Source organism: Citrobacter sp. C6_1 (assembly GCF_014596835.2).
GTDB classification, from domain to species: Bacteria; Pseudomonadota; Gammaproteobacteria; order Enterobacterales; family Enterobacteriaceae; genus Citrobacter; species Citrobacter pasteurii.
This window is the reverse complement of the sequence record NZ_CP115031.1, coordinates 1839448-1954790: the sequence shown is the minus strand read 5'-3', so window position 1 is coordinate 1954790 and position 115343 is coordinate 1839448. Positions and strand designations below refer to the sequence as shown.

The following is a 115343-nucleotide window of genomic DNA, read 5'->3' as shown; positions in this document are numbered from 1 at the left end:
TCTCTGCTTGTCCAATGACCTGAGGATCGCTCAGAGAGCGATAAATACGGCATCGTTCCCCAATAAAAGTATGGCGCAACGGTGCAGTAATGATCGTCCCCTGAATCGACGTTATCCTGGCGTTACAATCAAAAATATCACTCAGCAAGATTTCCTGCATTATTTTAGCGCCTGGCTAAATTCATCTACACGCTCATAAAACTGGCTCAATACATCCGCCAATAACTCACCTTGTTCAATTACATTTTCACTTAAAAATGCTCTTAAAACAAAACTGCCATCATCTTCAACTAGCTGTAGCTGGCCAGTCATGCTCCAGTCACAAGTTGCAATCAATGATTCGATAAGTTGTGGAGCGGCATTTAACAAGGCATGACTATTATATTTTGCAATAGCACTCCAAAGAACCACAACACCGTTAACAGTACTAAACATAATTGACGGCTCTTCACCAAAACTAAGCTCGATTGTGGAATGATGATCTATATCAGAGATCAACGATGGGTCACATCCCATTATCTCAAGCGCCTGTTTGAGGATATCTACAATTTTTGAAACATCCATTTAATTAATCCACCATTTTGATTACGTTAACTTTAACACTTTCTGATATTTCACCAAACGAAATGACATCCAGATCAGAGAATTGTGACATTATCAAACGTTTAGTATAGCGTCTGATATCAACTGCAGTTAGAAATACAACATCCTTTCGTGAAAGATTCAATAAATGATGCTCAAACCTATCAATAACAAACTCATTATCTACCGGTTCCATATTGATAAATGATCCTGAAGCTGATGTTTTAATTCCTTTGCGAATTTTATTTTCAATCTCAGGTGATAACACCATAACTGACAATACATTTTCAGTCGAAAACTTATCCGAAATATAGCGAGCTAACGCACTGCGCACATGCTCTACCAACTGGATAGTATCTCTCTCTTTCCCACCCCATAGTGCCAACGCTTCCAGCACTGCTTTCATATTTCTTACTGAAATGCGTTCACTTAACAAACGCTGTAAGACTTCAGATACTCGCTGGACAGTACAATGTCTGTAAGTTTCCTTTAATAACTCAGGATACTGGCGTTCAAATTTATCCATAATATTTTTGGTTTCCTGAATGCCAAACAGCTCAGGGATCTGTGCGGTCACCAGCAACTGAAAAGAGAGCATCATTTCATCTTCTGCCGAACGCAACGTAAATCCCAAGGATGAACATAACTCCTGGCTTTGTTCGGCGACCCAGTATTCTTTTTCATTTCCATATTCAGTGGTGATTACATCAATGCCGGGTAAATCAATAATACCGTCAAGATTCAAAAGTTTAAAATACCCAAAGTTTATTGGAAATACACCTGCAGTAACTTCATTAATCAAGACAACAACATGGTTCAACTGCACGTTTGGGCTCATTATTACACTGACTTTCGGGAGTTCAATACCATAGTTAAGGTAAAAATCCTGCGAAAAACGCATGCCAAAATGTTCAAGATCCAGATTGCTAAAATCCTGCTCTGGGAGCATTACCATCAACGGTACAGTTTCAGGTATAATACTTGCTGTGGGTAAAACAGTATATCCTTCACTACCTGAACTCCCCCCGGGACTCGTTTTTATACTCCCCGAAAACGTTGCCTGCTTTTTAGCTTTCATCGTACGGTTAAAATAAACAGCAAGAATAATGCTAGCTATAAGCATAAAAATTATCAATGGAAATCCCGGAAGACAACCAATTAAAATGGCGACAATTGCCGTAACAATCAAAACGAAATCACGCTGAAAAATCTGATCAATGATATTATTACCCAGATTTTTCCCATCCTCACTAACCCTTGTTACCACAAAGCCGGTACCGATAGAAATAAGTAAAGCCGGAATCTGAGCGACCAGGGCATCGCCAATTGTTAAAATCGTATAGACATCGGTAGCCCCACTAAAGGACATGCCATGACGCCCCATGCCAATAGAAACGCCGCCAATGAAATTGACAAAGATAATCACAATGCTGGCAATTGCATCACCCTTGATAAATTTCATTGTACCATCTAATGCACCATACAGTTGGCTCTCCTTTTCCAGCATGGAGCGTCGCCGTTGGGCATCATCAGCATCAATATTTCCCGCTCGCAGATCTGCATCAATACTCATCTGTTTACCGGGCATAGCGTCCAGAGAAAAACGTGCACTAACTTCTGCGACACGCTCTGAACCTTTTGTTATAACAATAAATTGAAAAAGTGTAACAATTGAAAAAATGATAAAACCAACAATAATATCCCCTGCAATAACAAAGTTACCAAATGTTGTAATAATGTGTCCTGCATCAGCCTGCACCAGTATCATACGACTGGTACTGATAGATAACGCAAGACGAAAGAGCGTTGTAATGAGCAAAAGTGAAGGTAATGCAGAAAACTCCAACACTTTCTGTATATAAAATGTGCCAATAAAAATTAAGATAGAAAATGTAATATTAAAAGCTAATAGTACATCGATAAGCCATGTTGGTAATGGTATAATCAACATGGCTAATATTAATATCATCAATACAACCAAAAATAATTCTGGCCTCTGCGCTATTTTTTGCCACATATGTTTCTCAGACTACGCTATAAGTATTAATTACACTCTATATATTTTATAAATTTCTCGTATATAAGTGCTATATCTATTTTTTTCTGCAATACACAATAATAAACTTTATCGTGATGCGATAGAACTTGTTCATTGTGGCTAAGCATTTCACTGTTATTATATAACCATGCAGAAAGGTCGATCACACCTATGGGCATTTCCACCATTACAAAGTACCATACACCATATCGACAACAGCGGAATAAATTTCCCTTGAATGAAACAGAGATTTCTTCTCCGGCCAGCAAATTGCTTACCTCATCTTCCAGTCCGCTATTAACCATATGTCCTTCCGATATGAGTAAAACGAGCAAACCCGTCGATAATCATTGCAAGAGTATTCTCAATACTCATTTTCATTTTTTCAGCATCGGCCAGATCATCTGCAAAGATTGCAAATGGAAGTGGCTTAATAGCAGAATAAATTTGTTGAACAAAGTTGGTTTTATCACTACCTGAATAATATCTCATACAGTTGTTAATCAGTTCAATCGTTAAATTCTTGGTTTCATCAGGTTGCAAAATAATATGAAAGAAGAAATCAAGCAATCTGAAATCTCTTTCATTTGTTGATGGAATATACTCACCTTCATTCATCTTCGACATAAACATCTGATCGGCAGAACGAAGTATATTCATTCTAAAATTTGCTTCAAGTAAAGTGCCAAATTCAAGTAAACTGCATGAAGGGTCATAACTATTAATATCACAATGCAGTGCCTGAGAATAGTAATCCAGTACGGCATAGCGATTTTCAATGCCAAATTTCTCAATCGACATCTGGTATATTTCTAGCGGATCGATGTTCTGCGTAATAAAACCTTCATAAGCTTTACGCAATGACTGTTCGTTTTGCTTTAATTGCAAACTAAATTTTCTAGCTGTATTTGCACTGTTAATACCTGCTTTTATCTTTTTCCTGTCAGGTCCCTTCATCAGATTTTCAAGTGCAGACTCCAGAATATCCGAAGAAACATCAGGCAATTCATCATCATCTTTTTTCTTCTTTTTCATCAAAATAAACGCATGAAGAAGTAAAGCAATTTCTGTCGGATCGGCGAATAACTGATGCAGATAATTTAACAATTGCTTTGCCGTCATTACTCCGCCTTTGGCAAAATCATTGATTTTTACCACACAGTTTGGTGTTTTCTCCTTTATTGAGGCTTCACACTCTTCAGCAATGCTTTCTGGTGATGAAGGTTTTGCTTTCGCCGCACGGTTGTTCTGCAGAAAAGAACTCAATAATGCTGACATATCATCGGCCATAGTCATCGCAACCGAAAAAGAACCTTTCTCCACCTTCACCTCTGCATCATCCTGCATCTTAACAAGGACGTTGCTTAAATCGCCAATCCCTACCGCACTTCGGAAGCGGGCCATTGGCAAAGATTCTAATGCCATATTCTACCCCTGATGAGTTGGTGTTATAAAAGCATCTTGATTAATTTTTTGCGTCTTATTCTGATAATTTTTAATAGCATCCCAGCCATCATTAATGTAACCATCAAGCGCATCCTTGTGGTTAAAATCATCTTCAAGTATCCTGGGCTGAATCAAAAAGAGTCTTACTGCCTTTGAAGAATTGTTTGTCTTTGTTTTAAATAAATTACCGATCCATGGAATATCGCCAAGCAATGGGATTTTAGTAACGCCATCAGACAACTGATCGCGTGTATAACCACCAATTAGAAGATTCTGGCCGGCTGTCACCCGAGCCATGGTGCTGATAGCTGTATTCCCCACAACCGGTAACTGATCTACCGTTGCAGTATCACCTTGATCATCAGCTACAGTATTTCCATCTGTAATGTCAATGTTCATCTCAACGAGTTTATTATCATCTGAAATCATTGGAATAACGTTAATGGAGGTACCATAGGTTACTGTCTGGAGTGAAACTTCTCTTTCCCCCATCAATTTGACATAAAAACTTCGCGAATTGTCAAAAATAGCCGGAATATTATCCTGAGCCAGGATGATGGGGCGTGATACAATATTCGCCTTATTCCTCTGACTTAGCGCATTAACGGTTGCCAAAAATATATCACTCTGCGAGCTTGTTAAGATACTTGTAGCATTAAAAAATGTCTGGATGTTCGAACCGACTTTATATTGCCCTTGCCAATTTACACCTATTTGTTCTAAATCATCCTTATTAATATCAATAATCCAAAGTGAAAACTCGACTTGCTTACGAGGAACATCAAGGCGTGCAATAATATCTTTTATCATGTTAACTTGATCTTGCGTGCCTTTAATAAGCAAACTATTACGACCCGAAAATGGTAACACTTTAATCTCACTACCAGAAAATCTGCCATTATCGTTAAATTCTGCACGCACGCCAAATTCAGATTCTTCGAGAATCCCTGTTTCAGTTGTAGACTCTGGCTTAATTTGCTTTTTCACTGCAACATTACTTTTTCCTTGAATTCCATTATCAGAAAATAAGTTGTTGATTGTGGTGGCAATACCTTGCATCGTTTTCGTTTGCCCGCGATAGCTATAAGTACGATCATCCACGAAAACATGCCGCAGTTTTACTGTATCAATAACTAATTCGCTGTTTGATGATGAATATCCCTCACCCATAAAGCCAGCTATACCAACCACGATTTCAATATATTTTGGTGGCCCTGAGATATAAAGTGTATTGGATGGCATATTCATTTTAAGTGGATATCGAGAATCATACATATCATTGCTGTGCAAGAAATCCTCCAGATCTCTATAGCTTCTGGCTGGAAAATGAATGATTGCAGTTTTAGCTTCTGAGGCTTCATATATATAATAGATTGAACCATCAAAGTACCAAATTAGCCCTAAGTCATGCGTAATGCGTTCAACCATTTCCATTGGTTTGTTAAGATCGAAACGGCCTGTCACCGAATATTTTTTCGCACGTGAACTTACAATAAATGGTTTATTAATTTGTGATGATATCGCTTTAAAAACAAAATCAACACTCTTATTATTGGCAGTAAAACTGTTAATTGGTGCCGTTAAAGCAACATCGTTACTGTGAGTCAATTGGCGAATGCCGTTACTTGTCGAATCATCCTCAACAGCAGAAACCACTCCACTATAGCTTAGTGCACTCAATACAATGAGCGTACTTAAATTTTTTATTACAGCTTCAGCCCTGAAAAACATTGATATATCCATCCATGAAAGACGTGAGAAATTCCATATTCGAGCATTCAAGTGGAAACAAACAAACCCAGCCGTTATTAATACCAATTTTACACGCAAAAAATTGATTCAATTTCATCACTAACATTGAGAGAACTGCATACTTATCAATAAAATATTCGTCGGTTAGCAGGAAAAGCTCATACTGTTCAGAATGACAGATATTATAATTTTTCATTTATCTTCCTCAATGAGGACGGTGTCATACCGAAAGAGGATAAGATAACCTGGTTCAAATGAGACTGTGAGCTAAATCCATTGTTCATTGCTATATGAGTAAGGCTTTCTTTTGTCTCTACAATATCCAACATTGTTTTTGTCAATCGCCATGCCTGCATCCGGGTTTTTACTGTATCACCGAAATATAGTTGTGTTTTTTTTCTGAAATTCGAGTATGACAAACCGTAACGTTCACTCAAGTTAGTAACATTGCCAATATCATTATTGATATAATTTTCTATAAGATAGTTTGCGAGAATATAAGATTCTTGCTGTCGTATAAATTCGCATAATGAAATAAAATCAATATCATCAATTCTTCGAATGTATCTAATAATAAATAATTGTTCCAGTTCTGAATATCTTAAGCATACATTGCCATTATATTTATTTTGAGCATCAGAATTCCTGTACGTATTTACGTCAGAACAAACCTGATACGCAGCATCAAGAAATGCAAGCAGTTCAGAAAAATACCCTATATTTACAGTACCCGTTAAAATCCGTGACTGCTGATGATAATCTCTGATCTGGCGGCCATAGACTAAATACTGTGAAAATCTTCCCTGTTCGCCAATCGTCCAGATATGGTCTTCACACCGCACATTCTTAGGACATTTATTCAATTGATTTTCAGTTCTTAGTGAAACGCATAGCAAAAAATTTTCAGATAACTGTCTGCGACTAATTTCATTTCCTGGATACCATTTAATTCTTTTAGCATTCATGGCCTACATCCGTTTTTATTCAAAACTCTGGTTGGCAGAAATTGTCATACTTCCGCTATCGTTAACATCAGCCATCATTGCCACAGCGTCCGTTACACAGATATTTAAGAAATGTTCCAGATTTTTGTCAGCGCTATTTATCGTTAAGGTTTTTGACTGAAGATTCCATCGAACTTTGGCATCTGGATGTCGGGTCTCGGCAAGATACTGCGTTGCACAGTACACAAGCTGTTGCCTGAATAAACGCGTAGAATGCGTAATATGTCCATCAGACACCAATGCGATGTCTCTTTTTAACGGTTTCTTAACTGTGCAGCCGAACAGTACGGTTGATAAAATCATTACAGCAACAAATGATAAATTCCCGTTATACATAATATTTTTCATATTTAAGTTCCCTTCCTTGTCCTTGGGAGCAAACTCATCTGCCGTTTCGCTACTGAATAATCCTTTTATCACCACGAGTCGGAGCCCTAGCTTTCGTCATAGGCTAATGCCTTTCATAAAAATATTACATAAATTTTTATTTATTTTTTTCATCTTTTTTTATGGAATAAATAAATGTTTATTCTTTTCATTTTCTTTATCCCTTAGACTGCGTTAGTAGCGTAGTAACCTTGTTTTTGTACGGGATTTTTATGGAAGAGAATTCGCAGTGTGCAGGGGATTGCCTGCCCCACTATGTCATGAAGGTGCTTTCTGGCTCGATGTATGGAGTAGACATTCCATTACCTCACTGCGAAAACGTGCATGTCCGCTTCATGTCACAGCAACAGTTATTAACTGCGGAACAAAGTGAACAGCAGTCTATTTTTAGCAGCGTCAACACTATTGTCGTCCCAGCCCCCGCAGAGCAGAGTACCTGCTTTCTGTTGTCGTTCGTAACTTCTGCTGAAACTGATACAGTGGCTGTATATTGCCAGCTACTATCACTCGCCGGAGAAGATCTCCTTTCTTCGGAAAATGACGGAGAGACTTCAGTTCGAGCTTTAAACCTGAACAGCCCAGTTAAGATTGGCCTGATAACTATTGCCTTAAAAATAAAGGATGAATCCTGGAATCAGGACGTTGTAAACTATTCCAGAGAGCCGTTTTCTGCTCTGCATCAGGATGAAAGCATTACCGATCCTTCATTTACTAAAGTATCAACCGATAAATCATATTTTCGTCGCCAACTTTATTGGCTGATTGTTCTCAGCACCGTTATCCTTATTGTAGCCGCCGCTTCTTTCATCGGCTATTGCGCTAAGGTGGATAATAGTGCTTCAGTATTGTCTGTATTATCTCCTGTTGAACCTGATATCGTTAAACTTAACGATGGCAGCATTTATGTCATTGTGAAGAACGATACCGACGTCGGCTGGGGCTGGCAGGAACTCAATAAAAGTAATATTAATACAGAAAAAATTCATATTGTATCTCTTGAATCGGCTCGCCTTGATCTCTCGGCAATGCTCCACGAACTGAAGATCCCATTCCACAAAATTGAACTCGCTGATTCTTCTACTTTAGTAATAAAATTTAGTACAGAACGTTGTACTAATGATACGTGCAATAAGCCATTTAACGCTTTGATTGGTAAAAATTATCCGTGGATAAAAAATACAATCATTGGTTCATTTGCCGATCAAGAAATAATTGCATCAGCTGAACGTAAACTCAATGAATTAGGATTTCAGTTTACAACAGAAATTACACCTTTGAGAGCAAGTTTTATTATTCATGGCGTTATCGAGAGAGAACAGTATTCTGTTATCCAGAATTCGATAGACAGTTTTAGACAAAACTTTGGCGGTGAATATGTTCAGTTTGATTTTGAACTGGACGAACCGGGGTTACGGCCGTTGACCTATCGGAACGGTGATGACAGTTATGCCATCATGTCTGATTACCATTGGCTTTATCCCTATTAAATTAAATGGAATATGAGGCAATTTGAATGGTCACATTTAATAATAAATCACATGATGCAAGTACTGTAACCGACCTGGCGTTTGGTTCGGGATATATTAGCAATATGTCTTTAGGATTTGAGCAAGGTACACAAGACCTTAGACAATCGCTGGATGATGCATTAGCGGTTTTACAAAATGATCCGAGTAACCCCGCTAATCTGGCGGCATACCAATCTGCATTATCTGAGTATACTCTTTACAAAAATGCGCAATCGAACGTTGTTAAATCGTTCCGTGATATTGACCAGGGCATTATTGCTAACTTTAAATAAAATGATGTGCGGCAAGGTAGGTCCGCTGCGTTTGCCGCTATCGATTTATCCTACGGACAGGGAGTACTAACGTGAGTATGTCTATTAATCAGATATCACCGCAGTCATTACAGACACCAACTTTTTCAGAATCACAACCCTCTTTAGTCACGGGTGATTTGGTTGATCTGGATACGCGATTGACTGAAGAAGTCTCCAGACTGGCAGCAGGTACCCAGGTTGAAAAAGACAGAATTACCGCCGCATTGAATAACCCAGCAGTCACTTCCGACCCGGAGCAACTTGCAATATGGCAAAACAAGCTGAGCGCTTATACTATTGACACCAGTTTATATAGCACGCTGGCTCGTAAGGGTGTTTCCGCGATCGAAACATTAATAAAAACATGATGAGATCTTTTAATGTAAAGACTGCGCTGTTGCTACTTATATTTCTACTCTGCGGGTGTAATGAAAAATTAGCTGACCAGTTATCTGAACGGCAAGCTAATGAAATCATTACACTTCTGGAGTCGAATAATATTGATGCGTTTAAAGTTGACAGTGGTAAAGGAAAATATTCCATTCAGGTTTCTTCAGAAAGCCTGGCTTCAGCGACGGTATTACTGACTGCTTATAATCTTCCCTCCGCTGATGATATTGAGATATCTCAACAATTTCCTGCGGATGCAATGGTGTCCACGCCCCTTGGTGAAAAAGCACGACTGATCTCAGCTATTGAACAGAGACTGGGTCAGTCACTGCAAGAACTGGAGCATATTACCAGCGCCAGAGTGCATTTGAGTTATCCAGGTATTAGCCCTGAAAACAATGACTCATCTTCAATGGTGGCATCAGTATTGATAACCTATCAGGGAACGATTGATGAGACAGCATATACAGATAAGATACGCCGTTTTATCAGGAATGGATTGCAGGATATGCACTATGAAAATATATCTGTGGTTATGTTCCGCCAATCCGCCCCACTAAAGTTAGTGAGTATCAAACCTTCACATCCGCTATGGGGATACACCTTTATCATAGTATCTTCAGTTCTACTATTGTTTCTGATTTTGCTTGGTGTGTTCTGGCCTCGTATATCTCAACGTTTTCTTTCTAAGAAAGAGACAGAGTAATCAATCACAATATTATTATAAGCGACGATTTCTTTTCGTCGCTTATCATTGGATAAGCTATGAGTGAGATAATTATGCTTAGCAAAATTGTGCTAATGCCGGCTGACTGGGCGAATACTACCAGATTAGCTAAATTGCGCAATGTGCCACGTACTATTGTAAACAGACTTCTGTTACCACATAACACTATTGATATTGACCTATTGCAACTCTCTGAACAAAATATGTTTTTTATTTCTCGCTGGCAAGAACTCTATAGTGCAGCAATGATGGCCGCATCACGGCAACTGGCTCCTATGTTCGTACGGTTTCCCGCCGCCCTCACGCTTTTAACGGCCAAACAGCGCGCTTTCCTTTATATTCCCTGGTTTTCATCTTTACCCATAAACCAGGAATATCGCCAACCTGATCTCGCTATGCTTGAACAGTATGCATATACATTATTGGTAAAAGCAATGCACAATCGATTCCCCCCTCCTCTTGTCCCTCTACTGGCCTTATTTTTCACTGATGAATGTCAAGAGCCTGATATCAGAGATGACCAAATCTATCCTGAAGAATATCTTCTTTTTTTGCAGGCCTTAGAATATGCTTAGACAAATCTCACTTCCGAAGCAGTATCCTTTGCCTGATACCCCGCTTATCAAAGCGAAATGGCTGAATTCAGCGACCAGTGCATCCAGACTTGAGCTGCTTGCCAGGAAGCATGCTCAGCATATTCTGCGTGATGCAAGAAACGAGGCTGATGAATTGCGTTCACTTGCCTGGATGGAAGGTTATAGCCAGGGAATACAGAAAGCATCACAAACTGTAGTCGATTACGTCAGCAATATTGAATCTGCAACATCACAGTTGTTGCAACATTCGCAACAGCAACTGGAGAAACAGTTACAGCAATTATTTGCCAGTGAGGCCGGTATAGAAAATATACTTGCACTGCTAGCTCATTATCTATCACGTGATGCTATTACAGGCACTAAAGCTATCGTTTCATTCCCTGCTTATGCCATTCGCTCAGCCAAATCCATCAGTGACAATTTTAAGCAGTCCGGAATTGATGTTGAACTTCGAACATGTCAGGCTGAAGAGTTACGGGTAGAATATGGACAGGAAATATGGTGCTGCGATTTTCAGCGCCAACCATCCCAGCTAACTAAATTAGCTATTGCCGCGTCTTTTGCTACGCTGAATATTTCTGAACGCCTTGAAGAATATCGTCAGCAGGCAGTAGAATCTGTTTCGGAATAATCGAGTTAGATCTTTTATTTTTGATTGCGTCTAAAGGCCCGAAACATATCGGGCCTTTTTTATATATTAGTTAGCCATCAGGCTTTCAGATTGCTACTGACTGTAGAAACCAGATCGGCTGACGAGTGTCGTATATCAGCCATCAGAGAAAGAAGGCTACTCATCACTTGCGCCGCTTTTTGTGCCGTTTCTCTACTCATCTCCATGGTTTGATCCATCATTTTGCCACTTGCCTGCAGGGACGTCTGCTCTGCTTCAGAATTTTTTGTCCCCATACCAAACCCGCCCTGCTCTCCTTCAGAAAGAGCTCGACCTATTGTGGTAGCTGCCGATGATTTAGCTGCATATTTTTCAGCGGCGCCCCTGAATTTTGAAGCATCAGCGTCATTCAAGCCTGCCTTGACGTTATTTTTTGCGCTCTTAGCGCCATAACCAATCCCCGCTGCCGCTCCAGCTATCTGAGTCGAACCACTTACGATACCCGATGACAAAGCCAACTCCCCCTGTTCGCGTAATTCATCTGCCGCAGCATTTGAAAAATCCTGGCTAATGACACCGAGTTCGCCGGACATTTTATAACCCGCAATTGAAGATTCATTTTCTGACTCAATCATGGCAACCAGGAGAGTCAGCAGTGCACTGGCTTTTGGCATTGACACGGTTATCACATTACCTGTGCTGGTATCGTTGCTGCCTAAACCACTATGCAACTGGCTAAGAAGTTGCTGAGCCTCTTTGCGCACTGCGGCTTTGTCTTCTTTAGTCTCGTCCACACCTTTGTAGCCATCGCCAACCAATTTCACTAACGTCTGGTAGGCCTGAGTATCTTTAATGTTCCGTCTACTATCCGTCTGGGCAACATCTGCATTCTCACTTGTATTAAGGTATATATTGCCCGTTACCACTGAATTAATCGATCCAACCATGTTATTTATCTCCATTTTTATTACAATTACGCACGGGTATGTGCCAGAATTTGCTTACCCACCTGCATTGACATACCCGATGCTTCTGTTTCATTTTTAATAATCGCGTTCATGGTTTTCATCGTGTTACTGTAGTTTTCCACGATCATATCCATAAATCTCTTTACAAAATCATTATCTTTCATAATTTCGATCAGCTTCGCTGAAATATTAGCACGTTGTTGTTCATAAACACCGCTGGTGATTGAATAAGCGCCATTATTAATTCCGCTGGCAGTTAGCGAAACTCTGAATGTAATTTCAGACCCCATTTTCATAATGCGTCCGGCACCTGATGTTCCATGATTTGAAAGGACTCGCAAGATCGAGTTTGCTATTTTGCTTGCGAATTTATTATTCAAGAATTTTGCGCCCTTCCCCAGCACTACCGTAGCGGCAATTGTTGCTAACAACATTGTTATTGATGCAAGAATAGAGGCAACAAGCTCATCCGCCCCCATAGCTTCAAACATTTTAGCAAGTTCGCTCACAACGGCATTCATCGCTTTCCCCATAAAGGACTCGCCCGTTGCAGCTTTCGTGATTTGATCCGATATCATGAGAGCCGTGCTGGCAACAAACAAAATTGCCATAACGCCACCGGTAAATAGTGCAGAAATGGCACCAGCAATCATCGTCACAGCCATAAGTACTTTGCCGAGAGCGCCAAAAATCTTATGCATCCTTTTTTGTTTTTCCGCGATTTTATCTGATTTTTCAGTTTCCTTTGCCAGTTCAGCCTGTTTGGCTGACTGCTGACTTTTGGCCAGCTCCATATTCGTCTTTAAGGTTTCTTCGTTACATTTACCTAAAATAGTCACTAACTGTGCCATCATAAGGTCGACTCGATTAATGCTACCTGTATTATCGTTATTTACGACCTGGGGGCTAACTGTCGCACTTTCCAATGCGTCCTGCGCTACTTTCAGCATCTGAGTTGCCGTAATCACCGCTTGCTGTTTTTGCTGGGCATTCTTAGTGGCATCGGTTGCTGCCGTTTGCGCCTTGCTTCTGGCATCAATCGCCTGTTGGTATTCATCAGCGGCCACATCCACTGCCTGCTGTGCACTCGTCACCCTATCTGCTGCCGTATTAATCGCTAGCGTTTTTTCTTCATCAGTGCTGTAAATCGCATTCAGCGCATCGTTATATGCTATTTGCGCTGAAGTAAGAGCATCCTGGGCATCGTCCAGCGACAGCTTAGCGTTGTTTAGCGATGTTTCAACCTGTAGTAAATTATCGTTAGCCTCGTTTTCGGCCTTTATGGCCTCGCTATAAGCTGAATTTGCCTGCGTCAACTCCTGCTGTGCATTTTCAACACCTTGCGACTTCTGAATGAGTGCTGCGGATGCGGCGCTTCCCATCAACTGTGTCGCTGTGGCACGAAACATTTGCCCAACCACAGTAGAATCACCCAGTTTAACCGCTAATGTGGCCAGAACCTCTGCCAGAGAATAGGTTGATGATTGCGTGTTACCTCCCGACATCGCACTATTCGTCTCACCTGACTGCGATTCAGCTTGCAGGGATGATCGCAGCGTCACACTTTCAGGGGAACGCAACGTTGGTTTCCATGATTCGCTGGTCATAGCCAATTTCTCTGCGCGCGTAACCAATTTTTCCTGGACTATTTTCTGCGCCGCATTTCCGTCGCTGCTGCTTGTAGAACTAATGTCCTTTTTCTCAGTAGTTGCTCTTTCAACATCACCTTCACTGGTTACCTGCTGGGTAACCAGCGTGACAGGCTTATTTGTTATTCCGTACATGGTTATGATCCTCATCACTGTCGTTAATCTTTGTTAGCGCTTTAAGATACAGTTCGGCACGTTTGACCAGCTCAGGATCCTTTTCGTGAGCCACGACCTCTTCAAATGAGTCGCGTGCTTTCGAATAGTTATGCAAGTGCATATAGCACTGCCCTGCCTCAAAAATGGCGCGCAGATTGTCATCATCAAGCGCATAGGCAATTGCATAGATATCCAGCGCATGCTTGTAGTCCTGCTTTAGTTGATAAACGGCGGCCAGGCCAAATGCGTAATCAGGATTATAGAAGTCATACATCATTAAAAATTTAAAAAAGTGCTCCGCTTTTTCAATTTCTCCTTTTTGGTAATACTCGTATGCACAGGCGTAGAAACCGTTCATCAGGCTATCTGGAATGCCATACAGCTGTTTGCGGGTAGCGCCCGATTCAAATAAATCTTCAATAAACTGTTCGCGATTTTCTTCAGCGATCTTGCTGAGAAGATCCTCCATCAACACATCATTTCCATTTTCCATAATAAATCCAGTTCCATACAAATAATAGATGATTGTAATCTTATAATTATTACCGCATTTATCATTGAAATAAATAAATAAATATTTAGAAGGTATGTTTTCAGATTGCTAAATAAAGAAATCGAAGCATTTTTTGAAAGAAATCCACCAACCGTGATGACATCATACGTGCGATACTTGATGTTTAAAAAACGCACATGGAGACGGATATGTCAAACACAATTAAAGCATTCTCACACAGTGTTAGCCATTATAGGAGTGATTTCCACAGGCAAAGAGAAGTTAAGAACCATAATTTATTTTCCGCATGTTTTTCGGCTATCGCTAATGTCCCTAAAAATATTAGCATTGACAAAACCATTCAAAAAATAACAGCAGATTTGGCGCATGCTCGTGATACCGGATTTTCTATGCCGCTCTGTTTTGAAGATAATAAAGGTATCTGGACTCTAAATGCAGATCGCACAAAATTTTTGGGAGATACAGCTTTAAATATGCGTAACGCTGTAAATACTTTTGAAGATCAATACAAAATTAGTTCCCTTAGCGGAAAAAATTTAAAAGCCTTTACTGATCTGCAAGAAAAAAGGGAAAATTTTAAAGCCAATTTTGGATCTTCGATCCAAACTTTTAAAGCAAGCGCTAACAGGCAAGAGGCCTGTATAAAAATGCTTAATGCTAATACAATAGATCCTATTTTTAATGCAATGCTTGATAAATATACTAAATTGGAGAAATCACCGGTCAGACAGAGTACAACGCTTAGTCTTGATGCTCTCAAGACCTCGTTCGCTGAAATAGTGAATCCCGGATATGGTACACCGGACAATGGGGCAATTAGTAAGAAAGGTGATGCAGCAGCCCAAATTATCAAAGCGTTTCTGTCGTCTCCTCACACAGTGCATATCAGTGACGTTAACATCACTAAGCTTGAGCAGGCTGCTTTTAATGACTATATGAATCAACAACTTCAGGAGTTAGACGAAAATGACCGCGAACTGACATTATCCTTATATCAGGCTTTCGCTACACACCTAGACCCAGACCCAGCCCCAGCCCCAAAAAATGTTAAATCGTTTGATAGTGATGTTTCTTCTACTTTTTTCGGGCAGGCTATAATACTTAAAGATGATTTTTTGAAGTCCTGTAAAACTGAGGGTAATTCAATTTCAGTTCGTGAGGCTACTCATGTTGTATCTGAAAAATTTATTGCATACATTAAGACCACCGTCCCTGAAATTAATCCACCTGCATAGCATTTTCTTCGAAAATAACCATACTGCTCTCCACCAGCGGTAGTTTAGGTCTAACAAATAACAAACGAAGGGCCACGATGTGGCCCTTTTATCAACCCAGGCAACTTACTTCAGATATTCTCCGCTGCGCAGCGCTTCGATACGCTTATCCAGCGGTGGGTGCGTCATAAACAGCTCGCTCAACGACCTGGACTTACCGTTGATGCAGAAGGCCATCATGCTGGTTGCTTCCTGCGGCTCGTAGCTGGTTTTCAGTCGCTGCAATGCGGCAATCATCTTCTCACGGCCAACCAGTTTTGCTGAACCCGCATCCGCATGGAATTCACGATGACGTGAAAACCACATGGTAATAATACTGGCCAGAATACCGAACACCAGCTCCAGCACCGTTGCGACGGCAAAGTAGATTAATGGGTTACCATTGCTACCCTCGCCTTCTTCGCGGTTTCCGCCCATAAAACCGGCGGCGATTTGCGCCAGAATACGCGAGATAAAGATAACAAAGGTGTTCACCACACCCTGAATCAGCGTCATGGTAACCATATCACCATTAGCAATGTGGCTGATTTCATGCGCGATAACGGCTTCCGCTTCATCCGGACTCATATTTTGCAACAAACCGGTGCTGACGGCCACCAGCGACGCATCCCGGCGCGCACCGGTCGCAAATGCGTTAATATCTGGCGCATGGTAAATAGCCACCTGCGGCATAGCGATCCCGGCCTGACGAGCCTGTGTCGCCACAGTATTCATCAGCCAGCGTTCTCTTTCATTACGGGGCTGTTCAATCACTTCTCCGCCAACGGACTTTAACGCCATCCATTTGGACATCAGCAGCGAAATGAAGGAACCACCAAAACCAAACAGCAGTGCCATAATCAACAAGCCTTGAACGCTGCTTGACTGAATCCCTGTCAGGCTCAATACCAGCCCGAAAACGACCATCACAGCCAGGTTCGTCAGCAGGAAGAGCGCGATTCGCATCATAATTTTCTTTTAACCTCAATTTAACAAAACGCACTATGCGATTACCCATATCGTATGGGTCTTACGGCTATTTTCAAGCATGCATAGGTGCTAAGTCACCAGAAAGACACAACTTTACATTTTATCGTATCAGACTGACGTCTTCATGCGTTTGTTAAAAAAACAGGCACAATCTCTTGTGCCTGTTTGACGTTATTGACTGGTCGCGGGCTGTTCCGCTGGCTTTTCTTTTTCAAGATGCGCCAGGTCGAGCGCGATTTTCACCGTTTCATCCAGATACGGATCGGGCTCCTGGTAATCCTTCGGCAGATCGTCCAGTTTCTTCAGCGGCGGTTTACCTTCTCGCTTAAACCGATCGTTGATACGCGCCAGACGCATTGCGTCATCTTCGTTATTCTCTTTCTCACGCTGGGCGTAATTCAAAGAGGCGATGTTGCGCTTATCCTTCATTGCGTTGAAACGCGCAATGTCTTTCATGATGTACTGGAATTCAGGATCGTTGGCGATGCGCGCATTGTGCTCTTTCAGCAATTCCGGCCCAAACGGCGTCAGGTTATCGGACTTGGTGTAGGTTGCCGCATCAATGCTGTCCCACGGCAGCGCGTTATCTTCGAACTTTTCACCGGTTTCGGTTTCTTCATTACCTGTCGGCATGATGATGTCCGGCGTAACGCCCTTACGCTGCGTACTGCCACCGTTTACACGGTAGAATTTCTGGATCGTATACTGCACAGAACCCAGCGCCGGCCATTCCGGACGCAGCATCTGATCGTAAATACGGTTCAGGGAGCGATACTGTTGTACAGTGCCTTTGCCGAAGGTTGGTTCACCAACGATCAGCGCACGACCATAATCCTGCATTGCCGCGGCAAATATCTCTGATGCCGAAGCACTGAAGCGATCGACTAACACTACCAGCGGGCCTTTGTAGTACACAACGCCGTCGGTATCGCTGTCTTCACGCACTTTGCCGTTATTGTCACGAACCTGAACCACCGGGCCGGAAGGAATGAACAGACCGGAAAGCGAGACCGCTTCGGTCAGTGCGCCACCACCGTTGGTACGCAGGTCGATAATCACGCTGCTGACATTCTGTTTTTCCAGTTTCTGCAGCTGTACTTTGACGTCATCCGTCAGGCCAACATAGAAACCAGGAATATCCAGTACGCCGACTTTCTCTTTGCCAACGGTTTTCACGGACATTTTAACAGCGCGGTCTTCGAGACGAATGCGTTCACGCGTTAACGTGACAATGCGCGTCTTGGTGCCCTTACCGGCAGGCAGGATTTCGAGGCGAACTTTGCTGCCTTTTGGTCCTTTGATCAGCGCCACGACGTCATCAAGACGCCAGCCAATCACATCGACCATGCCTTTTCCGCTCTGACCGACGCCAACAATACGATCGCCAACGCTTATCGCTTTGCTTTTAGCTGCCGGGCCGCCCGCCACCATGGAATTAATGACGGTATAGTCATCATCCATTTGCAGAACTGCGCCAATACCTTCCAGAGACAAGCTCATTTCAGTATTAAACTGTTCAGTGTTGCGCGGAGATAGATAGTTAGTATGCGGGTCTATTTCACGAGCAAAAGCCGTCATCGCCAGTGAAAACACATCTTCACTGTTCGTCTGCGCCAGACGGCGAATGGCAAATTTATAGCGACGCGTAAGCGTTTCGCGAATTTCCGCATCGGTTTTACCGGTCAGTTTCAGGCTGAGTTCGTCAAATTTAACTTTGCCGTCCCACAGCGTATTAAGCTCTGCTTCGCTCTGCGGCCACGGAGCTTTACTCCGGTCGAGGTTAAAGTTGTCGTTACCGGTGAAATCCATTGGACGTGCCAGTACGCTTAATGCGTACTGGTAACGTTCAAACCGGCGCTTTTGCGCCAGATTATAGAGATCGTAAAAGACATCGAGCTTGCCCGAACGCAGTTCATCACCGAGGACGGTTTTCTTTTTGGCAAACTGCTCAATATCGCTCGCCAACAGCACGTTATGGCTGTAGTCGAGCAGATTCAGGTAGCGGTCAAAAATTTTCGCCGAAAACGCCTGATCCAGATCGAACTGGCGATAATGTGAACGCGTAAAGCGTGATGTCACACGTTCACTCACCGTCGCATGCTGAGTTTCTTCCTTTAAAACGGGGATTTGATCGGCACGCGTGATGTCTTCCACAGCGAGTGCCTGGCCTGCAAATGCAAGCAGACCAGCTAACGCAGTAAGCCTAAAAAAAGTGTTCATGCCAGGCCTGGCCTCCGTTTCAGAACACCAGGTGTTCTGCGCGTACAATCAAAGACATACCCGAATTCAGCTGTACACGGACGCCATCTTTGGTGATTTCTAATACGGTGGCATCCATCGCATTATTACCTGCTTTCACCTTCAGAGACTGCCCTACCGTCAGCACTGAAATATCAGATACTGGGGTATGCTGTTCTTCACGAGGAGCACGCGGTGCTTTTGCCACTGGTTTTTCAGCGCGAGGTTTACGCTCAGCACCTTCTTTACGACGCGGTGCAGGACGCGGCTTACGCTCGCGACGCGGTGCGTCTTCTTTTTCACCAGCAGCGGCCGCCGCTTCGCGTTTTTTCGCCTGCTGCTCTGCACGTTGCGCCTGAACGCGGGCTTTAGCTTCTTCAAGCTGTTTACGCGCATGTTCAACGTGTTGCTCATCCAGCTCACCACACGGGTTGCCGTCGAGGTCGACACGCGTTGCGCCCAGCTTAACGCCGTACAGATAACGCCAGCTTGAAGTATAGAGACGTAAGGCCGAACGGAGCTGTGTTTTACTGAGGTTCATTTCGCCCTCAACACGCTCTACCAGATCCTGAAAAATGCCAATTTTCAGCGGGCGCGCTTCGCCTTCCGCACTAAAACACTGCGGGAAGCGTTCGGCCAGAAACGCGATGACTTCTTTACTGCTATTCAACTTAGGTTGATTTTCCATGAAATTTCCTGATTACAACGGACGTAGCCAACAAGCGCAGGCATGAACAGGCGTCATTATAATGACGTCATCAGTAATTGCTACGTTATCCGTTGATTATCCTGCGACGGTCGCAAAGAATTTTTTGTAATCCGTCGTTGCAAGCACGGTTTCAAGCTGTGCCACAAGCGTCCGCAGACCCTGTTCATCTTCTTCAGTAAAGCGACCAAACGCCGTGCTATCAATATCCAGCACGCCGATTATCTGATTGTCGACGGTGATTGGCAGGACGATTTCCGCATTGCTGGCGGCATCGCAGGCGATGTGCCCGTCAAAGGCATGTACGTCCTCAATGCGCTGAACCTGGTTCTGCGCCACTGCGGTACCACACACGCCACGCCCTACCGGGATGCGTACGCAGGCGATTTTCCCCTGGAAGGGACCGAGCACCAGCGTAGTGTTCTCAAGCAGGTAAAACCCCGCCCAGTTCACTTCTGCAAGACGTTCGTACAATAACGCGCTGGTATTCGCCAACGTTGCCAGAAAACTGGTTTCACCTGCCATTAATGCCTGAAAATCACGGTTCAGATCCGTGTATAGCTCTATTTTGTTCATTATGTAATCACTTAGTTGTCTTACTTAAATCTGCAGCCTACTAAAATAAACATTAAATGCGTAAATGCTCAAGATCATTCCCATCATGGGTTAAGATAACATTACTTCAACACTTTGATTCGCGATACATGGCCCTTACTCATCCACGCATCACGCCGACTAGAAAAATAGCCATCAGGTCCATTGGTGATGCACTTCCTCGTGCGAATTATCATCGCTGCCCTGAATGTGACCTGATCTTTAGTTTGCCTAAAATGCGTTCGCACCAAAGTGCATTTTGCCCACGCTGTCAGGCAAAAATTCGTGACGGACGCGACTGGTCACTAACGCGGCTGGCGGCAATGGCTTTCACCATGCTGCTGCTGATGCCCTTTGCCTGGGGAGAGCCGCTGCTGCACATCTATTTATTAGGTGTACGCATTGACGCCAATGTGCTGCAGGGCATCTGGCAAATGACCCGACAAGGTGACCCACTCACCGCATCTTTCGTGCTGTTTTGCGTTGCTGGAGCACCGCTAATTCTCGTTACCTCAATCGCGTATCTGTGGTTTGGCAATATTCTCGGGATGAACCTGCGCCCGGTGCTGCTGATGCTGGAAAGGCTCAAAGAGTGGGTGATGCTCGATATCTATCTTGTGGGCATTGGCGTCGCGTCAATCAAAGTTCAGGACTATGCTTTTTTGCAACCAGGTGTGGGGCTGTTTGCTTTTATTGCGCTGGTGATCCTCAGTATTTTGACGCTGTCGCACCTCAACGTAGAGCAGCTTTGGGACCGTTTTTACCCGCAAAGACCGGCCCGTCGCCCTGATGAAAAGCTCCGTGTCTGCCTCGGTTGTCACTTTACAGGTTATCCGGATGCTCGGGGGCGCTGCCCGCGTTGCCATATCCCGTTACGCTGGCGCAGGAATCAAAGTATCCAAAAGTGTTGGGCGGCGCTACTGGCCTCGATTGTCCTGCTTTTGCCTGCTAATCTGCTGCCTATCTCGGTAATTTATGTCAACGGTGGTCGGCAGGAAGACACTATCCTGTCAGGTATAATGTCTTTGGCAAACAGCAACGTCGGCGTGGCGGCGATCGTTTTTATCGCCAGTATTCTGGTGCCATTCACCAAAGTGATTGTGATGTTTACGTTGCTCATCAGCATCCATTTTAACTGCGAGCAAGGATTGCGTACCCGCATAAAACTGCTGCGTATGGTGACCTGGATTGGTCGCTGGTCGATGCTGGATCTCTTTGTTATCGCGTTAACCATGTCGCTGATTAATCGCGATCAGATACTTGCTTTTACTATGGGACCGGCTGCGTTTTATTTCGGTGCAGCGGTAATATTGACTATTCTTGCAGTGGAATGGCTGGACAGCCGCTTACTTTGGGATGCACATGAGTCAGGAAACGCCCGCTTCGCAGACTGAAGCGCAGATTAAAACCAAACGCCGTATCTCTCCGTTCTGGCTGCTGCCGTTCATCGCGCTGATGATTGCAGGATGGCTCATCTGGGGCAGCTATGAAGATCGTGGCAATACCGTGACCATCGACTTTATGTCCGCGGACGGCATTGTCCCTGGCCGGACTCCCGTGCGCTATCAGGGTGTCGAAGTGGGCACGGTGCAGGATATCAGCCTGAGTAAAGATCTGCGCAAAATTGAAGTCCGCGTCAGCATCAAGTCCACCATGAAAGATGCCCTGCGCAAGGACACACAATTCTGGCTGGTCACGCCGAAGGCATCACTGGCGGGCGTTTCTGGCCTCGATGCGCTGGTTGGCGGGAACTATATCGGCATGATGCCGGGCACCGGCGAGCCGGAAGATCATTTCGTCGCCCTCGACACGCAGCCCAAATATCGTCTGGATAATGGCGATTTGATGTTGCATCTGCGGGCGCCTGACCTCGGTTCGCTCAATAGCGGTTCGTTGGTTTATTTCCGTAAGATTCCGGTGGGCCGGGTGTATGATTACACTATCAACCCCAACAATCAGGGCGTAACTATCGACGTGCTGATTGAACGTCGATTTACCAATCTGGTGAAAAAAGGCAGCCGCTTTTGGAACGTGTCCGGTGTGAATGCGGATGTCAGTCTCAGCGGCGCGAAGATCAAGCTAGAGAGTCTGGCCGCGCTGGTCAATGGCGCCATTGCTTTTGATTCGCCTGAAGACTCAAAACCCGCCGCAGCCGACGACACGTTTGGGTTATACCAGGATCTCGCCCACAGCCAACGCGGGGTAATCGTCAAGCTTGACTTACCCAACGGGGACGGGCTCAAAGCTGGCTCAACGTCGCTGATGTATCAAGGACTACAAGTCGGCCAACTCACCAAACTGGATTTAAATCCAGGCGGTAAAGTCACCGGCGAAATGACGGTCGACCCCAGCGTCGTTACGCTGCTGCGCGACAGCACGCGGATTGAATTACACAGTCCTAAATTATCGTTAAACGATGCCAATCTCAGCTCACTGCTGACGGGTAAAACGTTTGAACTGGTCCCCGGCGAAGGCGAGCCGCGTAGCCAGTTTGTTGTTATTCCCGCAGAGAAGTCGTTGTTACACGATCCTGGCGTCATGACATTTACGCTGACCGCACCGGAGAGTTACGGTATTGATGCTGGTCAGCCGCTGATTCTCCACGGCGTTCAGGTCGGTCAGGTGATTGAGCGTACGCTCTCAAGCAAAGGTGTCTCATTCACCGTTGCCATCGAACCGCAGCATCGCTCGCTGGTGCAAGGCGACAGTAAATTCGTGGTCAACAGCCGGGTGGATGTCAAAGTCGGGCTGGATGGCGTGGAATTCCTCGGTGCCAGCGCCAGTGAGTGGCTCAGCGGCGGCATTCGCATTTTGCCCGGTACTAAAGGTGAAATGCAAAAAAGCTATCCGCTGTATGCCAACCTCGAAAAAGCGATTGAAAACAGCCTGAGCGATCTGCCAACCACCACGGTTAGCCTGAGCGCTGAAACGCTGCCGGATGTGCAAGCCGGTTCGGTGGTGCTCTACCGCAAATTCGAGGTCGGTGAAGTGATTAGCGTTCGTCCACGCGCCGATGCGTTTGATATCGATCTGCACATCAAACCGGAATACCGCAATCTGTTAACCAGCAACAGCGTGTTCTGGGCTGAAGGTGGTGCAAAAGTTCAGCTTAACGGCAGCGGTTTAACCGTACAGGCTTCTCCCCTGTCGCGGGCGCTCAAAGGGGCGATTAGCTTCGATAACCTGAGCGGTGCCAGCGCCAGCCAGCGTAAAGGTGACAAGCGTATTTTGTATGCTTCCGAAACCGCCGCGCGTGCGGTGGGGGGTCAGATAACCCTGCACGCGTTCGATGCCGGTAAACTCGCTGCTGGCATGCCGATTCGCTATCTGGGGATCGATATTGGTCAGATCCAGACGCTTGAGCTCATCACCGCTCGTAACGAAGTTCAGGCAAAAGCGGTTCTGTATCCGGAATATGTGCAGACCTTTGCCCGAAGTGGTACGCGCTTCTCCGTGATCACGCCGCAAATTTCGGCGGCGGGCGTGGAGCATCTGGATACCATCCTGCAGCCGTATATCAACGTTGAACCAGGACGCGGCAACCCGCGCCGTGATTTTGAGCTGCAGGAAGCCACTATTACCGACTCTCGTTACCTCGATGGTCTGAGTATTGTGGTGGAAGCGCCGGAAGCCGGTTCGCTAAATATCGGTACGCCGGTACTGTTCAGAGGTATTGAAGTAGGGACCGTCACCGGGCTGACGCTGGGTTCACTGTCCGATCGTGTGATGGTGGCCATGCGCATCAGTCAGCGCTACCAGCACCTGGTGCGCAATAACTCTGTGTTCTGGCTGGCATCTGGCTACAACCTCGATTTCGGCCTCACCGGCGGCGTCGTGAAGACCGGTACCTTCAATCAGTTCATTCGCGGTGGTATCGCGTTTGCCACCCCACCAGGTACGCCACTGGCGCCGAAAGCGCAGGCAGGTAAACATTTCCTGCTGCTCGAAAGCGAACCGAAAGAATGGCGTCAATGGGGAACCGCCCTGCCACGCTAATCTTTCCCCTACTCCGGCGTACTCGCGCCGGAGCGGTTAGCCTCGTCATACTTCAAGTAGGCGCGTAGTTGTCCTGCAACTCGAATTATTTAGGGTATATGCTACACTGCGCACCTGTTTTTTTGCCGGTGGTACCAAGTGGCTTATTTTCCCGACGCCTTTCTGACACAAATGCGTGAAGCAATGCCTTCCACGCTCTCTTTTGAAGATTTTCTCGCTGCCAGCCAGCGCCCGCTGCGCCGCAGCATCCGTGTCAATACGCTGAAAATCTCCGTTGCCGATTTCCTCTCACTGACCGCGCCTTACAACTGGTCGCTTACTCCGGTTCCCTGGTGTGCTGAAGGTTTCTGGATCGAACGCGATGATGAAGAGTCACTGCCGCTTGGCAGCACCGCGGAGCATTTAAGCGGTCTGTTTTATATTCAGGAAGCCAGCTCAATGCTGCCGGTCGCCGCGTTGTTTGCCGAAGGCAATACCCCGCAACGTGTAATGGATGTTGCGGCAGCACCCGGATCTAAAACCACGCAAATTGCCGCCAAAATGAATAATCAGGGTGCAATTCTGGCGAATGAGTTTTCCGCCAGCCGCGTCAAAGTTCTGCATGCCAATATCAGCCGTTGCGGGATTGCGAACGTCGCACTCACCCATTTTGATGGCCGGGTATTCGGCGCAGCATTGCCTGAATCCTTCGATGCCATTTTGCTGGACGCCCCATGTTCCGGCGAAGGCGTGATGCGTAAAGACCCCGACGCGCTAAAAAACTGGTCACCAGAAAGTAATCTGGAAATTGCCGCGACTCAGCGCGAACTGCTCGACAGCGCCTTTCACGCTCTGCGCCCCGGTGGCACGTTGGTTTATTCAACCTGTACGCTTAACCGTGACGAAAATGAAAACGTCATGCAGTGGTTGATTGAGACTTACCCGGATGCCGTCGAATTTTTGCCGCTGGGCGATTTATTCCCCGAGGCCGAACGCGCCCTGACGCCGGAAGGGTTCCTGCATGTGTTCCCGCAAATCTATGATTGCGAAGGTTTCTTCGTTGCACGTTTGCGAAAAACTGCCCCTATCCCTGCACTGCCAACGCCGAAATATAAGGTGGGAAATTTCCCCTTCAGCCCGCTGAAAAGCCGGGAAGCCGCACAAATAACCCAGGCCGCTACCGCCTGTGGATTGCAGTGGCAAGACACTCTGCGCCTTTGGCAGCGTGATAAAGAGATTTGGCTGTTTCCAACAGAAATTGAGCCACTGATCGGTAAAGTCCGCTTTTCCCGACTCGGCGTCAAACTGGCTGAAACGCACAATAAAGGCTACCGCTGGCAACATGAAGCCGTCATCGCGCTCGCCAACCCAAATCACAGCCATGCGTTTGAACTGACCCTTGCCGAAGCTGAGGAGTGGTACCGCGGCCGGGATGTCTACCCACAAACCGCACCGACCACCGACGACGTGCTGGTTACGTTCCAGCACCAGCCGCTTGGCCTGGCAAAACGTATTGGTTCACGATTAAAGAATAGCTATCCACGCGATCTTGTCCGGGATGGCAAACTCTTTACAGGATAACGCACGTTTTTACTGGCGCTTTTGCTAACGTTGACTACGCTGAAAAATGGACGGCCTAACTGGTCGTACCACAACCAGCAAATCAACGGAGAGCACGATGATGAAAACCAGTGTGCGCATTGGCGCTTTTGAAATCGACGACGCCGAGTTACATGGCGAATCGCCAGGAGACCGAACGTTAACCATTCCCTGTAAATCCGATCCGGATTTATGTATGCAACTGGACGCCTGGGATGCCGACACCAGCGTCCCGGCTCTTCTGAACGGAGAACATTCGGTACTATTTCGCGAGCACTACGATCGTAAGTCAGATGCCTGGATCATGCGCCTTGCCTGATTCAAAAAGAACCCGTCGCCAGACGGGTTATTTATTGGCGTTAAAATAATTGAATCTAAGTACGCAGGCGGAGAAGAAAGCGATGGTTCCTCCCGCAGCCAGAACACTATAAGCGAGTTCCCAGCTTTGCGTTGAATCCATCTGTCAGGCTGACGAGTGCTGGCGAGACCTTTTCCCGTGTCGCAACACGGTTACTCGATGAACTTGCGCAGGCAGAAAAAGAGGTCAGCGCTAACACCTTTTCGGGAAGGTTAACCATCCAGTGCCTGCCCACATTCGCCATGCACTGGCTCATGCCAAGACTGGCTGAGCTGAATGAAATCCACCCTGAACTCACCGTCGATGTCACCACCAGCATTGGTCCCGTTAGCTTTGCCTCTCCCTTTGATATCGCGATTCGCCGGGATCCGGCGCATTTTTCCGGGCTTAAACCTGTTCCATTTCTTCGGGAATCAAGCCTGCTGGTTTGTAGCCAGTAGTACCTGCACAGCCGACCTCTCGTCTCGCCAAATCAGCTGGACGATCATATAAAAATTCAAATTCATGCGCGTAACGATCTCTGGAAACGCTGGCATAGCCATTTCCCAAATAATCATCATAAAAATAACCAGATTATCACGCTGGATCATACATTTGCGGCAATACAGGCGGCTGAAGATGGCTTGGGTTTGGTCGTAATGCCCTATTTATTCTGTGAAAAACACCTGAAAACAGGAAGGCTGGTTGCGCCATTTGGCGATTTGACTATCGATACCGGAACCTATTCTCTGCTGTGGAACGACAGGCAAGATGAGGCCGTAAGAAAATTTACCCACTGGTTGCAATCTTTCGAACTGCCCCGTGAAACGTCCCTGCCCTTCACGAGTGAGCACACAGTGACGCGTTAACTTATTTCCCCCCGCCCCATTAACTACACTTTCTTCTACACTATTGATACGGCAATACAATTTGAGGATGGAATGTTCACGCTGATTCTTTTTGTTTGCTACCTGGATGGCGGTTGTGAAGATATCGTGGTTGATGTCTACAATACGGAACAGCAGTGCCTAATTTCGATGGACGATCAGCGCATTCGCAACGGCGGATGCTTGCCGGCAGAAGACTATATCGACAGCTTCTGGCGTCCTGCTCAGGAATATAGCGATTTCTAATTATTGTAACTGTACCAACGTTAGTTCACCGCCAAATACCGCGCCAGTATCAATATAGTGCAGATTATCGCGATCAAGCCGATGACGCAGAGGCGTATGACCAAACCAAAAGTGATCTGCGCCATGAATTCCACTGCCTTTGTTCAGTAATCGCGCACGGTCCCACAACACCCGTTGCAAATCGACCTCTTTTCGCCACAGATAATCATCATCCGGGTAATCGGCATGGGCAATCACGTGTACGCCATTCTGACAATGCAGTTCCAGAATCCACGGTAATTGCTGACAGGCTTCAAGAGCAAATCTTGCCGCGGGTTGTGCTGCCTGGGCAAACCACGAGCCCCCATTCATAAACCACAACTGCAGATCCCCCGTTACCAGCGCATCCAGCGCCATCTGCTCGTGATTCCCCCTGACCGCTATGATCCAGTTTCGGCGAAGCAACTGTAGACAGCGCAGACTATCAGGCCCACGATCGGTAACATCGCCGACGGAAACCAGCAGATCGCGCCACGGATCAAACCGACACTGGCGCAATTTATCCATCAGCATAGAAAAACAGCCGTGAAGATCTCCCACGACCCAGATGTGACGCCAGTTTGTACCTTCTATCCTCTGGTAGACGTTGTCAGGCTGTCCCATATGACCTTCTGCATTCTTGTTTCGCTCACCATTAAGTTTAGCAATAACAGCAATAGGCACTGTACCGTAGGGTTTGCGCAGCAAATGTTCAATTATTCATATGTAGTTGGGCATTCAGCATTTCCCTCTGGAGGTAACAACAACTAGCGGTGTCGGTTTTAGTTCATAGCAGTCCAATATTCGCGAAAGAAGGTCACGCGGTACATTTAAAGAATCCATAGCCTTCATTACAAATGTTTTTCTATTAATAGTACGGAGAAGCAAGCTATCAAAAACAACTTGTTTATATTCATTGAACTCATAATATCGTTTTGCTTTACAAAAAGCTTTAGCCAATGCTTCCCATATCTGTATTTCTTTTTCTGAGTTATGATCTTTCATAAAGCCATCATACCACCTCGAAATATCATTAGGAAATACATCAAAAAAAACAAGCATTAATATCTCAATCCTATTTTTCTGATCAGCGGTTAATGTTGAATTGTAGCTATCTTGCTCAAGAAGGTCTTTAATCGACAGAATAAATCCCGAGCGATGATATTCTTCAATTTCAATAACTGTGTCTTCCTTTTGTTCTAAAATAACTGGATTAGTATAGTTTAACCCCAGATGTTCATTGATTTTATTACATTCGTCCAAAACTACCTTACTGCAAATTTCTATGGGCAGTTCAAAAAATTCCCTTCGGCGATTGACCCGATAAGGTTTAAGACGCGCGTGGACGTTCTTCTCAGCCTCCTGATAGTTACCTACCTGACAGGCCATCACGACATCAAAGGGCAACGGTACGCCTGTCATCCGTTAAATAACTGCTTAGCCCTCTGTTCTGGCATGTTCTTTGTGAAACCTATTTTGAAGAGGCTTTTCTGAAAGGCTTCATTCTTCAGAATGTAGACATAGCCACTTGAATCATTCATACATTCGTTCCATTTAATCTAATTCTATAACTAAAAGTTAAATGTGCACCCGTAAATTCACGCCCTGAGTTCCTCACACTATATTTTCCCAGAATTAATAGAATTATTAATGTGTTAAGATGCTATCTTAACTGATAAAACACGACCAATGTTATATTTTCTCTTTATCCGATAAGTCCGTGTACCGGGACGCGAGTTGTAAGTAAAGGCGCCGATACCCAGAAAAAAGGACCGAAAAGTACTTGGATGTGTGAAAGAAAATGTTTAGATTGTAGTAACAGCTTACGGAAACCGATGAGGATCTTTCGTGTTTTTCGAGGCTATGTCCTATAACTGGCTGGTTTATAAGGGACATAAAAAGAGACCGAATACGATTCCTGTATTCGGTCCAGGGAAATGGCTCTTGGGAGAGAGCCGTGCGCTAAAAGTTGGCATTAATGCAGGCTAAGTTACCCTGCCATTTAAGAATAGATGACAGCGCCAGGTTTTCCAGTCCGCGACTAAAGTGGTCTGAAAAAAAGGGGGATTGTCACTCGCTGCAATGTAAAAACCGCAAGTTCTCCTGTGAGATCCTTGCGGTTTTTTATTGGAAATCAGAGCGCTACATCTGACAATTAACAGAGTTTTTCTGCACGCTCGATAAACGGAGCAAGGCTCATTTTTTCGCCAGGTTTAGCTGGATCGTCAATCTGGATAATATCGATCGGTTTTGCCGTGGTTTTACCGCTCTCAACCTGCTGCCTGGCAACATCATTCAGCGGGTATTGCACCAGCGTGCTGGGGTTGATGACATACAGCGCGTTGCCCGGACGGCAGGTCAGCATCACCTCTTCACGATTAAACGCCCATTTATCTTTGCCAACCTCAAAACGACTGACGGTAATAACCTGCGGCGCAGCCAGTGCCGCTCCCGAACTTGCCAGTAGCAATAAAGAGATAATGATTTTTTTCATACGTTTTGCCAGTCCATCAGAACGGTTCGAGGGTTGCAAACAGGCTGACAATTGCCAGCACAACAGCGCCTATCCCCCATTCCAGCTTCGTCATCCAAATAAAATAGAGGGTCATGCAGCGGTTATCCTGCTGCATACGTGGAACAAGAACATACCGATTCGCCAGCGCAATCGCCACCATTAGCATGACCAGGCCACATTTTAACAGCAGCAGTCTCCCATAAGCCGCATGCCAGGGAACAGAAAAACCGACAATAAACAGCGCATTCATAATGCCGGTAAGCACCACGCCAATCACAAAAAAATGCCCATAGCGGGAGAAGCGCATCATGGTACTGATGGCTTGATCGCGCCAGCGTCCTTGCGCCATTCTCATACAGTAGAGCACCGGCAGCAAGCCGCCAAACCAGGCTGCAGCGCATATCAGATGCAGCGCATGGTTAATCTGATGGAATGTGCCAGTTACGCCATCGTGCAATGTCGCATGCCCAACGCCCGCCAGCAGAATAAACTGCGCAATCGTCAGCATTAGCAGTCGTCGCGGCATACTGCGCGGTACGATAATAGTCACCGCCAGTGTGACCAGCGCAAGGATAATTTGCCACAGCCAGACGCCCCCGAATTGTGTTTGCAGGACAGCTCCCCAAACGGTGATGGAGAGGACATCCTGCCAACCCGCGCCCATTAATCCCCCCTGAACCGCCAGCATCAGCGTCGCGCTGATAAAGCTCCACGCCGCGGCGTGGCGTTGCAGATGCAAGAAACGACGCATCATCAAACGACGGAGCGAAACAGGAGCCAGCCATGCGCCATAGAGCGCACAGCCAAACACCAGCATCAGCGTGGTAAAATGGATAAAACGCAGTGCAACCCAGGTAAACGCCAGCATTGGTTATTTCACACTAAAGCTATATTGTCCTTTCGTCTTGTGGCCATCCACTGACACAACGTGCCAATCGACCGTGTATTTTCCTGTTTCCAGTGACTGAACGAGCGGAATAATCAGTTGCGTTTTATCCTGCTCATTACGCATTGCCTTGCCCGTTTTGATCTGCTCTTTGTTTGGATCTGTCAGCGTTGCACCGCTAAATCCCGGTTCCACACCTTCAGAGAAATTCAGCGTCAACGCCTGAGGAGATGTCGTTACCTCAGCATTAGCCGCCGGATTTTGTTTTGTCAGGTGGGCATGCGCCAGGGCGGCGGGCGTTGCCAGCACGCTGGCGAGTACGATGAGAGCGCTGCGAAGCATAGATGCAGATGAAGCCATATCAACTATTCCTTTTTGTTATGTCTAATCTATAGAGAATAACCTTCTACAATGATCGAGTCGAGAATCATCATTTCAGGCTTGCCATTAATGCGCACTCTTAGTAACTTTTGCGCGCCAATGGAGAGATGAGGAAAAACGTATGAATATTAATCTGGCCAAACTTGAGCAAGCCGAAATGGATAAAGTTAACGTCGATCTGGCTGCAGCAGGCGTCGCATTTAAAGAGCGCTACAACATGCCTGTCGTTGCTGAAGTTGTCGAGCGTGAACAGCCTGCACATTTACGCGACTGGTTCCGTGAACGCCTGATCGCGCACCGTTTAGCTTCCGTTTCCCTGTCACGTTTACCTTACGAGCCTAAAGTTAAATAAACCTTATATTAAGTTACAATTCCTTACATAATGCCTGCTACAGTATAAGTACATTCTTAATCTACTATTTAAGGATGGTTGTAGACACTATGAAAAGGAAATCATTATGTCACACTGGAAAATTGCAGCAGCGCAGTACGAACCACTTCAACGTTCATTAAGCGAACACGTCGCCCATCATTTGCAGTTCATTCAGGCTGCGGCTAAATGCCAATGCGAATTGTTGGTTTTTCCATCATTGTCCCTGTTGGGATGTGTAGACGAAGACGACACTCTCCCAGCCCCGCCCGATGAAGAGTTATTGCAACCTCTCGCCCACGCCGCGGCCACGTATCGTATGACCATCATTGCCGGGTTGTCGGTAGAGCATCGCGATCGCTTTGTGAAGGGAATAGCGCTTTTCTCTCCCTGGATGACCTCGCCGTTAATGTTTCATCAAAGCCATGGCGCCTGTATCGCCAGGCAACAAAATGCCATCAGCGTTGTCGACAGTCAGCCGGAAGGTATTGATATCGACCCGACATTTTCGCTGTTCACAACCTGTCAGTCCGTCAGCGAACCAGAATTGCTCTCTTCCGCTTCGCGCCTGCAAAGTTTTTCACATAAATTCGCCATTGCGGTGCTGATGGCCAATGCACGTGGCAGCAGCGCATTGTGGGATGAACGTGGTCGGTTAATTGTACGCGCCGACAGCGGTTCGTTACTGTTAACCGGACAACGCACGCCACGGGGTTGGCAAGGTGATATCATTCCATTACGCTAGTCGTTTTTGGTCTGGAGCCCGGCATGTTGCGCATAATAGATACAGAAACCTGTGGTCTGCAGGGAGGCATTGTTGAGATTGCGTCTGTCGATGTCGTTGACGGAACGATCGTCAATCCCATGAGCCATCTGGTGCGTCCTGACCGTCCCATCAGTCCACAAGCCATGGCTATCCATCACATCACTGAAGCGATGGTAGCGGATAAACCATGGATTGAAGATGTCATCCCGCACTATTACGGCAGCAAGTGGTACGTGGCGCATAACGCCAGTTTTGATCGGCGTGTGTTACCCGAAATGCCGGGGGAATGGATTTGCACCATGAAGCTTTCCCGCCGCCTGTGGCCGGGGATCAAATACAGCAATATGGCGCTCTATAAATCCCGCAAGCTGAGCGTCCAGACGCCGTCTGGTCTGCACCACCACCGCGCGCTTTATGACTGCTACATCACGGCGGCACTGCTGATCGACATTATGAAGACGTCCGGCTGGACCCCGGAGCAAATGGCCGATGTCACCGGTCGTCCTGCGTTGCTAACCACATTTACCTTCGGAAAATACCGCGGGAAACCGGTATCTGAAGTCGCTGAACGCGATCCGGGCTATCTGCGCTGGCTGTTTAATAACCTTGATAATATGAGCCCGGAATTGCGCCTAACGCTGAAACACTATCTGGATAACGCCTGAGTTGCCGCCTGACCGGGCAGTGTTCCCTGCGCAAGACCAATTAAAAAAGCGAACTCGAGGGCCACACCTTCATAGGATTTATAGCGCCCGGATTTACCGCCGTGCCCGGAGTCCATATCCGTACACAATAGCAGCAGATGATCGTCTGTTTTCATTTCACGCAGTTTCGCCACCCACTTCGCCGGTTCCCAGTATTGCACCTGGGAATCGTGTAACCCTGTGGTAACCAACAGATGCGGATAATCCTGTGCGGTGACGTTATCGTAGGGGCTGTAGCTTTTCATGTAGGTGTAATACTCTTTGTCCTGCGGATTGCCCCACTCTTCAAACTCACCAGTTGTCAGTGGAATTGACTCATCCAGCATGGTGGTCACCACATCGACAAACGGCACCTGGGCAATAACGCCGTGAAAAAGTGTCGGACGTTCGTTGATGGCAACCCCCATCAGCATCCCTCCGGCGCTTCCTCCCATCCCATAACACAATGAAGGTGAGCCGTAACCCAGTTTGAGCAGTGCATCGCAGACGTCGAGATAGTCATTGAAGGTATTTTTCTTGCACAGAAATTTCCCATCTTCATACCATTGCTGCCCCAATTCACCGCCACCGCGCACGTGGGCTATCGCGTACACAAAGCCGCGATCCAATAAGCTTAAGCGGCTGCTGCTGAAATCAGCGTCCATGCTTGCGCCATATGAGCCATAGCCATACACCAATAATGGATTTTTCCCTTTACGGAAATGCTGCTTATGGTAGACCAGCGAGACAGGCACCTCTGTACCATCGCGCGCGGTTATCCACACGTGTTCACTGCGGTAATTTGCGGCGTCAAAGCCGGGGACTGTAGTCTGCTTAAGTACGCGGCGCTCGCCAGTATCCATATCCAGTTCAAACAGCGTGTCCGGCGTAGTCATGGAGGAGTAGCCATAGCGCAGGCGCGATGTCTCCGGTTCAGGATTATAAGCCAGCCAGGTCACGTAGGCGGGATCGTCAAAGGCAATCCCTATTACTTCGCGCGTTTTGCGATTGATCTGCCGCAGGCTGGTTAACCCCTGTTGTCGTTCTTCCACCACCAGCCAGTCGGTGAACAGCGTAAAACTCTCCAGCATGACACTGTCACGCGCTGGGATTAGCGTCTCCCAGGCGTGTTCGTCCCGAACACGGGTACGATATAGACCGAAGTTTTTACCCTGACGGTTTGAACGCAGATAAAACGCGTGTTGATAGTGATCGAGACTGTATTCATGGTCTTTTCGACGCGCCAAAAAGACCAGCGGCTCGGCATCAGCCAGTTCTGCATCAATGAGCAGAACCTCACTGGTGGTTGCACTCGCAATATGAATAACAACATAGTGCTGTGAGGTGGTTTTATGCAGGCTGACATAAAACATATCATCAGCCTCTTCATACACCAGCTCATCATCGGAGGATGGTGAACCGACAGTATGCCGCCAGACCTGATACGGCAGCAATGTGGTTTCATGCTTGCGGACATAATAGAAAGTCTGGGAGTCGTTTGCCCAGACTAATTCCGGCTCGACGTTTTCAAGTACCTCCGGGTACCAGTTACCCGTTTGTAAGTTGCGAAAACGCACGCCATATTGCCGACGAGACAGATAATCCTCTGCCAGCGCCATAATGGTATTATCCGGTGATATTGCCAGACCACCCAATGTATAGAATTCGCTATGGGCTGCACGCTGGTTTCCATCCAGCAAGGTAACCCATTCATCCCATTCTTCACTGAGGGCAGACTGGCGTTGATAAATGGCATATTCACACCCCGGTTCATAGAGATGGCGATAGCGGTACCCATTTTTCACATACGGTGCAGACACATCCTGAGGGGGTATACGGTCGATAATCTCTTTCAGAACACGATCCTGCAAAGCTTGCTGCGAAGCCATCACCTGGCGGCCATATGCATTTTCCTGTTGCAGGTAATTCAGTACTTCTGGCTGCGAGCGGGTGTCATCTCGCAACCAGTAATAATTATCAACGCGGGTGTCGCCATGCTGCGTCATGGCGTGGGGAATACGAGGAGCTTTAGGTAGCATGTCATTGTTCTTTTGCTTAAACATTCTATAAGGGTGGCAAAAGTCAGCAATGATGCAAGCGAAACATGCGTCTTAGCAGTAACTATTTAACCCGGCAGGGCCTGTTTTTGTTCCTTAAGATCCTGTTCAATCCCTTCACGAACATCCTGCGGGATCTTTAACGCATCACCCAATGCATTCAGATAACTGCGCTCCATAAAGTGGTCAATATCAATCGCCGCACAGCTCAGGAAGTAGATTTCCAGTGCTTCTTCTTCATTACGGATCCCCTGAGCCAGACGCTGAGGATCGAGTGGTTGTTCAATCGCACGTTCAATCAGAACACGCCCCTGCTCTTCGACTCCCGCTTCACGAAGTTGGTGTTCAATGGCAGCACGCTCTTTCGCATCGATATGCCCATCGCTTTTCGCCGCAAAGACCAGCGCCAGGATCAGACGCTCAGTTCGCTCATCCAGCGGCGAGCTCTGCGCACCAAATTGTGGTTCGCCCTGATGCGCCGCACGGACCTTATCTTTGTACTTGTTCCATAACACCGTACCGGCAACCGCCCCACCGCCAACCAAAAGCGCGCTGGTGCCGTATTTACTGAGTAATTTTCGTGAGGATTTGTTAGCAACCAGTAATCCTGCCAGACCGCCAAGCGCGCCAGGCACCAGCAGTTTGCTTAGCCCTTGTTCACCGGAAGATGACGCAGATGATGCTTTTTGCCCAAGAAGAGATTGTAGTTGATTCAGCCAGTTAGCCATTTTGCCCCTCAAGTACAGACGAATAATCATCAAAGCGTACCCGAGGGGATGTCAGGAAGTGTTCAGGTCATCAAAAGATGTGCAAATTCAGCTACTGACGCACCTGGTAATCGGCTGTGCCGGCTTTGCAATCAAGCTTTACCTGATAGTGAATGTCGCTGCTTTTGCCGCGCACGGTGAAGGGGACTGTCCACTGCCCGTCTTTACCGACAATATCCTGTGGATTGGCCCATGCTACCGGGTCAAGCTGACCGAGTTTCTTTTGATCGTCGGCCCAGCGCACAATGCGATTCTGCAGGTAATCACGTTTGACGCTAGCCGCAATACCATCAGCGTCCAGACCTTCACAGTTTGGAAACTGAACTGTCTTACTTTCCGTATTCGCCGCAAATACTGATGCGCTGGCAGATAACAACAGCAGGCTCAATAACGCTCTTTTTTTATACATTCTTTTCTCCTTATCTCCCCTTCGACCTTCAGACCGCAGACCTGCGGTGTGAAGGCTGTCAGAGATTGCACAATGATTCAGGGAAAAGCATGGTACAAAATATCAGGAGCGCAAGTCGCTTCAGGCCGCCTGGGTATCATCCTCAGCAGATGTGTCGTTGTCGACTACCTGTGGAGAAGGCAGCTTGCCGTTTTTGAGGATGGCGCTCAGCACCTCTTTTTGCTCAGCCAGCCACAGAGAAAGCGCTTCACGCTGCTCATCTTCCAGCGCTACCGGTGATTGTTCCAGCCATGTGTCGAGCAGGTCGGCTGTATCGAGCATCTTGTCATACGCATCGGCTTCCTTTTTGCTGGTAAACGACATTTTTTCCTCACCTTCCCGAATGACTACGTATTTAACTTCAACCGCCATTTTTGCAGCCTCTTAAATTACCTGTATTTATATACAGCATATTCTTTTTCATCACTGAAATCAACCTGGTAATAAAGACAGACGCAAACGTTTTCGTATATACTGCGCCCAGTTAAAACAGGGGATTAATTTATGACGTTATTAGGCACAGCACTGCGTCCTGCAGCAACGCGTGTGATGTTATTAGGTTCAGGTGAACTGGGTAAAGAAGTGGCGATTGAATGCCAACGCCTGGGTGTGGAAGTCATTGCCGTGGATCGTTACCCCGACGCACCAGCGATGCACGTTGCTCATCGTTCCTACGTCATCAACATGTTGGATGGTGATGCATTACGCCAGGTTGTCGGGCATGAAAAACCGCATTTTATCGTGCCAGAAATTGAAGCCATCGCCACAGATATGCTGGTAAAACTGGAGCAGGAAGGCCTGAACGTAGTGCCTTGCGCCCGCGCGACTCAACTGACCATGAACCGGGAAGGCATCCGTCGCCTCGCCGCCGATGAGTTATCTTTACCGACATCATCTTTCCGCTTCGCCGACAGTGAAATGCGTTTTCGCGAGGCCGTGGACGAAATCGGTTATCCCTGCATCGTAAAACCGGTAATGAGCTCTTCCGGTAAAGGCCAGAGCTTTATCCGCTCCGCCGAACAGCTAACCGAAGCCTGGAACTATGCCCAACAGGGCGGGCGAGCTGGCGCCGGGCGTGTTATCATCGAAGGCGTGGTGAATTTCGATTTTGAAATCACCCTGCTTACCGTCAGCGCTGTTGATGGTGTGCATTTCTGCGCGCCGGTAGGTCATCGCCAGGAAGACGGCGACTATCGCGAATCCTGGCAGCCGCAGCAGATGAGTGAACTGGCTCTGGCGCGCGCGCAGGAGATTGCCCGTAAGGTGGTGCTGGCACTGGGCGGCCACGGGCTGTTTGGGGTCGAACTGTTTGTCTGCGGTGACGAGGTGATTTTCAGCGAAGTATCCCCTCGCCCGCACGACACGGGTATGGTGACGCTGATTTCTCAGGATCTGTCCGAGTTTGCCCTGCACGTGCGTGCATTCCTTGGTCTTCCCGTTGGCGCAATCCGCCAGTATGGGCCGTCAGCGTCAGCGGTGATCCTGCCGCAGCTATGCAGCCAAAACGTTACCTTTGATAATGTGGATGCTGCCGTTGGCGCAGGTTTGCAGATACGTCTGTTTGGTAAACCCGAAATCGACGGTACGCGTCGTTTAGGTGTCGTGCTGGCAACTGCAGAAAGTGTTGAAGAAGCGGTTGATCGCGCGAAAAACGCGGCTTCACAGGTAATCGTGGCAGGTTAAAACCGGCTCCGTAAACCGGATGAGGCAGTATCCTCCCATCCGGCAAAGCCCGATAGTGGCGCTAACGCCTCTTATCGGGCCTTCGGTTTACACGTTGATAGCTTACTGCTTCGCGCCTTCAACCGCTTCGCGAGCCAGTTTGGTGATACGATCGTAATCACCCGCTTCCAGCGCATCCGCCGGAACCAGCCAGGAACCGCCAATGCACAGCACGCTTTTCAGGGCCAGGTAGTCACGGTAGTTCGCCGGAGAGATACCGCCGGTCGGGCAGAAACGAACCTGAGAGAACGGACCCGCGATTGCCTGCAGTGCTTTCGTACCGCCGTTCGCTTCAGCCGGGAAGAATTTGAACTCTTTCAAACCGTAGTCCATACCCAGCATCAGTTCAGAAACGGTGCTGATACCCGGGATCAACGGAATCGTCCCTTCGGTTGCTGCTTTCAACAGCGGCTCGGTCAGACCCGGGCTAATCGCAAACTGAGCACCAGCCGCAGTAACTTCAGCCAGTTGCTGTGGATTCAGCACAGTACCCGCACCAACGATAGCATCCGGTACTTCTTTCGCGATTGCACGAATAGCATCCATCGCACATGCGGTACGTAACGTCACTTCCAGAACGCGCACGCCCCCTGCAACTAACGCTTTTGCCATCGGCACAGCGTGTTCCAGTTTGTTAACCACAATAACCGGTACAACCGGGCCAGTGGTCAGGATTGCTTCTGCACTTGTCTTCCAGTTTTTCATCAGAGTTTTCTCTCGCCTGATTACAAATTAAGTCTTAAAAAGTGATACAGGTTGCGCCCTGCTCCGCACCGGACAGCTTTTCACGCAACGCGCTGAACATTTCACGCCCGGTACCCACGCGCGAAGCGCTAAGGTCAGGAATGTGAGGCTGACGAGAGGCAAGTTCCTCTTCATCAACCAGCAGCGTCAATTCACCTGTCTGTCCATTCACACGAATGATGTCGCCATCGCGCACTTTCGCCAGCAGCCCGCCATCGTAGGCTTCTGGGGTTACATGGATTGCTGAAGGCACTTTACCTGAAGCACCTGAAAGTCGTCCATCGGTAACTAACGAAATTTTGAAACAACGGTCCAATAATACACCAAGTGGCGGCATGAGTTTATGTAATTCTGGCATTCCGTTCGCTTTTGGTCCCTGATGGCGCACAACGACCACACAATCCCGGTCAAGCAGACCCGCATCAAACGCCGGTAACACATCATGTTGACTTTCAAAGACCACTGCAGGTGCTTCAATCACCTGATTTTCAACTGGAACAGCTGAGGTTTTCATTACCGCACGCCCCAGGTTGCCACTCAGTACTTTAGTGCCGCCGTGATGGGAGAATGGCTGGTCAAAGGCGGCAATCACATTGTTGTCCAGCGATTTTTCCGCACCTTCGCGCCAATCCAGTTCGCCATTATTCAGCCACGGCTCCAGGGTGTAACGCGATAAACCGAATCCGGCCACGGTATTCACATCTTCATGTAACAGACCCGCGTTCAGCAGTTCACGCATTAATACAGGCACACCGCCAGCAGCCTGGAAATGGTTAATGTCCGCCGGTCCATTCGGGTACAGACGCGCCATCAGCGGCACGATATCGGACAGATCGGAGAAGTCATCCCAGTTAATCAGAATCCCGGCCGCGCGCGCCATAGCCACCAGATGCATGGTATGGTTGGTTGAGCCCCCGGTCGCCAGCAGCGCGACAATCCCGTTCACCACCACTTTTTCATCGATCATTTTACCGATCGGCATCCATTCATTGCCGTTGCCGGTCAGGCGCGTCACCTGACGGGCTGCGGCTGCGGTCAGCGCTTCACGCAGCGGCGCATCAGGGTGCACAAAAGAGGAGCCTGGCAACTGCATGCCCATGAACTCCACTACCATCTGGTTGGTGTTAGCGGTGCCGTAGAACGTACAAGTACCCGGTGCATGATAAGACGCAGCTTCGGATTCGAGCAGTGCCATACGATCCACTTTGCCTTCGGCATACAGTTGACGAATACGCACTTTCTCTTTGTTCGCCAGACCACTCGCCATCGGGCCTGAAGGGATGAAAATTGAAGGCAGATGACCGAAGGAAAGCGCCGCCATGACCAGGCCCGGGACAATCTTGTCACATACACCGAGGAACAGCGCACCATCGAACATATTGTGTGAGAGCCCCACGGCCGCCGACATCGCAATGACTTCACGACTTAGCAGAGAAAGCTCCATGCCGTCCTGACCCTGAGTCACACCGTCGCACATCGCAGGTACACCACCAGCAACCTGGCCCACCGCATTGGCTTCATGTAGTGCTTTGCGAATGATGGCCGGATAGTGTTCATACGGCTGGTGTGCGGAAAGCATGTCGTTGTAGGAGGTAATGATCGCGATATTGTTACGCAACATACTTTTTAGCGAGGCTTTATCCTCCGGCTGACAGGCGGCAAAACCATGCGCCAGATTACCGCACGCCAGTTGTGAACGATGGACGGTAGTCGTTTTAGCCTGTTCGATTCGAGCGAGGTAGGCGGAACGCGTGTCCCGGGAACGTTCGACGATACGTTGTGTTACGCGTAACAAATTCGGATTCATAGAGGCTCCTAAAATTTATCTGTCAGAGCGGTTGGGTAAACAATGTATTCAGCATCGCTAAATATTGCTGAATCGCTTGTTAGCCGTAGCTCAGGGGCAAAATCGTTTCAGGCAGTGTAATAAAAAAAACCTCGCGGGTGAATCCACGCGAGGTTTAAAAGTGCAAAAATTATTCTACAATCTGTGTTAGATCATGTTACCGGTAAAATAACACCTAATGGCTAGATGATCTTTTACTCGAATTCGTTCCAGGAGCGACCGTCACGGGTGATCATGGCCACCGACGCAACCGGTCCCCAGGTTCCTGCCTGATAAGGCTTCGGCGACTCGTTATCCATCGCCCAGGCTTCAGTAATTGAATCCACCCACTTCCAGGCTTCTTCGACCTCATCGCGACGCACAAACAGAGCCTGAATACCGCGCATGGTTTCCAACAGCAGGCGCTCATAGGCATCGGCCAGGTGCGTTTGGTTGAAGGTTTCTGAGTAGCTCAGATCCAGCTTAGTGATTTGCAGATTATGTTTGTGATCCAGACCCGGCACTTTGTTCAGTACCTGAATATCAACCCCTTCATCAGGCTGCAAACGAATAGTCAACTTGTTCTGCGGCAGATCCTGCCAGGATTCTTTAAACAGATTCAGCTCAGGTGTTTTGAAGTAAACCACCACTTCAGAGCACTTGGTTGGTAAACGTTTACCGGTACGCAGGTAGAACGGTACACCCGTCCAGCGCCAGTTATCGATATCGACGCGGATCGCCACAAACGTTTCCGTATTGCTGCTCTTATTCGCGCCCTCTTCTTCCAGGTAACCCGGTACCTTTTTACCCTGGGCAAAACCAGTGGTGTACTGGCCGCGAACCGTTTTTTCACGCACGTTCGAGCGATCGATGCGACGCAGCGATTTCAGTACCTTTACTTTCTCATCGCGAATGCTGTCGGCGCTCAGATCAGCCGGAGGGGACATTGCGATCATGCATAGGATCTGCAGCAGGTGGTTCTGGATCATATCGCGCATTTGACCGGCCTGGTCAAAATAGCCCCAGCGCCCTTCAATACCCACTTCTTCCGCTACGGTAATTTCTACGTGGTCGATAGTGCGATTATCCCAGTTATTCACAAACAGGGAGTTAGCGAAACGCAGCGCCAGCAGGTTCAGAACCGTCTCTTTACCAAGATAGTGATCGATGCGGTAAACCTGGCATTCTTCGAAATACTCACCCACCTGGTCGTTGATTTCACGGGATGTCGCGAGCGAAGTACCCAGCGGTTTTTCCATCACGACACGCGCAGGCTTCGCGTTAAGTTTTGCTTCACCCAAACCTTTGCAGATCGCGCCAAAGGTGCTTGGCGGCATAGCGAAATAGTTAATCGTGGTACGTGATTTTTGATCCAGCATCTCGCCCAGACGGCGAAATGCGGCGGTGTCATTGACGTCCAGGTTACAAAAATCCAGACGGCCACTGAGGGTTTCCCATAAACTTTCATCAATTTTTTCTTTCATGAACGTTTCGAGCGCTTCGCGTACAACCTTGGTATAGGCAGCTTTGTCCCAATCAGCACGCCCTACCCCAATGATGCGGGTATCCGGGTTAATCTGACCGGCCTTTTCAAGTTGATACAGGGAAGGCAGCAATTTCCGTCGCGCCAGGTCGCCCTTCGCGCCGAAAATGACCAGGTCACATGCCTGGGCTGTTTGCGTTACCGCCATGTCATTCTCCTCAATTGAGTGCCTGGTACTTTTGCCAGACACTGGTTGTAATTTTATTACAGTGCACTGTACTGCTTTTACGTGATTCCGTGAACCGTAAACGCTTATCCAGCCGTGCTGTTACCGAAAACAGCGGTTAAACAAGCGTCAGTTACGCTCAAAATGGATAAAAAAGTCGCTTTGTTTCGTACCCATGAAGAAGTATGAAAACCGGACTTCGATCATGTAATGAAAAAAAACAACAACTATTCTCTCCATTTTGCCCCGTTCCTTCACTCCCAGAGGTAGTATCTACGCACAAAATAATTCGTGTTGCAGGAAAGCGGCAAACGAGTGACAAATTCGTCAGGAACGAATTTTTCCAACCGAAGGATGTCCCTCATTTCATCCCGATGGGCTTACTCAAGTAAGCGATTCAGGTGAATTAACGTAGCCCCCTGCGGCTCGAAGTATGACGTGTATAGCAAAATTATGCCCCGATTTCCCCATATTGCTGAAATCGCTTTTGCCCATGACCCATGAGTCTACCTAAATCATGAATATGCTGGAAAAAATCCAGTTAAAACTGGAACATTTGAGCAAGTCAGAACGTAAGGTTGCTGACGTTATTCTTACCTCACCAGACCAGGCAATCCATTCGAGCATTGCTGCGCTGGCGCTGGAAGCCAATGTCAGCGAACCGACCGTTAACCGTTTCTGCCGCAGCATGGATACACGTGGCTTTCCTGATTTTAAACTGCATCTGGCGCAAAGCCTGGCAAATGGTACCCCTTATGTTAATCGCAATGTGGATGAGGATGACAGCGTTGAATCCTACACGGGGAAAATCTTCGAGTCTGCAATGGCGAGCCTTGACCATGTTCGTCAGTCGCTGGATAACGCAGCGGTAAATCGTGCGGTTGATTTACTCACTCAGGCGAAGAAAATTGCCTTTTTTGGGCTCGGTTCCTCCGCCGCGGTGGCGCATGACGCCATGAATAAATTTTTCCGCTTTAACGTTCCAGTTATCTATTCCGACGACATCGTACTGCAACGCATGAGCTGTATGAATTGTAGTGATGACGATGTCATTGTGCTTATTTCACACACCGGAAGAACCAAAAGTCTGGTTGAGCTGGCACAACTGGCAAGAGAAAACGATGCCATGGTGATTGCCCTGACATCTCCTGGTACTCCGCTGGCACGTGAAGCAACGCTGGCAATTACCCTCGATGTACCGGAAGATACTGACATTTATATGCCCATGGTCTCTCGACTTGCTCAACTTACCGTGATAGATGTGCTGGCTACGGGATTTACTTTGCGCCGTGGGGCAAAATTTAGAGATAACTTGAAGCGTGTCAAGGAAGCGCTCAAGGAATCGCGTTTTGATAAAGAATTACTCATCAAGAGTGATGACCGCTAAAAGCAATAACAATGTTCTACCCTTTTATCATCCGGGTCGTTCATTTTACCGTTTATGTTCGAGAACGGCCGGATCAATGTTCACGCAACACCTAGTTGTTTCAGTCAACGGAGTATTACATGTCCAGAAGGCTTCGCAGAACCAAAATCGTTACCACCTTAGGCCCGGCAACTGACCGCGATAACAACCTTGAGAAAATTATCGCCGCTGGGGCGAACGTTGTACGTATGAACTTTTCGCACGGCTCTCCAGAAGATCACAAAATGCGGGCGGATAAAGTCCGTGAGATTGCCGCCAAGCTGGGACGTCATGTAGCTATTTTGGGTGACCTGCAGGGACCTAAAATCCGCGTATCGACCTTTAAAGAAGGTAAAGTATTTCTCAATGTTGGCGACAAATTCCTGTTAGACGCCAACCTCGGTAAAGGTGAAGGCGACAAAGAAAAAGTCGGCATCGATTACAAAGGCTTGCCTGCTGACGTAGTGCCGGGCGATATCCTGCTGCTGGATGATGGTCGCGTACAGCTCAAAGTGCTGGAAGTTCAGGGTATGAAAGTGTTCACCGAAGTCACTGTCGGTGGCCCGCTCTCCAACAACAAAGGCATCAACAAACTTGGCGGTGGCCTTTCTGCTGAAGCGCTGACGGAAAAAGACAAAGCAGACATCATTACTGCAGCGCAAATCAGCGTTGACTATCTGGCGGTTTCCTTCCCTCGCTGTGGCGAAGATCTGAATTATGCCCGCCGCCTGGCACGCGATGCTGGCTGCGATGCAAAAATTGTTGCCAAGGTAGAGCGTGCTGAAGCTGTCTGCGACCAGAATGCGATGGATGACATCATCCTTGCCTCTGACGTGGTAATGGTCGCGCGTGGTGACCTGGGTGTGGAAATTGGTGACCCGGAGCTGGTTGGTATTCAGAAAGCGTTGATCCGTCGCGCACGTCAGCTGAACCGTGCGGTCATTACCGCAACGCAGATGATGGAGTCAATGATCACTAATCCAATGCCGACGCGTGCGGAAGTCATGGACGTGGCAAACGCCGTGCTGGATGGGACTGATGCCGTCATGCTCTCAGCAGAAACAGCCGCAGGTCAGTACCCGGCGGAAACCGTCGCGGCAATGGCTCGCGTATGTCTGGGCGCGGAGAAAATCCCAAGCATCAACGTTTCTAAACACCGTCTCGACGTACAGTTTGATAATGTCGAAGAAGCTATCGCCATGTCAGCGATGTATGCCGCGAACCATCTGAAAGGCGTTACCGCTATCATCGCCATGACCGAGTCCGGTCGTACTGCGCTGATGACATCACGCATCAGTTCTGGCCTGCCAATTTTCGCGATGTCTCGTCATGAGCGTACGCTGAATCTGACCTCTCTGTATCGTGGCGTTACGCCGGTCCACTTTGACAGCGAAACTGACGGTGTAGTGGCTGCCAGCGAAGCGGTCAATCTGCTGCGCGACAAAGGTTACCTGGTGTCAGGCGATCTGGTGATTGTGACCCAGGGTGATGTCATGAGCACCATCGGTTCCACCAACACCACACGTATTCTGACTGTAGAATAACGACGCTGCTGACTGCCTGATATTACTTGCTTATCAGGCGTGCAGGTCGACTGATACAAAAAAGCCTCTCGTTCGAGAGGCTTTTTCTATTTCTTAGGATAAAGATCTTTGCGTTTATACGGTTCAATTTCGCCGGGTTTGCGGGTCTTTAGCAGTTTCAGAATCCAGGTGTATTGTTCAAGATGCGGGGTGACAAAAATCTCCACTTCTTCATTCATCCGCCTGGCAATTGTATGGTCATCTGCCGTCAGAATGTCATCCATGGGTGGGCGTACCTGAATCATCAGACGATGCGTTTTGCCATCGTACACCGGGAACAGCGGTATTACGCGCGCATGACAAACCTTCATCAGGCGGCCAATCGCCGGTAACGTTGCCTTATAGGTCGCGAAGAAATCGACAAACTCGCTGTGCTCCGGGCCGTGATCCTGATCCGGTAAGTAATATCCCCAGTATCCCTGCCGTACCGACTGAATAAAAGGTTTAATACCGTCGTTACGAGCATGTAAACGACCGCCAAAACGTCGACGTACCGTATTCCAGACATAGTCAAATACCGGATTGCCCTGGTTATGGAACATCGCTGCCATTTTCTGGCCCTGAGAGGCCATCAGCATTGCCGGAATATCAACCCCCCAGCCGTGAGGGACGAGAAAAATCACCTTTTCCTCATTACGTCGCATCTCATCGATAATTTCCAGGCCCTGCCAGTCAACGCGGTGCTGGATTTTCTCCGGGCCACGCATGGCTAATTCTGCCATCATAACCATCGCCTGAGGCGCAGTCGCAAACATCTCATCAACGATGGCCTCACGCTCGGCTTCGCTGCGCTCAGGAAAACAGAGGGATAAATTGATAAGCGCTCTACGACGCGAACTTTTCCCCAGTCGCCCGGCAAGCCGCCCCAGTTTCGCCAGAATGGGATCGCGAAATGACGCAGGCGTTAATGCAATCCCTGCAATCGCTGCCACGCCAAGCCAGGCGCCCCAGTGGCGCGGGTGACGGAATGATTTATGAAACTCAGGGATATACTCAATACTCTTTTTTTTCGTTTCCATGCTCTTCCAGTATCGGGGGCCGCGAAAAAGTAAATCTGTTGATAGTGTAGCGGCGCACCGTGTCCCGTACAAAATAAAAAAAGCCGGCACGCTTAGCGTACCGGCTCTGTCAGTGTATTTATTAATCGAAGCGTAACTGAGGCAGAACCTCTTTCACCTGTGCCAGGTACTCGGTACGATCCGAACCACTCAGCCCTTCCGTACGCGGCAGTTTTGCCGTCAACGGGTTCACTGCCTGCTGGTTGACCCATACTTCGTAGTGCAGGTGCGGGCCAGTAGAACGCCCGGTGTTACCTGACAGCGCAATGCGATCGCCACGTTTCACTTTTTGCCCCGGTTTAACCAGCAGCTTACGCAGGTGCATGTAACGGGTGGTGTAGGTGCGACCGTGACGAACAGCAACATAGTATCCGGCCGCGCCACTCCGTTTCGCGACAACCACTTCACCATCACCGACTGACAGCACCGGCGTACCTTGCGGCATCGCAAAGTCGACACCTTTGTGCGGTGCAACGCGTCCGGTTACCGGATTCAGGCGACGTGGATTGAAGTTTGACGAAATACGGAACTGCTTCGCCGTAGGGAAACGCATAAACCCTTTAGCAAGCCCGGTCCCGTTACGGTCATAGAATTTACCGTCTTCAGCACGGATCGCGTAATAATCCTTGCCTTCAGAGCGCAAACGAACGCCCAGCAACTGGCTTTGCTCGCGTTTACCGTCCAGCATCTCGCGAGACATCAAAACGGAGAACTCATCGCCTTTCTTCAGCTTGCGAAAGTCCATCTGCCATTGCATCGCTTTAATCACTGCGCTGATTTCAGAGCTGGTCAGGCCGGCATCTCTTGCACTGGCGACGAAACTACCGCCCACCGTACCGTTTATTCGGCTGTTGACCCAGTCACCCTGCTGCATTTCGCTGCTCATCTTGAAACCCGTTGTCGTACGATCATAAGTACGGGTTTCACGGCGGGAAACTTCCCAGGTCAGGCGCTGCAAATCACCTTCCGAAGACAGTGTCCAGGAAAGTTGCTGGCCAATTTTCAGATTACGTAAATCTTTATCAGATGCGGCAAGCTGGCTGATATCGCCCATGTCAATGCCGTACTGGTTCAGAATACTGCTCAGCGTATCACCGGTAGAGACAACATACTCATGAACCCCGGCCTCGCCAGAGGTCTTGTCATCGAGTTCATCCTGAGGGATAGCTTCATCTTCCTGAGCGGCTTGATCGATAGGTTCGCTGGCCTCGGGCAACAGTGAACGTATCTCACTTTTTTCCAGCTCAATGGTTTTAACGATGGGCGCAGAGTCGGGATGGTATACATAAGGCCGCCAGACTGCGACGGCCAATGTCAGAACAGTAAGCGACCCCAACATAACACGATGGGGTCGCGGCAAATTATTAAATGCCAGGCTGACAGCGCGAGCTATCTGTTGCACGTATTCACTTCCTCATTAATCTCCTTTCAGGCAGCTCGCATACTGGTTGGCTAATTGGTTCAGAAACGCTGAATAGCTTGTTTTACCCAGTTTGATATTCGTTCCGAGGGGATCCAACGTTCCCATTCGAACGGATGTCCCTCTCGCTACGGCTTCAACGACCGCTGGCCTGAACTGTGGCTCAGCAAAAACGCAGGTTGCTTTTTGCTCAACCAACTGTGTTCTTATTTCATGTAAACGCTGCGCACCGGGTTGAATCTCAGGGTTCACGGTAAAGTGACCAAGCGGTGTTAGCCCGTAGTGTTTTTCGTAATAGCCATAGGCGTCATGAAAAACGAAATACCCTTTCCCCTTGAGCGGTGCGAGCTCGTTACCTACCTGCTTATCGGTTGCGGCTAATTGTGCCTCAAAATCCTTCAGGTTGGCGTCAAGTTTGGCTCGACTTTGCGGCATAAGTTCCACTAATTTATCATGGATTGCAACCGCTGAGGCCCGCGCTATCTCTGGGGAAAGCCAAAGATGCATGTTGTAATCACCATGATGGTGATGCTCGTCACTTTTTTCGCCGTGAGCGTCGTTATGCCCATGATCATCATCGTCATCGTCAGCGCCTTTCATGAGTAACGGTTTCACGTCATTGAGCTGCGCAATCGTTACCTGTTTTGCGTTAGGAATATTCTTGACTGACTTTTCCATAAACGCCTCCATTTCCGGACCAATCCAAACTACTAAGTCCGCGTTCTGTAAGCGTTTTACGTCTGAAGGACGCAGCGAATAATCGTGTTCGGAGGCCCCGTCAGGCAGCAGAACCTGGGTGTCTGTAACCCCATCTGCAATCGCCGAAGCAATAAAGCCCAACGGCTTAAGTGACGCCACTACAGCAGCATTTGCTGCCTGAGTTGCACTACCCCAAAGAGCAGCGGATAATGCTGCGAAAAGAAGCGTATTTTTATGTAACATAATGCGACCAATCATCGTAACGAATGTGAGAAATGTGATATTATAACATTCTATAACTTCTGCAAGACTAAAATTGATATGACGACTTTGGTTTCACTGGAAAATGTCTCGGTCTCTTATGGTCAACGCCGCGTCCTTTCTGACGTATCGCTTGAACTTCGACCCGGCAAAATTTTAACGCTTCTTGGCCCGAATGGGGCCGGAAAGTCTACGCTGGTGCGCGTTGTATTGGGGCTGGTAGCGGCTGATGAAGGGGTTATCAAGCGCAACGGGCATTTGCGGATTGGCTATGTACCGCAAAAACTCTACCTCGATACAACACTTCCGCTGACGGTGAGTCGCTTTTTGCGCTTACGTCCTGGCACAAAGAAAGCCGACATTCTCCCTGCGCTGAAGCGTGTTCAGGCCGGGCATCTGATGGATGCTCCGATGCAAAAACTGTCCGGCGGGGAAACGCAACGTGTCTTGCTGGCCCGTGCGTTGCTAAATAAACCGCAGCTCCTGGTGCTCGATGAACCGACTCAGGGAGTGGATGTGAATGGTCAGGTTGCACTGTACGATCTTATCGATCAGTTGCGACGTGAGCTGGATTGCGCCGTGCTGATGGTATCCCATGACCTGCATCTGGTCATGGCAAAAACCGACGAAGTCCTGTGTCTGAACCACCACATTTGCTGCTCCGGCACGCCAGAGGTGGTTTCAATGCACCCTGAATTCATTTCTATGTTCGGGCAACGCGGCGCTGAACAACTCGGAATTTACCGTCACAACCATAATCATCGCCACGATTTACAGGGCCGCATTGTTTTACGCCGGGGAAATGGTCACTCATGATTGAATTATTATTACCCGGCTGGTTAGCCGGGATCATGCTGGCCTGCGCTGCTGGCCCGCTTGGCTCGTTTGTGGTCTGGCGTCGGATGTCTTATTTTGGCGATACGCTGGCGCACGCATCACTGCTGGGCGTCGCATTTGGCCTGCTGCTGGATGTAAACCCCTTCTATGCCGTTATCGCCATCACCCTGTTGCTGGCCGCAGGCCTGGTTTGGCTGGAGAAACGCCCGCATCTCGCGATTGATACCCTGCTCGGTATTATGGCGCACAGTGCGCTGTCATTAGGTCTGGTTGTTGTCAGCCTGATGTCGAATATTCGTGTGGATCTCATGGCCTATCTGTTTGGCGATCTGCTCGCCGTCACCCCAGAAGATCTGGTGGCCATTGCCATTGGCGTGGTTATCGTTCTGGCGATTTTGTTCTGGCAGTGGCGTAACCTGCTGTCGATGACTATCAGCCCGGATCTGGCCTTTGTTGATGGCGTCAAGCTGCAACGTGTCAAGCTATTGCTGATGCTGGTCACAGCACTCACTATTGGTGTGGCGATGAAATTCGTCGGGGCACTGATTATCACCTCACTGCTGATAATTCCTGCGGCTACCGCACGTCGTTTCGCCCGTACACCCGAACAGATGGCAGGCGTTGCCGTAGGTGTCGGGATGATAGCGGTTACAGGCGGGCTGACCTTCTCTGCGTTCTATGACACACCGGCCGGGCCATCCGTGGTGCTTTGTGCTGCACTGCTGTTTATCTTCAGTATGATGAAGAAACAAGCGAGCTGAGTGGTATTTCGCCGGATGGCGGTTTCACCTAATCAGGCCTACATCATACCGTAGGTCTGATTAGCGTAGCACCATCAGGCATTATTGGGGCTTAAGGCATTTCCGGTGGTGTAATGCCAAAGTGGTTCCATGCCCGCACCGTTGCCATACGTCCGCGCGGGGTACGTTGCAGAAAACCTTGCTGAATCAAATACGGTTCCAGCACGTCCTCAATGGTTTCACGTTCTTCGCCGATTGCCGCCGCCAGGTTATCTAACCCGACCGGACCACCAAAGAATTTATCGATCACGGCCAGCAGCAGCTTGCGGTCCATATAATCGAAGCCTTCCGCATCCACATTGAGCATATCCAGTGCCTGGGCGGCGATATCCGCCGAGATGGTGCCGTCATGCTTCACTTCGGCAAAATCGCGTACCCGACGCAATAAACGGTTGGCAATACGCGGCGTACCACGTGCCCGCCGCGCCACTTCCAGCGCGCCTTCGTCACTCATCTCCAGCCCCATAAAGCGGGCACTGCGTCCAACAATATGCTGAAGATCAGCCACCTGATAGAACTCCAGGCGCTGCACAATCCCAAAACGGTCACGCAACGGAGACGTTAACGAACCCGCACGCGTTGTGGCGCCGATTAGCGTAAACGGCGGCAGATCGATTTTAATTGAACGCGCAGCCGGGCCTTCGCCAATCATGATATCCAGCTGATAGTCTTCCATTGCCGGATACAACACTTCTTCCACCACCGGTGACAGACGATGGATTTCATCGATAAACAACACATCGTGTGGTTCAAGGTTGGTGAGCATTGCCGCCAGATCGCCTGCTTTTTCCAGTACCGGGCCGGACGTAGTGCGCAGGTTGACGCCCATTTCATTGGCAACAATATTGGCAAGCGTGGTTTTACCGAGACCCGGAGGACCAAAAATCAGCAGGTGATCGAGGGCATCGCCGCGCAGCTTCGCCGCCTGGATAAAAATCTCCATTTGCGAACGCACCTGCGGCTGACCAATGTACTCTTCCAGCAATTTAGGGCGGATCGCACGATCCACCAGATCTTCAGGGGTCGTGCTGACAGCCGAAATCAGACGGTCTGCTTCAATCATCCTCTACCTCACAGCGCAGCGCGAAGCGCTTCACGAATCAGGGTTTCACTGCTGGCATCAGGGCGGGCAATTTTGCTTACCATGCGGCTGGCTTCCTGTGGTTTATAGCCTAACGCTACCAGCGCAGCAACCGCTTCCTGCTCGGCATCATCGGTTACCGGACTGGCAGGTGATGTCAGCACCAGATCTGCCGCCGGGGTAAAGAGATCGCCATGCAGTCCTTTAAAGCGGTCTTTCATTTCGACGATCAATCGCTCCGCCGTTTTCTTACCGATACCCGGTAGTTTGACCAGCGCCCCCAGTTCTTCACGTTCTACGGCATTGACAAACTGCTGCGCTGACATGCCGGAGAGGATCGCCAGCGCCAGCTTCGGCCCCACGCCGTTGGTTTTAATTAGCTCTTTAAACAGCGTGCGCTCCTGCTTATTGTTAAAGCCATACAGCAGCTGTGCGTCTTCGCGCACCACAAAATGCGTGAAGATGATCGCTTCCTGCCCGGCTTCCGGCAGCTCGTAGAAACAGGTCATCGGCATATGCACTTCATAGCCTACCCCGCCCGTTTCCAGAAGAACCAGTGGGGGTTGTTTTTCAAGAATGATGCCTCTGAGTCTGCCTATCACATGACGCTCCTGCGTTAAGGGCTAAAAGGTAATGCGCTATCATAAAAAAAGGCTGGATAGATATCCAGCCTCATTTGTCACTAACGTAACCTACCGCGCGCTAAATTCAACCTCGACTCACTCATTTGCATGGCGTTCTGGCTGACATGGCAGTGGGTAATGGCAATCGCCAGCGCATCCGCAGCATCCGCCTGCGGGTTAGCCGGGAGTTTGAGCAGCGTACGCACCATGTGCTGTACCTGGCTTTTTTCTGCGCTGCCGATACCGACGACGGTCTGTTTAACCTGTCGGGCAGCATACTCAAACACCGGAAGATCCTGATTGGTCGCAGCAACAATCGCTACGCCGCGCGCCTGTCCCAGCTTCAGCGCCGAATCGGCATTTTTCGCCATAAAGACCTGCTCGATGGCAAAATAATCCGGCTGGAACTGAGTGATGATTTCCGTCACCCCCGCGTATATTAATTTCAGCCGTGACGGGAGATCGTCAACTTTGGTGCGAATACAACCACTGCCGAGGTAGGTCAACTGTCTGCCGACCTGACGGATTACGCCATAACCGGTAATGCGCGACCCCGGATCAATGCCGAGAATAATAGACATCACGCATCTCCTGTTATTTTATGGCTTAACCACATCATTCTAACGTAGCTGCAACCTCATCGGAGATTTCGCCGTTGTGGTAAACTTCCTGCACGTCATCGCAATCTTCCAGCATATCGATCAGACGCATCAGTTTCGGCGCTGTTTCTGCATCCATATCCGCTTTGGTGGATGGGATCATAGAAACTTCAGCCGCGTCCGCTTTCAGACCTGCCGCTTCCAGCGCATCACGAACTTTACCCATCTCTTCCCACGCGGTGTATACGTCAATCGCGCCGTCGTCGAAGGTTACAACATCTTCAGCACCGGCTTCCAGTGCCGCTTCCATGATGGCGTCTTCGTCGCCTTGCTCAAAGGAGATCACGCCTTTCTTGCTGAACAGGTATGCGACGGAACCGTCGGTACCGAGGTTACCGCCTGTTTTAGTGAATGCGTGGCGCACTTCTGCAACGGTACGGTTACGGTTGTCAGACAGACATTCAATCATCACGGCTGTACCGCCAGGACCGTAACCTTCATAGATGATGGTTTCCATGTTGGAATCTTCATCACCACCCACACCGCGCGCGATTGCACGGTTCAGAGTGTCACGAGTCATGTTGTTTGCCAGCGCTTTATCAACCGCTGCGCGCAGACGTGGGTTGGCATCCGGATCGCCACCACCCAATTTAGCCGCCGTCACCAGCTCACGAATGATTTTGGTGAAGATCTTACCGCGCTTAGCATCCTGCGCTGCTTTACGATGTCTGGTGTTGGCCCATTTACTATGACCTGCCATAAATAATCTCTCCAAAAAGCGCGCCTTCTCAGGCGACGTTAATTACAAACTCTTCAATCGCCTGCCGGTTACTCCACGACTTGGTTAACTGTGCAGCCTCGTGCGCATTAACCCAACGGTAGGTCAAATGTTCGGTGAACACGATCTCTCGTTCAGTGGGCAGTGCCAGGCAAAACCAGGACTCCGTATTACGTACAATTCCTGGCGCATAGCGATGACGTAAATGACTAAAAATCTCAAACTCCACCGTGCGCTGGCAGTCAATTAAGGTCAGCTGCTCACGCGCAACATCAATGGCGACCTCTTCCTTTACTTCACGCAGGGCGGCTTGCGACGCGGTTTCACCTTCTTCAAGGCTGCCGGTGACCGACTGCCAAAAATCAGGATCGTCGCGTCGCTGTAACATCAGCACTCTCCCGGTGTCCTTTGCATAAATCACGACTAACACCGAGACAGGCTGTTTATATGCCATATCAGTTATTCTCGGCCTTCTTAACAACCTGAATACTCAGTTCCGCCAGCGCAGCTTCGTTGGCCAGGCTCGGCGCTTCGGTCATCAGACACGCGGCAGCCGTCGTTTTCGGGAAAGCAATAACGTCACGGATGTTATCAGTACCGGTCAGCAGCATGGTCAGACGATCCAGACCAAACGCCAGGCCCGCGTGCGGCGGCGTACCGTATTTTAACGCATCGAGCAGGAAGCCGAATTTCTCGCGCTGCTCTTGTTCGTTGATACCCAGAATACCGAATACGGTCTGCTGCATATCACCGTTATGGATACGTACAGAACCACCGCCTACTTCGTAGCCGTTGATAACCATATCGTACGCATTGGCAACCGCATCTTCGGGCGCAGCTTTCAGCTCAGCCGCCGTCATGTCTTTCGGCGAGGTGAACGGGTGGTGCATCGCGGTCAGACCGCCTTCACCATCGTCTTCAAACATTGGGAAGTCGATAACCCACAACGGCGCCCATTTGGATTCGTCGGTCAGGTTCAGGTCTTTACCCAGTTTGAGGCGCAGAGCCCCCATCGCGTCGGCAACCACTTTCTTGTTGTCGGCACCGAAGAAGATCATATCGCCGTCTTGTGCGCCAGTACGTTCCAGAATGGCTTCAATGATTTCAGCATTCAGGAACTTGGCCACCGGGCTGGTTACCCCTTCCAGACCTTTCGCACGCTCGGTGACTTTAATGTATGCCAGACCTTTCGCGCCGTAGATCTTAATGAAGTTACCGTAATCGTCGATCTGCTTACGGCTAAGTGCAGCGCCGCCAGGTACGCGCAGAGCCGCTACACGCCCTTTCGGATCGTTAGCCGGGCCAGAGAACACGACGAATTCAACAGATTTCAGCAAATCAGCAACGTCCACCAGCTCCATCGGGTTACGCAGATCCGGCTTATCGGAACCGTAGCGACGCTCAGCTTCAGCAAAGGTCATGATCGGGAAATCGCCCAGGTCCACACCTTTTACTTCCAGCCACAGATTACGCACCAGCGCTTCCATCACTTCACGCACCTGCGGTGCGGTCATGAAGGAGGTCTCAACATCGATCTGAGTAAATTCAGGCTGGCGGTCAGCACGTAAGTCTTCGTCACGGAAGCATTTTACGATCTGGTAGTAACGGTCGAAGCCAGACATCATCAGCAGCTGTTTGAACAACTGAGGAGACTGTGGCAGCGCGTAGAATTTACCTTTATGTACGCGAGACGGTACCAGGTAGTCACGCGCACCTTCTGGCGTCGCTTTCGTCAGCATCGGCGTTTCGATGTCGAGGAAGCCATGGTCGTCCATAAAACGACGCACCAGACTGGTAATTTTGGCACGCGTTTTCAGGCGCTGCGCCATTTCAGGGCGACGCAGATCGAGGTAGCGATACTTCAGACGAGCTTCTTCAGTATTTACGTGGTTAGAGTCGAGCGGCAGTGAATCTGAACGGTTGATAATGACCAGATCGGAGGCCAGCACTTCAATTTCGCCAGTCGCCATATCGGCGTTGACGTTTTTCGCATCACGCGCACGCACGGTGCCCGTAACCTGGATGCAGAACTCATTACGCAGTTCGGAGGCCAGCTTTAACGCGTCCGCACGGTCCGGATCGAAAAATACCTGCACGATACCTTCGCGGTCGCGCATATCGATAAAGATCAGGCTACCAAGATCACGACGACGGTTGACCCAACCACACAGAGTCACCTGCTGCCCCTCGTGGGACGGACGTAGCTGTCCGCAATATTCTGTACGCATGAGATATCCCTTAACTTTGCCGCAGGCGGATTGTCACCTGCCCGGCAGATGACGAAGTCGCAGCTTTAGCTGAATGTCACAACTGAATGAAAAAAGGCGGCTATTATACTGGAAATTCTGCCGCACGATAAGAGCCTACTGGGATAGACTCTCAGTCCGGTACTGACTGTACGCATGTTTCCTAAGCGGGTATTGCGTAATCTCACAAAAAATAACAAAAATTGTCGCCCCTTTCACACAGATTCGCGATTAAGGTGTAACGGAAATCTTTTTACTGGAGTCACCATGCTGGAACTGAACGCAGAAACAACCGCTCTTGTCGTCATCGATCTACAGGAAGGGATCCTGCCTTTCGCGGGTGGACCTCATTCGGCAAACAACGTGGTCGAGCGCGCCGCACAACTGGCGGAAAAATTCCGTACCAACGGTTCACCGGTGGTGATGGTTCGTGTCGGCTGGTCTGCGGATTATGCCGAAGCGCTAAAACAACCGGTTGATGCTCAGACTCCGGCCAAAGCATTACCCGAAAACTGGTGGGAATACCCGCAAGCGCTGGGAAAATGTGCGACAGACCTGGAGGTCACCAAGCGCCAGTGGGGAGCATTCTACGGTACTGACCTGGAACTGCAATTGCGCCGTCGTGGTATCGACACCATCGTCCTTTGCGGGATCTCCACCAATATCGGCGTCGAGTCCACCGCGCGTAATGCCTGGGAGCTGGGTTTTAGCCTGATCGTTGCCGAAGACGCCTGCAGTGCCGCCAGCGCCGACCAGCATCAGGGCAGCATGACGCATATTTTCCCACGTATTGCCCGTGTACGTCGCGTTGACGAGATCCTGCAAGCGTTATGATCTATATCGGCTTACCTCAGTGGTCACACCCGAAATGGATGCGTCTGGGGATCACCAGCCTTGAAGAGTATGCCCGCCACTTTAACTGCGTGGAAGGCAACACCACGCTGTACGCCCTGCCAAAAGCCGAGATTGTTGCGCGTTGGCATGCACAGACCACCGATGCGTTTCGATTCTGTTTTAAGTTTCCGGCCACCATTTCACATCAGGCTGCGCTGCGTAATTGTGATGACCTGGTACTGGAATTTTTCGCGCGCATGTCGCCGCTGGAATCACGCATTGGACAATACTGGCTGCAATTACCCGCGACTTTTGGCCCGCGTGACCTCCCTGCCCTGTGGCAATTCCTCGATGCCCTCCCTAAAACGTTTACCTACGGTGTCGAGGTTCGTCATCCGGATTTCTTTGCGAAAGGTGAATCAGAGATCCAGTTCAATCGGGGTCTGCATGAACGCGGGATTAATCGGGTCATTTTAGACAGTCGTCCGGTCCATGCCGCGATCCCACACACGGAAGCGATACGCGATGCTCAACGTAAGAAACCGAAGGTCCCGGTCCATGCGGTAGTCACGGCAAACCACCCGATGATCCGTTTTATCGGTAGTGATAACATGACACAAAATAGGCAGTTCTTTGCCGCCTGGCTGGCAAAGTTGCCACTCTGGCAACAGACCACCACGCCATATCTGTTTTTGCACACGCCGGATATCGCACAGGCTCCTGAGCTGGTAGACACGCTATGGGCAGATTTACGTAGTGCCCTGCCAGAGATCGGATCAGCGCCCTCGATTCCACAGCAATCTTCTCTTTTCTGAAAATGCCACCTATCATAGTCAATGCCAGCAGCCATTTTAAAAGGGAGTTTGTATGGTAAGCGCGCTTTATGCCGTCCTGGGTGCGTTATTGTTAATAAAGTTCTCCTTTGACGTCGTTCGCCTGCGCATGCAATATCGCGTTGCCTATGGTGATGGCGGCTTTAGTGAGCTGCAAAGCGCCATCCGCATTCACGGTAATGCAGTGGAATATATTCCCGTTGCATTAGTGCTGCTGCTTTTTATGGAAATGAACGGTGCTGAAACGTGGATGGTGCATCTTTGTGGGCTTATGCTGATAGCCGGGCGACTGATGCATTATTACGGATTCCACCACCGGCTTTTCCGCTGGCGCCGTTCCGGCATGAGCGCCACCTGGTGTTCACTGTTGCTCATGGTGCTGGCGAATCTTTGGTATATGCCCTGGGAGTTGGTTTTCTCCCTGCATTAGCGCACAATACGCCACTTTATTTTTCCCGGATTTTTACGTTATGTCTCACCGCGACACGCTTTTTTCTGCGCCTATCGCCAGTCTGGGTGACTGGACCTTTGATGAACGGGTAGCTGAAGTCTTCCCGGATATGATCCAGCGTTCCGTTCCGGGCTACTCCAACATCATTTCGATGATTGGTATGCTGGCCGAACGTTTCGTGCAACCCAACACGCAGGTCTACGATCTGGGCTGTTCTCTGGGCGCGGCGACGCTCTCGGTGCGTCGCAATATTCATCATGAGAATTGCAAAATTATTGCCGTCGATAACTCCCCGGCCATGGTTGAGCGCTGCCGTCGTCACATCGATGCCTATAAAGCCCCCACGCCTGTTGACGTGGTCGAAGGCGATATTCGCAACATAACTATCGAAAACGCCTCGATGGTGGTGCTGAATTTTACCCTGCAATTCCTTGAACCACCTGAGCGCCAGGCATTGTTGGATAAGATTTATCAGGGGTTAAACCCCGGCGGTGCATTGGTGCTGTCAGAGAAGTTCAGCTTCGAAGATGCCAAAGTTGGCGAACTGCTGTTCAACATGCACCACGACTTCAAACGCGCCAATGGCTATAGCGAACTGGAAATCAGCCAGAAGCGCAGCATGCTGGAAAACGTGATGCTCACCGATTCGGTCGAAACGCATAAAGCGCGACTGCATCAGGCAGGTTTTGAGCACAGTGAACTGTGGTTCCAGTGCTTCAACTTTGGTTCTCTGGTGGCATTGAAAGCTGAGGCTAGCGCATGATCGACTTTGGTAACTTTTATCAGCTGATTGCCAAAAACCATCTTTCCCATTGGCTGGAAACGCTGCCAGCGCAAATCGCGACCTGGCAGCGCGATCAGCACGGCTTGTTTAAGCAGTGGTCGAATGCCGTCGAGTTTCTGCCGGAACTGACGCCGCATCGTCTGGATTTACTGCATAGCGTGACTGCCGAAAGCGAGGAGCCGCTCAGCGAAGGGCAGATCAAACGGATTGATACGCTGATGCGTCATCTCATGCCGTGGCGCAAAGGTCCATATTCGCTGTACGGCGTCAATATTGATACCGAATGGCGTTCCGACTGGAAGTGGGATCGCGTTCTGCCGCATTTATCCGATCTGACCGGGCGTACCATTCTCGACGTGGGCTGCGGCAGCGGATACCACATGTGGCGCATGATTGGCGCGGGGGCACATCTGGCCGTCGGTATCGATCCTACGCAGCTGTTCCTGTGTCAGTTTGAAGCGGTGCGTAAACTGCTGGGCAATGACCAGCGCGCACATCTGTTGCCGTTGGGTATTGAGCAGCTTCCGGCGCTCAACGCCTTTGATACCGTATTCTCCATGGGCGTGCTTTATCACCGCCGTTCGCCGCTGGAACATCTCTGGCAGTTGAAAGATCAACTGGTAAAAGACGGAGAACTGGTGCTGGAAACGCTGGTGGTCGAAGGTGATGAAAATACCGTTCTGGTACCAGGCGATCGCTACGCGCAAATGCGTAATGTCTACTTTATTCCGTCTGCGCTGGCGTTAAAAAACTGGCTGGAAAAATGCGGATTTGTCGATGTTCGTATCGCCGACGTGTGTGTGACCACTACCGAAGAACAGCGTCGCACCGAATGGATGATAACCGAATCGCTAGCCGATTTCCTCGACCCGAACGACCACAGCAAAACGATCGAAGGCTACCCCGCCCCACTGCGTGCGGTATTGATTGCGCGTAAGCCGTGATGGTTTGCCCGGTGGCGCTACGCTTACCGAGCAGTAGGCCTGATAAGGCATCGCCGCCATCAGGCATAATAAGGATAAAAAAAGGCCCCTGTTGAAATTGCAGGGGCCTGGTACGAGCAAGCATCATATTGGGCGACATGATGCAACGGTAAAAATCAGCTGGCCTGGTGGTGCGCAATGATTGCCTTCATTTCAGCAACCGCCGCCCCGTCTACCGCATAGCGTGAATACTCATCCGCCTGCGAATCCGAAGACATCGACAACCCCGAATTGCGATACCGCATGGGTGAAGCCAGCCATACTCCGGCAGAACTGTGGACTTCCTGCACTCCGGCATTAAGGAACAGGGACAAATTCGCGGCGCGAACCCCCGCTCCGGCCATAATGATTGGAGCATCTGCCTGCGCAATAAGTTCCATTATTTTTGTTAAACCTTGCGCTGCATCTGATTTTTGCCCGGAAGTCAGCACTCTGGCGACACCTAAATCGGACAATTTATTCAGCGCATTTAATGGGTTGGCACACATATCGAAGGCCCGATGAAACGTGACATTTAGCGGGCCCGCAGCAACCATTATTTTTTCCATACGTGGCATATCGACATTCCCGTCCACATCGAGAATGCCGGTCACCAGCCCTGAAAAACCCAAATCTCTGACCATCGCGATATCATCAAGCATCGCGGCAAATTCACCGTCGGTGTAACAAAAATCGCCCCCACGCGGACGGATAATGGGATTAACGGGAATAGAGACATGCTGGCGTACAGAGCGCAACACCCCCAGCGACGGCGTTAAGCCTCCTTCTTTAGGCGCTGAACAAAGCTCAATGCGATCCGCACCGTTTTGCTGCGCGGTGCGTGCGCACTCCATGCTGTAACAGCAGATTTCCAGTAATGCCATCACTCACTCCTGTTGCTCGCTTGCGACAATCGCTTCAATTGACCACGGATGAAATTTGAGGGTGACGCAGCCATCACTGACCGCCAGCGTCGGATTCGGTAAACGCTCACGCTCTCCTTTTGGCGAGCTGGTTTTCACGAAAATCCCCGGCTGACTCAATCCTTCATCAGAAAGCAGCGCCAGCGCTCGTGCATTCAACGTCTCCACGTCACCCGGCAGTACTATTTCCACATGTTCCCAGCCTTCATGCGGATAGCGTTTTTCGCCCGGCCATGGCAGTTCTACGATCGTAAATTGCCAGTGTTGCACACAAACGGGTTCATCAAGCTTGAACAAGCAAATCGGTCGGCCGTTAATGATATTTTCTGACAACAATTCGCCACACTGTTCAAAACCACGACGCCAGCGCTCTGCGGTGGTATTTTGGTGACAGCGCAGAGAAATGTGATCGGCTTCAAGCGATGAGACATCCAGCCCAAGTCGAGTGGAAAGATCCGTTAACGCCTGAATGAAATGCGGTAAATCTGCGGAAATATCATGCAGTTCTGCAACTGCTTGCCAGTTCGCCATAATGAAAGCTCATATCCTTGTTCAAAGCGGCTAATTTACCCTGTTGCGCTGCCCCAACCAACAGCTGATTTTCTTAAGCGCGATGTGAATAATTATACGTAATAACAATGTTTATATTTCAGGCTGCTGGCGGTACTCGCAATGCTGACGGCAACGGGCATTTGCAGTATACTCCCGCCCTTAATTCTTAAACTGGTGCGGTCAATTTTAAGCCGCTTCATAAATGTAAGGTATTCCGGTGAATATTCAGGCTCTTCTCTCAGAAAAAGTCAGTCAGGCCATGATTGCTGCAGGCGCCCCTGCAGATTGCGAACCGCAGGTTCGTCAGTCAGCAAAAGTACAGTTCGGCGACTATCAGGCCAACGGCATGATGGCTGTCGCGAAAAAACTGGGTATGGCCCCGCGACAACTGGCTGAGCAGGTGCTGACTCATCTGGATCTCAACGGGATCGCCAGCAAAGTTGAAATTGCAGGCCCGGGCTTTATCAACATTTTTCTCGATCCGGCATTTCTGGCGCAACGCGTTCAGCAGGCGCTGGCCTCCGATCGTCTGGGCGTCACCCAACCGGCTAAACAAACCGTTGTGGTTGACTACTCCGCACCTAACGTCGCGAAAGAAATGCACGTGGGTCACCTGCGTTCCACCATCATCGGTGACGCTGCGGTGCGTACGCTGGAGTTCCTTGGCCACAATGTTATCCGCGCTAACCACGTCGGCGACTGGGGCACTCAGTTCGGGATGCTCATCGCATGGCTGGAAAAACAGCAGCAGGAAAATGCCGGCGAGATGGCGCTGGCCGATCTGGAAGGTTTCTACCGTGATGCGAAAAAACATTACGACGAAGATGAAGCTTTCGCAGAACGCGCCCGTAGCTATGTTGTGAAGCTGCAAGGCGGCGATGAGTACTTCCGTGAAATGTGGCGCAAACTGGTCGACATTACCATGTCGCAAAACCAGTTAACCTACGATCGCCTGAACGTCACCCTGACCCGTGACGACGTCATGGGTGAAAGCCTGTACAACCCAATGCTGCCTGGCATTGTGGCCGATCTCAAAGCGAAAGGCCTGGCTGTTGAAAGCGAAGGCGCTACCGTCGTATTCCTTGATGAGTATAAGAACAAGGAAGGCGAACCGATGGGCGTTATCATTCAGAAGAAAGATGGCGGCTATCTCTACACCACGACCGACATCGCCTGCGCCAAGTATCGTTATGAAACGCTGCATGCCGATCGCGTACTGTATTACATCGACTCCCGTCAGCATCAGCACTTAATGCAGGCCTGGACCATCGTGCGTAAAGCCGGCTATGTGCCGGACTCCGTACCGCTGGAACACCATATGTTCGGTATGATGCTGGGTAAAGACGGTAAGCCGTTCAAAACGCGCGCTGGCGGCACGGTTAAACTGGCCGATCTGCTGGATGAAGCACTGGAACGTGCGCGTCGTCTGGTGGCAGAGAAGAACCCGGACATGTCTGCTGATGAGCTGGAAAAACTGGCGAATGCCGTTGGTATCGGCGCGGTTAAATATGCGGATCTGTCGAAAAACCGTACCACCGACTACATCTTCGACTGGGACAACATGCTGGCATTCGAAGGCAATACCGCGCCGTACATGCAGTATGCTTACACCCGAGTCCTGTCAGTGTTCCGCAAAGCAGACATCGACGAAAGCGCGCTGGCAAATGCGCAGGTGATTATCAACGAAGATCGCGAGGCCCAACTGGCTGCGCGTCTGCTGCAGTTTGAAGAAACGCTGACCGTTGTGGCACGTGAAGGTACGCCGCACGTGATGTGTGCTTACCTGTACGACGTTGCCGGTCTGTTCTCTGGCTTCTACGAACACTGCCCTATCCTTAGCGCTGAAAACGAAGAAATTCGTAACAGCCGCCTGAAACTGGCGCAACTGACGGCGAAAACCCTGAAGCTGGGTCTGGATACGCTGGGTATTGAAACCGTAGAACGCATGTAATCACCCCGAGTGATGTGAAAGCCTGCGCTATGTCGTGGGCTTTTTTATTTTCCCGAATGACCTCCCTCGTAGGCCTGATAAGCGAAGCGCCATCAGGCGGTCAGGCGCACCTTGCCGGATGGCGGCGTAAACGCCTTATCCGGCCTACGAGAAACGACTACGTTCACTGTAATTTGTAACAACTCACAAGGAATGACACATTTCCGTAGAGGGATGGAACATTTTTTGCCTGTCATCCCGTTTACGCCTCCGTATCATTAGGCGGCGAATTAATCGGGTATGGGTCAATGACATTCAGAGATTTTGAGGCGGAAGAAAAACTTTTCCAGCGACGAGTGATAGTGGCCTTTGGCCTGGTGGTCATCTGTTTTGGCATCCTGATTTATAACCTCTATAACTTACAAATCCGTCAACACCAGTATTACACCACCCGATCGGATGCAAACGACATCAAAATGCTGCCCGTCGCCCCAACGCGCGGTATCATTTATGATCGCAACGGTATCCCGCTGGTACGAAATGTCACCTGGTACGACATTTCTGTTACGCCTTATAAAATCAGCGATATGGACGCCCTGCTGAAGCAACTCACACCGATTGTTGACCTCACGCCAGATGATATTGACCAGTTTCGCCATGAGCTGAAGGCCAGTAGCCGCTATCGCCCGGTGGTGCTAAAAAATGCGCTAACCGATGTAGAAATTGCCCGTTTTTCTGTGAATCAGTTCCATTTCAGCGGTGTGACCATCAATAGCTACGAAGATCGCCAGTATCCTTATGGGGCGGCGCTGGCACATGTACTTGGCTACGTATCAAAAATCAACGATAGCGATCTGAAAGCACTGGATAAAAAAGGGCTGGCAGAGAACTACGCCGCCGATCACAACATTGGTAAACAAGGCATTGAGCACTACTACGAGAATGATCTGCACGGCAAAACGGGTTATCAGGAAGTGGAAGTTGATAATCACGGGCGTATTGTACGTTTGATTAAAGACGTCCCCCCTGTCGCCGGCAAAGATATCCATCTGACGCTGGATTTACACTTGCAGGAATACATTGAAAGCCTGCTGGTGGGCCAACGCGCCGCGGTGTTGGTGGAAGATCCCCATGATGGCTCCGTGCTGGCAATGGTCTCAAATCCCAGCTATGACCCCAACCCGTTTGTCAAAGGCATCAGCTACCAGGACTACAACACGCTGTTGCAGGATAAAAACCTGCCATTAATTAACCGCGTCACCCAGGGGTTATATCCTCCTGCCTCAACGGTAAAACCGTACATGGCGATGTCAGCCTTACTGGACGGTGTGATCACGCCGCAGACCAGCTTCTTCGGCGCGGCCACCTGGACGCTCCCCGGCACCGAGCGACATTACCGCGACTGGAAAAAAACGGGTCACGGTATGCTGGATGTCACCAAAGCGATTGAAGAGTCTGCTGACACGTTCTTTTATCAGGTCGCGTATATGATGGGAATTGACCGGATTAACAGCATGCTCGGCCAGTTTGGCTATGGCAAACCGACCGGCATCGATCTTGATGAGGAGTATAACGGCCTGCTCCCGAGTCGCGAATGGAAGCAGAAAGTGCATAAAAAAGCCTGGTATCAGGGAGATACCATTTCGGTTGGCATCGGTCAGGGCTACTGGATTGCCACGCCGATCCAGATGGTAAAAGCCATGGTCGCGCTGATTAACAACGGCAAGGTTATTGCCCCTCACCTGCTACTTGATGAAGAGAGCGGGAAAGCCATCACGCCGTATCAGGCTCCCGAAGCACCCACACAAATTGCTTCTGCTTCATCACCCTATTGGGGACTGGTGCGTCAGGCGATGTTCGGCATGGCGAATGCACCAAACGGTACCGGGTATAAATTTTTCCATACGGCACCTTATGGCATCGCGGCCAAAAGCGGGACATCACAGGTCTTTAGCCTGAAAGAAAACCAGACTTACAATGCGAAGATGATCCCCATACGCCTGCGTGACCACGTATTCTATACCGCGTTTGCGCCGTATAAGAACCCAAAAGTCGCCATCGCATTAATTCTGGAAAACGGCGGCAGCGACGGGGTTACCGCCGCGCCGGTCATGCGCCAAATCATGGATCATCTGTTTGCGCCGCCCGGGCAACCCGATGCCGCAGAACAACCAGGTCCGGTCAGTACAGCATCAGCGGGAGACACGATTAATAGTACTTACGCAAATATTCGGTAAGGCACAGCATTGCCATAGCCTGCCCGTAAGGCATAGAGGTGAGAGGGATGTTGTGGTAGAAATCGAGATTGTGCCCCATGCCGGTGCCAAACGAGGTATGCAGCAATTCACCTTCCGGTGAAATATGTTGCACAATACCTCTGATGGCTTTTTCGGCTACTGCTGCATAGTCTTGTCCGACATAGCGTTTACGTACCGCCTTGAGGATCCCATAAGCAAATCCGGCGGTAGCCGATGCTTCCAGATATGACTGCGGGTCGTCCAGCAAGGTGTGCCACAGCCCACTTTCATCCTGGCATTCCGCCAGGGCTGCAATTTGCGCATTCAGAACCTGCACCAGATAGCGATGCACGGCGTTGTTTGCCGGCAAATTCAGTAGTTCAAGGAAGTCCGGGATTACAATCGTAAGCCAACTATTACCCCGCGCCCAGCGGGCGTTGGCGAAGTTATGCTGCCCCACATAGCTCCAGCCGTGGAACCACAGCCCCGTTTTCTTATCCATCAGATTTTGTACATGCAGCAGAAACTGATACGTGGCCTCTTCGATATACTCAGGGCGATTGAGCAACTTGCCAATTTTCGCCAGCGGTAAAACCGTCATCATCAGCGTGTCATCCCACATCTGCTGATGATTTTCTTCCGCCAGCGTAATGTGCTGCATACCGCCGAAGTCAGTACGCGGCATATCATGCATTGCCCACTCAGCCCAACTGTCAAGCCACGGCAGATACGCCGGATTACGCGTCTCTTCATAGCGATACGCCAGCGTTAAAAACGGTGCCATGGTGTTAACGTTTTTGGTGGTTGCGCCTTCCGCAAAGCGTTCGGCAAACCAGCCGTCGATGATATCGCGCATCGTTGCATCGCCAGTTTGCTGATAATACTGATACATTCCGTACAAGCCGACGCCGTGCGTCCACTCCCATCCGGCCCAGCCTTTGGTATCGATAACACGTCCGTCATCCAGTCGCAGCAAGAACTCGCCCGTTTCATCATGAATATTGACCAGGTTATGCGTCACCTTTTTAATGAGCGTTTTTAATTCATCCCTGGCAATAAAATGTTCTGGTTGACGCAACAATGGACTGTGTTTAACCGGGTAAACAATCATTTCCTTAACCTCTGTCAGTGTCGAATTCAATGCTGCGCCCTGTTCCAGTTTCGGCGCGGCAGGTTTATTACGATTCGGAAAATCCTGTGTGTTGTTACCCTAAAGTGATTCGTCAACATTGGGTATCATTACCGGGTCACAGTAAAAGCTAATCACAGGGGAAGCCTTTTTGTTTCTGCCAGGGGTTTTTGCGAAATGGCAATAGCACAAAGAGTCCGATAACACAGGTCACTAATTTTATAAAACGGCGTTTCTTTTTGATCGGGATGGTCATTCAGAACTGCGAGGTGACCAGCAGTGTCGCCTGCTGGCCGACGTAAAGAAGGGAATTAACGGTAGTTCACAATCACCTGATTGCTCTGAACCTGCAAGGCAGGGATCAGGCGACCGCCACCAGGCACTTCCCAGACGAAGTGCATGGGTTCAATCGCAGGGACATTATTAAAGCCATTGGTGGTACCGCTTTGTCCATCCAGTTCGACGCAACGGGATTGAGAGCATAAGCGCACACGTAACCCCGCAGGCGTAGGCCCATTTAATTCATAGCGCCAGGCGACCAGCGTCATCAGGCCGGAAACCGGCTGGCTGGGAACCAAAGGCGAAGATGAAGCCGACTCCCCACGATAATTTAAGGTAATCCCCATACCGCTTGCCTGCCATGTTCCTTCCCCGGCGGCCTGTACCGCCAGAGGAAAAAGCAACAGCCAAAGAAATTTACGCATTATTTACCTCCAATGGTCGCGGTCATACGGATATGGCGGTTATCGGAAAGCTCCATATTCGACAACACCACCAACTGCGGAATACTGCGGCGTAAAAAACGCGCCAGGAGAGGTCGCAGCGCATGATTCACCAGCAATACTGGCGGCGCACCCAACATTTCCTGACGCGACAGCGCTTCCTGCGTCTGTGCCAGCAGTCGGTCTGCCAGACCAGGTTCAAGGCCCCCACCGCCCTGTAACGCCTGTAACAACAGACGCTCAAGCGGTGTATCGAGTCCGATAACCTGAACTTCCTCGTTACCCGGGAACCACTGTTGAGTAATCGCCCGTCCAAGCGCCACACGCACCACTGCGGTAAGTTCATGCGGATCAGTCTGTAACGGGGCATGTTCCGCCAACGTTTCAAGAATGGTGCGCATATCACGAATAGGGACTTTTTCATCCAGCAGGTTCTGCAGCACTTTGTGCAGTGTGGTCAGCGTGACCACACCCGGCACCAGATCTTCTGTCAGTTTTGGCATTTCTTGTGAAACACGATCCAACAGCTGTTGCGCCTCCTGGCGACCAAACAGCTCTGCGGCAAACTGGCCAATCAGATGGTTCAGGTGTGTGGCAACTACCGTACTGGCTTCAACAACGGTGAAGCCCTGAATTTGCGCCTGCTCTTTTAGCGCGCTTTCAATCCAGATAGCATCCAGACCAAAAGCAGGATCAACCGTTTTCTCCCCTGGCAGCGATCCGGCCGCGGTACCAGGGTTGATAGCCAGCCAGCGCCCTGGGTAAGCATCTCCACTACCAATCTCGACCCCTTTCATCAGAATACGATAGCGGGCAGGTTGCAGATCCATATTGTCGCGAATGTGCACCACTGGCGGCAGGAACCCCATATCCTGGGCAAATTTCTTACGAATGCTGCGAATACGCCCCAGCAATTCGCCGTCCTGTTGGAAGTCCACCATCGGAATCAGGCGATACCCAACCTCCATTCCCAGCGTGTCTTCTAGCTGAACATCACTCCACGTAGCTTCCACTACCGAGTTGTTTTCCGGCATTTTTACCGGCTGAGCTTCTTCTGGTGCTTTTTGCTCGCGTCCGCGCATCCACCAGGCCAGCCCCAGCAATGCCGCGGTAAACATCAGAAACACCAGGTTTGGCATTCCCGGTACCAGCCCCAGTAAACCGAGGACCGCCGCACTAAGCAGCATTACGCTTGGGTTGCTGAACAACTGGGTGACCATCTGTTCACCCACGTCCTGATCGGTACTCACGCGGGTTACAATAACCCCCGCCGCCGTTGAGATAACCAACGCAGGGATCTGAGCTACCAGCCCGTCACCGATGGTCAGCAGAGTATAGCTTTCTGCTGCGCTGCCCATGCTCATACCGTGCTGCAATACCCCAACCAGCAAGCCGCCCACCACGTTGATGACCATGATCAGAATACCGGCGATGGCATCCCCACGAACAAATTTACTCGCACCGTCCATGGAGCCATAAAAATCGGCTTCCTGTGTCACTTCAGAACGGCGTTTTTTGGCTTCATCTTCACCAATCAATCCCGCATTCAAATCGGCGTCAATCGCCATCTGCTTACCTGGCATCCCATCCAGCACGAAGCGCGCACCCACTTCAGCGATACGTCCCGCACCTTTGGTGATAACCATAAAGTTAATGATGACGAGAATGACGAAGACCACGATACCGATGGCAAAGTTACCGCCGACCAGGAAGTGACCAAAGGCTTCCACCACCTTACCTGCCGCCGCTGCACCGGTATGTCCTTCCATCAAAATGATACGCGTTGACGCGACGTTCAATGCCAGGCGCAGCAAGGTGGTGAACAGCAGAATCGTTGGGAATGCGGCGAATTCAAGCGTGCGCTGAGTGAACATCGCCACCAACAGCACCATGATCGACAGCGCAATGTTAAAGGTGAACAGTAAATCGAGGATGAAGGCCGGAAGCGGCAACACCATCATCGACAGGATCAGCAGAATGAGGATCGGCCCGGCAAGAATTTGCCATTGCGTGGATTTCAGGTTGCCGGGCAGACGCAGCATCGCGACCAGATTAGCCATCAGTATTCTTCTCGTTCATAAAATCCAGCGCTTCAGGCACCGGAAGGTTTCCAGGTTGTGGTGGCGGCGTGCCGCCAGCCAGACGCCAGCGTTTTAGCTGCCATACCCATGCCAACACTTCGGCAACGGCGGCATACAATTGGCCAGGTATTTGCTGACCGATCTCAGCATGGCGATATAACGCACGAGCCAGCGGCGGAGCTTCTAACGTTGGGACACGGTGCTCCGCGCCAATCTCTCGAATACGCAATGCCACCAGCCCGGCCCCTTTAGCCACAACTTTTGGCGCGCTCATTTTGTTTTCGTCGTACTGCAAGGCAACCGAATAGTGCGTCGGGTTGGTCACAATAACATCCGCCTTCGGCACATCCTCCATCATCCGGCGCTGTGCGGCCGCACGCTGCATCTGACGAATTTTGCCCTTAACGTGCGGGTCACCTTCGCTTTCTTTAAATTCATCACGGATATCCTGACGCGACATCCGCAGTTTTTTCACGTGGCTATAAATCTGGAAAAAGACGTCAAATCCCACCATCGGAATGACGCCAAGCACCACCAGTAATGCGCACATACCAACTAAATCCAGCGCATTTCCCATCGCCGTAATCGGGGATTCGGCCATCAGGCGCATCATCTCCGGCCAGTTATGCCAGAGATAGAAGCCCGCCACGCTACCCACCAACGTGGATTTCAATATGGCTTTGAGCAGCTCCGCCCCGGTTTGCGCCGAGAACATACGCTTAATACCCGGTAACGGATTCAGCTTTGAGAATTTGGGTTGCAGCGATTTACCGCTGAAGATCAAGCCGCCAAGCATCACCGGGGAGATCAATGCCACCAGCACAACCCCGGTAATCAGCGGCAACAACGCAATCATGGCGTCTTTAATCAACAGAATGATTTGACTCAGGATCAGGTTAGGGTCATTGACCATACTGTGGTCAAAGCGTAATCCGGTTGACAGCATGCCTGCCAACCTACGGGCGAGCGACTCTCCACCAATCCAGATAATGCACACGCCCACCAGCAAAATAAGCAGTGAGGTTAGCTCCTTGGATCGGGGTATCTGCCCTTCTTCCCGTGCTTTTTCAAGTCGGTGGGGTGTGGGGGCTTCTGTTTTGTCGTCGTCGCTTTCTTCTGCCACGCATCAGACCCTGGATAGAGATATAGGCGTGAATAATGCCAGAACAGCCATGCAACAATGGGGAGAGTAAGCGGTAAAAAAGACGGGATTTATGGCTTTAACGCCAATTGCCGATGAATAACATGTAAGCCGGATGAGAAGTTTCCTTCGGCATCCGGCAAATACACATCAGAAACCGAGGCTATCCAGCAGGTCGTCAACCTGATCCTGGCTTGCCACTACGCCGGCTTTGGAGGTGTCAACCTGCGGACCGTTCAGCAAGCTTTCGTTTTCACGTTTTGGACGAGCGCCCTGCTCCGGAATGTTTTCCAGCAGCACCATCAGCAGTTGACGCTCAATTTCCTGGATAACATCCATCATGCGCTTGATCACCTGACCGGTGAGATCCTGGAAATCCTGCGCCATCATGATGTCCAGCAATTGGGCATTGGTAAAGCTGGTATGGCCGGGGACATCACCAAGGAACTGGCGGGTATCAGTGACCAGTTCACGGGCATCGGACAGTTCAATCGGATTTTCGAACCATTCATCCCAGCGTTTGGTCAGGTCTTTTGCCCCTTTTTCCATGGCGTCCTGGTGCGGCTGTGAAGCTTCTACGCTGTTTAGCGCACGCTCTGCCGCCTGTGCAGTCATCTGTACAACGTAGTCCAGGCGATCGCGCGCGTCGGGAATGGCTTCCGCCGCTTCGGCAATGGCCTGATCCAGCCCCAGTTCACGCAGGCTGTCGCGCAGCATTCGGGTTAAACTACCGATGCGCGCAATGATGTCCCCTGCTGAGTGTTCGTCAACAGGTTTAATTTGTGGTTGCATCATCATCACATCCTCACATGCCCAGTTTCTCAAAGATCTTATTGAGTTTTTCTTCCAGCGTCGCCGCGGTGAACGGTTTTACAACATAACCACTGGCACCCGCCTGTGCTGCCGCGATAATGTTTTCTTTCTTCGCTTCTGCCGTCACCATCAGCACCGGCAGGGCAGACATGCTGCCGTCAGCACGAATGGTTTTCAGCAGTTCAAGACCGTCCATGTTAGGCATGTTCCAGTCGGAAATCACAAATCCGAATCCCCCTGCCTGCAGTTTGTTCAACGCGTCCACGCCATCTTCAGCTTCTTCAACGTTGTTAAATCCTAGTTCCTTCAGCAGGTTACGCACAATGCGACGCATGGTGGAAAAGTCATCCACAACCAAAAACCTAAGCTCTTTATCCGCCATAAAAATAAACTCCTGATTCAAATACGTATTGCCTGTCCGGCACTGATTTTCGCCAGCATTTGCTGGCTTACCTGGCTAAGATCGACCACTTCGCTTACGCCACCCATATTGATGGCCTCGCGCGGCATGCCGAACACCACACAACTTGCTTCATTTTGCGCAATGGTCCAGGCACCAGCCTGGTTCATCGCTAACATTCCGGCGGCCCCATCGTTGCCCATACCGGTCAGGATCACCCCGACGGCATTGCGCCCCGCATGTTTCGCCACCGAATGGAACAGCACATCCACTGAAGGCCGATGCCGGTTAACCGGCGGGCCATCATGAATTTTGATCTGGTAGTTCGCCCCGCTACGCGCCAGTTCCATATGCTTGTCGCCAGGCGCGATATACGCATGCCCAGGAAGCACACGTTCTCCGTCTTCAGCCTCTTTCACAGTTATCTGACACAGTTTGTTCAGACGTTCGGCGAACGAACGGGTAAATCCTGGCGGCATATGCTGGGTAATAAGAATACCGGGACTTGAAAGCGGCAATGGCTGGAGTACATGACGAATTGCCTCTGTTCCTCCGGTTGAGGCACCAATCACCAACAGTTTTTCCGAACTGAGTAACGGCCCCGCCTTCAAGGTCGCTGGCGCTGCCGTGGGTTTGTGGGCGGCCAGTTTTGCGCGCGATGCAGTGCGGATTTTCTCCGCAATCATCTCGCTATATGCCAGCATTCCTTCGCGAATCCCCAGCTGAGGTTTGGTGACAAAGTCAATCGCCCCCAGTTCCAGGGCCCGCAGCGTGACCTCAGAACCTTTGCCTGTCAGCGAAGAGACCATCACCACGGGCATCGGACGCAGACGCATCAGCTTTTCAAGAAAATCGAGACCATCCATGCGCGGCATTTCAACATCCAGCGTCAGAACGTCGGGATTAAATTTTTTGATGAGATCCCGCGCAACCAAAGGATCAGGCGCTGTCGCAACCATCTCCATATCGCTGTGGCTGTTAATAATCTCGGTCATGATTTGACGCATCAATGCAGAATCATCAACCGACAATACCCTGATTTTACTCATGCTTTATCCTTACCTAGCGCATACACCGTCTGCCCGCGCAGGCTAAACTCGCGCACGAGGTTGCTAAAGTTTTCTGAATGACCGGCAAACAGCAGTCCGTCAGGTTTAAGGAGTGGAACAAAACGGTGCAAAATGTCCTGCTGAGTCGTTTTGTCAAAATAGATCATGACGTTACGACAGAATATGGCGTCGAACAGGCCTGGCACGTTGTATTTTTTGTCCAGTAAATTCACGCTGGAAAACTCAACATGGCTTGCCAGTTCCTGCCGTACGCGCACCAGCCCTTCATGAGGCCCGGTACCGCGCATGAAATAACGTTGCAGCTGTTGTGGCGACAACGTCTTTAGCTCGTCAAGACGGTAAATACCGCTTCTTGCCTTTTCCAACACCTCAGTATCAATGTCGCTGGCAAAAACACGCCAGCGACCCGGCGCCATACCCAGGGTATCGGCCAGCGTAATCGCAATACTGTAAGGTTCTTCTCCGGTAGACGCTGCCGCGCTCCAGACGCGATATTCACCGCTGCGTCGACTGGCGTGGTCAGACAGCACCGGAAAGTGATGCCCTTCGCGAAAAAAAGCGGTCAGGTTGGTGGTCAGGGAGTTAATAAAAGCCTGCCACTCAGCACTGTTCTGGTTAGCTTCCAGCATGCTGAGATAGCGACCGAAATCATCCAGTCCCAGGGTACGTAACCGGCGAACCAGGCGGTTATAGACCATGTCCCGCTTGTGGTCGGCCAGCACGATCCCCGCGCGCTGGTAGATTAATTGACATATCCGACGAAAATGCGCGTCAGACAGCGCGAGGCGCTGTGTCATCTGTAACAATAATGACGTTTGCCCGGAGGGCAGAGATGATGTCATAGCGCCTTCTCAATCACATTCAGGATACAACGGGCACAACCTGCGGCTGCGCCAATTCTTGTTGTGTTACGGTTTGTTCTTCAATTTTAAAAAACGCGACACAGGCGGAAAGATTATCTGCCTGGGTAGCTAACTGCTCAGTGGCGGCTGCCGCTTCTTCAACCAGCCCGGCGTTCTGCTGTGTGACAGAATCCATCTGGCTGACGGCTTGCGCCACCTGCTCAATGCCTTTGCGTTGTTCATCGGAGGCCGAGGCAATCTCCCCCATGATGTCGTTAACCCGGGTAACCGAGCTAACAATCTCTGTCATCGTGCGCGCCGCCATATCCACCAGCTGCGATCCCTGGTGAACGCGGGTGACGGACTCTTCGATCAGTCCTTTAATTTCTTTCGCTGCCTGTGCGCTACGGCTTGCCAGATTGCGAACCTCTCCGGCGACCACGGCGAAACCGCGCCCCTGCTCACCGGCACGGGCAGCTTCCACCGCGGCGTTTAACGCCAGGATGTTGGTCTGGAAGGCGATGCTGTCAATCACACTGGTGATGTCACCTATCTTCTGCGAGCTGGCAGAAATCTCATGCATAGTGCTGGCAACCTTAGCCGTCTGTTCCCCTCCTTTATGCGCCGTGTCAGCCGCACTTTTGGCAATGCCTGAGGCTTGTCGCGCGTTATCCGCATTTTGCCCCACGGTGGCGGTAAGCTGTTCCATACTGGCTGCCGTTTGCGCCAGCGATGCCGCCTGCTGTTCAGTTCGCGAGGACAGGTCGTTATTACCCATCGCGATTTCCGAGATCCCGGTATGCATTGCCGAGCTCCCCTGGCGTACCTCACTGACCGTCTCACGCAGTGCCTGTTGCATCGCTTTCAGGCTGGCAAAAATGGCTGAAATCTCATTGCGCCCATATACCGCTATCGGTCGCGCCAGATTACCCGCCGCAATGCTGTCGAAATGGCTACCGATGATCGCCAGCGGCTGTACAATCATTTTGCGCGACCAGTACAGCGCTGCGGTCGTTAATAGCGCCGCCAGTACCAGCATGGTGGCGAAAATCACCCCGGACATATGGTAACTACGCTGGCTGTGATCCTCTGCTTTTTGCAATACCTGGTTGATGTTGTTTTGCCACGCCGTAAAGTTTGCATCAAAGGCATCCTGTGAAGCCTGTACCGGGGCGGTCAAAAAATCTGACAGCTGATTATTTTCCAGCCAGGTTGCCTGGTGAACCAGATCGCTATGCCATTGACTGAAGCTTTTCTCGGTTGCGCTTTGCAGCGCCTTCCCCTCTTCTGCCGTCTCTGTCGTCGCCATAAAGCGTTTAAATATCGATTCGGACTGGGCCAGGCTGTCCTGTGCAATCGTCATCAGCGCTTTGATATCCTCTGGCGGATAGCTCAGCGCCGTCAGCGTGCCTGCTTTATTAAGTGCAGTACTGGCCTGTAATAACACAGCGCGGGTTTGCGCCAGCGCAGCGCGTTGCTGATTACTCTGTTCGACCTGGTTCAGGTTCTGAAAACCATCCCGAAATGCCCAGAAGGACAAGCCATTACTGCCAATCTGCAAAACGCCGCAGAGGATTAAAATCAAAAACAGCGTGGTCGAAATTCGCATACGATTAAACATCAACGCTCCCATCAGGCGGCGCAGGCCGCGGTTTAGCTGTCAGTCAAAATGTTTCCCAATGCGTATCTTGTTCGGTGGCTAGCTGGCGCGGTTGTGACGCCGGAGTCGCTGTTGCAGGTAGTCGTGTATCTCGCGTCTTTGATGATGCAGGACGTGACGCGAGGCGGAATGTCGACACCGACTGGGTCAGGCGACTGGCCTGCTCCTCGAGTGCGGCAGCGGCAGCGGCCGACTCCTGCACCAACGAGGCGTTTTGTTGCGTAACCCGGTCCATTTCAGACACAGCGAGCGCAACCTGATCTATCCCTCGACTTTGTTCATCGGATGCCGAGGCGATTTCCCCCATGATGTCGGTCACACGCGTGACTGCATTAACGATGTCATGCATGGTTTCCCCGGCGCTTTCTACCAATACAGAACCGGTATCAACCCGCGATACAGAATCTTCAATTAGCGCTTTAATCTCTTTTGCTGCCTGCGCACTGCGGCTCGCCAGGTTACGCACTTCACCGGCAACGACGGCAAAACCACGGCCTTGTTCACCGGCACGCGCAGCTTCCACCGCCGCATTCAGCGCAAGAATGTTTGTCTGGAATGCAATACCATCGATAACGCTAATAATGTCGGCAATTTTCTTCGAACTATCGGCGATTTCGTGCATGGTATTCACCACGCTATCAACCACTTTGCCGCCATGTTGCGCGGTATCGGAGGCGCTTTTCGCCAGTTGAGAAGCCTGACGCGCATTGTCCGCATTTTGCTTCACGGTAGCCGTCAACTGTTCCATGCTGGCTGCTGTTTCTTCCAGCGCGGAAGCCTGTTGTTCAGTACGGGATGAAAGATCGGTGTTACCGCTGGCAATTTCACTGGTACCGGAATAAATCGCATCCGAACCTTCGCGCACCAGGGTTACCGTTTCGGTTAGCGAACGCTGCATATGATCGACCGTGCTGGCCAGCTCGCCAATTTCATTACGACCGCTGACAGCCAGAGTTGCGGTTAAGTTACCGCTGGCAATTTCACGGATATGCGCAATGACGCGAGACAAAGGGTTTAGCAAGGCATGACGAATGCCATACCACACCACCACCAGAATCAGTACCAGCACTACAGCCAGAATGCCGAGTTGCCATTGGGCAAAATGGTAATCGCTTGCGCTTTGATCAAAGGCCTGGCGGTAGAGTTTCTCGCTAACATCTGCATATTTACCTAACGCTGCGCCGAGGGCATTTTGCATGCCCTGAGTTGGCTGTGCGAAATAGGCATCCATGTTGCCGTTTTCAAGGAACTGGACAAGCTCCACCAGGGCCGCATGGTACTGCTGATATTTTTCATCGACGTTACCGCTGGCATCCGTCATATCAGGCAACGGCGTGATTTTTTTGAAATTAGCGTAATGCGCTTCGGCTTGCGCCAACGACGCTTTCGCATTCTTCAGCAGATCATTTTTCGCGCTGCTTTGCTGGTTGGACGCATCCATCATCATGCGCGCAGAGGAACGACTCAAATTGATGCGTGTTTGCAGCATCAGATCCCATGTTGAGGTGAGTTCGCTTTGCTGCTGTCGAAGATCGTTAGAAATAACAAAACTTTGCTGATTCTGCTGCAATGAAGAAAACAACAGACCACCGGAAACAAGCTGTAGCAGTGCGAAAACCCCCAGCACCATCATCAGCATTGTGACAACGCGGATACGGTTAAACATAAGGCACCTTCCTGAAAACGAGTTATCAACATTATCGGCATTCACTGAGATAACTTTACGTTTGCAAAAAGGAAATCCATCAGGAAAGCAAGGCCCGGTGGGAGGAGGGAAAACCGGAGGCACAGAAACCACAACGCATTTACATAAAAACATAATAATTATCATGAAGATAACATTTTTAACTCGCCTTATTTTGCCGCTATTTGTATTCCCCGCCCCTTTTCGTGTGACACCGATCACATAACCATTCACCAAATACCACAACAAAATGGATAAAAAATTAAAAAAAGTTGTATCCGCTTACGCTTTAATTCAATTTATATGATGAATACTTCGTTACCACTTAATAAGTATAAAAAATGAGTAACCGAACAATAAATGTTAAATCCTTACTGAGGGCTTTTTAGTGGCAAATGCAAACAAACTCACGTTGTTTATTGTGATCTTCATGCTGGCGGGGATCCTGTCGGGTGCGGTGATCCACTCTTATGCCTCCCCCGGCGTCGTTACCGCCTGGGCCGATAATATTACGCTGCTTACCGACATCTTTTTGCGCCTGATTAAGATGGTCATTGCGCCTTTAGTATTCAGTACCCTGACCGTGGGTATTATGCGTCTGGGCGAAACCTCAACCATCGGGCGCGTGGGCGGCAAAGCGATGATCTGGTTTATCAGCTCTTCTATTCTGTCTATTCTGGTCGGTCTGTTTGTGGTCTCCCTCGAACAACCCGGCAGCGGTCTGAACCTGGCGATCCCGCTGGAAGCCACTGATACCGGCCTGGCCGTCGGTGGTATGAGCCTGAAAGGTTTTCTGACGCATACCATTCCCACCAGCATCGCCGAAGCGATGGCGAATAATGAGATCCTGCAAATCGTTGTATTCTCGATGTTCTTCGGAATCGGTGGTGCTTCGCTCGGCGAAAAATTTAACGCCCCGCTGGTTGCCGCGCTGGATGTGGTCTCCCACATTATGCTGAAAGTGACCGGCTACGTGATGTATGTTGCGCCGCTGGCTATTTTTGCCGCCATCTCTTCCGTTATCTCCACCCAGGGTCTGGGGATCCTGCTCAACTACGCATCGTTCATAGGTGGTTATTATGTGGCCATTTTGTTGACCTGTCTGGTTCTGCTGGCCGTGGGTTATATGATGCTGAAAAAAGAGGTGTTCCGCCTGGTCAGTATGCTCAAAGACCCGGTTCTGGTCGCCTTCACCACCAGCAGCTCCGAAGCCGCTTATCCGAAAACGCTGGAGCAATTAACCAAATTTGGTTGCTCGCCCAATATCGTGTCATTTGTACTGCCTATCGGTTATTCGTTTAACCTGGTGGGTTCCATGGTCTACTGCTCGTTCGCCTCTATGTTTATCGCACAGGCTTATAACATCCACCTTTCCTTCGCGGAAATTACCGTGCTGATGCTGACATTGATGCTGGCGTCAAAAGGGATAGCCGGTGTGCCACGTTCAGCGCTGGTGGTGCTGGCGGCAACCATTCCAAGCTTTAATATTCCGGTTGCCGGAATTTTGTTACTGATGGGTATTGACCACTTCCTGGATATGGGGCGCTCAGCGATCAACGTGTTGGGTAACGGGATTGCAACGGCGATGCTGGCACAGGATGAAGGTTTGCTGGAAGAAGAATCGGAGCTGGTTGAGCGGGAAGCGTAAAGGGAAAATCTGCCGGATAGCAACGCCTATCCGGCCTACAACAGCATTCATTGTAGGCCGGATAACATGCTTATGATTTATGCCACATGGGAAGCGGCAATATCCAGCAGCGCCATTTCTTCGCTGTTCAGCAGCTTCTCAATGTTGACCAGAATCAGCATCCGGTCTCCCAACGCGCCCAGTCCCGTCAGATATTCCGTTGACAGCGTAACCGCGAATTCCGGTGCCGGTCGGATTTGATCGGTCGTCAGCGACAGCACGTCAGATACGCCATCCACCACAATCCCAACCACCCGTTGTCCGAGATTCAGCACAATCACCACGGTGTTTTCGTTGTAATCCACATCGCTCTGGCTGAATTTCACACGCAGATCAACAATCGGCACAATCACGCCGCGCAGGTTAGTCACGCCTTTAATAAAGGCTGGCGTATTGGCAATACGCGTAACCTGATCGTAGCCGCGGATTTCCTGCACTTTCAGGATATCGATACCGTACTCTTCATCCCCCAGCGTAAACACGAGGAATTCCTGACCTGACGGTTCGCCGGCCAGTTTAGTTACATTACTCATACCGGTCATATTCTTCCCTTTCTTACTCTATCAGGCGGCTGTGATTGCCACACGTTGTTCGCGGTTTAACCCCTGCAATGCAGAGACATCGACAATCAGCGCGACGCTACCGTCGCCGAGGATCGTTGCTGCGGAAATGCCTGGCACTTTGCGGTAGTTGCTTTCCAGGTTTTTTACCACCACCTGGTGTTGACCAATTAACTGATCGACCAGCAACGCGTAGCGACGCCCTGCACTTTGTAAAATCACTACAATACCCTGAGTTGCTTCGGTTTTTGCACCTTCAACTTCAAAGACTTTCCACAACTCAACCAGCGGTAGATACTCACCACGCACTTCCAGAACACGCTCTCCCCCGGCCAGCGGATGGAGATCCTCTTCACGAGGTTGCAGAGATTCCATCACCGCATTCAGCGGCAGGATAAACACTTCATCGGCTACACGTACAGACATGCCATCAAGGATAGCCAGCGTCAGCGGCAGCAAGATACGGATGGTCGTGCCCTGACCCTGTTTCGACTGGATCTCAACATGACCGCCCATCTCCTGGATATTTCGTTTCACCACGTCCATACCGACACCACGCCCGGAAACATCCGTCACCTGCTCGGCGGTCGAGAATCCCGGGGCGAAGATCAGCATGCCGACTTCGTCATCGCTCATATTTTCGTGGATCGGCATCCCCTGGGAAATAGCCTTCGCCAGGATACGTTCGCGGTTCAGACCCGCGCCATCATCGGTCACTTCGATACAAATATTCCCGCCCTGGTGTTCGGCAGAAAGTGTCAGATTACCAATCGGACTTTTCCCTGATTCGATGCGTTTTTCCGGCAATTCAATACCGTGATCGAGGCTGTTACGCACCAGGTGCGTCAACGGATCGATAATGCGTTCGATCAGGCTCTTATCCAGTTCGGTGGAGCTACCGACCTGGGTTAGTTCAACCTGTTTCCCCAATTTACCCGCCAGATCGCGCACCAGACGCGGGAAGCGGCTAAAAACATACTCCATTGGCATCATACGAATCGACATCACCGACTCTTGCAGATCGCGGGCGTTACGTTGTAACTGCCCCATGCTGGTGATGAGATCGCCATGGTTTACCGGATCCAGTTCGTTCGAACGCTGAGCCAGCATTGACTGCGTGATGACCAGTTCACCCACCAGGTTAATCAGTTGATCGACTTTCTCAACCGCCACGCGGATACTGGTTGATTCGCTGGCCCGGGCAGGTTTCTCACGCTCTGCTCGTCCATGCGGCGCTTCGTTGGCGGTCGCTTTGGCCACTGGCGCAGGTGCAGCAACCGGCAGCGGCTGTGGTTCGGCGACATCTGCGACGGCTGGCGTTTCTGCAGCAGTCGGCGCGGCAGTGATGGTTTCGAACTCAATCTGATCCGCTTCAATGACGAAGCAGAGCACTGCAATAATGTCATCTTCGGCAAGGCTACCGTCGATCGTTGCCGACAGCGTATCGGCACCTTTGACCACATCGCTTAAGGTCGCCAGATTCCCCAGTTCCTCTTCCAGTAAATCGACTTCACTGGCTTTCAGGCGCGAGAGAATGATCCGCTTTTTGATCTCTTCAGTGACAGGGGCGGCTTCTTGTGCACCCACCTCCTCTGCTATCGCCGTGCCATCAACAACGCTCAGTTTGGCGCTATTGACCACCGCGGGCGCGGTTTCACCTTTTGCTTCGAGCGCTAACTGTCGTAACGCATTACAAATGTACTCAAAGCTGGCGGCATCTGGCTCCTCTGAGTTTTTATAGGCGTCGAGCTGTTCCTGCATAATATCTTTCGTTTCCAAAAACAGGTTGATAATGTCGGCATTGAGCTGCATCTCGCCACGCCGCGCTTCATCCAGCAGGTTTTCCATCAGATGGGTCGTTTCCTGCAAAATGGTAAAGCCGAAAGTGCCCGCCCCGCCCTTAATCGAGTGCGCTGCACGAAAAATGGCATTCAGCTGTTCGGAGTCCGGGGCTTCAGGCACCAAATCCAGCAGGTGTTGCTCCATGTCAGCCAACAGTTCGTCAGCTTCATCAAAAAATGTCTGATAAAAATCGCTAATATCCATGCTCACGCTATCACCTCGGATTGGCTGGTGGCGATGTGGGAACGCTTGCCGGCGGCAGCGCCACTGGCTGTTGTAAGACACTTACCGGCTCATTCTGGCTTTCAGCGTTTTCATGCAAAATGGCCTCTTCGGCCTGCTTATTCAGAACCAGCAGGCTTATACGGCGGTTGATGGCGTCCTCAGGACCGCGATCGCTCAGACGCATCGTGGCGGCCATACCTACCACCCGTAATACTTTTCCATCATCCAGTCCACCGCTGACCAGCTCGCGACGCGATGCATTGGCGCGATCGGCAGACAGTTCCCAGTTGCTATATCCCTTCTCACCGTTGGCATAGGGATAATCATCCGTATGACCAGAAAGACTGATACGGTTTGGGATCCCGTTCAGCACCGGCGCAATCGCCCGCAAAATATCACGCATGTAAGGTTCAACCTCTGCGCTTCCGGTTTTAAACATCGGGCGGTTCTGACTGTCGATAATCTGTATCCGCAGCCCTTCCTGAACCAAATCAATTTTCAGATGTGGGCGTAGTGCACGCAGCTTAGGATCAGATTCAATCAGTTGATCGAGATCGCCACGTAACTTGCTCAAACGGCTTTGCTCCATGCGCTTTCTCAGATCATCAATGTTGGGCTGCTTGTTCACTTCCCCCTGCTGCTGGGTGTAATCATCACCCCCACCAGGAATTGGGCTTTGGCTGTTCGAGATCCGATTTCCGCCCGTCACCGCAGTAGCCAGCGGAGTACGGAAATATTCGGCAATTTGAATCAGTTCTTTAGGGCTGGAGATGGAAATAAGCCACATCACCAGAAAGAAGGCCATCATCGCGGTCATAAAATCGGCGTAGGCAATTTTCCACGAACCATGCGCCCCACCACCGTGATTTTTATGTTTGCGTCGCTTTACGACGATAATGGGATGGGCCTGATTTTTCATGCGTCCTCGGTCGTCTGCTGCGCTGCTGGATTCCTCACCGCACGAACATGCTCTTCCAGTTCGATAAACGAAGGACGCTCGCTGGAATACAGCGTCTTACGACCAAACTCGACCGCAATCGGTGGCGCGTAGCCATTCAGATTGGAGAGCAGAGTTATCTTCACACACTGCATCATCTTGGTTGTTTCAGCGCTCTTCTGTCGCAGGACGCTGGCGAGTGGGGAAATAAATCCATAGGCCAGTAAAATACCGAGGAATGTCCCTACCATGGCATGTGCAATCAGGGCACCCAGTTCAGCAGCGGGACGATCGGCAGAAGCCAGCGCATGTACAACCCCCATCACCGCAGCCACGATCCCGAACGCCGGTAATGAGTCACCGACCATCGCAAGACTGTTAGCCGGAACTTCGGCCTCACTTTCATGCGTCTCAATCTCTTCGTCCATCAGCGCTTCAATTTCAAACGTATTCATGTTGCCGCTGATGATCAGACGCAGATAATCGACAATAAAATCAAGCATCACTGCATCCGCAAGAATACGCGGATAGCTGGCGAAAATTTCACTCTCTTTTGGATTTTCGATATCGCGTTCCAGCGAGAACATGCCTTGCTGACGTGACTTGGCCATCAGGCGGTAGAGTAAGGCCAGCAGGTCCATATACATGGCTTTGGTATATTTCGAACGACGAAAAAGCAACGGGATCGCTTTCATCGTCCCTTTGATGGCTTTACCGTTGTTACCAACGATAAATGCCCCGATACCTGCGCCACCGATGATCACCAGCTCAGCCGGTTGATAGAGTGCCCCAAGGTGTCCGCCGGTCATCATGTAACCGCCGAAAACTGTACCAATAACAACCAGGTAACCTAATAAGATAAGCACGACATCATCCTTTCGCAATTGACTATGACAGGATGCGCAGTCGGGCAGTTAACTCATGGTCAGGACAAAAAAAAGCAGCGGTAATCGCTTACCGCTGCTGGAGTGTTTATCCACACCGTTTCAGTTAAACAGCCTGTTCGATCTGTTCATCCAGCAGTTGTGGAATAATATCGGCAGCATTCTGGGAAAGTTTACGTCTTTTTACGGCTCGCGATGGCGGCTGACATAAACTGCAGGCAAAGCTGCCTGCGGGTTGGTGCGCGTGGGTAATGAAATTTCCGCCGCAGCAGTTACAGGCGGACAATTCAAGTAAACCACTGTCAACAAAACGGACAAGGGTCCACGCACGAGTAAGCGCCAACAATGGCCCTTCTTCTGGCTGCGGACACTGCTCAAGATATAACCGATACGCTTTAATCACGGCATCCACGCCGCTGCACAAACCGGTTTTAAGCAGAAATTGCCATGCATTACAAAACATCGATGCATGAATATTTTGTTCCCACGTCATAAACCAGTCGGTGGAAAACGGAAGCATCCCTTTTGGCGGAGGACTACCGCGTAATTCTTTGTACAGCTTGATGAGTCGGCCACGGCTTAATTGCGTTTCGCTTTCCAGCATTTGCAAACGGGCGCCCAATGTGATTAATTCCATCGCTAACTGGATATCACGCGCTTCCTGAACAATGCTTTTTTCGCTCATCATCAAGCCCTTTTCTTACGCGCTGCGTCATCGATATCGTTAAGCAGGCGTGTTGAAAGCATAATACCGGTATGAATTTGCTGAAGATCGTCAACGCGGGAATCTTGCGTCAAACGCGTTACAGTCTGATGATCGTCGAAACGGAAATGGCATACCAGTTGATTGGTTTCAGCCAATTTGACCATTTGAGGAAGTGTTAATGTTGCCAATGTATCTGCCATCTCCTCGCTGATACCCAAGCGGAACATTGCAGACGCTTTGTCCTGAACGATCAAACGCTGTGCTAGCAATAAATACGACAAATTGATGTCATAAATGTGTTTCAGCAACTCGGATGTATGCATTATTTGCCTCCATAATAACCAACATTATTTTCATGCGGCAGAACCGCACCCCGTGATGTCGCCGGGAAGGCCCGGTAAAAAAAAAAGCAAAAGGTCAAATACATAGCAACGTGATGGCGCTTACGCGTTGTCTTAACATTCCTTTCTTAGAATGCCGCGCCCCTTACAAGCTCACATCATTTCTTACAAATGTCTAAGATTTTTCCTAATTCGACGCAACTCTACCCGCCACCCGTTACACATACAACGTAGCCATGCTGCGAATTTAAAGAATATGTGACGCAGATCACATAATCAAGCTAAACACTTAACATAAATCCATCAGCACAGCTTTTATTTTGGCTATTTTTTAAACCACCATTATCTTTTTCGATTCCAGCCATACGAATAATCTTGCAATAAAATCGAATAGTATTCTGTTTACGAACGTTAATATCACGCGCTAAAATAGCGAGCTGGCTCACAGATTTAATATGAAATAACACTCCGCATTAAATTCTTTATAAACAAAGACTTAAATATTAAGACTGATTAATTAATACCGGGCTGTGATAACCGTTTAAATGTTAAATGATGTATACTTTTTATTAACAAATTGTTTTTATTAGAGATGAGTTTAACTTAAATCATCCGAACAGATTTACAGCTTATATGAAGTGATTATTCTATTTATAAGAATAATTAATGAATAATCATGATGGCATTCACACAATTACCGTACGAAACGTAGCAGTATGGCGTTATACGATCAAAACTGAAGAGTTCTCTCATAATTCATGAACAAAAGGAGCGAGTTATGAGCTATGCGCACATTCTTGTCGCTGTTGCCGCCACCCCCGAAAGTCACCAACTGTTAGCAAAGGCTGTTTCAATCGCTCGCCCTGTCAACGCCCGCATTAGTCTGATAACCCTGGTTTCAGATCCTGAACTGTATAACCAGTTTGCCGCCCCAATGCTGGAAGATCTGCGGGAAGTCATGCAAGAAGAGACCCATAATTTTCTCGATCAGTTAAGCAAAGAGGCACAGTACCCCATTGAGCACACGTTTATTACCTATGGGGCATTGAACGACCACATTCTGGATGTATGCCGCAAACACGAGGTTGATCTGGTGATTTATGGCAACCATAACCACAGTTTCTTTTCGCGAGCCTCCTGCTCAGCGAAAAGCGTGGTCAGCGCAAGCCAGGTTGATGTGTTGCTGGTGCCGCTTGCCGGCGATTAATCACGCCAGTTTGCTGCAGGCTGTCTGCGGGTCAGGCGACAGGTTTTCCGTATGACGCGATGCGATGTTCTTCAGATCGCAAATAAATCTCGCCTGCCAGTTGTTGATATCATTTTTAACGATAGTCTGCAGCATTGCCGCATGACGGGAAATGCGCTCGGCAAGCGGCATCGTCAGAGCCAGGTTTAATGCGCCTGCGACGTCATCCCGATCATAAGGGTTTACAATGAGTGCAGAAGTCAACTCATTCGCAGCCCCGGCAAACTGCGAGAGCACCAGAACGCCGGGGTTAGCAGGATCCTGTGCGGCGACAAACTCCTTGGCCACCAGATTCATGCCATCGCGCAGTGGCGTCACCAGTCCAACATCTGAGTAACGGAAGACCTTCATCAGTAATTTACGGTCAAAATACTGATTCAGGTAGTACAGCGGCGTCCAGCCCAGTTGCCCGTATTTACCATTGATCCGCCCGGCCTCGGTCTCTAACTGATGACGAATATCCTGATAAGCCTGTACCTCCTCACGCGAGGTCGGTGCTATCTGCGTATAACGAATCTTACCGTGATGCTGGGGAAACTGTTCCAACAGCGCCTCGTAGGCCTGAAAGCGCTCCGGCAGGCCTTTGGAGTAATCCAGTCGCTCAACAGAGAAGATATTTTTCACATTTTTAAGCTCTGCTTTTAACTGCGCCAGTTTCGGCGGTAGCGATCCTGATGCTTGCCGTGCAATCTCTTCAGGTGCAATACCAATAGGATAAACTTCCGTGCGGAACGCTTTACCCCAGGCCAGATGTTGTTTCTCGCTGGGCGTAGTTACCTGAGTTTGCGCCGTCAGACAGTCAAGAAAAGCCTGGCGATCGTTGTCGGTTTGAAAGCCCAATAAATCAAAGTCGCACAGTTGCTCAAGCAACGCCTGATGTGGCGGCAACGCATTGAAAATTTCGGGTGTCGGAAAAGGAATATGCAGAAAAAAACCGATGCGATTATTCACACCACGTTTGCGTAGCTCGCAGGCAAAGGGTAACAAGTGATAATCGTGAACCCAGATGATATCGTCATCGCTAAGCAGTGGCAGCAGCTTATCAACCAGTAAGGCATTAACCCGCTGGTAGCCTTCCCAGGCACTACGCTGAAACTGTACCAGGTCCAGTCGATAATGGAACGCAGGCCATAACACGGCATTCGAAAACTGGCAGTAATACTCCTCGTAATCCTGTTCACTCAGATTAAACGATGCCCAGGTGATGTTGCCACGGGTAACCTTTTTTAACGGTTGTTCCTCATTGCCTGTATCACCGCTCCAGCCGAACCACAGGCCGCCAGCCGCCTTCAGGGCGTCCAGCACACCTACAGCAAGGCCACCAGCACTGCCTTTGTCATCCGGTGAGGCGATGCGGTTAGATACTACGACTAAACGACTCATAGCCACCTCTCCTGTCATTCGTTGCTTCTTGTTCCTGCTGCGGACAGTTGATTTGTTCCAGCCAATGCCAGACGTTCCTGACAGCAGCCAGGCGCCATGTCGCCTGAGTCTCCCCGCTCCCCACTTTTACCGAGATACCACCGGCGCGATTGACCACGGCAAAACCTGTTTCATCGGTCAGATCATCACCAACAAAAACAGGGGTCCGTCCGACAAATGGCGCTTCCTGCATAAATGCCGCAATTGCGTCTCCTTTATTGGTGTCCTGTGATTTGATTTCCACCACACACTTCCCGGGCTGCAATGCCAATTGCGGCCAGATATGGGTAATACGTTCAGCCAACGCCAGCAACGCGGCCTCATGCTCAGGCGCCTGCCGGTAGTGCAGAGCGAAAGCCATGCCTTTAGTTTCAAGCGTTGTCCCCGGTAACGTCGCCAGCGCCGCATGCAATAACGCCCCCGCTTCGCGCTCGACCGCCGCAGGCAAATGCACAATATGGGTTTGACCATTGATGTCACGGCGTTCTGCCCCATGCACCCCGGCGAGCGGGAAACGATAAGGGGTGGTGAGTGCGTCAAGCTCTGCCATTGAGCGCCCTGAAATCAATGCCAGAGCACCCGCATTTTGCGTGGCCAGGCGATGTAATAACTGCAGAATGGTCTGTGGAACAACAACCTGGTCAGGATGCGGTTTGATTTCAGCCAGTGTGCCATCGAGATCGAAAAAATAAGCACAGTTTGTGGGATGCTCAGGGGGTAAGGTTAGCGATGCTGTCACCCGATTCTCCTCCTCGTCATGGTCTGTACGCCGCGCGGATCGCGCCGTATATAGGATGTATGACGGGTATAAGTATAGACAGTGTGACCGTGCTCGCCATTTAGAAAAACAATCGCCAGCCGGGTAGCGGCTGGCGATAAACGGAAGCTAGACTAAAAAGTTGGGATTTAAATCATTAAACAGTACGCTTAGCTTTTTGTTTGTAGCGGTCGAAGATCACCGCTGCCAGCAGGATCAAACCTCGCACCACATACTGTGCGAATGGAGAGATATTCAGCAGGTTCATCGCGTTCTCAACCGTCCCCAGAATCAACACCCCTGCGACGACATATGAGATTTTTCCGATGCCGCCTTTGAGCGAAACGCCGCCTAACACACAGGCAGAAATCACGATCAGCTCATAACCGATAGAGGTCATTGGCTGGCCGCTGGTCATACGTGATGCCAGGATAATCCCCGCCACGGCGGATACCAGACCGGAAAGGATAAAGATAATAATCTTAGTGCGAACGACCGGCACCCCAGCCAGACGAGCCGCCTCCTCATTGCCCCCAATCGCCAGCGTATTGCGACCAAACGTGGTTTTATTCAACAGCAGGCCAAAAATAATAAAACAGCCCACGGTTAACCAGATCGGCGCCGGCAGTCCTAACCAGTTGGCATAGCCAAGCGTAAAGAAGCGCTCGTCTTCGATTCCCACCGCTTTACCGTCGGAGATAATGTAGGCCAGACCACGAACAATTTGCATGGTGGCGAGTGTCGTGATCAACGCGTTAATTTTTAAGCGTGCAATCACGAAACCATTCACCAGACCGCACAGAACGCCGAGCAACAACCCTGACGCCACGCCAATCCACAGGCTTTCGGTCATATTAATGACCACGGCCGTCGTCACCCCTGCGCAGGCAATAACAGACGCTACCGAGAGGTCAAAGTCGCCGGATGCCAGGCAAAATAACATCCCGCACGCAACCATACCCGACATAGATACCGCCAGTCCCAGCCCCTTCATGTTGATGAAAGTCGCAAAGTTTGGCACAAAAATAGCGCAAACCAGGAACAACACGGCAAACACCACCAGCATCCCGTACTGATCCCAAATTCGGCCAAGATTTAGCGCCGACTTCGCAGCGCCTGAACCCGATGTAGAAACGGAAGACATCATATTCTCCTTATTCAGGCAACTGCCTGGCTGACTTTAGGCATAGCAAGGCTCAACGCCTGGCGTTCATCCGCCTGTTCATGAAGTAATTCACCTGCGATCTCACCTTCTCTCATCACCACAATGCGGTCGGCGACACCAAGAACTTCCGGCAGGTCACTGGAGGCAAACAGCACGGCAACACCGCGCGCAGCCAGGGCATAAATCACGTTATAAATTTCATGCTTCGCACCGACATCAATGCCGCGGGTGGGCTCATCCAGCAAAATCACTTTCATCTCTTCCGATAACCAACGCCCCAAAATGGCCTTTTGCTGATTACCGCCAGAGAGGTTCATGATCAGTTGCTCTGCACTCGGCGTTTTAATGTTAAGTGAACGGATATGATGGTCAGCATTGGTCTCTTCCCAGCCGTTGTTGATCAGACATCCCCCCATGACATGTTTACGGCGCGCACTAATATTGATGTTGTTACGTACCGAATGGACCGGGATGATCCCTTCGGCTTTACGATCCTCCGGACACAGCATCATGCCTGCTTCAATGGCGTGACTGGGTTTGCGGATATCTATCGCCTGTTCGTCAATAAACACCTGGCCTTGCGTGATACGCGTCCCGCCAAACAGACCTTTCATTAATTCGCTACGTCCGGCACCAACCAGGCCGAACAGTCCGACAATTTCGCCGCTACGCACCGATAAGCTGATCGGGGTGCGCACGCCTGGCGCTTTTACCTCATGCAGACGCAGACGCTCCGCGCCATAAGGTCTGGCTTTCCAGCCATAGATGTCCCCAAGATCACGCCCCACCATCGCCTGTACCAGTGCGTCGTGATCAACCTGCTGCATATCCGTAAACGTTTTGACGTATTGGCCATCCTTAAACACCGTTATGGCATCGCTGAGGGCGAAAATCTCCTCCATGCGGTGGGAAACGTACAGAATGATGCGGCCCTCATTGCGTAGCTCACGAATTACGCGAAACAGATTGTCAATCTCCCTGGCGGAAAGAGAGCTGGTGGGTTCATCAAAAGCGATAATCTTGGCATTACGCGCCAGCGCCTTAGCAATCTCCACCATTTGCCACTGACCGATGGAGAGATACTTCAACGGAATATCAGGATCGATATCCATTCCCAGATGCTTTAACTGCAGCCCCGCCTCGTAGTTCAACAACGAGCGGTTCACAATCCCACCCTTATGCGGAAGCTGACCTAAATAGATGTTCTCGGCGACGGTCATTTCCGGCACCAGATGCAATTCCTGGTAAATAATGGCGACACCGGCATTCAGCGCAGTGGTTGTGTCCGCAAACGAAACTTCCTGTCCGCGGATCGCTATAGATCCCGTGGTTGGCGCGTAGTTACCGCTGAGAATTTTTAATAATGTTGATTTCCCTGCGCCATTTTCACCCATCAGTGCATGCACCTGACCGGCATAGCAGTCGAAACTAATATCCGTTAGCGCTTTTACGCCAGGGAAGGTTTTGCCGATGCCGCGAAATGAGAGATACGGGGTAGACTGTTGCATAACGTCTCCGTGGATCTAAACGGTTGCCGGATGGCGGCGTAGCCTCATCCGGCCTACTAAGGGCGTTATTTGTAGGCCGGATAAGATCGTTTTACGGCAGTTGAGTTATTTGCCGCCTAAGCCTTTTTTCGCCAGTTCTTCTTTGAAGTTGTCGCGGGTAATCAACACCACATCGGTAACTTCAGTAAACACCGGCGGTTCTGCGCCTTTGGTGACCCAGTTGTAGAGCATTTCGCTGGATTTATAACCGTGAACGTCCGGGCTAGGCAGCAGTGAACCGTAGAATCCGGTGGCTTCCGCTTTTGAGAGTTCGCTAATTGCATCAACACCGTTAATACCGATACCAATCACGTTTGCTGCTTTAAACCCCTGCCCTTCGGTAGCACGCACGCCACCCAGCACGGTGTTGTCGTTCATACCGACAATCAGCCAGTGTTTAACTTCAGGATGTTGCACCAGCATGGAGTTTGCGGCGTCGAATGCGCCAGGGATATCATTAGATTTGGTTGGGACCTGATAGATCTGTTTTTCCGGGAAGCCTGCAGCTTTAAGCGCTTCCATCGAACCCGATGTACGACGGCGCGCGGTATCCAGTTCATTTGCGGTAATCGCCATTACAGCGGAAGATTTCACATCCCAGCCACGTTTCTGCATCTCTTTGTACAGTTCCTGGCCCTGGCGTTCACCAATTTTGGTTGCTGCCATCATCACCAATGGCACAGTATCCATCGGCTTACCTTTCGCATTGGCGAACTGATCGTCAACCGCGATGACTTTCATGTCATAGCCACGTGCCTTTGCCATAATAGCAGGCCCAAGTTTTGGGTCCGGCGTACAAATTACAAATCCTTTTGCACCGCTTGCCGCCAGGCTGTCGATGGCATTCAGGGTTTTCTCGCCGTCTGGAACGGCAATTTTAATCACCTCAAACCCAAGGTCTTTACCGGCTTTATCAGCAAACTTCCACTCTGTCTGGAACCAGGGCTCTTCCGGTTGTTTGACCAGGAAACCGAGCTTCATGGATTCTGCGATAGCGGATTGTGACATAATGGCAGCCAGACCGATGGCCGCCAGCGCTTTAGTGAATTTGTGCATGGTTAACTCCAGCTTTAACGTTCTTTTATGTAGGGTAAAATCAAACGATTTTTTGTAATCCGGACGTAAAACAAGGCATTACCTTTTATTGATAAGATCAATGCCAGTGCTGAGAGTATTTTTAGCGGGAAATTGATTCTCCATAAGAGAGCGGCATCACACCCTGAAATTACAGTAGTTGCGTACATAAATTCAGCGGGAAATGACATAAAAAAACACAATTTTCAGAATGGAAAAAATAAGAAATAGCAGATTAATCCATAACATCAGCCAGTGAATCCTTGTTCCCGAATATCGAAACATCCGGGAGTCCAATGATTACCAGGGGTAATAAATATGGTCAGCGTGATCGCGCACAGGGATATCGTCGTCTAACAGACGAGCAGAAAGCGTAAACGCAAAATCAAAAATATGGCCCAGCCCTTTGCCACTGATAAGATTGCCATCTTCAACAACAGCCGCATCGACATACTCGCCGTCAGTGATGGTTTGCCACAGCTCACCTGAACACACGTAGCGCCGTCCTTTCAACAACCCATTACCCGCCAGCACCCGCGCGGCTGCCGAACAAACCGGGCAAATCAGTTTTCCTGCATCGTCATGGCGAGAGACAAACTGGACGACTGCAGCACTGGCGGCAAGATTTACGCTACCCTGTGGTCCTCCTGGCAACACGATCGCATCGTAAAAGGCATCCCGACGGGCCTCCAGCGTATTGTCGGTCACCATAGGCACGTCATGATAGCTCACCACTGCCCGAGACTCAGCGCAGGCCAGCGTCTCAACCTCAATTTGCAGGCGACGTAGAATATCAATAGTAACAATGGCTTCAGCTTCTTCAAAACCGGGTGCCAGCAACACCGCCACCTTCTTCATATACAACTCCTCGATTTATCCACCGATATCCAACAAAAAATGCCGAATAATTCATTCCATTAAATTTATTAAAAATGATCTGGCGCAAGAAATTAGGTTGCAGATAATTTCCAGACACATCACTTCACCGGGAAATTCCCATCAAAACCCACAGTGATAATCACCAGATGTCATAGAATACCGCGGCATGAAATTTAATTTTGAGAATTGAAACGTCATTTTACTATATGCATTTTAAATAAATACATTATAAATCATCAAATTACATTCACATCACTTATATATCGAAACGACATGGCTAAGCATATTGTTATGCCAATATGTAAAAAAACATAAATAGGTGGTTTTAAGGATTCTCTTGATGCCAGGCACGCGCTATGCTGAATCACGATCGGAAGCGAATATAATTCGTGATCATCTAAAGGACCGGCGGAACGGATTTATTCTGCTAACAGTATTACTCGTACGTAGATGTGAAGTACAACGGCAGCCCGTTGTACTGGCGTTGGTGACGTACTTCACCTTTCTGAAATAAGGATATTGATATGGCTGCAGTTGGAATTGTTCACAAACTCAACACGCAAATGAATCTTGAGTTTTACGCATCGAATCTCTACCTTCACCTCAGTGAATGGTGCTACGAACACAGCCTGACAGGTACCGCGACGTTTCTGCGCGCTCAGGCGCAGGGTAACGTGACGCAAATGATGCGTATGTTTAATTTTATGAAAAGCGCAGGGGCTAACCCCATCGTCAAAGCCATCGATGTTCCCGGTGATGACCTAACGTCCCTTGAAGAGCTGTTTCAGAAAACGCTGGAAGAATATCAGCAGCGTTCCCGTACGCTGTCGCGTCTGACGGATGAGGCAGAAGCGTTGAACGACGCGTCAACCGTTGATTTTCTTCATGATCTGGAAAAAGAACAGCAGCAGGATGGCGTGCTGCTACAAACGATTCTTGATGAAGTTCGTAGCGCTAAACGTGCTGGACTGTGTATGGCGCAAACGGATAAGCATTTGCTAAACGTCGTAAACTACCAACATCACTGATATCCGATCGCGACAAATCTGCGCCTCCCGTTCTGAGAGGCGTAAAAAAACCTTTCTAAAACCTGAAACAACGGTTTATTTTAGTGAGACTCATTCTGCGGGGTGAATTTCAGCTCGATCAACGCAACCGCTTTTTGAATTGCGCGCATCGTAACGGGATCAGCGCCCGCTGGATGGCTGGAAAAGTCGATGCTTTTCAGTTGACTGGACATTTTTTCCCGAACTTCTACCGGGGCAATAACATCAATAACATCCAGAATTTGCTTGATAACCAACTGGCAGGCAACAACGTCCGAGAGCAGTTCCTGATCGGCATTCAGTGTTTGGGACATAATGAGCTCCTTATAGAAAGGTCGTCATAGTACCTATTCAGCGCTCGAAACGGTAGCGGTGCAAGCAGTACAACCGCGCTGAAAATAAAAAAACAGACCCAGTTAATTTCGTTTGAGATGGCAAGCACAACATGAGTGAACATTTAGCGGTTGAGAATAAGCGGGGTCTTTCTCCGGCTGCACTACTGGTCGCTGGGGCCTTCTTTATGGAGTTCATCGATGGCACGGTGATTGCGACGGCCTTGCCCGATATGGCAAAAAGTTTCGGCGTGCAGGCCGTTGATCTGAACATCGGCATCAGTGCTTATCTGATCACGCTGGCGGTTCTCATCCCTGCCAGTGGCTGGATTGCCGATCGTTTTGGTGCCCGAAAAGTGTTTACCCTGGCACTGGCGATCTTTACCTTCGCCTCAGTTTTATGCGGACTCGCCACCAGTATTGAAGTCTTTGTGGCAATGCGCATTTTACAGGGTGTCGGAGGGGCACTGATGGTGCCGGTCGGCCGCCTCGCCGTTCTGCGTACCACGCCTAAACATCAGTTGATCACCGCGATCGCCACCCTGACCTGGCCTGCCTTAGTGGCACCAATAATTGGCCCCCCCTTGGGCGGATTTATTACCAGTTATGCCAACTGGCGCTGGATCTTCTTTATTAATGTGCCACTGGGGTTGCTGGCGATAGCGCTGGCGCTGCGTTTTATCCCGGATATTCATGATGACGAGCGTCGCCCGTTCGATTTTCCCGGCTTTATTGCCACATCGGTCGCGATGGTCAGTCTGGTCTATCCGATGGAACTGCTGGGAACCCAACAACCGCAAGGCTGGTTAACAGCAGGACTTCTGACACTTGGAATAGCCACGTTCCTGTTTGCCCTGCACCATTTTCGCCAATCCGCGTGGCCAATGATTCGTCTGGATGCCATGCGTGTGCCTACATTTCGTGTCACGATGTACGGAGGCTCGCTGTTTCGTGCCTCTATCAGTGCGGTACCCTTTCTGTTGCCACTGATGTTTCAGGTTGGGTTTGGTATGAATGCTTTCCATGCCGGTTCGCTGGTGTTGGCCGTGTTTGTTGGCAACCTGACGATTAAACCCGCTACTACGCCGTTAATACGTTGGTTAGGCTTTAAAAAACTGCTGTTGATAAATGGCGCGCTTAATGTGCTGGCGCTATTGGCCTGTGCGCTGATCACGCCGCAAACTCCCGTATGGGTAATTTTACTGGTGCTGTATCTGGGCGGCGTTTTTCGCTCAATTCAGTTTACCGGTGTCAGCACGTTGGCATTTGCGGATGTTCCTGCATCGCAGATGAGCTATGCCAATACGCTGTTTAGTACAGCGACGCAACTGGCTGTTGGATTAGGGATTTCGTTGGCGGCTATCGGGATCCGTATCGGGGATCAAGTGAGTGAATGGTTTTCACTGGGTGCAATACCCGGCATCAGTTTCCGGCTGGCATTCGTCGCTATCGCCATGATTTGCCTGATAGGAATGGTTGATACCCTGCGACTTACCCGCGATGCGGGAAGCGCAGTGTCAAATAAGCGTCGATAAGCCCGATAGTTCACGCCATCGGGCCAACCGGGTTTAGCCAATAACTTCACGGACAAAGGCTTCAATCGCTTTATCCTGGCAGTTTTCAAAGAAACACTGCTGGAAACGTGGGCCGGAAACGGCGGTTTTCACCAGTTCAGGATCGATAGCGCGCAGGGTATCAAGATAATTTTCTTTTACTACTGCCGCTTTCACCTGGTTTAAAATCCCCGCATTACGCACCTGCGGGTCTTTACGCTCCGGCGGATAACCTTCACCATTACGACCGGTAAACGCTTTTTCAAACATATACCGGACGTTCAATTCAGCCCCCCAGCCAAACCCTTTCGCAAAGGCCAGCGAGAGCGCATTACCGTTGTTTATCTGCGCAAACAGGAACGCATCCGCGGGATCAAGGCAGTAGCCACACACAACGCCTGGGTGAATATTCAGTGACATCATTGCCCCCTGACCCGTACCGCAGCCCGTGACAACGAAATCAATCGCTTTTGAATTGAGCAGAATGCTGGCCATGATCCCTAAATGGATGTAAGTCAGATGGTGATCGTTTTCGTCGCTCATCCCGACATTGAACACAGGAAAACCTTTTTCATCCGCGACAGACTTAAGCTCATGGTGAATTATCGCGTTTTTGCTTGCCTGGCTGTTTTCCATCATCAGTGCAATTTTCATTGTGTATTCTCCTGAATGCGTCGCGGAGGTTCCGCCGTAACTCATGACATTTCAGTCACATTACTATTTAGCAAATCAGCTTTCAAATTTTATGAAATTAAGTTTCATAAAATATCGAGATGCTCACGGTTTTTGCGCCAGCCTTCAGATTTAACTCATAAACAGGGTGTCGTTGTGATTAATCGCAGGTGATCTTCTGGCTATTCAGGCCATTGACTAGCCGTGATGTATGTCAGGATAGCGTATCACCGATTTTTCAGAGCGATTTCATGAAGACCTTTATTCTTGCCCTCTTACCGCTCATGCTGACGGGATGCACTATCACTAAGCAGGCTCAGGTCAGCGAAGCCAGCAACATTACCGGCGTGGTTCGTCTGACTTACAACCAGGCCATGCTACAAACAGCACGTACCGACGACTATGTTGCTCAGGGAACTGCGACAAAAGCATGTCAGCGCATGGGTTATGCCAGTGCAGTCGGATTTGGCCAGCCGGTTGCGACCTGCAGCGTTTATGCGGGTTCTCTGTGTTTGAATACCAAAATCACGCAGTCCTGGCAGTGTCACGGTGTTGCCGTACCACAAACTTCTACTTTCCATTATTAATCATTCCGACCAGCACTTCTGCTGGTCATCTATTCTATTTTTATTTATATCATCAATTTAATAGCGCTAATGCGTTTTATTCCCATTCGCATTTTTAATAATTAAATTTATTATTTTACCTTTTGCAAATAATTAAATAACAACTTATAGTGGCGCCACGTCAATATATAATACCGTTCGTGGAGCAGAACCATGCTGAAAACAGAAATGATCGATAAACTGAATGAGCAAATGAATCTTGAATTATATTCGTCCCTGCTCTACCAACAGATGAGTGCGTGGTGCAGCTATCACAGCTTTGAAGGTGCCGCCGCGTTTCTGCGTCGCCACGCCCAGGAAGAGATGACGCATATGCAGCGTCTGTTCGATTACCTGACGGATACCGGCAGCCTGCCGCGTATTAATACCGTTTCTTCACCGTTTGCAGAATATGCGTCCCTGGATGAACTGTTCCGTGTCACCTATGAGCACGAACAATTGATCACGCAGAAAATTAATGAACTGGCGCATGCGGCAATGACCCACCAGGATTATCCGACCTTTAATTTCCTGCAATGGTATGTTGCTGAGCAGCACGAAGAAGAGAAATTATTTAAATCTGTCATCGATAAGCTATCGCTGGCCGGTAAAAGTGGCGAAGGTCTTTATTTCATCGATAAAGAACTGGCAACCCTTGATACACAGAATTAATGTTGTTGGGTAACGGTGGCCGTTTGCCACCGTTATTCGAGAATCTTAGTGGCGGCAGATCTTGCTTTCATGCGTAGAGAAGCCGTCTTCTTTGGCAATAAACTTCCCTTTCGCCGCTAAAAACGCGACCAGTTCGCCCGCCGTCATGCCTTCTGCTGAACAGGTGTGAAAACGTGCCTGCTCGCCAAAACGCGCGGTAATCGCCGCCTCAAGGCTGGCATGTGAATACTGCTCACCAGATTCAATCATCATGTTGAGCACCTCGTGACCGTGAATAGATTCCATACTACCTCCTCAATAAAGCCCGTAGCCTAATGTGAACCGTACAATGCTGCTTTGCGCTAACGCAGGTTTATGCGGGCAGAGCGCAGATAAATATCATTTTTAATACATCTTAACCCCAGCCATCTGTAAACATTAATATACAGCGATTGTAACGGTGATTTGACGAAAATAGCGTTATGCCTTAACCTGCGCCGCAGATATAACCGTTGATTATCTCTGGGACAGAGGAAAGCGTGAAAAACAGAACCCTGGGTAGTATTTTTATCGTGGCGGGAACCACGATTGGTGCCGGTATGTTGGCAATGCCGCTGGCGGCGGCAGGCGTGGGGTTTAGCGTCACGCTGGTGTTGTTAGTTGGGCTATGGGCCCTGATGTGCTATACCGCACTGTTGCTGCTTGAAGTGTACCAACATGTACCGGCAGACACCGGGCTTGGCACACTGGCAAAACGCTATCTTGGTCGATACGGGCAGTGGGTAACGGGCTTTAGCATGATGTTCTTGATGTATGCCCTGACCGCCGCCTACATCAGCGGTGCAGGCGAGCTGTTGGCCTCTAGCATCAGCGACTGGACCGGAACCAGCATCTCGCCCACCACAGGCGTATTGCTGTTCACCTTTGTTGCCGGTGGCGTAGTGTGCGTCGGGACTTCACTGGTTGATTTGTTCAATCGTCTGTTGTTCAGCGCCAAAATCATCTTCCTGGTGGCAATGCTCGCGCTGTTGATGCCGCATATTCATAAGGTGAACTTGCTTACCCTGCCGCTTCAACAAGGCCTTGCGCTTTCCGCGATCCCGGTTATTTTTACCTCATTTGGTTTTCACGGTAGCGTGCCCAGCATCGTCAGCTACATGAACGGCAACATCCGTAAACTGCGCTGGGTGTTTATCAGCGGTAGCGCCATCCCGTTAGTGGCTTATATTTTCTGGCAACTGGCCACGCTCGGTAGCATTAACTCGTCAACGTTTATGGGGCTCTTAGCCAATCACGCTGGCTTAAACGGTTTGTTACAGGCATTACGTGAAGTCGTGGCTTCGCCGCACGTCGAACTGGCTGTGCATCTGTTTGCCGATCTCGCACTGGCAACCTCTTTCCTCGGTGTCGCACTGGGATTATTTGATTACCTGGCAGATCTCTTTCAGCGCCGTAATACTGTGGCTGGCAGGATGCAAACTGGCGTCGTGACGTTCCTGCCACCGCTGGCATTTGCTCTTTTCTATCCGCGAGGTTTTGTCATGGCGCTGGGATATGCAGGCGTTGCTCTGGCCGTTTTGGCTCTGTTGATCCCCTCCATGCTGGCCTGGCGGAGCAGAAAGCACAACCCACAGGCAAACTACCGCGTAGTGGGCGGCACGCCAGCGCTGGCGCTGGTCTTTATTTGCGGTATCGTGGTGATAGCCGTGCAGTTTTCTATTGCCGCAGGGCTGCTGCCTGAAGTGGGTTAACGGGGATTTTGCCTGATGGCGCTTCGCTTATCAGGCCTACCATTGACTCTGCCAGAAGCGCATTAAAGTAAAAGGGGCTTACGCCCCTCTCCCTTAATGCAGGCAGCACTGTTTATATTTTTTACCACTGCCGCACGGGCATGGGTCGTTGCGCCCCACTTTGGCATCAACTTTTACCGGGACGCTAACCGGTGCTTCCTGCGGATGCGCCATCCAGTAAGCGTGCAGATCCAGAGCCGCCAGACGAATGGCATCCACGCTCTCTTCAAATGCCTCTGGCGTCAGTTTCTCCACCACCTCGAAGTTTTCTTCTGTCCCATGTAGCGCAATAGCATCGAGAGCGGGTTTCAGTGAATCAGGTAGCGTTGACCAATCCGACAACGCGACGCCTCGCATATAGCCAAAGCACCACTCTTCTACAATAGTCAGCTCATGCTCTTCAATTTCACGCAGGCCGAACAGCGGTTCAAACTGCTCCGGGAACTCATCCAGACGATCGGCCGTATCCGCCATATGCTGGAACGCCAGATTCATGAAACGCGCCATTTCTTTTTCGGAGGACCAGCGCGGAACATACTGTGCACCGCCCCAGATAGCGACCAGCCACTGCTCCGGCTCGATCTCATACGGTGAACTGAGCACCGCCGTCAGTAAGCCATCCAGCTCTGACACATCCAGAATAGACTTGTCCGTATTGTACTTAGTCAGCACATCATCCAGCCATTCCAGCTCGCTCTCGTTTAGTGGTCCCGTTTTCATAACGCTTTTCCTTAGTAAAAATTCTCGCCTGTGATTATCTTACATGGCTGGGGGGATAACAGATCCAAATGGGCATGAGCGGCTTACAGGTACCGCCAATTCAGGTTAACAGGAAACGAGGGTAATTCCGGTAGTTAACGCACAAAAGGCAGCATCAGCCGCCGGGCATCATACGCGGAAAACAGAACAAAACCACCCGAAGGTGGTTTATTGTGGCTCAATACGGTTCAACGTTGCGGTATATCCCGTTTTCGCCACCGCGTTAAGTAGCGTGTCGGTGGAAAATCCCTCCGGGACGATAGCCTCTGCCTGCCGGGTCTTGAGCGAAGATTTGGCCTTAATCACCCCATCAGTTTCACGTAGCGCCTGATTGACCGAAATGACACATAACGAGCAGGTCATATTTTGGATATCCAGCACCACTTTCTGATTGGCAGCCAGAGTCCACAATGGCAACAGCAAACATGCGATTAACGTAATAATCTTCACTCAAACACCTCATAAAACCAGGCCACGATCGTGGGGTAAAACAACACGGGCAGAATCAGCGCCAACGCACACCAGTAGATAACGCGCGCTTGCTTCAGGGACAACCATCCGGAGCACCATAGCTTTTTTGAAAAGTAGAGTCGCCAGAAAACACGTAATAATAGCCCTAAGGACAGCAACATCAGGGGAACGCGCAGAAACTCAAACTGAGTGAACACGGCAAAGCTCGCCGCCGAAATACCAAACAGCAGATACAGCAGCGGTCCGACGCAACATAAGCCAGCTGTGACGGCAGCCGCGGCGGCCGTCAGCAGGGTCAATCCCGCCCCTTTAGCGTTGTTCTGTTGCGACATAGTGGTAAGAGAACGCTTTCGGGTCATAGAAATTGATGGGGTCACCGTCTACTTCAGCATAAGGATAACCAAAGTTGTTCATTGCTCCCTGCTCAGTAGCCGGGTACAGTTCAAAGTCACGACCATAGTTGAAGCCAACCCAGTTCATTTCCCAGTTGCCAAACAGATAGGTATTCACCGCCTGGACGTCCGCATCCTGATGCGTTTTTTTCTCCGCCAGACGCATTTTGGTCACATCGGCCGGATCGCACGGTAACCAGCCGTAACCCGCCAGGTAGAACTCCGCACGGCAGTGCTGACCCCCGCTAACATCAGCAACACCTGCACTGTCGGCTTTGCCAAATGCGCTTTTTGAGTAGCGCTCCAGTTTGTTTGCTTTCCCCAGACGAATCCCGAACAATTCACGAGCAGGAATGCCGCTGGCTCGGGCCAGGGCGACAAAAACGGAGCTCATATCGGTGCATTTGCCCTTGAGCTTCCCGCTTTTCAAAATCTCCGCTACATCCCCGGTTCCGCAGCCGATAACGTCATTATCACGCTCCATATGACTGCTCACCCACTCATATATCAGGCGAGCTTTTTTCAGCGGATCTTGTTCATTACCGGTAATTTTACGCGCTGTTTCCAGAACCAGCCCATCAATCGGGGTGTGCGTTGTTGGCAGCAGATACGGTTTTGCATCCAGCGGATAAGTAATCTGTTCCGGTGCTTGCCAGTTTTTTAACGCGTCATGCTGCAGTGGTTCCCAATCGGCTGTCTCAATGTCGAGATCAACCTTGATCAGCAACTCTCCCTGCGAGTCAGGCCAACTTGCAAACAACGTTTTTGCGCCATAGACATTGTTGGTTGTGACATACGCCTGTTTATAATTGCCGCTAAAAGCAAGACTTATCATTTGCTGGAATGCGGTATCGACCGGCAAAGGGATCCACAACTTCACGACACCATTCGAACCCTTTGGTGGGTTGAGCTTATACGTTTGCGTTAGCACAAAGCGCCGACGAGTGGCTGGCGCGACTGAAAGTTCTGCGGCCCTTACCGTCTGGCTGATAACCGCTGGGCCGACTAAACCGGCGGCGGAAAGGAGAACGCTATTTTTGAGAAATTGTCGACGTTGCATTGGTGTCTGTCCATGTTGTAAGAGTTGTGCTACGGAAACCGTATGCGATCATCACAGTAGACAGACGCTGATAAAAAAGGTGAATCGATGGAGGCTATTCACCAATAACAGACCTGTTAACTGTGAATGAAATAAGAAACTACGTGGCCGCCATTAAGCCATTTACCGGCTAGAAAGTACAGTAATGGCGGCATGAAGATCCCCCATTCTTATTAAGGAAACACCGCCGAAAACCTGTCTATATTTAAACGCAGGCACTTCCACATGTAGTCCCCCGCTTTCATGTTTCATACACTGAGGGGAAGTCAAAATGGCGATGAGAATACTGTCTATTGATGGCGGTGGCATCAGAGGCATCCTGCCAGGTATGCTATTAGTCGCACTGGAGAAGAAGTTACAAGATAAAGAAAAAAAACCAACAGCAAGAATCGCTGATTATTTCGATTTAGTCGCAGGCACCAGTACTGGCGCCATCCTCTGTTCTGCTTATGTGTGTCCCGACGCGACAGGAACCCCCAAATTTTCCGCTCAGGAAGCCGTCAACTTCTATCTTCAGGACGGCGATGAGATTTTTGACGTCGGCATTTGGAAAACCATCAGTTCATTAGGCGGTGTAAGTGATGAAAAATATCCGGCAACGGAACTGGAGCGAGTATTAAAAACAGCCTTCGGTGATACAAAACTGAGTAAATTATTAAAACCAACCTGCTTTGTTGCTTATGATGTCAGCAGTCGTCTTCCGGTGATCTTCAAACAACACTCTGCCGTAGCCAAAAAACGGGATTTTCTGGTCAGAGATGTTTTACGTGCTACCTCCGCAGCACCGACGTACTTCGAAGCAGCACGGATTTACTCGCTTCCCCCATTGCCGCAAAAGTATGTCCTGGTCGATGGTGGTGTCGTGGCGAACGATCCAGCACTGTGTGCCTTTTCCGAGGCGATTAAGTTTTCAAACGTCGCTGGCATCAAAGACATGATCATTGTCTCTCTGGGTACCGGTAAAAAACTGCAGGGCTATTCATATTCAGAGGTTAAAGACTGGGGTCCCTTTGGCTGGGCGAAACCCGCTATCGATATCGCGCTCGAAGGTGGTCCGCAGATGACTGCCTACTATTTACAACAAATCGCCTCAACGGTAAAAAACGCGAAATATTACAGGCTTCAACCTGAATTATATGATGCCGATCCAACGCTGGATAACGCATCACGAGAGAATTTAGAACGGCTGCATAACGCAGGACTGCAAAATGCAGCAGCATTCGACAACACGTTAAATGAAATTGCCACATTGCTAGTTAGCAACGGCGGGATTTTTAACTTTCAGGGCTAAAACTGCCCCTGAGAACAGAGGACGAAGAACCTGTCCAGCAAGTGTTATTGACGCAAACAGTTTGAGCACCGCCCAGCGGTGAAATGGCAAGTAAATAGCCCTAATGGGATAGGCTCTGAATCAAAATATATACACATGGGTGCCAAGTTTACGGGCTAATCCCTTCGCCCCCTCGCGCATTACCGTATCGTGGTTCCAGCGAAATACCGGTGCCGCCAGCGGGGCAAGTATATTCATCCAGCGAATCGTGGTTCGTACATTCCAGTCGTACCTGACAATAGTCTCCCTACCGGTATCAATAAAAGACCATACCCCGCGCCCTTCAACCTCGCCGCTGGCAGCACCTTCAAGAAGAGCGTACTGCAAAATAGTTAATACATTGATATCAAAGGTTAAACGATACGGAAGTACCCCCTTCCAGGTGTAACGATGCAACGCTCCGACCCCCTGTATATCGCCTTTCTTGATCTCAACAACACGTTCAAGGCTGCTCCACCATTCTGGCCACTGATCCGGGTGGGAGAAAACATCCCAGACATCCTGCAGTGAAGCCTCAACCTGCCAGACCGTGGAAAACTGATAGTCAGCCATCGCCTTCTCTCCCCTATGGGGTGAAAAATCTGCGGCACCTGCCTGTGCTACGAACAGGCATAATCACCTGTGAGCTGTTTTTATTATAGTGTTTAATTACACGGCCAGTCCCCCCAAAATCACCGCCTCAGCTGCCAGAAAATGGTTATTTACCGCCCGGATAAGAGCGTCATCAAACGCTATACTTTAATAGCCACATTATTTATGAGTATTTATCATGAAACTACCACGGGTATTTTCATGCGCCGTCCTTGCACTACTGCTGTTGGCATCTTCATCTGTTGCAGCCGGCGCATTGCAACGTCAGGCTCAACGAGAGCAAGAGTTGAGTGCTGCGTTAGCTGTCGGCAATGGCGTTATTGTGATTGGCGGAGCAGATGATTTTGCGTTTACGCTCAGAGCCCGTAACCGGATCCACAGATCCTTTGCGATTGAGGATGGCATTAACGATCCCCTCATAATGAGCGGTTTTCAGAACCGTAACCCCGCCCGTGATGGGTTCATGAACAACCCTGCCCGCGGAGGGTTTATGCTGAGCGCGCCTATTCGCCGATAAACGAATGGGCTAAATCATGTTAGTGAATTGGGCGTTTTGGCGGTTTTGCTTTATTGGTGGGTATTGCGACGCAAGCTATTAGCTGTCAGTCAGTTTCAGGCACAAAAAAACCACCCGTAGGTGGTTTCACGACACTGCTTATTGCTTTGATTATTCTGTTCTTTCCCATGGTACCCGGAGTGGGACTTGAACCCACACAGCGCGAACGCCGAGGGATTTTAAATCCCTTGTGTCTACCGATTCCACCATCCGGGCTCGGGAAGAAATTGGAGGCGCGTTCCGGAGTCGAACCGGACTAGACGGATTTGCAATCCGCTACATAACCGCTTTGCTAACGCGCCGAAATCTTCTGGCTTTACAGCCAAACATCCGCAAATGCCGATGTTTTAAATTTGGAGCGGGAAACGAGACTCGAACTCGCGACCCCGACCTTGGCAAGGTCGTGCTCTACCAACTGAGCTATTCCCGCATCACCAAGTAACTTTGTTAATCACTTGATTTTGTTATCGTCTGGCAATCAGTGCTGCCGTTCGATGCGTTGCATTCTACTTACCTGACGCAATGAGTCAACGATATTTTTCACCACTGACGATCGTTTGCTGAAATTTGCGGCGAAACGATCACTGATCAAGCAAATCTCCCCGTGCGGCGCTCAAATACTGGAACATTGACCATAAAGTCAGAATCGCGGCGACAAAGAAAAGTGCAATCCCGGCATACTCTACCCAGATATTTGGACGCCACAGCAGCCATGCCAGCGCCGCCATTTGCGATGTTGTTTTGACTTTACCGATCCACGACACCGCCACACTGCTACGCTTGCCAAGTTCCGCCATCCATTCACGCAGCGCTGAAATGATAATTTCACGCGCGATCATCGTGGCGGCTGGCAATGTCACCCACCAGCTATGGTAGTGCTCCGTCACCAGCACCATCGCGATAGCCACCAGAACCTTATCTGCCACCGGATCGAGGAACGCCCCGAAACGTGTACTTTGGTTCCAGCGGCGCGCCAGAAAACCGTCAAACCAGTCGGTAACGGCTGCAATACAGAAAATCAGCGCACAAACGAAGGGAGCCCAGGTGAATGGCAGATAAAACGCCAATACAAAGAATGGGATCAGAATGACGCGAAACAGCGTGAGCAATGTAGGGATATTAAATTGCATATGACGGATAACTATCTGTTGTCAGTGAAATTACCCCTATGTTGCTACAGAGGGCCTAATGTTTCAACGAGTAGAAGATCTTTTCTGCCAGAGCTTGCGAAATACCCGGCACTTTTGCAATTTCTTCGACACTGGCGTTACGAAGCCCTTGCAAACCCCCCATATACTTCAGCAACATTTGTCGGCGCTTAGGGCCAACGCCTTCGATGGTTTCCAGCGTGCTGGTGCTTTTCACCTTCGCCCGTTTTTTACGGTGTCCGCTAATGGCGTGATCGTGAGACTCATCGCGGATATGCTGAATAACGTGCAACGCAGGGGAGTCCGGCGGCAGGCTAAACCCCTCGCCTTCCGGTTCAAAGAACAGGGTTTCCAGGCCGGCTTTGCGATCTGCCCCTTTTGCCACACCCAGTAACAGAGGGTGTTGTTTATCCCAGGGCACGTCCAGTTCAGCAAAAACAGCTTTCGCCTGCCCTAGCTGGCCTTTACCGCCGTCGATCAAAATAACATCCGGGATCTTACTTTCTTCTATTGCCTTACCATAACGCCGACGCAGTACCTGGTTCATCGCCGCGTAATCATCACCCGGTGTAATACCCGTAATGTTATAGCGACGATACTCCGCACGCAGCGGCCCGTTAGCATCAAAAACCACGCAGGAGGCAACGGTCTGCTCGCCCATTGTGTGGCTAATGTCAAAACACTCCATGCGTTTCACCGCAGGCAGTTTCAGCACGGATGCCAGCGCCGTCAGACGTTGGGTAATAGTGGACTGCTGGGAAAGCCTGGTGGTTAACGCCGTAGCCGCATTGGTACGCGCCAGCTTCAGATATCGGGCACGATCGCCTCGCGGCTTCGTCTGGACGTTAATCTTCCGCCCGGCCAGTTCAGACAAAGAGTCAGCCAACAGCGTCTTATCGCTAAGATTGAAATCAAGCAGGATCTCACCAGGCAAGGTACGCACCTGGCTACCCTGTAAATAGAACTGCCCAACGAAGGTTTCAACCACCTCGCCCAGTTCCGTTCCCCCAGGTACTTTAGGAAAATAGCTGCGACTGCCTAACACTTTGCCCTGACGAATGAACAAGACGTGTACGCAGGCCATTCCGGCATCAAATGCCACGCCGATAACATCCAGATCGTCGCCAGTATTGGAAACAAACTGTTTTTCAGTGACACGGCGAACCGCCTGAATTTGGTCGCGGATACGCGCGGCCTCTTCAAACTCAAGGTTCTGACTGGCCTTCTCCATCCGGGTTATCAGTTGCGTTAACACCTGATCGTCTTTGCCGGATAAAAACAGCCGTACGTAGTCGACCTGCTGCGCGTACTCTTCTTCACTCACCAGACCGGCGACGCAAGGCCCAAGGCAGCGGCCAATCTGATATTGCAAACACGGGCGTGAACGGTTGCGATAAACGCTATTTTCGCACTGACGTATTGGGAAAATTTTCTGCAATAGTGCCAGTGTCTCGCGGACGGCATAACCGTTAGGAAACGGTCCAAAGTATTCACCTTTAGCATGCTTCGCGCCGCGATGCGTCGCCAGACGCGGATGGGTATCGCCACTGAGGAAAATAAAGGGATAGGATTTATCATCGCGCAGCAATACGTTATAGCGCGGTTGGTACAACTTGATGTAATTATGCTCTAGCAATAATGCTTCAGTTTCGGTGTGCGTCACCGTGACATCAATCTGCTGAATTTGTGCCACCAGCGCTTCGGTTTTACGCGACGCAAGGTTGCTGCGGAAATAGCTGGAGAGCCGTTTTTTCAGGTCTTTCGCTTTACCGACATAGATAACCGTCCCGGCGGTATCGTACATACGATAGACGCCAGGCTGGCTGGTCACGGTTTTCAGAAACGCTTTAGCATCGAACTGTTCGGTCACAGGCTTGTTAATGTCTCCGCATTACACAGGCCATGGCGAATTGCCAGGTGAGTCAGCTCCACATCGCCATGAATGTTTAATTTACTGAACATTCGATAGCGGTAGCTGTTCACTGTTTTGGGACTAAGATTCAGTTGTTCTGAGATCTCATTGACCTTCTGGCCTTTGGTGATCATCAGCATAATCTGCAACTCGCGTTCAGACAAACTGGCAAACGGGGTTTCCGTTTTCTCTGGCTCAATCTGGCTAAGCGCCATTTGTTGAGCAATATCGGAAGCAATGTAGCGCTGCCCGGAAAAAACCGAACGAATCGCGCTCACGACTTCCTGAGGGGCGGCCCCCTTGCTGAGATAGCCCGCGGCTCCCGCCTGCATAACTTTTGCCGGCAATGGGTTTTCGGTATGAACAGTCAACATGATCACTTTAATGTCAGCCGAGGAACGCGCAATTTTGCGGGTTGCCTCCAGACCGCCAATACCGGGCATATTCATGTCCATCAGCACAACGTCGACGGCGTTAACGCGGCACCATTTGACCGCATCTTCGCCGCAGCACGCCTCGCCGACAACTTTAATGCCTTTTATATCTTCCAGAATGCGTCGTATCCCTGCGCGCACCAGTTCGTGGTCATCAACAAGAAAAACGTTGATCAAAGGAATATCTCCAGAATAGGGATAACGCTACCGATAGTTAATCTGTCCTATGTTAACGGGTTTTATCTCAACTTTGAAATCTAAAAAACACCCGACTTTCGATTTTGCTCTCGTTTTTGGAAATTAGATTGTACGAACCGTGGAAACTTTCACGGTTGAAGGGCGTTTGCCCGTGCTTATATCTGCATAGCTGTTTCAGAATAGTGACAAAAAATTCATATTCTTACGTCGAATGCTAAATAGGAAGGTAAGCTTGTAACAATAATTAACGAGTGAAATACTCGGAATAAACAATGAATGGAGAAAATATATGCACTGCAACATCTTGTTTATTTTAATCTCATTGGGTTTTGTTTGCGCAAAAAACAACCTCAGATATTTTTAGCCGAGCTTATGGTATACTCCGCCGCCTTGACGTTTGCCATCGCACTTTTTCATTGAAACATAACGAGGAAAATAAATGAGTACGCCTGATTTTTCCACTGCTGAGAATAATCAAGAACTGGCTAATGAAGTCACCTGCCTGAAGGCCATGTTAACGCTTATGCTGCAGGCAATGGGACAAGCCGATGCAGGACGCGTGATTCTTAAAATGGAAAAACAGATCGCGCTGATTGAGGACGAAACACAGGCCGCGGTATTTACCAGCACTGTTAAACAAATTAAACAGGCCTATCGTCAGTGATAAGAAACCGGCTGACAGCGATGCTCTCAGCCGGTTTTGCGTCTGACACTCAGAACGACATTTTATTCAGATAAGCCCCGTTGCGGCAGCATAACAAGCAATCTGTGTTTTGTTTGGCGCGTTAAACTTCTTCTGCATATTCTTCTGATGAAAGTTAACGGTATTTTCAGAGATCGACAGAATCATTGCTATCTCGGAAGAGGTTTTCCCCTCAGCGGTCCATTTCAGAATCTCTTTTTCGCGCTTGCTAAAACGCATCTCCGGCGCCATGACCATGTCATCTTCCAGCCGCATAAGTACTGACAGACTTTCTCGTACCAGCAGTTGCATCCTGAGCTCGACTTCATCCTGCGCATAGCGGCCATTACGCACGCTTGCGCGTGACACGGACAAAAAGCCTAGCGCCCGATTTGGCAACATTAAGCATTGCGTCATCCCCTTGCGCAGACCGTGATTACGCGCGGCGTCCCACAGCGGTTGTGCGTCACGGAACAAGGCGTCATCCCACGGTAAGTGGCCCTGACTGAAGTTTTCGGGTTTCAGTACCGGATCGATAGCGAAATAATTTTCGGATTGGTAATGTGCGACCCATGCTTTGGGATACGTCGTATGAAGTACCGTTTTAGGTCGGGTAAAGGGTACGGGATGCCGGACGCAGAGCGCATAAAAGTCGAACTCTAAGTGCTGCGTCTGATGTTGTAATTCGTCATAGACATCCTCTGCCGCCGCCATTTCCTGAAAGCGTAACAGCATGCTCCGTCGCCAGGTGAAGAAATCATGATCCTGCATACTAAGTGGTAATGCCCCTGAGATTGATAATCATCCAAATGTATGAAACAAGCTAACACATAAATGTATTTTATATATGCAAATTATCGGACAAATAAGAAATTACTTGAGTGTAACGTAACAGCCCACAATGCTGGCAGGATGAAGCAATAATAATAAAGCAGCAATTATAAATAGTTATGCAACAAGCACTCACCAAAAAAAATATTTCGATGAGTGCTCTCTGACCTTTTATTGCATCAGGAACTTTTCAAGAAACTGACGGGTTCGCGGTTGCTGCGGATGCGTGAATAATGATTTTGCAGACCCCTGCTCCACTATCTTGCCCTGATCCATAAATATCGCCCGGTCAGCAACGTCACGCGCAAAACTCATTTCGTGCGTCACAATGACCATGGTGCGTTTTTCCTGCGCCAGCTGACGAATAGTATTAAGTACTTCGCCAACCAGTTCCGGGTCAAGCGCGGAGGTCGGTTCATCAAAAAGAATAACTTCCGGACGCATAGCCAGCGCCCGGGCAATAGCGACTCGCTGCTGCTGACCGCCGGATAACCGCCGTGGATAGCTGCTCTCTTTACCCGCAAGCCCAACCTTTGCCAGAAGTTCACGCGCGCGCGCTGTCGCTTCCGCCTTCGGTTCGCCCTTCACAATTACCGGACCTTCAATAATGTTTTCCAGTACTGTGCGATGTGGAAATAAATTAAAGTTCTGGAACACAAACCCCACATGCTGGCGCAACTGGCGAATCTGTCCTTTCTGCTGGCTTAAGGAACGTGCGATATCAATGGTAATGTCTCCAACCTTGATGGTGCCCGCCTCCGGTTGTTCCAGCAAATTTATACTGCGCAACAGCGTGGTTTTGCCTGAACCGCTCGGCCCGATAATCGCCACGACTTCACCAGGCTTAACGTCCAGATCAATGCCGTGCAGTACCGTTTGCCCGTGAAATTTTTTCACCAGGTTTCTGACTTCAATAGTACTCATTTCGGATCTCTCTCCTGGCGGTTGAGCTGTTCTTCAAAATAGTTCTGCAGCGCAGAAAGCACCGTCGCCATGATCCAGTAAATCAGCGAGGCCGCCAGATACATGGTAAACACCTCCAGCGTGCGTGAAGTAATCAGCTGCGCCTGGCGGAACAGTTCCGGGACCTGGATGGTCGCGGCCAGTGATGTGTCTTTCACCAGACTGATAAAACTGTTGCTCAGCGGCGGCAATGCCACGCGTGCAGCCTGCGGTAGAATCGCCCTGCGCATCGTCTGCCACGGCGTCATACCGATACTCGCCCCGGCTTCCCACTGACCTTTATCAATGGAGGAGATGGCCGCACGCAGCGTTTCTGCCGCGTAAGCCGCGGTATTCAGCGACAGACCGATCATTGCTGCGGGGATCGGATCCAGCTCAATACCAAACTGCGGCAGACCGTAGTAGATCATAAACAGCTGGGCAATTAACGGTGTGCCGCGAAAGATAGAGATATAAAAGCGCGCCAGCCAGCGCACAGGTAACAGTGACGACAAACGCATTAGCGCCAGGATGAACCCCAGCACCAGGCCAAAAAACATCCCGCCGATGCTCAGTTGGAGCGTAAATACCGCCCCTTTCAGCAGATACGGCAGCGAATCAATGACCAGTTGGATACTTTCTTGCATGAGTATTTTTCTACCTGGTTGTCATACATGTGGATGGTAGGCAAACAACGCAGGTGCTCCACCGGTATGAATAAAGAGGATTGGCCCTTCGTCTTTAAAGCGTTTCTGGCTGATACCGTCAATCAGGCCTGCCATCGCTTTACCGGTATACACCGGATCCAACAAAATGCCCTCCAGACGAGCCAACAGTTTTACCGCCTCCATGCCTTCTTCATTTGGCGTACCGTAACCCGGCGCAAAGTAATCATCCCACAGTAAAATATCTGCCGCCGCAGTCAGCTCCAGCTCACTGGCAATGGCCTGCTGCAACGCAACGACTTTTGGTTTTTGGTCAGCAACGCTGCGCGAAACGGTGACACCGATAAGCTCAACGTTCGGCATCAATTGTTCCAGCCCTACCGCCAACCCGGCGTGCGTTCCTGCACTGCCCGACGCCACCACGACGGATGAAAGTTCTACGGCCCCTTCACACTGCTGAGCTATTTCCAGTGCGCTTTCGACATAACCCAATGCGCCCAATGCGTTAGAACCGCCAACCGGGATCACATACGGGCGGAACCCCTGCGCTTCAATCCGCGTCGCCAGTTCCTGAAGCTGCGCATTCGGATCGGTCAGCGCATCACACATTTCAATCTGAGTATTGAACAGGTCCAGCAGCAGGCGGTTACCGTTACTGAGATAATTTTCCGCAGTCGTACCTATTGGGTTCTCTAACAGCGCCACACAGTGAAGCCCCAGCTTCGCCGCGACCGCCGCCGTCTGACGCACGTGGTTCGACTGGATAGCCCCTGCGGTGATCAATGTGTCTGCGCCTTCACGCAGCGCGTCTGCGGCCAGGAATTCCAGTTTGCGCAGTTTATTGCCGCCCATCGCCATCGGCGTGACGTCATCGCGTTTAATAAAAATATCGCGGCCGAGATAATCAGAGAAACGCGGAAGATATTCGAGCGGCGTGGGCGCGCCAATAAATTCCAGACGGGGAAAGCGCGTTAAGTTATGCAGTGGCATAGAGCCTCCGGTGTTTACTCATCATCTTGTGGGCGACAAGCAGCCCAAAAGCCTGAGAGTAGAAGTTGTTGTGATGTTCTTTTTATTATGCACGTTCAGGCGCAATGGAATAAAAAAAGGCGCTGTTAAAGGCGCCTTTTTTATCCGGATGATGATTATTTCGTCACATCCGCTCCAAACCATTTTTCGGACAGGGCTTTCAGCGTGCCGTCTTTTTGCATATCGGCAATGGCTGCATCCACGGCTTTCAGCAGATCTTCATTGCCTTTACGCAGCGCCACACCAGATTCCTGGCGGGAGAAAGCTTCACCGGTCACGGCCAGTGTGTCTTTGGTTTTCTTCACCAGATCCAGCGCTGCCAGACGGTCAACCAGAATGGCATCGATACGGCCTACGCGCAGATCCTGATATTTGGTCGGGTCATCATCATAGGTACGAATATCTACGCCCTGCACGTTCTGACGCAGCCACTCTTCGTAGTTGGTTCCAAGCCCAACACCGACTTTTTTACCTTTCAGGTCCGCCGCGGTTTTAATAACGCCTTCGTTACCTTTTTTCACCAACGCCTGGATACCAGAAACCGTATACGGGGTAGAGAAATCGTATTTCTTCTTACGTTCGTCAGAGATGGTTACCTGGTTTATCACCACATCGATACGTTTGGAATCTAACGACGCCAGCATGCCGTCCCATTTGGTCGGCTTGAGCGAGGCTTTCACACCCAGATGTTTAGCCAGCTCCTCGGCAAATTCCACTTCAAAACCAGTCAGTTTGCCATCGTCACCCTGGAAACTAAACGGGGGGTAAGTCCCTTCAAGCCCCACCAGCAGCGTGCCGCGCTCTTTCACTTTATTTAACAGACCTTCGTCCGCAAATGTTTTTGCGCTCATACCAGCGACAAGTGCAACAGCCATTACACCCATCAGCGCCTGACGTCCCAGAAGTGCTAATTTCATAGTTACCCCGAATATTGTCATTAGTGACTGCTATTTATCCACAAAATCATTCGAGTTGCATCAAGGCGGCAAGCGAGTAAGTCCCCAGGAGCTTACTAAAGTAAGTGACTGGGGCGCCAACGCAGAGACAGCTTGAAGGATGACGTGTATATGACCGTAGTGTAGAGCGTTTGTCATGATCCACAAACACCACTCTGTTACACCTTATTCGTTTTTAATATATATCAGAACTGGCTGTCCAGGAGGATTTCTGCATATGCCCCATATGTGTATGGGCTTTAAACTGCTCATACTTACGTAGCGCAATGCGGTAGTTATTGGTGCTGGTTTCTGGCAGCCACGGGGCGAGGTTTTCGTCGAGGAACCCTTCCTGCAGCAGGTCATGAGAAATTTTTTGTTCGGTCAGATGATTGCCGAGACGACGCAGGCGAACAACATATTCGCGCACCGTGCCGTGGCTCATTTCGGTTTGCTCAAACAAAAATTGTTTAAAGCCGATGATGTCAAAGAAGTCGCTTTGCTCTTTGCAATGCAAATCACCGCAGAAACGGCATAACGCCACCCACTCTTTTTTCTCTTGCGCCCATTCAGCATCATCAAGCAGCGTGTCCAGGCGGGAGATGGCTATCTTATTCACAATCTGCCCGCGACGAACCAGCGTGATCCTGTCAAGCAACTTAAAGCAATGGGCGCAATGCGTCTGGCTGTGTTTGAAATCTTTGAGGTAGCGGCTTAGTGGCCGTCTTTTTGATTGCTGCACCGTCATGAGAACTCCTGGTAGTCAATACGTTATGCGGCATTGTTCAGGGGCAAAGATTCCCCCTTATAGCTTACCCAGCTTGGTGCGTAGACGTTTGATAGCCTGGCTGTGCAACTGGCTGACCCGTGATTCGCCCACTTCCAGAACAGCACCAATCTCTTTCAGATTCAGCTCTTCCTGATAGTACAGCGTCAATACCAGCTTCTCGCGCTCCGGCAATGCATCAATCGCATCCATCACGCGCTGACGGAGGTTCCCCTCAAGAAGCTGTTGTAACGGGTTTTCTTGCTGATGTTCTTCTGTCACCAGCTCAATACTATCGCCATGCTCTTCCCGCCACTCGTCGTAGGAGAAGAGTTGGCTGTTATTGGTATCAAGCAACATCTGACGATACTCTTGTACAGGGATCCCCAGACGCTCCGCCACTTCAGTTTCCGTCGCGTTGCGCCCTAATTCCTGCTCCAGTTGCCCCATCGCCTGTGCCACTTCGCGGGCATTGCGCCGAACGCTACGCGGCACCCAGTCCCGGCTGCGTAGTTCATCCAGCATAGCCCCACGAATACGCTGCACTGCGTAAGTGGTAAATGCCGTTCCTTGCAAAGCGTCATATCGGTCAACTGCATTCAATAACCCGATGCCGCCCGCTTGTAGCAGGTCATCCAGTTCCACGCTCGCCGGCAAGCGCACCTGAAGGCGCAATGCTTCGTGACGCACCAACGGTACATAACGCTGCCACAGCGAGTGTTTATCCATTACACCTTCAGCGGTATACAGTGAATTCACGATAAACAGCCCTGCGTTAAATGAGTTATCGGCATGATTATCCGTTTCTGCAGGGGTTTTAATCGGGTGAATAGTGGGTGAAATGGGGGGTTATTTGGGGGTTACGGGTAAAGCGGAATGTAAAAAACCCCGCCGGAGCGGGGTTTGCGCGATAAGTGTAAATTAACGCAGCAGAGACAGGACGTTCTGCGTGGTCTGGTTTGCCTGCGCCAGAACAGAAGTACCCGCCTGTTGCAGAATGTTTGCACGAGACATGTTGGACACTTCGGTCGCGTAGTCAGCATCTTCGATACGGCTACGGGCTTCAGACAGGTTGTTGACGGTGTTACCCAGGTTAGTGATGGTAGAGTTGAAACGGTTCTGTACCGCACCCAGGTCTGAACGCAGGTCAGCAACTTTCGCCAGCGCCGCGTCGATTTTAGCCAGCGGGCTTTCAGTTTTGGTGGTAGCCACTTCGTTCAGCGCTGCACCAGATTTGAAGTCGTGACCTTTAACGCTGGAAGCCAGGTACTGTTTGGTACCAACAGTTGCCACTTCAGTTTTACCGTTCACACCACCAAACTGAATCGCTGCCTTCTGGGGAGCGCCATTCGTGTCAGTGTAATCAACAGTTTTAGCTGTCACTTTACCTGTTTTATCGTCGTAATCTGCTGCATAGTAGTTTGCTCCCACTTTCAGGGCATAACCACCATCGATTGCTTTCCCATTTTTATCTTCAAAAGACATTTTTACCAGTGTAGTGTTAGCGCCTGTTGCAGTAGCAACACCACCTGTAACCAGTTGCCCTGCAGCCGCAGTGGTATCAACTGGTTTTGCAACCTGTACGTTGCTTATAGTATTCGTATCTGCTTTAGTAAGAGTCGTTTCTTTTTCACCAATAGTGATTGCACCAGCACTTGTTACCGTCGCTTTATAAAGACCATCACCACTAGTACCTGTGGAGCCAGTGATATTTACATAGTAATTTCCATCTTTAAACTCAATTGTGCCAGTACCACCTTTAGTTGTGGCTGCACCAGTGGCGGCTTCTAACTGTGATGCTGTCGGTGCCGTAATAGTCTGAGTTGCATCTTGGTAACCCTTAGTTACAGCAGTTGCTTTAGTGGTATAAGCATCCTGCACGCTCAG

117 protein-coding genes, 3 tRNA genes and 1 pseudogene (2 of these 121 only partly in view) are annotated in these 115343 nt (G+C 49.8%); 39 read left to right on the top strand and 82 right to left on the bottom strand.

Annotated features, from left to right (window positions below; all coding sequences use genetic code 11):
* The 8 genes from sctN to IB196_RS09505 form a co-directional block, all read right to left on the bottom strand.
* Positions 1 to 160, bottom strand: partial view of a type III secretion system ATPase SctN gene (gene sctN / locus IB196_RS09540; RefSeq protein ID WP_005120176.1) — the 5' end (the start) only. Its footprint begins 1142 nt before the window's first position; only the first 160 of its 1302 coding nucleotides appear in the window; its start codon is at positions 158 to 160; its stop codon lies off the left edge, out of view.
* A complete protein-coding gene (locus IB196_RS09535) occupies positions 160 to 564 on the bottom strand; it encodes a hypothetical protein (RefSeq protein ID WP_040232361.1) in 405 nt (134 codons plus the stop codon). Before IB196_RS09535 ends, sctN begins: the two co-directional genes overlap by 1 nt.
* 4 nt (positions 565 to 568) lie before the next feature.
* Positions 569 to 2599 carry an EscV/YscV/HrcV family type III secretion system export apparatus protein gene (locus tag IB196_RS09530; RefSeq protein ID WP_188231682.1) on the bottom strand — a complete coding sequence of 677 codons (2031 nt, stop codon included), beginning with the start codon at positions 2597 to 2599 and terminating at the stop codon, positions 569 to 571.
* Positions 2600 to 2625: 26 nt separating this feature from the next.
* A complete protein-coding gene (locus IB196_RS09525; RefSeq protein ID WP_040232365.1) occupies positions 2626 to 2925 on the bottom strand; it encodes a hypothetical protein in 300 nt (99 codons plus the stop codon).
* Positions 2918 to 4045 (bottom strand): HrpJ domain-containing protein, encoded by a 1128-nt coding sequence (locus IB196_RS09520; RefSeq protein ID WP_155021160.1) that lies wholly within the window; start codon positions 4043 to 4045, stop codon positions 2918 to 2920. Before IB196_RS09520 ends, IB196_RS09525 begins: the two co-directional genes overlap by 8 nt.
* Before the next feature lie 3 nt (positions 4046 to 4048).
* Positions 4049 to 5797: a type III secretion system outer membrane ring subunit SctC gene (sctC, locus tag IB196_RS09515; protein ID WP_040232366.1), complete on the bottom strand. Its 1749-nt coding sequence runs from the start codon at positions 5795 to 5797 to the stop codon at positions 4049 to 4051.
* Between the two features lie 203 nt (positions 5798 to 6000).
* Complete coding sequence (locus IB196_RS09510; RefSeq protein ID WP_155021161.1) at positions 6001 to 6783, bottom strand: helix-turn-helix domain-containing protein; 783 nt, start codon at positions 6781 to 6783, stop codon at positions 6001 to 6003.
* 15 nt (positions 6784 to 6798) lie between these two features.
* Complete coding sequence (locus IB196_RS09505; protein ID WP_005120765.1) at positions 6799 to 7170, bottom strand: hypothetical protein; 372 nt, start codon at positions 7168 to 7170, stop codon at positions 6799 to 6801.
* Between the two features lie 251 nt (positions 7171 to 7421).
* Between IB196_RS09505 and IB196_RS09500 the strand changes: the two genes are divergently transcribed.
* The 6 genes from IB196_RS09500 (at position 7422) to IB196_RS09475 (ending at position 11375) form a co-directional block, all read left to right on the top strand.
* The gene (locus tag IB196_RS09500) at positions 7422 to 8696 is read left to right on the top strand and encodes a PrgH/EprH family type III secretion apparatus protein (RefSeq protein ID WP_082031743.1); all 1275 of its coding nucleotides are present in this window, start codon (positions 7422 to 7424) and stop codon (positions 8694 to 8696) included.
* 26 nt (positions 8697 to 8722) lie between these two features.
* Positions 8723 to 9010 carry a type III secretion system needle filament subunit SctF gene (sctF, locus tag IB196_RS09495; protein WP_005120763.1) on the top strand — a complete coding sequence of 96 codons (288 nt, stop codon included), beginning with the start codon at positions 8723 to 8725 and terminating at the stop codon, positions 9008 to 9010.
* A gap of 77 nt (positions 9011 to 9087) precedes the next feature.
* The gene (gene sctI, locus IB196_RS09490) at positions 9088 to 9399 is read left to right on the top strand and encodes a type III secretion system inner rod subunit SctI (RefSeq protein ID WP_223236825.1); all 312 of its coding nucleotides are present in this window, start codon (positions 9088 to 9090) and stop codon (positions 9397 to 9399) included.
* Positions 9396 to 10127, top strand: a complete 732-nt coding sequence (gene sctJ, locus IB196_RS09485; RefSeq protein WP_005120761.1) for a type III secretion inner membrane ring lipoprotein SctJ — start codon at positions 9396 to 9398, stop codon at positions 10125 to 10127. The genes sctI and sctJ overlap by 4 nt, the downstream gene beginning before the upstream one ends.
* A gap of 59 nt (positions 10128 to 10186) precedes the next feature.
* A complete protein-coding gene (locus IB196_RS09480) occupies positions 10187 to 10723 on the top strand; it encodes a hypothetical protein (protein WP_040232371.1) in 537 nt (178 codons plus the stop codon).
* A complete protein-coding gene (locus tag IB196_RS09475; RefSeq protein WP_188231683.1) occupies positions 10716 to 11375 on the top strand; it encodes a type III secretion protein HrpE in 660 nt (219 codons plus the stop codon). Before IB196_RS09480 ends, IB196_RS09475 begins: the two co-directional genes overlap by 8 nt.
* Before the next feature lie 77 nt (positions 11376 to 11452).
* On the opposite strand, the gene IB196_RS09470 is transcribed toward IB196_RS09475, so the two are convergent.
* Genes IB196_RS09470 through IB196_RS09460 form a run of 3 tightly spaced genes read right to left on the bottom strand, consistent with a single transcriptional unit; the run spans position 11453 to position 14620 of the window.
* Entirely contained in the window at positions 11453 to 12301 is an 849-nt protein-coding gene (locus IB196_RS09470) for an IpaC/SipC family type III secretion system effector (protein ID WP_188231684.1), read from the bottom strand.
* A 26-nt stretch (positions 12302 to 12327) separates the two neighbouring features.
* Entirely contained in the window at positions 12328 to 14106 is a 1779-nt protein-coding gene (sctE, locus tag IB196_RS09465) for a type III secretion system translocon subunit SctE (protein WP_188231685.1), read from the bottom strand.
* Positions 14087 to 14620 carry a SycD/LcrH family type III secretion system chaperone gene (locus IB196_RS09460; RefSeq protein ID WP_005120757.1) on the bottom strand — a complete coding sequence of 178 codons (534 nt, stop codon included), beginning with the start codon at positions 14618 to 14620 and terminating at the stop codon, positions 14087 to 14089. The genes sctE and IB196_RS09460 overlap by 20 nt, the downstream gene beginning before the upstream one ends.
* Positions 14621 to 14829: 209 nt before the next feature.
* Here IB196_RS09460 and IB196_RS09455 point away from each other — a divergent pair, with 209 nt between their 5' ends.
* A complete protein-coding gene (locus IB196_RS09455) occupies positions 14830 to 15876 on the top strand; it encodes a hypothetical protein (protein WP_188231686.1) in 1047 nt (348 codons plus the stop codon).
* Positions 15877 to 15981: 105 nt separating this feature from the next.
* Here the strand turns inward: IB196_RS09455 and htpX are convergent, their stop codons facing one another.
* From htpX to IB196_RS09435, 4 genes are all read right to left on the bottom strand, one after another.
* Positions 15982 to 16863 carry a protease HtpX gene (gene htpX / locus IB196_RS09450; RefSeq protein WP_040232377.1) on the bottom strand — a complete coding sequence of 294 codons (882 nt, stop codon included), beginning with the start codon at positions 16861 to 16863 and terminating at the stop codon, positions 15982 to 15984.
* 192 nt (positions 16864 to 17055) lie between these two features.
* Positions 17056 to 19104, bottom strand: a complete 2049-nt coding sequence (gene prc / locus IB196_RS09445; protein WP_040232379.1) for a carboxy terminal-processing peptidase — start codon at positions 19102 to 19104, stop codon at positions 17056 to 17058.
* Between the two features lie 19 nt (positions 19105 to 19123).
* Complete coding sequence (proQ, locus tag IB196_RS09440) at positions 19124 to 19810, bottom strand: RNA chaperone ProQ (protein ID WP_005120752.1); 687 nt, start codon at positions 19808 to 19810, stop codon at positions 19124 to 19126.
* Positions 19811 to 19906: 96 nt separating this feature from the next.
* Positions 19907 to 20404, bottom strand: a complete 498-nt coding sequence (locus IB196_RS09435) for a GAF domain-containing protein (RefSeq protein WP_182290367.1) — start codon at positions 20402 to 20404, stop codon at positions 19907 to 19909.
* A gap of 128 nt (positions 20405 to 20532) precedes the next feature.
* Here IB196_RS09435 and yebS point away from each other — a divergent pair, with 128 nt between their 5' ends.
* From yebS to IB196_RS09405, 6 genes and pseudogenes are all read left to right on the top strand, one after another.
* A complete protein-coding gene (gene yebS, locus IB196_RS09430) occupies positions 20533 to 21816 on the top strand; it encodes a membrane integrity lipid transport subunit YebS (protein ID WP_040232382.1) in 1284 nt (427 codons plus the stop codon).
* Positions 21785 to 24418, top strand: a complete 2634-nt coding sequence (locus IB196_RS09425; protein ID WP_005120749.1) for a PqiB family protein — start codon at positions 21785 to 21787, stop codon at positions 24416 to 24418. The genes yebS and IB196_RS09425 overlap by 32 nt, the downstream gene beginning before the upstream one ends.
* A gap of 171 nt (positions 24419 to 24589) precedes the next feature.
* Positions 24590 to 25978, top strand: a complete 1389-nt coding sequence (gene rsmF, locus IB196_RS09420) for a 16S rRNA (cytosine(1407)-C(5))-methyltransferase RsmF (protein ID WP_005120748.1) — start codon at positions 24590 to 24592, stop codon at positions 25976 to 25978.
* Between the two features lie 100 nt (positions 25979 to 26078).
* Entirely contained in the window at positions 26079 to 26315 is a 237-nt protein-coding gene (locus IB196_RS09415) for a YebV family protein (RefSeq protein WP_029139506.1), read from the top strand.
* A gap of 281 nt (positions 26316 to 26596) precedes the next feature.
* Positions 26597 to 27202: pseudogene (locus IB196_RS09410) on the top strand (LysR substrate-binding domain-containing protein).
* A gap of 72 nt (positions 27203 to 27274) precedes the next feature.
* On the top strand, positions 27275 to 27466 hold the full coding sequence (locus tag IB196_RS09405; protein WP_005120744.1) for a YebW family protein: 192 nt from the start codon (positions 27275 to 27277) through the stop codon (positions 27464 to 27466).
* On the opposite strand, the gene pphA is transcribed toward IB196_RS09405, so the two are convergent.
* The 5 genes from pphA to yobA form a co-directional block, all read right to left on the bottom strand.
* Positions 27467 to 28108, bottom strand: a complete 642-nt coding sequence (gene pphA / locus IB196_RS09400) for a protein-serine/threonine phosphatase (RefSeq protein ID WP_182290363.1) — start codon at positions 28106 to 28108, stop codon at positions 27467 to 27469.
* A 114-nt stretch (positions 28109 to 28222) separates the two neighbouring features.
* On the bottom strand, positions 28223 to 28906 hold the full coding sequence (locus IB196_RS09395) for a GIY-YIG nuclease family protein (protein WP_188231687.1): 684 nt from the start codon (positions 28904 to 28906) through the stop codon (positions 28223 to 28225).
* A 733-nt stretch (positions 28907 to 29639) separates the two neighbouring features.
* Entirely contained in the window at positions 29640 to 29978 is a 339-nt protein-coding gene (locus IB196_RS09390; protein ID WP_040232386.1) for a YebY family protein, read from the bottom strand.
* Positions 29979 to 29994: 16 nt separating this feature from the next.
* Positions 29995 to 30867, bottom strand: coding sequence for a copper homeostasis membrane protein CopD (gene copD / locus IB196_RS09385; protein WP_040232387.1), 873 nt, complete (start codon positions 30865 to 30867; stop codon positions 29995 to 29997).
* A gap of 3 nt (positions 30868 to 30870) precedes the next feature.
* Positions 30871 to 31245 (bottom strand): CopC domain-containing protein YobA, encoded by a 375-nt coding sequence (gene yobA, locus IB196_RS09380; protein WP_005120736.1) that lies wholly within the window; start codon positions 31243 to 31245, stop codon positions 30871 to 30873.
* A 142-nt stretch (positions 31246 to 31387) separates the two neighbouring features.
* On the opposite strand from yobA, the gene IB196_RS09375 reads away from it, so the two are divergent.
* The 3 genes from IB196_RS09375 (at position 31388) to exoX (ending at position 33067) form a co-directional block, all read left to right on the top strand.
* Positions 31388 to 31618 carry a DNA polymerase III subunit theta gene (locus IB196_RS09375; protein ID WP_005120732.1) on the top strand — a complete coding sequence of 77 codons (231 nt, stop codon included), beginning with the start codon at positions 31388 to 31390 and terminating at the stop codon, positions 31616 to 31618.
* Between the two features lie 106 nt (positions 31619 to 31724).
* Positions 31725 to 32381 (top strand): carbon-nitrogen hydrolase family protein, encoded by a 657-nt coding sequence (locus IB196_RS09370; protein ID WP_005120730.1) that lies wholly within the window; start codon positions 31725 to 31727, stop codon positions 32379 to 32381.
* A gap of 23 nt (positions 32382 to 32404) precedes the next feature.
* Complete coding sequence (gene exoX, locus IB196_RS09365; protein WP_005120729.1) at positions 32405 to 33067, top strand: exodeoxyribonuclease X; 663 nt, start codon at positions 32405 to 32407, stop codon at positions 33065 to 33067.
* On the opposite strand, the gene ptrB is transcribed toward exoX, so the two are convergent.
* From ptrB to yebG, 4 genes are all read right to left on the bottom strand, one after another.
* Positions 33049 to 35124, bottom strand: coding sequence for an oligopeptidase B (ptrB, locus tag IB196_RS09360; protein ID WP_005120726.1), 2076 nt, complete (start codon positions 35122 to 35124; stop codon positions 33049 to 33051). The two genes, exoX and ptrB, sit on opposite strands and share 19 nt — an antisense overlap.
* 86 nt (positions 35125 to 35210) lie before the next feature.
* The gene (locus IB196_RS09355; protein ID WP_005120724.1) at positions 35211 to 35870 is read right to left on the bottom strand and encodes a tellurite resistance TerB family protein; all 660 of its coding nucleotides are present in this window, start codon (positions 35868 to 35870) and stop codon (positions 35211 to 35213) included.
* A gap of 91 nt (positions 35871 to 35961) precedes the next feature.
* Complete coding sequence (gene yebF / locus IB196_RS09350; RefSeq protein WP_149692486.1) at positions 35962 to 36318, bottom strand: protein YebF; 357 nt, start codon at positions 36316 to 36318, stop codon at positions 35962 to 35964.
* Between the two features lie 120 nt (positions 36319 to 36438).
* A complete protein-coding gene (gene yebG / locus IB196_RS09345; RefSeq protein ID WP_005120720.1) occupies positions 36439 to 36729 on the bottom strand; it encodes a DNA damage-inducible protein YebG in 291 nt (96 codons plus the stop codon).
* A gap of 132 nt (positions 36730 to 36861) precedes the next feature.
* Between yebG and purT the strand changes: the two genes are divergently transcribed.
* Positions 36862 to 38040 (top strand): formate-dependent phosphoribosylglycinamide formyltransferase, encoded by a 1179-nt coding sequence (purT, locus tag IB196_RS09340; protein WP_005120718.1) that lies wholly within the window; start codon positions 36862 to 36864, stop codon positions 38038 to 38040.
* Between the two features lie 102 nt (positions 38041 to 38142).
* Here purT and kdgA read toward each other — a convergent pair whose 3' ends face one another.
* The 3 genes from kdgA to zwf all read right to left on the bottom strand — a co-directional run bounded on the left by kdgA (position 38143) and on the right by zwf (position 42339).
* Positions 38143 to 38784: a bifunctional 4-hydroxy-2-oxoglutarate aldolase/2-dehydro-3-deoxy-phosphogluconate aldolase gene (kdgA, locus tag IB196_RS09335; RefSeq protein WP_005120716.1), complete on the bottom strand. Its 642-nt coding sequence runs from the start codon at positions 38782 to 38784 to the stop codon at positions 38143 to 38145.
* Positions 38785 to 38818: 34 nt separating this feature from the next.
* Positions 38819 to 40630, bottom strand: a complete 1812-nt coding sequence (edd, locus tag IB196_RS09330; RefSeq protein WP_188231689.1) for a phosphogluconate dehydratase — start codon at positions 40628 to 40630, stop codon at positions 38819 to 38821.
* A gap of 233 nt (positions 40631 to 40863) precedes the next feature.
* The gene (gene zwf, locus IB196_RS09325; protein ID WP_005120712.1) at positions 40864 to 42339 is read right to left on the bottom strand and encodes a glucose-6-phosphate dehydrogenase; all 1476 of its coding nucleotides are present in this window, start codon (positions 42337 to 42339) and stop codon (positions 40864 to 40866) included.
* 535 nt (positions 42340 to 42874) lie between these two features.
* Here zwf and IB196_RS09320 point away from each other — a divergent pair.
* Both IB196_RS09320 and pyk read left to right on the top strand, forming a co-directional pair.
* Positions 42875 to 43744: a MurR/RpiR family transcriptional regulator gene (locus IB196_RS09320; protein ID WP_005120711.1), complete on the top strand. Its 870-nt coding sequence runs from the start codon at positions 42875 to 42877 to the stop codon at positions 43742 to 43744.
* Positions 43745 to 43863: 119 nt separating this feature from the next.
* Positions 43864 to 45306 (top strand): pyruvate kinase, encoded by a 1443-nt coding sequence (gene pyk, locus IB196_RS09315; protein WP_005120709.1) that lies wholly within the window; start codon positions 43864 to 43866, stop codon positions 45304 to 45306.
* An 86-nt stretch (positions 45307 to 45392) separates the two neighbouring features.
* On the opposite strand, the gene lpxM is transcribed toward pyk, so the two are convergent.
* The 3 genes from lpxM to znuA all read right to left on the bottom strand — a co-directional run bounded on the left by lpxM (position 45393) and on the right by znuA (position 48765).
* On the bottom strand, positions 45393 to 46364 hold the full coding sequence (gene lpxM, locus IB196_RS09310) for a lauroyl-Kdo(2)-lipid IV(A) myristoyltransferase (RefSeq protein WP_040232395.1): 972 nt from the start codon (positions 46362 to 46364) through the stop codon (positions 45393 to 45395).
* Between the two features lie 121 nt (positions 46365 to 46485).
* Positions 46486 to 47805: a murein DD-endopeptidase MepM gene (mepM, locus tag IB196_RS09305; RefSeq protein ID WP_005120706.1), complete on the bottom strand. Its 1320-nt coding sequence runs from the start codon at positions 47803 to 47805 to the stop codon at positions 46486 to 46488.
* A 15-nt stretch (positions 47806 to 47820) separates the two neighbouring features.
* The gene (gene znuA / locus IB196_RS09300; RefSeq protein WP_005120703.1) at positions 47821 to 48765 is read right to left on the bottom strand and encodes a zinc ABC transporter substrate-binding protein ZnuA; all 945 of its coding nucleotides are present in this window, start codon (positions 48763 to 48765) and stop codon (positions 47821 to 47823) included.
* A gap of 78 nt (positions 48766 to 48843) precedes the next feature.
* On the opposite strand from znuA, the gene znuC reads away from it, so the two are divergent.
* On the top strand, positions 48844 to 49599 hold the full coding sequence (znuC, locus tag IB196_RS09295) for a zinc ABC transporter ATP-binding protein ZnuC (protein ID WP_040232396.1): 756 nt from the start codon (positions 48844 to 48846) through the stop codon (positions 49597 to 49599).
* Entirely contained in the window at positions 49596 to 50381 is a 786-nt protein-coding gene (znuB, locus tag IB196_RS09290; protein WP_005120698.1) for a zinc ABC transporter permease subunit ZnuB, read from the top strand. The genes znuC and znuB overlap by 4 nt, the downstream gene beginning before the upstream one ends.
* Before the next feature lie 91 nt (positions 50382 to 50472).
* On the opposite strand, the gene ruvB is transcribed toward znuB, so the two are convergent.
* From ruvB to aspS, 6 genes are all read right to left on the bottom strand, one after another.
* Positions 50473 to 51483, bottom strand: a complete 1011-nt coding sequence (gene ruvB / locus IB196_RS09285) for a Holliday junction branch migration DNA helicase RuvB (RefSeq protein ID WP_005120696.1) — start codon at positions 51481 to 51483, stop codon at positions 50473 to 50475.
* A gap of 8 nt (positions 51484 to 51491) precedes the next feature.
* The gene (gene ruvA, locus IB196_RS09280) at positions 51492 to 52103 is read right to left on the bottom strand and encodes a Holliday junction branch migration protein RuvA (protein ID WP_005120694.1); all 612 of its coding nucleotides are present in this window, start codon (positions 52101 to 52103) and stop codon (positions 51492 to 51494) included.
* Positions 52104 to 52183: 80 nt separating this feature from the next.
* Positions 52184 to 52705, bottom strand: a complete 522-nt coding sequence (ruvC, locus tag IB196_RS09275) for a crossover junction endodeoxyribonuclease RuvC (protein WP_003034867.1) — start codon at positions 52703 to 52705, stop codon at positions 52184 to 52186.
* Positions 52706 to 52739: 34 nt separating this feature from the next.
* Complete coding sequence (locus IB196_RS09270; protein ID WP_003833836.1) at positions 52740 to 53483, bottom strand: YebC/PmpR family DNA-binding transcriptional regulator; 744 nt, start codon at positions 53481 to 53483, stop codon at positions 52740 to 52742.
* Positions 53484 to 53511: 28 nt separating this feature from the next.
* Positions 53512 to 53955, bottom strand: a complete 444-nt coding sequence (nudB, locus tag IB196_RS09265) for a dihydroneopterin triphosphate diphosphatase (RefSeq protein WP_040232398.1) — start codon at positions 53953 to 53955, stop codon at positions 53512 to 53514.
* Between the two features lies 1 nt (position 53956).
* Positions 53957 to 55729 (bottom strand): aspartate--tRNA ligase, encoded by a 1773-nt coding sequence (gene aspS, locus IB196_RS09260; protein ID WP_005120685.1) that lies wholly within the window; start codon positions 55727 to 55729, stop codon positions 53957 to 53959.
* Between the two features lie 285 nt (positions 55730 to 56014).
* On the opposite strand from aspS, the gene IB196_RS09255 reads away from it, so the two are divergent.
* The 5 genes from IB196_RS09255 to cmoB are packed head-to-tail and all read left to right on the top strand — an operon-like array spanning position 56015 to position 59593.
* Positions 56015 to 56581, top strand: a complete 567-nt coding sequence (locus tag IB196_RS09255; protein WP_188231690.1) for a hydrolase — start codon at positions 56015 to 56017, stop codon at positions 56579 to 56581.
* Positions 56578 to 57396 carry a DUF72 domain-containing protein gene (locus IB196_RS09250; RefSeq protein WP_188231691.1) on the top strand — a complete coding sequence of 273 codons (819 nt, stop codon included), beginning with the start codon at positions 56578 to 56580 and terminating at the stop codon, positions 57394 to 57396. Before IB196_RS09255 ends, IB196_RS09250 begins: the two co-directional genes overlap by 4 nt.
* A gap of 52 nt (positions 57397 to 57448) precedes the next feature.
* Complete coding sequence (locus IB196_RS09245; protein WP_003034689.1) at positions 57449 to 57844, top strand: MAPEG family protein; 396 nt, start codon at positions 57449 to 57451, stop codon at positions 57842 to 57844.
* Positions 57845 to 57884: 40 nt separating this feature from the next.
* Positions 57885 to 58628: a carboxy-S-adenosyl-L-methionine synthase CmoA gene (gene cmoA / locus IB196_RS09240; protein ID WP_005127669.1), complete on the top strand. Its 744-nt coding sequence runs from the start codon at positions 57885 to 57887 to the stop codon at positions 58626 to 58628.
* Positions 58625 to 59593 (top strand): tRNA 5-methoxyuridine(34)/uridine 5-oxyacetic acid(34) synthase CmoB, encoded by a 969-nt coding sequence (gene cmoB, locus IB196_RS09235; RefSeq protein ID WP_005127670.1) that lies wholly within the window; start codon positions 58625 to 58627, stop codon positions 59591 to 59593. The genes cmoA and cmoB overlap by 4 nt, the downstream gene beginning before the upstream one ends.
* A 155-nt stretch (positions 59594 to 59748) precedes the next feature.
* Here the strand turns inward: cmoB and cutC are convergent, their stop codons facing one another.
* Both cutC and IB196_RS09225 read right to left on the bottom strand, forming a co-directional pair.
* Entirely contained in the window at positions 59749 to 60495 is a 747-nt protein-coding gene (gene cutC, locus IB196_RS09230) for a copper homeostasis protein CutC (protein ID WP_005127671.1), read from the bottom strand.
* A gap of 3 nt (positions 60496 to 60498) precedes the next feature.
* Entirely contained in the window at positions 60499 to 61065 is a 567-nt protein-coding gene (locus tag IB196_RS09225) for a VOC family protein (RefSeq protein WP_005127672.1), read from the bottom strand.
* 238 nt (positions 61066 to 61303) lie between these two features.
* Between IB196_RS09225 and argS the strand changes: the two genes are divergently transcribed.
* Positions 61304 to 63037 (top strand): arginine--tRNA ligase, encoded by a 1734-nt coding sequence (gene argS, locus IB196_RS09220; protein WP_188231692.1) that lies wholly within the window; start codon positions 61304 to 61306, stop codon positions 63035 to 63037.
* A 287-nt stretch (positions 63038 to 63324) separates the two neighbouring features.
* Positions 63325 to 65253 carry a penicillin-binding protein 2 gene (gene mrdA / locus IB196_RS09215; protein ID WP_005127675.1) on the top strand — a complete coding sequence of 643 codons (1929 nt, stop codon included), beginning with the start codon at positions 63325 to 63327 and terminating at the stop codon, positions 65251 to 65253.
* On the opposite strand, the gene IB196_RS09210 is transcribed toward mrdA, so the two are convergent.
* The 10 genes from IB196_RS09210 to tar all read right to left on the bottom strand — a co-directional run bounded on the left by IB196_RS09210 (position 65225) and on the right by tar (position 76777).
* Complete coding sequence (locus tag IB196_RS09210) at positions 65225 to 66364, bottom strand: glycoside hydrolase family 105 protein (RefSeq protein ID WP_005127676.1); 1140 nt, start codon at positions 66362 to 66364, stop codon at positions 65225 to 65227. The genes mrdA and IB196_RS09210 overlap by 29 nt on opposite strands.
* A gap of 329 nt (positions 66365 to 66693) precedes the next feature.
* Positions 66694 to 67086, bottom strand: coding sequence for a flagellar protein FlhE (gene flhe / locus IB196_RS09205; RefSeq protein ID WP_005127678.1), 393 nt, complete (start codon positions 67084 to 67086; stop codon positions 66694 to 66696).
* Entirely contained in the window at positions 67086 to 69164 is a 2079-nt protein-coding gene (gene flhA, locus IB196_RS09200; RefSeq protein WP_005127679.1) for a flagellar biosynthesis protein FlhA, read from the bottom strand. Before flhA ends, flhe begins: the two co-directional genes overlap by 1 nt.
* A complete protein-coding gene (gene flhB, locus IB196_RS09195; protein WP_005127680.1) occupies positions 69157 to 70308 on the bottom strand; it encodes a flagellar biosynthesis protein FlhB in 1152 nt (383 codons plus the stop codon). The genes flhA and flhB overlap by 8 nt, the downstream gene beginning before the upstream one ends.
* A gap of 168 nt (positions 70309 to 70476) precedes the next feature.
* Positions 70477 to 71121, bottom strand: coding sequence for a protein phosphatase CheZ (cheZ, locus tag IB196_RS09190; RefSeq protein WP_040232409.1), 645 nt, complete (start codon positions 71119 to 71121; stop codon positions 70477 to 70479).
* 10 nt (positions 71122 to 71131) lie between these two features.
* Positions 71132 to 71521: a chemotaxis response regulator CheY gene (gene cheY, locus IB196_RS09185; RefSeq protein WP_005127682.1), complete on the bottom strand. Its 390-nt coding sequence runs from the start codon at positions 71519 to 71521 to the stop codon at positions 71132 to 71134.
* Between the two features lie 17 nt (positions 71522 to 71538).
* Positions 71539 to 72588, bottom strand: a complete 1050-nt coding sequence (locus IB196_RS09180) for a chemotaxis response regulator protein-glutamate methylesterase (RefSeq protein ID WP_005127683.1) — start codon at positions 72586 to 72588, stop codon at positions 71539 to 71541.
* A complete protein-coding gene (cheR, locus tag IB196_RS09175; protein ID WP_188231693.1) occupies positions 72585 to 73451 on the bottom strand; it encodes a protein-glutamate O-methyltransferase CheR in 867 nt (288 codons plus the stop codon). The genes IB196_RS09180 and cheR overlap by 4 nt, the downstream gene beginning before the upstream one ends.
* Positions 73452 to 73470: 19 nt before the next feature.
* The gene (gene tap, locus IB196_RS09170) at positions 73471 to 75072 is read right to left on the bottom strand and encodes a methyl-accepting chemotaxis protein IV (protein ID WP_040232411.1); all 1602 of its coding nucleotides are present in this window, start codon (positions 75070 to 75072) and stop codon (positions 73471 to 73473) included.
* A gap of 43 nt (positions 75073 to 75115) precedes the next feature.
* Complete coding sequence (gene tar, locus IB196_RS09165; protein ID WP_005127686.1) at positions 75116 to 76777, bottom strand: methyl-accepting chemotaxis protein II; 1662 nt, start codon at positions 76775 to 76777, stop codon at positions 75116 to 75118.
* Between the two features lie 406 nt (positions 76778 to 77183).
* Between tar and IB196_RS09160 the strand changes: the two genes are divergently transcribed.
* Positions 77184 to 78443, top strand: a complete 1260-nt coding sequence (locus IB196_RS09160; RefSeq protein WP_005127687.1) for a dicarboxylate/amino acid:cation symporter — start codon at positions 77184 to 77186, stop codon at positions 78441 to 78443.
* Between the two features lie 77 nt (positions 78444 to 78520).
* Here IB196_RS09160 and cheW read toward each other — a convergent pair whose 3' ends face one another.
* The 6 genes from cheW to flhD form a co-directional block, all read right to left on the bottom strand.
* A complete protein-coding gene (gene cheW, locus IB196_RS09155) occupies positions 78521 to 79024 on the bottom strand; it encodes a chemotaxis protein CheW (protein WP_003034638.1) in 504 nt (167 codons plus the stop codon).
* Between the two features lie 21 nt (positions 79025 to 79045).
* Positions 79046 to 81094, bottom strand: a complete 2049-nt coding sequence (gene cheA, locus IB196_RS09150; RefSeq protein WP_040232412.1) for a chemotaxis protein CheA — start codon at positions 81092 to 81094, stop codon at positions 79046 to 79048.
* A gap of 4 nt (positions 81095 to 81098) precedes the next feature.
* Positions 81099 to 82028, bottom strand: coding sequence for a flagellar motor protein MotB (motB, locus tag IB196_RS09145; protein WP_005127690.1), 930 nt, complete (start codon positions 82026 to 82028; stop codon positions 81099 to 81101).
* The gene (motA, locus tag IB196_RS09140; RefSeq protein ID WP_005127691.1) at positions 82025 to 82912 is read right to left on the bottom strand and encodes a flagellar motor stator protein MotA; all 888 of its coding nucleotides are present in this window, start codon (positions 82910 to 82912) and stop codon (positions 82025 to 82027) included. Before motA ends, motB begins: the two co-directional genes overlap by 4 nt.
* A gap of 124 nt (positions 82913 to 83036) precedes the next feature.
* Positions 83037 to 83615: a flagellar transcriptional regulator FlhC gene (flhC, locus tag IB196_RS09135; RefSeq protein WP_005127694.1), complete on the bottom strand. Its 579-nt coding sequence runs from the start codon at positions 83613 to 83615 to the stop codon at positions 83037 to 83039.
* A 2-nt stretch (positions 83616 to 83617) separates the two neighbouring features.
* Positions 83618 to 83959: a flagellar transcriptional regulator FlhD gene (flhD, locus tag IB196_RS09130; protein WP_040232414.1), complete on the bottom strand. Its 342-nt coding sequence runs from the start codon at positions 83957 to 83959 to the stop codon at positions 83618 to 83620.
* 796 nt (positions 83960 to 84755) lie between these two features.
* Between flhD and uspC the strand changes: the two genes are divergently transcribed.
* Entirely contained in the window at positions 84756 to 85184 is a 429-nt protein-coding gene (uspC, locus tag IB196_RS09125) for a universal stress protein UspC (protein WP_040232415.1), read from the top strand.
* Here uspC and otsA read toward each other — a convergent pair whose 3' ends face one another.
* The 6 genes from otsA to IB196_RS09095 all read right to left on the bottom strand — a co-directional run bounded on the left by otsA (position 85185) and on the right by IB196_RS09095 (position 92046).
* Positions 85185 to 86606, bottom strand: a complete 1422-nt coding sequence (gene otsA, locus IB196_RS09120; protein ID WP_149691559.1) for an alpha,alpha-trehalose-phosphate synthase — start codon at positions 86604 to 86606, stop codon at positions 85185 to 85187. It abuts the gene before it with no gap.
* Positions 86581 to 87384, bottom strand: coding sequence for a trehalose-phosphatase (gene otsB, locus IB196_RS09115; RefSeq protein WP_005127702.1), 804 nt, complete (start codon positions 87382 to 87384; stop codon positions 86581 to 86583). Before otsB ends, otsA begins: the two co-directional genes overlap by 26 nt.
* Positions 87385 to 87559: 175 nt before the next feature.
* The gene (gene araH / locus IB196_RS09110; protein WP_005127703.1) at positions 87560 to 88546 is read right to left on the bottom strand and encodes an arabinose ABC transporter permease AraH; all 987 of its coding nucleotides are present in this window, start codon (positions 88544 to 88546) and stop codon (positions 87560 to 87562) included.
* 14 nt (positions 88547 to 88560) lie between these two features.
* Complete coding sequence (gene araG, locus IB196_RS09105; RefSeq protein WP_188231694.1) at positions 88561 to 90075, bottom strand: L-arabinose ABC transporter ATP-binding protein AraG; 1515 nt, start codon at positions 90073 to 90075, stop codon at positions 88561 to 88563.
* 105 nt (positions 90076 to 90180) lie between these two features.
* On the bottom strand, positions 90181 to 91170 hold the full coding sequence (locus tag IB196_RS09100; RefSeq protein WP_005127705.1) for an arabinose ABC transporter substrate-binding protein: 990 nt from the start codon (positions 91168 to 91170) through the stop codon (positions 90181 to 90183).
* A gap of 318 nt (positions 91171 to 91488) precedes the next feature.
* On the bottom strand, positions 91489 to 92046 hold the full coding sequence (locus IB196_RS09095; protein ID WP_040232420.1) for a DJ-1/PfpI family protein: 558 nt from the start codon (positions 92044 to 92046) through the stop codon (positions 91489 to 91491).
* A 545-nt stretch (positions 92047 to 92591) separates the two neighbouring features.
* Between IB196_RS09095 and IB196_RS09090 the strand changes: the two genes are divergently transcribed.
* Complete coding sequence (locus IB196_RS09090) at positions 92592 to 93095, top strand: non-heme ferritin-like protein (RefSeq protein WP_005127707.1); 504 nt, start codon at positions 92592 to 92594, stop codon at positions 93093 to 93095.
* An 80-nt stretch (positions 93096 to 93175) separates the two neighbouring features.
* Here the strand turns inward: IB196_RS09090 and IB196_RS09085 are convergent, their stop codons facing one another.
* Positions 93176 to 93427, bottom strand: a complete 252-nt coding sequence (locus IB196_RS09085) for a DUF2766 family protein (protein ID WP_005127709.1) — start codon at positions 93425 to 93427, stop codon at positions 93176 to 93178.
* Between the two features lie 131 nt (positions 93428 to 93558).
* Here IB196_RS09085 and IB196_RS09080 point away from each other — a divergent pair, with 131 nt between their 5' ends.
* The gene (locus IB196_RS09080) at positions 93559 to 94980 is read left to right on the top strand and encodes an MFS transporter (RefSeq protein WP_188231695.1); all 1422 of its coding nucleotides are present in this window, start codon (positions 93559 to 93561) and stop codon (positions 94978 to 94980) included.
* Between the two features lie 33 nt (positions 94981 to 95013).
* Here the strand turns inward: IB196_RS09080 and IB196_RS09075 are convergent, their stop codons facing one another.
* Complete coding sequence (locus tag IB196_RS09075) at positions 95014 to 95652, bottom strand: RpiB/LacA/LacB family sugar-phosphate isomerase (RefSeq protein WP_005127717.1); 639 nt, start codon at positions 95650 to 95652, stop codon at positions 95014 to 95016.
* A 269-nt stretch (positions 95653 to 95921) separates the two neighbouring features.
* Here IB196_RS09075 and yecR point away from each other — a divergent pair, with 269 nt between their 5' ends.
* Positions 95922 to 96257, top strand: coding sequence for a YecR family lipoprotein (yecR, locus tag IB196_RS09070; protein ID WP_040232424.1), 336 nt, complete (start codon positions 95922 to 95924; stop codon positions 96255 to 96257).
* Between the two features lie 192 nt (positions 96258 to 96449).
* Positions 96450 to 96947 carry a non-heme ferritin gene (gene ftnA / locus IB196_RS09065; protein ID WP_005127719.1) on the top strand — a complete coding sequence of 166 codons (498 nt, stop codon included), beginning with the start codon at positions 96450 to 96452 and terminating at the stop codon, positions 96945 to 96947.
* Between the two features lie 45 nt (positions 96948 to 96992).
* Here ftnA and IB196_RS09060 read toward each other — a convergent pair whose 3' ends face one another.
* On the bottom strand, positions 96993 to 97232 hold the full coding sequence (locus IB196_RS09060; protein ID WP_005127720.1) for a YecH family metal-binding protein: 240 nt from the start codon (positions 97230 to 97232) through the stop codon (positions 96993 to 96995).
* 233 nt (positions 97233 to 97465) lie between these two features.
* On the opposite strand from IB196_RS09060, the gene tyrP reads away from it, so the two are divergent.
* The gene (gene tyrP / locus IB196_RS09055) at positions 97466 to 98677 is read left to right on the top strand and encodes a tyrosine transporter TyrP (RefSeq protein WP_005127721.1); all 1212 of its coding nucleotides are present in this window, start codon (positions 97466 to 97468) and stop codon (positions 98675 to 98677) included.
* A 93-nt stretch (positions 98678 to 98770) separates the two neighbouring features.
* Here the strand turns inward: tyrP and IB196_RS09050 are convergent, their stop codons facing one another.
* The 4 genes from IB196_RS09050 to IB196_RS09035 form a co-directional block, all read right to left on the bottom strand.
* Entirely contained in the window at positions 98771 to 99436 is a 666-nt protein-coding gene (locus IB196_RS09050; protein WP_005127722.1) for a YecA family protein, read from the bottom strand.
* A gap of 207 nt (positions 99437 to 99643) precedes the next feature.
* Positions 99644 to 99925, bottom strand: a complete 282-nt coding sequence (locus IB196_RS09045; protein ID WP_005127723.1) for a heavy metal-associated domain-containing protein — start codon at positions 99923 to 99925, stop codon at positions 99644 to 99646.
* Positions 99922 to 100278 carry a mercuric transporter MerT family protein gene (locus IB196_RS09040; RefSeq protein ID WP_040232426.1) on the bottom strand — a complete coding sequence of 119 codons (357 nt, stop codon included), beginning with the start codon at positions 100276 to 100278 and terminating at the stop codon, positions 99922 to 99924. The genes IB196_RS09045 and IB196_RS09040 overlap by 4 nt, the downstream gene beginning before the upstream one ends.
* Positions 100256 to 101398, bottom strand: coding sequence for a transglutaminase family protein (locus IB196_RS09035; protein WP_040232429.1), 1143 nt, complete (start codon positions 101396 to 101398; stop codon positions 100256 to 100258). Before IB196_RS09035 ends, IB196_RS09040 begins: the two co-directional genes overlap by 23 nt.
* A gap of 310 nt (positions 101399 to 101708) precedes the next feature.
* Between IB196_RS09035 and IB196_RS09030 the strand changes: the two genes are divergently transcribed.
* A complete protein-coding gene (locus tag IB196_RS09030; RefSeq protein ID WP_188231696.1) occupies positions 101709 to 102728 on the top strand; it encodes a patatin-like phospholipase family protein in 1020 nt (339 codons plus the stop codon).
* A 120-nt stretch (positions 102729 to 102848) separates the two neighbouring features.
* Here the strand turns inward: IB196_RS09030 and IB196_RS09025 are convergent, their stop codons facing one another.
* Positions 102849 to 103319 carry an SRPBCC family protein gene (locus tag IB196_RS09025; RefSeq protein WP_040232433.1) on the bottom strand — a complete coding sequence of 157 codons (471 nt, stop codon included), beginning with the start codon at positions 103317 to 103319 and terminating at the stop codon, positions 102849 to 102851.
* Positions 103320 to 103536: 217 nt separating this feature from the next.
* On the opposite strand from IB196_RS09025, the gene IB196_RS09020 reads away from it, so the two are divergent.
* Complete coding sequence (locus tag IB196_RS09020; protein WP_188231697.1) at positions 103537 to 103875, top strand: hypothetical protein; 339 nt, start codon at positions 103537 to 103539, stop codon at positions 103873 to 103875.
* Positions 103876 to 104043: 168 nt separating this feature from the next.
* Here IB196_RS09020 and IB196_RS09015 read toward each other — a convergent pair.
* From IB196_RS09015 to uvrY, 6 genes are all read right to left on the bottom strand, one after another.
* Positions 104044 to 104130 (bottom strand) — tRNA-Leu (locus IB196_RS09015).
* A 12-nt stretch (positions 104131 to 104142) separates the two neighbouring features.
* Positions 104143 to 104216, bottom strand: a tRNA-Cys gene (locus IB196_RS09010).
* A 52-nt stretch (positions 104217 to 104268) separates the two neighbouring features.
* Positions 104269 to 104344, bottom strand: a tRNA-Gly gene (locus tag IB196_RS09005).
* Positions 104345 to 104495: 151 nt separating this feature from the next.
* Complete coding sequence (gene pgsA / locus IB196_RS09000; RefSeq protein ID WP_003030490.1) at positions 104496 to 105044, bottom strand: CDP-diacylglycerol--glycerol-3-phosphate 3-phosphatidyltransferase; 549 nt, start codon at positions 105042 to 105044, stop codon at positions 104496 to 104498.
* A gap of 55 nt (positions 105045 to 105099) precedes the next feature.
* Entirely contained in the window at positions 105100 to 106932 is a 1833-nt protein-coding gene (gene uvrC / locus IB196_RS08995) for an excinuclease ABC subunit UvrC (protein WP_040232435.1), read from the bottom strand.
* Positions 106929 to 107585, bottom strand: a complete 657-nt coding sequence (uvrY, locus tag IB196_RS08990; protein ID WP_040232437.1) for a UvrY/SirA/GacA family response regulator transcription factor — start codon at positions 107583 to 107585, stop codon at positions 106929 to 106931. The genes uvrC and uvrY overlap by 4 nt, the downstream gene beginning before the upstream one ends.
* A gap of 350 nt (positions 107586 to 107935) precedes the next feature.
* Here uvrY and IB196_RS08985 point away from each other — a divergent pair, with 350 nt between their 5' ends.
* Together IB196_RS08985 and IB196_RS08980 are read left to right on the top strand one after the other, a co-directional pair.
* Positions 107936 to 108049 carry a hypothetical protein gene (locus tag IB196_RS08985; RefSeq protein WP_137378369.1) on the top strand — a complete coding sequence of 38 codons (114 nt, stop codon included), beginning with the start codon at positions 107936 to 107938 and terminating at the stop codon, positions 108047 to 108049.
* Positions 108046 to 108270, top strand: a complete 225-nt coding sequence (locus IB196_RS08980; RefSeq protein WP_005127733.1) for a DUF2594 family protein — start codon at positions 108046 to 108048, stop codon at positions 108268 to 108270. The genes IB196_RS08985 and IB196_RS08980 overlap by 4 nt, the downstream gene beginning before the upstream one ends.
* Before the next feature lie 66 nt (positions 108271 to 108336).
* Here the strand turns inward: IB196_RS08980 and sdiA are convergent, their stop codons facing one another.
* The 8 genes from sdiA to IB196_RS08940 form a co-directional block, all read right to left on the bottom strand.
* Positions 108337 to 109059 (bottom strand): transcriptional regulator SdiA, encoded by a 723-nt coding sequence (gene sdiA / locus IB196_RS08975; RefSeq protein WP_149691536.1) that lies wholly within the window; start codon positions 109057 to 109059, stop codon positions 108337 to 108339.
* A 231-nt stretch (positions 109060 to 109290) separates the two neighbouring features.
* A complete protein-coding gene (gene tcyN / locus IB196_RS08970; protein WP_188231698.1) occupies positions 109291 to 110043 on the bottom strand; it encodes an L-cystine ABC transporter ATP-binding protein TcyN in 753 nt (250 codons plus the stop codon).
* Positions 110040 to 110708, bottom strand: a complete 669-nt coding sequence (gene tcyL, locus IB196_RS08965) for a cystine ABC transporter permease (protein WP_005127736.1) — start codon at positions 110706 to 110708, stop codon at positions 110040 to 110042. Before tcyL ends, tcyN begins: the two co-directional genes overlap by 4 nt.
* A 21-nt stretch (positions 110709 to 110729) precedes the next feature.
* A complete protein-coding gene (gene dcyD / locus IB196_RS08960; protein ID WP_115643231.1) occupies positions 110730 to 111716 on the bottom strand; it encodes a D-cysteine desulfhydrase in 987 nt (328 codons plus the stop codon).
* A gap of 155 nt (positions 111717 to 111871) precedes the next feature.
* Positions 111872 to 112672 carry a cystine ABC transporter substrate-binding protein gene (tcyJ, locus tag IB196_RS08955; RefSeq protein ID WP_005127738.1) on the bottom strand — a complete coding sequence of 267 codons (801 nt, stop codon included), beginning with the start codon at positions 112670 to 112672 and terminating at the stop codon, positions 111872 to 111874.
* A gap of 214 nt (positions 112673 to 112886) precedes the next feature.
* Complete coding sequence (gene fliZ / locus IB196_RS08950) at positions 112887 to 113438, bottom strand: flagella biosynthesis regulatory protein FliZ (RefSeq protein WP_005127739.1); 552 nt, start codon at positions 113436 to 113438, stop codon at positions 112887 to 112889.
* Positions 113439 to 113495: 57 nt separating this feature from the next.
* On the bottom strand, positions 113496 to 114215 hold the full coding sequence (gene fliA / locus IB196_RS08945; protein ID WP_005127740.1) for an RNA polymerase sigma factor FliA: 720 nt from the start codon (positions 114213 to 114215) through the stop codon (positions 113496 to 113498).
* 162 nt (positions 114216 to 114377) lie between these two features.
* On the bottom strand, positions 114378 to 115343 hold the 3' portion of the coding sequence (locus IB196_RS08940) for a FliC/FljB family flagellin (RefSeq protein ID WP_188235313.1). 516 nt of this gene lie beyond the right edge of the window; 966 of the gene's 1482 nt are visible here — the last part of the coding sequence; its start codon lies off the right edge, out of view; the stop codon is at positions 114378 to 114380.

Excerpts from the sequence above, each read along its gene's own strand:
- kdgA (WP_005120716.1), bottom strand. The coding sequence starts at position 38,784 with ATGAAAAACTGGAAGACAAGTGCAGAAGCAATCCTGACCACTGGCCCG.
- cheZ (WP_040232409.1), bottom strand. The coding sequence starts at position 71,121 with ATGATGCAACCACAAATTAAACCTGTTGACGAACACTCAGCAGGGGAC.
- copD (WP_040232387.1), bottom strand. The coding sequence starts at position 30,867 with ATGCTGGCGTTTACCTGGGTTGCACTGCGTTTTATCCATTTTACCACG.
- IB196_RS09095 (WP_040232420.1), bottom strand. The coding sequence starts at position 92,046 with ATGAAGAAGGTGGCGGTGTTGCTGGCACCCGGTTTTGAAGAAGCTGAA.
- IB196_RS09210 (WP_005127676.1), bottom strand. The coding sequence starts at position 66,364 with ATGATTGTTTACCCGGTTAAACACAGTCCATTGTTGCGTCAACCAGAA.
- sctF (WP_005120763.1), top strand. The coding sequence starts at position 8,723 with ATGGTCACATTTAATAATAAATCACATGATGCAAGTACTGTAACCGAC.
- ruvC (WP_003034867.1), bottom strand. The coding sequence starts at position 52,705 with ATGTCTATTATTCTCGGCATTGATCCGGGGTCGCGCATTACCGGTTAT.
- purT (WP_005120718.1), top strand. The coding sequence starts at position 36,862 with ATGACGTTATTAGGCACAGCACTGCGTCCTGCAGCAACGCGTGTGATG.
- edd (WP_188231689.1), bottom strand. The coding sequence starts at position 40,630 with ATGAATCCGAATTTGTTACGCGTAACACAACGTATCGTCGAACGTTCC.
- IB196_RS09050 (WP_005127722.1), bottom strand. The coding sequence starts at position 99,436 with ATGAAAACGGGACCACTAAACGAGAGCGAGCTGGAATGGCTGGATGAT.
- aspS (WP_005120685.1), bottom strand. The coding sequence starts at position 55,729 with ATGCGTACAGAATATTGCGGACAGCTACGTCCGTCCCACGAGGGGCAG.
- IB196_RS09320 (WP_005120711.1), top strand. The coding sequence starts at position 42,875 with ATGAATATGCTGGAAAAAATCCAGTTAAAACTGGAACATTTGAGCAAG.
- tcyL (WP_005127736.1), bottom strand. The coding sequence starts at position 110,708 with ATGCAAGAAAGTATCCAACTGGTCATTGATTCGCTGCCGTATCTGCTG.
- IB196_RS09425 (WP_005120749.1), top strand. The coding sequence starts at position 21,785 with ATGAGTCAGGAAACGCCCGCTTCGCAGACTGAAGCGCAGATTAAAACC.
- IB196_RS09075 (WP_005127717.1), bottom strand. The coding sequence starts at position 95,652 with ATGAAAATTGCACTGATGATGGAAAACAGCCAGGCAAGCAAAAACGCG.
- IB196_RS09510 (WP_155021161.1), bottom strand. The coding sequence starts at position 6,783 with ATGAATGCTAAAAGAATTAAATGGTATCCAGGAAATGAAATTAGTCGC.
- lpxM (WP_040232395.1), bottom strand. The coding sequence starts at position 46,364 with ATGGAAACGAAAAAAAAGAGTATTGAGTATATCCCTGAGTTTCATAAA.
- IB196_RS09525 (WP_040232365.1), bottom strand. The coding sequence starts at position 2,925 with ATGGTTAATAGCGGACTGGAAGATGAGGTAAGCAATTTGCTGGCCGGA.
- mrdA (WP_005127675.1), top strand. The coding sequence starts at position 63,325 with ATGACATTCAGAGATTTTGAGGCGGAAGAAAAACTTTTCCAGCGACGA.
- sdiA (WP_149691536.1), bottom strand. The coding sequence starts at position 109,059 with ATGCAGGATCATGATTTCTTCACCTGGCGACGGAGCATGCTGTTACGC.
- IB196_RS09355 (WP_005120724.1), bottom strand. The coding sequence starts at position 35,870 with ATGGCTAACTGGCTGAATCAACTACAATCTCTTCTTGGGCAAAAAGCA.
- motB (WP_005127690.1), bottom strand. The coding sequence starts at position 82,028 with ATGAAAAATCAGGCCCATCCCATTATCGTCGTAAAGCGACGCAAACAT.
- araG (WP_188231694.1), bottom strand. The coding sequence starts at position 90,075 with ATGCAACAGTCTACCCCGTATCTCTCATTTCGCGGCATCGGCAAAACC.
- pgsA (WP_003030490.1), bottom strand. The coding sequence starts at position 105,044 with ATGCAATTTAATATCCCTACATTGCTCACGCTGTTTCGCGTCATTCTG.
- cheR (WP_188231693.1), bottom strand. The coding sequence starts at position 73,451 with ATGACATCATCTCTGCCCTCCGGGCAAACGTCATTATTGTTACAGATG.
- sctJ (WP_005120761.1), top strand. The coding sequence starts at position 9,396 with ATGATGAGATCTTTTAATGTAAAGACTGCGCTGTTGCTACTTATATTT.
- IB196_RS09455 (WP_188231686.1), top strand. The coding sequence starts at position 14,830 with ATGTCAAACACAATTAAAGCATTCTCACACAGTGTTAGCCATTATAGG.
- IB196_RS09030 (WP_188231696.1), top strand. The coding sequence starts at position 101,709 with ATGGCGATGAGAATACTGTCTATTGATGGCGGTGGCATCAGAGGCATC.
- ruvB (WP_005120696.1), bottom strand. The coding sequence starts at position 51,483 with ATGATTGAAGCAGACCGTCTGATTTCGGCTGTCAGCACGACCCCTGAA.
- flhD (WP_040232414.1), bottom strand. The coding sequence starts at position 83,959 with ATGCATACATCCGAGTTGCTGAAACACATTTATGACATCAATTTGTCG.
- IB196_RS09530 (WP_188231682.1), bottom strand. The coding sequence starts at position 2,599 with ATGTGGCAAAAAATAGCGCAGAGGCCAGAATTATTTTTGGTTGTATTG.
- rsmF (WP_005120748.1), top strand. The coding sequence starts at position 24,590 with ATGCGTGAAGCAATGCCTTCCACGCTCTCTTTTGAAGATTTTCTCGCT.
- flhC (WP_005127694.1), bottom strand. The coding sequence starts at position 83,615 with ATGAGCGAAAAAAGCATTGTTCAGGAAGCGCGTGATATCCAGTTAGCG.
- ftnA (WP_005127719.1), top strand. The coding sequence starts at position 96,450 with ATGCTGAAAACAGAAATGATCGATAAACTGAATGAGCAAATGAATCTT.
- fliZ (WP_005127739.1), bottom strand. The coding sequence starts at position 113,438 with ATGACGGTGCAGCAATCAAAAAGACGGCCACTAAGCCGCTACCTCAAA.
- yebG (WP_005120720.1), bottom strand. The coding sequence starts at position 36,729 with ATGGCGGTTGAAGTTAAATACGTAGTCATTCGGGAAGGTGAGGAAAAA.
- proQ (WP_005120752.1), bottom strand. The coding sequence starts at position 19,810 with ATGGAAAATCAACCTAAGTTGAATAGCAGTAAAGAAGTCATCGCGTTT.
- sctC (WP_040232366.1), bottom strand. The coding sequence starts at position 5,797 with ATGTTTTTCAGGGCTGAAGCTGTAATAAAAAATTTAAGTACGCTCATT.
- otsA (WP_149691559.1), bottom strand. The coding sequence starts at position 86,606 with ATGAGTCGTTTAGTCGTAGTATCTAACCGCATCGCCTCACCGGATGAC.
- IB196_RS09520 (WP_155021160.1), bottom strand. The coding sequence starts at position 4,045 with ATGGCATTAGAATCTTTGCCAATGGCCCGCTTCCGAAGTGCGGTAGGG.
- IB196_RS09500 (WP_082031743.1), top strand. The coding sequence starts at position 7,422 with ATGGAAGAGAATTCGCAGTGTGCAGGGGATTGCCTGCCCCACTATGTC.
- cutC (WP_005127671.1), bottom strand. The coding sequence starts at position 60,495 with ATGGCATTACTGGAAATCTGCTGTTACAGCATGGAGTGCGCACGCACC.
- yecR (WP_040232424.1), top strand. The coding sequence starts at position 95,922 with ATGAAGACCTTTATTCTTGCCCTCTTACCGCTCATGCTGACGGGATGC.
- yebS (WP_040232382.1), top strand. The coding sequence starts at position 20,533 with ATGGCCCTTACTCATCCACGCATCACGCCGACTAGAAAAATAGCCATC.
- IB196_RS09535 (WP_040232361.1), bottom strand. The coding sequence starts at position 564 with ATGGATGTTTCAAAAATTGTAGATATCCTCAAACAGGCGCTTGAGATA.
- IB196_RS09100 (WP_005127705.1), bottom strand. The coding sequence starts at position 91,170 with ATGCACAAATTCACTAAAGCGCTGGCGGCCATCGGTCTGGCTGCCATT.
- nudB (WP_040232398.1), bottom strand. The coding sequence starts at position 53,955 with ATGGCATATAAACAGCCTGTCTCGGTGTTAGTCGTGATTTATGCAAAG.
- IB196_RS09390 (WP_040232386.1), bottom strand. The coding sequence starts at position 29,978 with ATGAAAAAAATCATTATCTCTTTATTGCTACTGGCAAGTTCGGGAGCG.
- IB196_RS09180 (WP_005127683.1), bottom strand. The coding sequence starts at position 72,588 with ATGAGTAAAATCAGGGTATTGTCGGTTGATGATTCTGCATTGATGCGT.
- IB196_RS09505 (WP_005120765.1), bottom strand. The coding sequence starts at position 7,170 with ATGAAAAATATTATGTATAACGGGAATTTATCATTTGTTGCTGTAATG.
- znuC (WP_040232396.1), top strand. The coding sequence starts at position 48,844 with ATGACGACTTTGGTTTCACTGGAAAATGTCTCGGTCTCTTATGGTCAA.
- IB196_RS09475 (WP_188231683.1), top strand. The coding sequence starts at position 10,716 with ATGCTTAGACAAATCTCACTTCCGAAGCAGTATCCTTTGCCTGATACC.
- flhA (WP_005127679.1), bottom strand. The coding sequence starts at position 69,164 with ATGGCTAATCTGGTCGCGATGCTGCGTCTGCCCGGCAACCTGAAATCC.
- IB196_RS09370 (WP_005120730.1), top strand. The coding sequence starts at position 31,725 with ATGTCACACTGGAAAATTGCAGCAGCGCAGTACGAACCACTTCAACGT.
- IB196_RS09470 (WP_188231684.1), bottom strand. The coding sequence starts at position 12,301 with ATGGTTGGATCGATTAATTCAGTGGTAACGGGCAATATATACCTTAAT.
- IB196_RS09090 (WP_005127707.1), top strand. The coding sequence starts at position 92,592 with ATGGCTGCAGTTGGAATTGTTCACAAACTCAACACGCAAATGAATCTT.
- IB196_RS09025 (WP_040232433.1), bottom strand. The coding sequence starts at position 103,319 with ATGGCTGACTATCAGTTTTCCACGGTCTGGCAGGTTGAGGCTTCACTG.
- sctI (WP_223236825.1), top strand. The coding sequence starts at position 9,088 with ATGTCTATTAATCAGATATCACCGCAGTCATTACAGACACCAACTTTT.
- tcyJ (WP_005127738.1), bottom strand. The coding sequence starts at position 112,672 with ATGAAATTAGCACTTCTGGGACGTCAGGCGCTGATGGGTGTAATGGCT.
- cheY (WP_005127682.1), bottom strand. The coding sequence starts at position 71,521 with ATGGCGGATAAAGAGCTTAGGTTTTTGGTTGTGGATGACTTTTCCACC.
- zwf (WP_005120712.1), bottom strand. The coding sequence starts at position 42,339 with ATGGCGGTAACGCAAACAGCCCAGGCATGTGACCTGGTCATTTTCGGC.
- prc (WP_040232379.1), bottom strand. The coding sequence starts at position 19,104 with ATGAACACTTTTTTTAGGCTTACTGCGTTAGCTGGTCTGCTTGCATTT.
- IB196_RS09255 (WP_188231690.1), top strand. The coding sequence starts at position 56,015 with ATGCTGGAACTGAACGCAGAAACAACCGCTCTTGTCGTCATCGATCTA.
- tcyN (WP_188231698.1), bottom strand. The coding sequence starts at position 110,043 with ATGAGTACTATTGAAGTCAGAAACCTGGTGAAAAAATTTCACGGGCAA.
- IB196_RS09085 (WP_005127709.1), bottom strand. The coding sequence starts at position 93,427 with ATGTCCCAAACACTGAATGCCGATCAGGAACTGCTCTCGGACGTTGTT.
- pyk (WP_005120709.1), top strand. The coding sequence starts at position 43,864 with ATGTCCAGAAGGCTTCGCAGAACCAAAATCGTTACCACCTTAGGCCCG.
- IB196_RS09040 (WP_040232426.1), bottom strand. The coding sequence starts at position 100,278 with ATGTCGCAACAGAACAACGCTAAAGGGGCGGGATTGACCCTGCTGACG.
- flhe (WP_005127678.1), bottom strand. The coding sequence starts at position 67,086 with ATGCGTAAATTTCTTTGGCTGTTGCTTTTTCCTCTGGCGGTACAGGCC.
- IB196_RS08980 (WP_005127733.1), top strand. The coding sequence starts at position 108,046 with ATGAGTACGCCTGATTTTTCCACTGCTGAGAATAATCAAGAACTGGCT.
- pphA (WP_182290363.1), bottom strand. The coding sequence starts at position 28,108 with ATGGGACAGCCTGACAACGTCTACCAGAGGATAGAAGGTACAAACTGG.
- uspC (WP_040232415.1), top strand. The coding sequence starts at position 84,756 with ATGAGCTATGCGCACATTCTTGTCGCTGTTGCCGCCACCCCCGAAAGT.
- cheW (WP_003034638.1), bottom strand. The coding sequence starts at position 79,024 with ATGACCGGTATGAGTAATGTAACTAAACTGGCCGGCGAACCGTCAGGT.
- cmoA (WP_005127669.1), top strand. The coding sequence starts at position 57,885 with ATGTCTCACCGCGACACGCTTTTTTCTGCGCCTATCGCCAGTCTGGGT.
- IB196_RS09080 (WP_188231695.1), top strand. The coding sequence starts at position 93,559 with ATGAGTGAACATTTAGCGGTTGAGAATAAGCGGGGTCTTTCTCCGGCT.
- IB196_RS09270 (WP_003833836.1), bottom strand. The coding sequence starts at position 53,483 with ATGGCAGGTCATAGTAAATGGGCCAACACCAGACATCGTAAAGCAGCG.
- IB196_RS09035 (WP_040232429.1), bottom strand. The coding sequence starts at position 101,398 with ATGCAACGTCGACAATTTCTCAAAAATAGCGTTCTCCTTTCCGCCGCC.
- IB196_RS09405 (WP_005120744.1), top strand. The coding sequence starts at position 27,275 with ATGTTCACGCTGATTCTTTTTGTTTGCTACCTGGATGGCGGTTGTGAA.
- IB196_RS09245 (WP_003034689.1), top strand. The coding sequence starts at position 57,449 with ATGGTAAGCGCGCTTTATGCCGTCCTGGGTGCGTTATTGTTAATAAAG.
- araH (WP_005127703.1), bottom strand. The coding sequence starts at position 88,546 with ATGTCTTCCGTTTCTACATCGGGTTCAGGCGCTGCGAAGTCGGCGCTA.
- znuA (WP_005120703.1), bottom strand. The coding sequence starts at position 48,765 with ATGTTACATAAAAATACGCTTCTTTTCGCAGCATTATCCGCTGCTCTT.
- IB196_RS09435 (WP_182290367.1), bottom strand. The coding sequence starts at position 20,404 with ATGAACAAAATAGAGCTATACACGGATCTGAACCGTGATTTTCAGGCA.
- tar (WP_005127686.1), bottom strand. The coding sequence starts at position 76,777 with ATGTTTAACCGTATCCGCGTTGTCACAATGCTGATGATGGTGCTGGGG.
- IB196_RS09375 (WP_005120732.1), top strand. The coding sequence starts at position 31,388 with ATGAATATTAATCTGGCCAAACTTGAGCAAGCCGAAATGGATAAAGTT.
- exoX (WP_005120729.1), top strand. The coding sequence starts at position 32,405 with ATGTTGCGCATAATAGATACAGAAACCTGTGGTCTGCAGGGAGGCATT.
- IB196_RS09480 (WP_040232371.1), top strand. The coding sequence starts at position 10,187 with ATGAGTGAGATAATTATGCTTAGCAAAATTGTGCTAATGCCGGCTGAC.
- yebF (WP_149692486.1), bottom strand. The coding sequence starts at position 36,318 with ATGTATAAAAAAAGAGCGTTATTGAGCCTGCTGTTGTTATCTGCCAGC.
- yobA (WP_005120736.1), bottom strand. The coding sequence starts at position 31,245 with ATGGCTTCATCTGCATCTATGCTTCGCAGCGCTCTCATCGTACTCGCC.
- IB196_RS09060 (WP_005127720.1), bottom strand. The coding sequence starts at position 97,232 with ATGGAATCTATTCACGGTCACGAGGTGCTCAACATGATGATTGAATCT.
- IB196_RS09460 (WP_005120757.1), bottom strand. The coding sequence starts at position 14,620 with ATGGAAAATGGAAATGATGTGTTGATGGAGGATCTTCTCAGCAAGATC.
- tap (WP_040232411.1), bottom strand. The coding sequence starts at position 75,072 with ATGTTTAATCGTATGCGAATTTCGACCACGCTGTTTTTGATTTTAATC.
- htpX (WP_040232377.1), bottom strand. The coding sequence starts at position 16,863 with ATGATGCGAATCGCGCTCTTCCTGCTGACGAACCTGGCTGTGATGGTC.
- IB196_RS09415 (WP_029139506.1), top strand. The coding sequence starts at position 26,079 with ATGAAAACCAGTGTGCGCATTGGCGCTTTTGAAATCGACGACGCCGAG.
- IB196_RS09225 (WP_005127672.1), bottom strand. The coding sequence starts at position 61,065 with ATGGCGAACTGGCAAGCAGTTGCAGAACTGCATGATATTTCCGCAGAT.
- sctE (WP_188231685.1), bottom strand. The coding sequence starts at position 14,106 with ATGTACGGAATAACAAATAAGCCTGTCACGCTGGTTACCCAGCAGGTA.
- znuB (WP_005120698.1), top strand. The coding sequence starts at position 49,596 with ATGATTGAATTATTATTACCCGGCTGGTTAGCCGGGATCATGCTGGCC.
- IB196_RS09020 (WP_188231697.1), top strand. The coding sequence starts at position 103,537 with ATGAAACTACCACGGGTATTTTCATGCGCCGTCCTTGCACTACTGCTG.
- dcyD (WP_115643231.1), bottom strand. The coding sequence starts at position 111,716 with ATGCCACTGCATAACTTAACGCGCTTTCCCCGTCTGGAATTTATTGGC.
- ptrB (WP_005120726.1), bottom strand. The coding sequence starts at position 35,124 with ATGCTACCTAAAGCTCCTCGTATTCCCCACGCCATGACGCAGCATGGC.
- cmoB (WP_005127670.1), top strand. The coding sequence starts at position 58,625 with ATGATCGACTTTGGTAACTTTTATCAGCTGATTGCCAAAAACCATCTT.
- IB196_RS09395 (WP_188231687.1), bottom strand. The coding sequence starts at position 28,906 with ATGACAGGCGTACCGTTGCCCTTTGATGTCGTGATGGCCTGTCAGGTA.
- IB196_RS09250 (WP_188231691.1), top strand. The coding sequence starts at position 56,578 with ATGATCTATATCGGCTTACCTCAGTGGTCACACCCGAAATGGATGCGT.